This window comes from Shewanella sp. MMG014 (assembly GCF_018100775.1).
Lineage (GTDB): Bacteria > Pseudomonadota > Gammaproteobacteria > Enterobacterales > Shewanellaceae > Shewanella > Shewanella japonica.
In genome coordinates this window covers 173,014-288,356 of record NZ_JAGJDZ010000003.1, presented here as the reverse complement: position 1 = coordinate 288,356, position 115,343 = coordinate 173,014, and the positions used below count along the sequence as shown (strand labels likewise).

General features: G+C 41.3%; 109 protein-coding genes, 4 tRNA genes and 1 pseudogene (2 of these 114 only partly in view). 34 read left to right on the top strand and 80 right to left on the bottom strand.

What is annotated here, in order from left to right:
• The 4 genes from J8L86_RS06560 to J8L86_RS06545 form a co-directional block, all read right to left on the bottom strand.
• A protein-coding gene (locus J8L86_RS06560; RefSeq protein ID WP_055024949.1) for an aspartate aminotransferase family protein crosses the window boundary here: on the bottom strand, positions 1 to 52 show its start. Its footprint begins 1,166 nt before the window's first position; only the first 52 of its 1,218 coding nucleotides appear in the window; the start codon lies at positions 50 to 52; its stop codon lies off the left edge, out of view.
• Between the two features lie 337 nt (positions 53 to 389).
• Positions 390 to 1,532 (bottom strand): HDOD domain-containing protein, encoded by a 1,143-nt coding sequence (locus J8L86_RS06555; protein ID WP_065109438.1) that lies wholly within the window; start codon positions 1,530 to 1,532, stop codon positions 390 to 392.
• 144 nt (positions 1,533 to 1,676) lie between these two features.
• Positions 1,677 to 4,160: a prolyl oligopeptidase family serine peptidase gene (locus tag J8L86_RS06550; protein ID WP_211029417.1), complete on the bottom strand. Its 2,484-nt coding sequence runs from the start codon at positions 4,158 to 4,160 to the stop codon at positions 1,677 to 1,679.
• Between the two features lie 142 nt (positions 4,161 to 4,302).
• The gene (locus J8L86_RS06545; protein WP_211029415.1) at positions 4,303 to 4,875 is read right to left on the bottom strand and encodes an aminodeoxychorismate/anthranilate synthase component II; all 573 of its coding nucleotides are present in this window, start codon (positions 4,873 to 4,875) and stop codon (positions 4,303 to 4,305) included.
• Between the two features lie 181 nt (positions 4,876 to 5,056).
• On the opposite strand from J8L86_RS06545, the gene J8L86_RS06540 reads away from it, so the two are divergent.
• The gene (locus J8L86_RS06540) at positions 5,057 to 6,319 is read left to right on the top strand and encodes a hypothetical protein (protein ID WP_211029413.1); all 1,263 of its coding nucleotides are present in this window, start codon (positions 5,057 to 5,059) and stop codon (positions 6,317 to 6,319) included.
• Between the two features lie 152 nt (positions 6,320 to 6,471).
• On the opposite strand, the gene J8L86_RS06535 is transcribed toward J8L86_RS06540, so the two are convergent.
• The 19 genes from J8L86_RS06535 to orn all read right to left on the bottom strand — a co-directional run bounded on the left by J8L86_RS06535 (position 6,472) and on the right by orn (position 21,901).
• The gene (locus J8L86_RS06535) at positions 6,472 to 6,945 is read right to left on the bottom strand and encodes a ClpXP protease specificity-enhancing factor (protein WP_055024954.1); all 474 of its coding nucleotides are present in this window, start codon (positions 6,943 to 6,945) and stop codon (positions 6,472 to 6,474) included.
• Positions 6,945 to 7,574 (bottom strand): stringent starvation protein SspA, encoded by a 630-nt coding sequence (sspA, locus tag J8L86_RS06530; RefSeq protein WP_055024955.1) that lies wholly within the window; start codon positions 7,572 to 7,574, stop codon positions 6,945 to 6,947. Before sspA ends, J8L86_RS06535 begins: the two co-directional genes overlap by 1 nt.
• 95 nt (positions 7,575 to 7,669) lie before the next feature.
• The gene (locus J8L86_RS06525) at positions 7,670 to 8,413 is read right to left on the bottom strand and encodes a cytochrome c1 (protein WP_065109433.1); all 744 of its coding nucleotides are present in this window, start codon (positions 8,411 to 8,413) and stop codon (positions 7,670 to 7,672) included.
• The gene (locus J8L86_RS06520) at positions 8,413 to 9,627 is read right to left on the bottom strand and encodes a cytochrome bc complex cytochrome b subunit (RefSeq protein ID WP_065109432.1); all 1,215 of its coding nucleotides are present in this window, start codon (positions 9,625 to 9,627) and stop codon (positions 8,413 to 8,415) included. Before J8L86_RS06520 ends, J8L86_RS06525 begins: the two co-directional genes overlap by 1 nt.
• Positions 9,627 to 10,217, bottom strand: a complete 591-nt coding sequence (gene petA / locus J8L86_RS06515) for a ubiquinol-cytochrome c reductase iron-sulfur subunit (RefSeq protein ID WP_055024958.1) — start codon at positions 10,215 to 10,217, stop codon at positions 9,627 to 9,629. Before petA ends, J8L86_RS06520 begins: the two co-directional genes overlap by 1 nt.
• 397 nt (positions 10,218 to 10,614) lie before the next feature.
• Positions 10,615 to 11,505, bottom strand: coding sequence for a protease modulator HflC (gene hflC / locus J8L86_RS06510; protein ID WP_055024959.1), 891 nt, complete (start codon positions 11,503 to 11,505; stop codon positions 10,615 to 10,617).
• 3 nt (positions 11,506 to 11,508) lie between these two features.
• On the bottom strand, positions 11,509 to 12,666 hold the full coding sequence (gene hflK / locus J8L86_RS06505; RefSeq protein ID WP_055024960.1) for an FtsH protease activity modulator HflK: 1,158 nt from the start codon (positions 12,664 to 12,666) through the stop codon (positions 11,509 to 11,511).
• A 33-nt stretch (positions 12,667 to 12,699) separates the two neighbouring features.
• Positions 12,700 to 14,019 (bottom strand): ribosome rescue GTPase HflX, encoded by a 1,320-nt coding sequence (gene hflX, locus J8L86_RS06500; protein WP_080916805.1) that lies wholly within the window; start codon positions 14,017 to 14,019, stop codon positions 12,700 to 12,702.
• Positions 14,020 to 14,038: 19 nt separating this feature from the next.
• Positions 14,039 to 14,308 carry an RNA chaperone Hfq gene (gene hfq / locus J8L86_RS06495; RefSeq protein WP_055024962.1) on the bottom strand — a complete coding sequence of 90 codons (270 nt, stop codon included), beginning with the start codon at positions 14,306 to 14,308 and terminating at the stop codon, positions 14,039 to 14,041.
• An 88-nt stretch (positions 14,309 to 14,396) separates the two neighbouring features.
• The gene (gene miaA / locus J8L86_RS06490) at positions 14,397 to 15,323 is read right to left on the bottom strand and encodes a tRNA (adenosine(37)-N6)-dimethylallyltransferase MiaA (protein WP_211029404.1); all 927 of its coding nucleotides are present in this window, start codon (positions 15,321 to 15,323) and stop codon (positions 14,397 to 14,399) included.
• Entirely contained in the window at positions 15,310 to 17,253 is a 1,944-nt protein-coding gene (gene mutL / locus J8L86_RS06485) for a DNA mismatch repair endonuclease MutL (protein ID WP_211029402.1), read from the bottom strand. Before mutL ends, miaA begins: the two co-directional genes overlap by 14 nt.
• A 1-nt stretch (position 17,254) precedes the next feature.
• Complete coding sequence (locus tag J8L86_RS06480) at positions 17,255 to 18,562, bottom strand: N-acetylmuramoyl-L-alanine amidase (protein ID WP_055024964.1); 1,308 nt, start codon at positions 18,560 to 18,562, stop codon at positions 17,255 to 17,257.
• Positions 18,563 to 18,578: 16 nt separating this feature from the next.
• On the bottom strand, positions 18,579 to 19,037 hold the full coding sequence (gene tsaE, locus J8L86_RS06475) for a tRNA (adenosine(37)-N6)-threonylcarbamoyltransferase complex ATPase subunit type 1 TsaE (RefSeq protein WP_211029394.1): 459 nt from the start codon (positions 19,035 to 19,037) through the stop codon (positions 18,579 to 18,581).
• A 171-nt stretch (positions 19,038 to 19,208) separates the two neighbouring features.
• Positions 19,209 to 19,664, bottom strand: a complete 456-nt coding sequence (locus tag J8L86_RS06470; protein ID WP_055024974.1) for a hypothetical protein — start codon at positions 19,662 to 19,664, stop codon at positions 19,209 to 19,211.
• A gap of 1,053 nt (positions 19,665 to 20,717) precedes the next feature.
• A tRNA-Gly gene (locus tag J8L86_RS06465) sits at positions 20,718 to 20,793 on the bottom strand.
• A gap of 23 nt (positions 20,794 to 20,816) precedes the next feature.
• A tRNA-Gly gene (locus J8L86_RS06460) sits at positions 20,817 to 20,892 on the bottom strand.
• Positions 20,893 to 20,984: 92 nt separating this feature from the next.
• Positions 20,985 to 21,060, bottom strand: a tRNA-Gly gene (locus J8L86_RS06455).
• A 91-nt stretch (positions 21,061 to 21,151) separates the two neighbouring features.
• Positions 21,152 to 21,227 (bottom strand) — tRNA-Gly (locus J8L86_RS06450).
• Positions 21,228 to 21,355: 128 nt separating this feature from the next.
• On the bottom strand, positions 21,356 to 21,901 hold the full coding sequence (orn, locus tag J8L86_RS06445; protein WP_211029386.1) for an oligoribonuclease: 546 nt from the start codon (positions 21,899 to 21,901) through the stop codon (positions 21,356 to 21,358).
• A 113-nt stretch (positions 21,902 to 22,014) separates the two neighbouring features.
• Here orn and rsgA point away from each other — a divergent pair, with 113 nt between their 5' ends.
• The 5 genes from rsgA to J8L86_RS06420 all read left to right on the top strand — a co-directional run bounded on the left by rsgA (position 22,015) and on the right by J8L86_RS06420 (position 28,903).
• On the top strand, positions 22,015 to 23,070 hold the full coding sequence (gene rsgA / locus J8L86_RS06440) for a small ribosomal subunit biogenesis GTPase RsgA (RefSeq protein ID WP_065109428.1): 1,056 nt from the start codon (positions 22,015 to 22,017) through the stop codon (positions 23,068 to 23,070).
• A gap of 62 nt (positions 23,071 to 23,132) precedes the next feature.
• Complete coding sequence (gene asd, locus J8L86_RS06435) at positions 23,133 to 23,993, top strand: archaetidylserine decarboxylase (RefSeq protein ID WP_192021588.1); 861 nt, start codon at positions 23,133 to 23,135, stop codon at positions 23,991 to 23,993.
• Positions 23,994 to 24,029: 36 nt separating this feature from the next.
• On the top strand, positions 24,030 to 24,917 hold the full coding sequence (locus tag J8L86_RS06430) for a DMT family transporter (protein ID WP_211029384.1): 888 nt from the start codon (positions 24,030 to 24,032) through the stop codon (positions 24,915 to 24,917).
• A 52-nt stretch (positions 24,918 to 24,969) separates the two neighbouring features.
• Positions 24,970 to 28,173 (top strand): mechanosensitive ion channel domain-containing protein, encoded by a 3,204-nt coding sequence (locus tag J8L86_RS06425; RefSeq protein WP_065109427.1) that lies wholly within the window; start codon positions 24,970 to 24,972, stop codon positions 28,171 to 28,173.
• A 4-nt stretch (positions 28,174 to 28,177) separates the two neighbouring features.
• Entirely contained in the window at positions 28,178 to 28,903 is a 726-nt protein-coding gene (locus J8L86_RS06420) for a glycerophosphodiester phosphodiesterase (protein WP_065109426.1), read from the top strand.
• A 67-nt stretch (positions 28,904 to 28,970) separates the two neighbouring features.
• On the opposite strand, the gene J8L86_RS06415 is transcribed toward J8L86_RS06420, so the two are convergent.
• Positions 28,971 to 29,303, bottom strand: coding sequence for a DUF3392 domain-containing protein (locus J8L86_RS06415; protein ID WP_055023426.1), 333 nt, complete (start codon positions 29,301 to 29,303; stop codon positions 28,971 to 28,973).
• A gap of 45 nt (positions 29,304 to 29,348) precedes the next feature.
• On the opposite strand from J8L86_RS06415, the gene J8L86_RS06410 reads away from it, so the two are divergent.
• Both J8L86_RS06410 and J8L86_RS06405 read left to right on the top strand, forming a co-directional pair.
• Positions 29,349 to 30,275 carry a D-2-hydroxyacid dehydrogenase gene (locus tag J8L86_RS06410; RefSeq protein WP_065109424.1) on the top strand — a complete coding sequence of 309 codons (927 nt, stop codon included), beginning with the start codon at positions 29,349 to 29,351 and terminating at the stop codon, positions 30,273 to 30,275.
• 617 nt (positions 30,276 to 30,892) lie between these two features.
• Entirely contained in the window at positions 30,893 to 31,087 is a 195-nt protein-coding gene (locus tag J8L86_RS06405; protein ID WP_055023428.1) for a bacterioferritin-associated ferredoxin, read from the top strand.
• 127 nt (positions 31,088 to 31,214) lie between these two features.
• On the opposite strand, the gene parC is transcribed toward J8L86_RS06405, so the two are convergent.
• The 7 genes from parC to nudF form a co-directional block, all read right to left on the bottom strand.
• On the bottom strand, positions 31,215 to 33,506 hold the full coding sequence (gene parC, locus J8L86_RS06400) for a DNA topoisomerase IV subunit A (RefSeq protein ID WP_055023429.1): 2,292 nt from the start codon (positions 33,504 to 33,506) through the stop codon (positions 31,215 to 31,217).
• Positions 33,506 to 34,606: a PQQ-dependent sugar dehydrogenase gene (locus tag J8L86_RS06395; protein ID WP_055023611.1), complete on the bottom strand. Its 1,101-nt coding sequence runs from the start codon at positions 34,604 to 34,606 to the stop codon at positions 33,506 to 33,508. Before J8L86_RS06395 ends, parC begins: the two co-directional genes overlap by 1 nt.
• Positions 34,607 to 34,722: 116 nt before the next feature.
• A complete protein-coding gene (gene parE, locus J8L86_RS06390; RefSeq protein WP_055023430.1) occupies positions 34,723 to 36,609 on the bottom strand; it encodes a DNA topoisomerase IV subunit B in 1,887 nt (628 codons plus the stop codon).
• A 56-nt stretch (positions 36,610 to 36,665) separates the two neighbouring features.
• Entirely contained in the window at positions 36,666 to 37,241 is a 576-nt protein-coding gene (locus J8L86_RS06385; protein WP_055023431.1) for a YqiA/YcfP family alpha/beta fold hydrolase, read from the bottom strand.
• 78 nt (positions 37,242 to 37,319) lie between these two features.
• Positions 37,320 to 38,159, bottom strand: a complete 840-nt coding sequence (cpdA, locus tag J8L86_RS06380) for a 3',5'-cyclic-AMP phosphodiesterase (RefSeq protein ID WP_055023432.1) — start codon at positions 38,157 to 38,159, stop codon at positions 37,320 to 37,322.
• A gap of 27 nt (positions 38,160 to 38,186) precedes the next feature.
• Positions 38,187 to 38,627 (bottom strand): DUF1249 domain-containing protein, encoded by a 441-nt coding sequence (locus J8L86_RS06375; RefSeq protein ID WP_065109419.1) that lies wholly within the window; start codon positions 38,625 to 38,627, stop codon positions 38,187 to 38,189.
• Positions 38,628 to 38,701: 74 nt separating this feature from the next.
• On the bottom strand, positions 38,702 to 39,316 hold the full coding sequence (gene nudF / locus J8L86_RS06370) for an ADP-ribose diphosphatase (RefSeq protein ID WP_211029382.1): 615 nt from the start codon (positions 39,314 to 39,316) through the stop codon (positions 38,702 to 38,704).
• Between the two features lie 403 nt (positions 39,317 to 39,719).
• On the opposite strand from nudF, the gene tolC reads away from it, so the two are divergent.
• Positions 39,720 to 41,027: an outer membrane channel protein TolC gene (gene tolC, locus J8L86_RS06365; RefSeq protein WP_065109417.1), complete on the top strand. Its 1,308-nt coding sequence runs from the start codon at positions 39,720 to 39,722 to the stop codon at positions 41,025 to 41,027.
• An 87-nt stretch (positions 41,028 to 41,114) separates the two neighbouring features.
• On the opposite strand, the gene J8L86_RS06360 is transcribed toward tolC, so the two are convergent.
• From J8L86_RS06360 to J8L86_RS06350, 3 genes are read right to left on the bottom strand one after another with little or no spacing between them, the layout of a single operon-like run.
• Entirely contained in the window at positions 41,115 to 41,852 is a 738-nt protein-coding gene (locus J8L86_RS06360; RefSeq protein WP_065109416.1) for a TIGR04219 family outer membrane beta-barrel protein, read from the bottom strand.
• A gap of 2 nt (positions 41,853 to 41,854) precedes the next feature.
• Positions 41,855 to 42,826 carry a DUF2333 family protein gene (locus J8L86_RS06355; RefSeq protein ID WP_055023437.1) on the bottom strand — a complete coding sequence of 324 codons (972 nt, stop codon included), beginning with the start codon at positions 42,824 to 42,826 and terminating at the stop codon, positions 41,855 to 41,857.
• Positions 42,827 to 42,838: 12 nt separating this feature from the next.
• Positions 42,839 to 43,324 carry a copper chaperone PCu(A)C gene (locus tag J8L86_RS06350; RefSeq protein ID WP_065109415.1) on the bottom strand — a complete coding sequence of 162 codons (486 nt, stop codon included), beginning with the start codon at positions 43,322 to 43,324 and terminating at the stop codon, positions 42,839 to 42,841.
• 35 nt (positions 43,325 to 43,359) lie between these two features.
• On the opposite strand from J8L86_RS06350, the gene J8L86_RS06345 reads away from it, so the two are divergent.
• Positions 43,360 to 44,097 carry an enoyl-CoA hydratase gene (locus J8L86_RS06345; protein WP_055023439.1) on the top strand — a complete coding sequence of 246 codons (738 nt, stop codon included), beginning with the start codon at positions 43,360 to 43,362 and terminating at the stop codon, positions 44,095 to 44,097.
• A gap of 105 nt (positions 44,098 to 44,202) precedes the next feature.
• Here the strand turns inward: J8L86_RS06345 and J8L86_RS06340 are convergent, their stop codons facing one another.
• The 7 genes from J8L86_RS06340 to dnaB form a co-directional block, all read right to left on the bottom strand.
• Positions 44,203 to 44,409 carry a PspC domain-containing protein gene (locus J8L86_RS06340; RefSeq protein WP_055023440.1) on the bottom strand — a complete coding sequence of 69 codons (207 nt, stop codon included), beginning with the start codon at positions 44,407 to 44,409 and terminating at the stop codon, positions 44,203 to 44,205.
• Entirely contained in the window at positions 44,406 to 44,585 is a 180-nt protein-coding gene (locus tag J8L86_RS06335; RefSeq protein WP_055023441.1) for a hypothetical protein, read from the bottom strand. The genes J8L86_RS06340 and J8L86_RS06335 overlap by 4 nt, the downstream gene beginning before the upstream one ends.
• 3 nt (positions 44,586 to 44,588) lie before the next feature.
• A complete protein-coding gene (locus J8L86_RS06330; protein WP_211029380.1) occupies positions 44,589 to 44,936 on the bottom strand; it encodes a hypothetical protein in 348 nt (115 codons plus the stop codon).
• Positions 44,937 to 45,257: 321 nt separating this feature from the next.
• Positions 45,258 to 46,277, bottom strand: coding sequence for a tRNA dihydrouridine(20/20a) synthase DusA (gene dusA, locus J8L86_RS06325; RefSeq protein ID WP_211029378.1), 1,020 nt, complete (start codon positions 46,275 to 46,277; stop codon positions 45,258 to 45,260).
• A 166-nt stretch (positions 46,278 to 46,443) separates the two neighbouring features.
• Positions 46,444 to 47,814, bottom strand: a complete 1,371-nt coding sequence (locus J8L86_RS06320; protein ID WP_211029376.1) for a hypothetical protein — start codon at positions 47,812 to 47,814, stop codon at positions 46,444 to 46,446.
• Positions 47,815 to 47,897: 83 nt separating this feature from the next.
• Positions 47,898 to 48,977, bottom strand: a complete 1,080-nt coding sequence (gene alr / locus J8L86_RS06315) for an alanine racemase (RefSeq protein WP_211029374.1) — start codon at positions 48,975 to 48,977, stop codon at positions 47,898 to 47,900.
• 137 nt (positions 48,978 to 49,114) lie between these two features.
• Positions 49,115 to 50,524, bottom strand: coding sequence for a replicative DNA helicase (gene dnaB, locus J8L86_RS06310; RefSeq protein WP_055023450.1), 1,410 nt, complete (start codon positions 50,522 to 50,524; stop codon positions 49,115 to 49,117).
• Between the two features lie 131 nt (positions 50,525 to 50,655).
• On the opposite strand from dnaB, the gene J8L86_RS06305 reads away from it, so the two are divergent.
• Together J8L86_RS06305 and J8L86_RS06300 are read left to right on the top strand one after the other, a co-directional pair.
• Entirely contained in the window at positions 50,656 to 52,854 is a 2,199-nt protein-coding gene (locus J8L86_RS06305; protein WP_055023451.1) for a S46 family peptidase, read from the top strand.
• 255 nt (positions 52,855 to 53,109) lie between these two features.
• Positions 53,110 to 56,073, top strand: coding sequence for a TonB-dependent receptor (locus tag J8L86_RS06300; protein WP_160319078.1), 2,964 nt, complete (start codon positions 53,110 to 53,112; stop codon positions 56,071 to 56,073).
• 120 nt (positions 56,074 to 56,193) lie between these two features.
• Here the strand turns inward: J8L86_RS06300 and rplI are convergent, their stop codons facing one another.
• Genes rplI through rpsF form a run of 4 tightly spaced genes read right to left on the bottom strand, consistent with a single transcriptional unit; the run spans position 56,194 to position 57,630 of the window.
• On the bottom strand, positions 56,194 to 56,646 hold the full coding sequence (rplI, locus tag J8L86_RS06295; RefSeq protein WP_055023453.1) for a 50S ribosomal protein L9: 453 nt from the start codon (positions 56,644 to 56,646) through the stop codon (positions 56,194 to 56,196).
• Between the two features lie 29 nt (positions 56,647 to 56,675).
• The gene (gene rpsR, locus J8L86_RS06290; protein WP_055023454.1) at positions 56,676 to 56,903 is read right to left on the bottom strand and encodes a 30S ribosomal protein S18; all 228 of its coding nucleotides are present in this window, start codon (positions 56,901 to 56,903) and stop codon (positions 56,676 to 56,678) included.
• Positions 56,904 to 56,915: 12 nt separating this feature from the next.
• Positions 56,916 to 57,218, bottom strand: coding sequence for a primosomal replication protein N (gene priB, locus J8L86_RS06285; protein ID WP_055023455.1), 303 nt, complete (start codon positions 57,216 to 57,218; stop codon positions 56,916 to 56,918).
• Positions 57,219 to 57,225: 7 nt separating this feature from the next.
• Positions 57,226 to 57,630, bottom strand: coding sequence for a 30S ribosomal protein S6 (gene rpsF / locus J8L86_RS06280; protein WP_055023456.1), 405 nt, complete (start codon positions 57,628 to 57,630; stop codon positions 57,226 to 57,228).
• Positions 57,631 to 58,024: 394 nt separating this feature from the next.
• On the opposite strand from rpsF, the gene J8L86_RS06275 reads away from it, so the two are divergent.
• Positions 58,025 to 58,768: a DUF481 domain-containing protein gene (locus tag J8L86_RS06275; protein WP_055023457.1), complete on the top strand. Its 744-nt coding sequence runs from the start codon at positions 58,025 to 58,027 to the stop codon at positions 58,766 to 58,768.
• 75 nt (positions 58,769 to 58,843) lie between these two features.
• On the opposite strand, the gene rlmB is transcribed toward J8L86_RS06275, so the two are convergent.
• The 8 genes from rlmB to zapE all read right to left on the bottom strand — a co-directional run bounded on the left by rlmB (position 58,844) and on the right by zapE (position 66,889).
• The gene (gene rlmB / locus J8L86_RS06270; RefSeq protein WP_055023458.1) at positions 58,844 to 59,584 is read right to left on the bottom strand and encodes a 23S rRNA (guanosine(2251)-2'-O)-methyltransferase RlmB; all 741 of its coding nucleotides are present in this window, start codon (positions 59,582 to 59,584) and stop codon (positions 58,844 to 58,846) included.
• Positions 59,585 to 59,588: 4 nt separating this feature from the next.
• Positions 59,589 to 62,033, bottom strand: coding sequence for a ribonuclease R (gene rnr / locus J8L86_RS06265; RefSeq protein ID WP_065109388.1), 2,445 nt, complete (start codon positions 62,031 to 62,033; stop codon positions 59,589 to 59,591).
• 42 nt (positions 62,034 to 62,075) lie between these two features.
• Positions 62,076 to 62,723 carry a tetratricopeptide repeat protein gene (locus tag J8L86_RS06260; protein ID WP_197495541.1) on the bottom strand — a complete coding sequence of 216 codons (648 nt, stop codon included), beginning with the start codon at positions 62,721 to 62,723 and terminating at the stop codon, positions 62,076 to 62,078.
• A 204-nt stretch (positions 62,724 to 62,927) separates the two neighbouring features.
• Entirely contained in the window at positions 62,928 to 64,223 is a 1,296-nt protein-coding gene (locus J8L86_RS06255) for an adenylosuccinate synthase (RefSeq protein WP_055023461.1), read from the bottom strand.
• A 67-nt stretch (positions 64,224 to 64,290) separates the two neighbouring features.
• Positions 64,291 to 64,479, bottom strand: coding sequence for a DUF2065 domain-containing protein (locus J8L86_RS06250; protein WP_211029373.1), 189 nt, complete (start codon positions 64,477 to 64,479; stop codon positions 64,291 to 64,293).
• A gap of 157 nt (positions 64,480 to 64,636) precedes the next feature.
• Positions 64,637 to 65,029 (bottom strand): 30S ribosomal protein S9, encoded by a 393-nt coding sequence (gene rpsI / locus J8L86_RS06245; protein ID WP_055023463.1) that lies wholly within the window; start codon positions 65,027 to 65,029, stop codon positions 64,637 to 64,639.
• A gap of 15 nt (positions 65,030 to 65,044) precedes the next feature.
• A complete protein-coding gene (gene rplM, locus J8L86_RS06240; RefSeq protein WP_055023464.1) occupies positions 65,045 to 65,476 on the bottom strand; it encodes a 50S ribosomal protein L13 in 432 nt (143 codons plus the stop codon).
• Positions 65,477 to 65,776: 300 nt separating this feature from the next.
• On the bottom strand, positions 65,777 to 66,889 hold the full coding sequence (gene zapE, locus J8L86_RS06235) for a cell division protein ZapE (RefSeq protein WP_211029371.1): 1,113 nt from the start codon (positions 66,887 to 66,889) through the stop codon (positions 65,777 to 65,779).
• Positions 66,890 to 67,125: 236 nt separating this feature from the next.
• Between zapE and J8L86_RS06230 the strand changes: the two genes are divergently transcribed.
• A complete protein-coding gene (locus J8L86_RS06230) occupies positions 67,126 to 68,478 on the top strand; it encodes a DegQ family serine endoprotease (protein ID WP_211029369.1) in 1,353 nt (450 codons plus the stop codon).
• Positions 68,479 to 68,714: 236 nt separating this feature from the next.
• Positions 68,715 to 69,791, top strand: coding sequence for an outer membrane-stress sensor serine endopeptidase DegS (gene degS, locus J8L86_RS06225; RefSeq protein ID WP_055023467.1), 1,077 nt, complete (start codon positions 68,715 to 68,717; stop codon positions 69,789 to 69,791).
• A gap of 384 nt (positions 69,792 to 70,175) precedes the next feature.
• Here the strand turns inward: degS and J8L86_RS06220 are convergent, their stop codons facing one another.
• The 11 genes from J8L86_RS06220 to J8L86_RS06170 form a co-directional block, all read right to left on the bottom strand.
• Entirely contained in the window at positions 70,176 to 71,819 is a 1,644-nt protein-coding gene (locus J8L86_RS06220) for an Ig-like domain-containing protein (RefSeq protein ID WP_211029367.1), read from the bottom strand.
• 479 nt (positions 71,820 to 72,298) lie between these two features.
• Positions 72,299 to 73,975: an Ig-like domain-containing protein gene (locus tag J8L86_RS06215; protein WP_211029360.1), complete on the bottom strand. Its 1,677-nt coding sequence runs from the start codon at positions 73,973 to 73,975 to the stop codon at positions 72,299 to 72,301.
• A 194-nt stretch (positions 73,976 to 74,169) separates the two neighbouring features.
• Complete coding sequence (locus J8L86_RS06210) at positions 74,170 to 74,802, bottom strand: response regulator (protein WP_211029358.1); 633 nt, start codon at positions 74,800 to 74,802, stop codon at positions 74,170 to 74,172.
• Complete coding sequence (locus tag J8L86_RS06205) at positions 74,795 to 76,198, bottom strand: HAMP domain-containing sensor histidine kinase (RefSeq protein ID WP_211029356.1); 1,404 nt, start codon at positions 76,196 to 76,198, stop codon at positions 74,795 to 74,797. Before J8L86_RS06205 ends, J8L86_RS06210 begins: the two co-directional genes overlap by 8 nt.
• 154 nt (positions 76,199 to 76,352) lie before the next feature.
• A complete protein-coding gene (murA, locus tag J8L86_RS06200; RefSeq protein WP_211029355.1) occupies positions 76,353 to 77,612 on the bottom strand; it encodes a UDP-N-acetylglucosamine 1-carboxyvinyltransferase in 1,260 nt (419 codons plus the stop codon).
• A gap of 13 nt (positions 77,613 to 77,625) precedes the next feature.
• Complete coding sequence (locus J8L86_RS06195) at positions 77,626 to 77,877, bottom strand: BolA family protein (RefSeq protein WP_055023469.1); 252 nt, start codon at positions 77,875 to 77,877, stop codon at positions 77,626 to 77,628.
• A 25-nt stretch (positions 77,878 to 77,902) separates the two neighbouring features.
• The gene (locus tag J8L86_RS06190) at positions 77,903 to 78,199 is read right to left on the bottom strand and encodes an STAS domain-containing protein (protein WP_055023470.1); all 297 of its coding nucleotides are present in this window, start codon (positions 78,197 to 78,199) and stop codon (positions 77,903 to 77,905) included.
• The gene (locus J8L86_RS06185; protein WP_082972359.1) at positions 78,196 to 78,855 is read right to left on the bottom strand and encodes an ABC transporter substrate-binding protein; all 660 of its coding nucleotides are present in this window, start codon (positions 78,853 to 78,855) and stop codon (positions 78,196 to 78,198) included. Before J8L86_RS06185 ends, J8L86_RS06190 begins: the two co-directional genes overlap by 4 nt.
• 12 nt (positions 78,856 to 78,867) lie before the next feature.
• Positions 78,868 to 79,338, bottom strand: a complete 471-nt coding sequence (gene mlaD, locus J8L86_RS06180) for an outer membrane lipid asymmetry maintenance protein MlaD (RefSeq protein WP_065109384.1) — start codon at positions 79,336 to 79,338, stop codon at positions 78,868 to 78,870.
• 39 nt (positions 79,339 to 79,377) lie between these two features.
• The gene (gene mlaE, locus J8L86_RS06175; RefSeq protein ID WP_055023472.1) at positions 79,378 to 80,163 is read right to left on the bottom strand and encodes a lipid asymmetry maintenance ABC transporter permease subunit MlaE; all 786 of its coding nucleotides are present in this window, start codon (positions 80,161 to 80,163) and stop codon (positions 79,378 to 79,380) included.
• Positions 80,150 to 80,947 carry an ATP-binding cassette domain-containing protein gene (locus J8L86_RS06170; protein WP_065109383.1) on the bottom strand — a complete coding sequence of 266 codons (798 nt, stop codon included), beginning with the start codon at positions 80,945 to 80,947 and terminating at the stop codon, positions 80,150 to 80,152. The genes mlaE and J8L86_RS06170 overlap by 14 nt, the downstream gene beginning before the upstream one ends.
• A 207-nt stretch (positions 80,948 to 81,154) precedes the next feature.
• Between J8L86_RS06170 and J8L86_RS06165 the strand changes: the two genes are divergently transcribed.
• The 13 genes and pseudogenes from J8L86_RS06165 to J8L86_RS06105 all read left to right on the top strand — a co-directional run bounded on the left by J8L86_RS06165 (position 81,155) and on the right by J8L86_RS06105 (position 91,924).
• Positions 81,155 to 82,117, top strand: a complete 963-nt coding sequence (locus tag J8L86_RS06165) for a calcium/sodium antiporter (RefSeq protein WP_055023474.1) — start codon at positions 81,155 to 81,157, stop codon at positions 82,115 to 82,117.
• A 68-nt stretch (positions 82,118 to 82,185) separates the two neighbouring features.
• Positions 82,186 to 83,163, top strand: a complete 978-nt coding sequence (locus J8L86_RS06160; protein ID WP_055023475.1) for a KpsF/GutQ family sugar-phosphate isomerase — start codon at positions 82,186 to 82,188, stop codon at positions 83,161 to 83,163.
• 1 nt (position 83,164) lies between these two features.
• Positions 83,165 to 83,728, top strand: coding sequence for a 3-deoxy-manno-octulosonate-8-phosphatase KdsC (kdsC, locus tag J8L86_RS06155; protein WP_211029353.1), 564 nt, complete (start codon positions 83,165 to 83,167; stop codon positions 83,726 to 83,728).
• Complete coding sequence (lptC, locus tag J8L86_RS06150) at positions 83,725 to 84,285, top strand: LPS export ABC transporter periplasmic protein LptC (protein ID WP_055023477.1); 561 nt, start codon at positions 83,725 to 83,727, stop codon at positions 84,283 to 84,285. Before kdsC ends, lptC begins: the two co-directional genes overlap by 4 nt.
• 64 nt (positions 84,286 to 84,349) lie before the next feature.
• Positions 84,350 to 84,832: pseudogene (lptA, locus tag J8L86_RS21100) on the top strand (lipopolysaccharide transport periplasmic protein LptA); the annotation flags it as partial.
• A gap of 257 nt (positions 84,833 to 85,089) precedes the next feature.
• Complete coding sequence (gene lptB, locus J8L86_RS06140; RefSeq protein ID WP_055023478.1) at positions 85,090 to 85,821, top strand: LPS export ABC transporter ATP-binding protein; 732 nt, start codon at positions 85,090 to 85,092, stop codon at positions 85,819 to 85,821.
• A 204-nt stretch (positions 85,822 to 86,025) separates the two neighbouring features.
• Complete coding sequence (locus J8L86_RS06135) at positions 86,026 to 87,510, top strand: RNA polymerase factor sigma-54 (RefSeq protein WP_065109381.1); 1,485 nt, start codon at positions 86,026 to 86,028, stop codon at positions 87,508 to 87,510.
• Between the two features lie 24 nt (positions 87,511 to 87,534).
• Positions 87,535 to 87,822, top strand: coding sequence for a ribosome hibernation promoting factor (hpf, locus tag J8L86_RS06130; protein ID WP_055023480.1), 288 nt, complete (start codon positions 87,535 to 87,537; stop codon positions 87,820 to 87,822).
• Between the two features lie 2 nt (positions 87,823 to 87,824).
• On the top strand, positions 87,825 to 88,268 hold the full coding sequence (gene ptsN / locus J8L86_RS06125) for a PTS IIA-like nitrogen regulatory protein PtsN (protein ID WP_055023481.1): 444 nt from the start codon (positions 87,825 to 87,827) through the stop codon (positions 88,266 to 88,268).
• On the top strand, positions 88,265 to 89,110 hold the full coding sequence (gene rapZ, locus J8L86_RS06120) for an RNase adapter RapZ (RefSeq protein ID WP_055023482.1): 846 nt from the start codon (positions 88,265 to 88,267) through the stop codon (positions 89,108 to 89,110). The genes ptsN and rapZ overlap by 4 nt, the downstream gene beginning before the upstream one ends.
• A gap of 2 nt (positions 89,111 to 89,112) precedes the next feature.
• Positions 89,113 to 89,385, top strand: a complete 273-nt coding sequence (locus J8L86_RS06115; RefSeq protein WP_211029611.1) for an HPr family phosphocarrier protein — start codon at positions 89,113 to 89,115, stop codon at positions 89,383 to 89,385.
• Between the two features lie 344 nt (positions 89,386 to 89,729).
• Positions 89,730 to 91,091: a magnesium transporter gene (gene mgtE / locus J8L86_RS06110; protein ID WP_055023484.1), complete on the top strand. Its 1,362-nt coding sequence runs from the start codon at positions 89,730 to 89,732 to the stop codon at positions 91,089 to 91,091.
• Between the two features lie 563 nt (positions 91,092 to 91,654).
• On the top strand, positions 91,655 to 91,924 hold the full coding sequence (locus tag J8L86_RS06105; RefSeq protein ID WP_055023485.1) for a transposase: 270 nt from the start codon (positions 91,655 to 91,657) through the stop codon (positions 91,922 to 91,924).
• Positions 91,925 to 92,426: 502 nt separating this feature from the next.
• Here the strand turns inward: J8L86_RS06105 and J8L86_RS06100 are convergent.
• On the bottom strand, positions 92,427 to 93,029 hold the full coding sequence (locus J8L86_RS06100) for a hypothetical protein (protein WP_055023486.1): 603 nt from the start codon (positions 93,027 to 93,029) through the stop codon (positions 92,427 to 92,429).
• A 148-nt stretch (positions 93,030 to 93,177) separates the two neighbouring features.
• On the opposite strand from J8L86_RS06100, the gene ubiD reads away from it, so the two are divergent.
• Together ubiD and fre are read left to right on the top strand one after the other, a co-directional pair.
• Positions 93,178 to 94,659: a 4-hydroxy-3-polyprenylbenzoate decarboxylase gene (gene ubiD, locus J8L86_RS06095; RefSeq protein ID WP_211029349.1), complete on the top strand. Its 1,482-nt coding sequence runs from the start codon at positions 93,178 to 93,180 to the stop codon at positions 94,657 to 94,659.
• An 87-nt stretch (positions 94,660 to 94,746) separates the two neighbouring features.
• Entirely contained in the window at positions 94,747 to 95,445 is a 699-nt protein-coding gene (gene fre, locus J8L86_RS06090; protein ID WP_055023488.1) for an NAD(P)H-flavin reductase, read from the top strand.
• Positions 95,446 to 95,571: 126 nt separating this feature from the next.
• Here the strand turns inward: fre and J8L86_RS06085 are convergent, their stop codons facing one another.
• The 11 genes from J8L86_RS06085 to J8L86_RS06035 form a co-directional block, all read right to left on the bottom strand.
• Positions 95,572 to 96,849 carry a winged helix-turn-helix domain-containing protein gene (locus J8L86_RS06085; protein WP_211029347.1) on the bottom strand — a complete coding sequence of 426 codons (1,278 nt, stop codon included), beginning with the start codon at positions 96,847 to 96,849 and terminating at the stop codon, positions 95,572 to 95,574.
• Positions 96,850 to 97,057: 208 nt separating this feature from the next.
• Entirely contained in the window at positions 97,058 to 97,879 is an 822-nt protein-coding gene (locus J8L86_RS06080; protein WP_055023490.1) for an ABC transporter permease subunit, read from the bottom strand.
• A 9-nt stretch (positions 97,880 to 97,888) separates the two neighbouring features.
• Positions 97,889 to 98,791 (bottom strand): ABC transporter ATP-binding protein, encoded by a 903-nt coding sequence (locus J8L86_RS06075; protein ID WP_065109377.1) that lies wholly within the window; start codon positions 98,789 to 98,791, stop codon positions 97,889 to 97,891.
• A gap of 7 nt (positions 98,792 to 98,798) precedes the next feature.
• Positions 98,799 to 100,136, bottom strand: coding sequence for a nitrous oxide reductase family maturation protein NosD (gene nosD, locus J8L86_RS06070; protein WP_211029345.1), 1,338 nt, complete (start codon positions 100,134 to 100,136; stop codon positions 98,799 to 98,801).
• Positions 100,137 to 100,244: 108 nt separating this feature from the next.
• On the bottom strand, positions 100,245 to 100,748 hold the full coding sequence (locus J8L86_RS06065; protein WP_065109375.1) for a nitrous oxide reductase accessory protein NosL: 504 nt from the start codon (positions 100,746 to 100,748) through the stop codon (positions 100,245 to 100,247).
• A gap of 100 nt (positions 100,749 to 100,848) precedes the next feature.
• Positions 100,849 to 101,796, bottom strand: coding sequence for an NrfD/PsrC family molybdoenzyme membrane anchor subunit (gene nrfD / locus J8L86_RS06060; RefSeq protein ID WP_211029343.1), 948 nt, complete (start codon positions 101,794 to 101,796; stop codon positions 100,849 to 100,851).
• 1 nt (position 101,797) lies between these two features.
• Positions 101,798 to 102,505 (bottom strand): 4Fe-4S dicluster domain-containing protein, encoded by a 708-nt coding sequence (locus J8L86_RS06055; RefSeq protein WP_055023495.1) that lies wholly within the window; start codon positions 102,503 to 102,505, stop codon positions 101,798 to 101,800.
• Between the two features lie 68 nt (positions 102,506 to 102,573).
• Entirely contained in the window at positions 102,574 to 103,311 is a 738-nt protein-coding gene (locus J8L86_RS06050; protein ID WP_211029341.1) for a nitrite reductase, read from the bottom strand.
• A 42-nt stretch (positions 103,312 to 103,353) separates the two neighbouring features.
• Positions 103,354 to 104,136 (bottom strand): FKBP-type peptidyl-prolyl cis-trans isomerase, encoded by a 783-nt coding sequence (locus J8L86_RS06045; protein ID WP_055023497.1) that lies wholly within the window; start codon positions 104,134 to 104,136, stop codon positions 103,354 to 103,356.
• 70 nt (positions 104,137 to 104,206) lie between these two features.
• Complete coding sequence (locus J8L86_RS06040) at positions 104,207 to 104,638, bottom strand: rhodanese-like domain-containing protein (protein WP_065109373.1); 432 nt, start codon at positions 104,636 to 104,638, stop codon at positions 104,207 to 104,209.
• An 85-nt stretch (positions 104,639 to 104,723) separates the two neighbouring features.
• Positions 104,724 to 106,748: a cytochrome C gene (locus J8L86_RS06035; protein WP_065109372.1), complete on the bottom strand. Its 2,025-nt coding sequence runs from the start codon at positions 106,746 to 106,748 to the stop codon at positions 104,724 to 104,726.
• 491 nt (positions 106,749 to 107,239) lie between these two features.
• Here J8L86_RS06035 and J8L86_RS06030 point away from each other — a divergent pair, with 491 nt between their 5' ends.
• From J8L86_RS06030 to J8L86_RS06015, 4 genes are all read left to right on the top strand, one after another.
• Positions 107,240 to 109,231, top strand: a complete 1,992-nt coding sequence (locus J8L86_RS06030) for a heme lyase CcmF/NrfE family subunit (RefSeq protein ID WP_211029339.1) — start codon at positions 107,240 to 107,242, stop codon at positions 109,229 to 109,231.
• Positions 109,228 to 109,719, top strand: a complete 492-nt coding sequence (locus J8L86_RS06025; protein WP_211029338.1) for a cytochrome c-type biogenesis protein — start codon at positions 109,228 to 109,230, stop codon at positions 109,717 to 109,719. The genes J8L86_RS06030 and J8L86_RS06025 overlap by 4 nt, the downstream gene beginning before the upstream one ends.
• Entirely contained in the window at positions 109,712 to 110,296 is a 585-nt protein-coding gene (locus tag J8L86_RS06020; protein WP_055023502.1) for a TlpA disulfide reductase family protein, read from the top strand. The genes J8L86_RS06025 and J8L86_RS06020 overlap by 8 nt, the downstream gene beginning before the upstream one ends.
• 176 nt (positions 110,297 to 110,472) lie before the next feature.
• The gene (locus J8L86_RS06015; RefSeq protein WP_065109368.1) at positions 110,473 to 111,051 is read left to right on the top strand and encodes a nucleoside triphosphate pyrophosphohydrolase family protein; all 579 of its coding nucleotides are present in this window, start codon (positions 110,473 to 110,475) and stop codon (positions 111,049 to 111,051) included.
• 131 nt (positions 111,052 to 111,182) lie between these two features.
• On the opposite strand, the gene J8L86_RS06010 is transcribed toward J8L86_RS06015, so the two are convergent.
• The 4 genes from J8L86_RS06010 to uvrD form a co-directional block, all read right to left on the bottom strand.
• A complete protein-coding gene (locus J8L86_RS06010) occupies positions 111,183 to 112,199 on the bottom strand; it encodes a hypothetical protein (RefSeq protein ID WP_211029336.1) in 1,017 nt (338 codons plus the stop codon).
• 90 nt (positions 112,200 to 112,289) lie between these two features.
• Positions 112,290 to 113,153 carry an alpha/beta hydrolase-fold protein gene (locus J8L86_RS06005; RefSeq protein ID WP_211029334.1) on the bottom strand — a complete coding sequence of 288 codons (864 nt, stop codon included), beginning with the start codon at positions 113,151 to 113,153 and terminating at the stop codon, positions 112,290 to 112,292.
• 126 nt (positions 113,154 to 113,279) lie between these two features.
• Complete coding sequence (gene ubiA / locus J8L86_RS06000) at positions 113,280 to 114,161, bottom strand: 4-hydroxybenzoate octaprenyltransferase (RefSeq protein WP_211029332.1); 882 nt, start codon at positions 114,159 to 114,161, stop codon at positions 113,280 to 113,282.
• 275 nt (positions 114,162 to 114,436) lie between these two features.
• A protein-coding gene (gene uvrD, locus J8L86_RS05995; RefSeq protein WP_211029331.1) for a DNA helicase II crosses the window boundary here: on the bottom strand, positions 114,437 to 115,343 show its final stretch. The gene runs 1,262 nt beyond the window's last position; 907 of the gene's 2,169 nt are visible here — the last part of the coding sequence; its start codon lies beyond the right edge, outside the window; its stop codon occupies positions 114,437 to 114,439.

The following is a 115,343-nucleotide window of genomic DNA, read 5'->3' as shown; positions in this document are numbered from 1 at the left end:
GCACCATAACTTGATCAAATTGGGCACGTGTTAAGTTCATTTCAACGCTCATTGCTTTTCGTTCCTTTAGGTTTATAAGTGACTAAACATCACTCTAGTCCGCTATCTATATTGGTTTTGGTTTCGTGTTGTAGCGGTTGCTTGTATTACTTGAAGGACATTATTAGCTAAAATGTGATCAAAATACCAGTTTTTAGCTGTTAACTATTCATTACCGAAATGATTAATGCATAAAGAATGACAAAAAGGCGCATACAAAGTGTTTATACTGCTTAATTTGAGCATAAATAGTCATAAAAAAAGTTATTTGAATGAAAATTACTTAGCTATTCACCATAAATGAATAAATACACAGGCGAATAGCAAGTCTTTATACGAAATAAGGCCGATTAAACAAGATCCAGTTTGCGGTAGTTTTGCGCTTTCAGTCTGATGAGTTCTTGCTCAGTAAACTCATAATAATCGAACATGACACGCTTTTCTTGAGGATCAATTAGGCGAGACTCCTCCAACAAAAGCACTTTGGCATAACAGCTGGCCTTTGCAACAATTGCGCTCTCTGCCGAGAACTCACTAAAGTGGTAATTAAAATCGAGCTCTTTAAGTAGTTTTGTTAATTTACTATTTTCAAACTCTAATAAATCCAGTATTTGCCAATTAAGCTGCTCACCATATGACATCACTTTCTCAAATACATCCATTGACGGGAATTCAGAGGCCATTACAGCATCATAAAGCGTCTTATCGCCTTTAGCACTGGTTTCCCTAAGCCAAGTTCCCCATGTCGTCTCAAATTGTCTCGCGGCGGAGTTAAGAATCGTCGCACTACCGAGCTGCTTCATCAAAGAAGCACTGTAAACCAATGCTACATTTTTTCCATGTAGCACAGCTAAAGCCTTAGCAGCAATCGCACTCATCATGCTATAGCGCCATAATTTCCGCGTGATCCAAATAAGATTAGCATTGCCACTTGGTAACCAATTGCGCAGGCAAAAGTAGGGGATCACAGCTTGTAGGTTTTCAATGCCAATGTAGTTCAATACCAATTTTATATCAGTGACTTTAACTTCAGAGCGTTGTGGTCGTCTGTGGCTTGAGGCTGGACTATTAATTAAGTTAACTAAGTCAGTATATAGCCAAGATATATTCTCCACGAGTGGACGTATGCGACGTAAATCAGGGTCTTTATTCAGCAATAAGTCCAATAACAACACTTGAGACTCTTCAATGCCTGATTGTTCAAGCATTTGTTGTGGTGAGTTAATCTGATGCTCAAGCGAATTATTGACAGTTTTAGACAATTGTTGGGAAATCCGTGCCAGTATCTGCTGAGCTTTAGCTTGTTCTTCCATGCGGGCTTTAATGGCTTGGCGCTCAACTTCCAACTTATTAGCATCATCTTCTAATTGTTTATCACGATCATCAAACTGCTGGGTTAGTTTTTCTTTCCCAACGATCAGTTGTTTATATAATCGACGTTCCACTTCAATTACTTTACCGGGCCTTACTCCGCCCGCTACCGACACTGCCACTGTGCTTAAACCTTCTGATTTTTCGAATTATGAGTGATGATAAATGATATCGGCCTCATTTTGTAACAATTGAGCGATTAAAGCTGTCTTAGCAATAAAAAAGGCTCCCATTAGGGAGCCTTGCTAATCAATTAAGTTGAACAATTATTTAAGCTCTTGCTCGAACAATTTGTATATACGACGATATTCATCCAACCAACTTGATGGCTGTCTAAACCCATGTGGTTCTACAGGGTAAATAGCCGTTTCAAACATCGGCTTTTCCAGCTCAATTAAACGCTGTACTAGACGTACACTGTCTTGGAAGAAGACATTATCATCCAACACACCACTCATAATTAATAATGGCTTCTCTAATCCTTGAGCGTGCTCTATCGGTGAGCTTCGTTCGTAAGCAATCGGATCCACATCAGGCGTATTTAAAATATTAGAAGTATAAGGAGCATTATAATGAGCCCAATCAGTTACAGGGCGTAAAGCCGCGCCCGCTTGGAATAACTCAGGTTCATTAAACAACGCCATAAAGGTCAAGAAGCCACCGTACGATCCGCCATATGTGCCAACTTTAGCAGCGTCAACATTGGCATTTTTAGCCATCCAGTTCACACCATCTTTTAAGTCTTCGACTTCTGGGTGTCCCATATTACGATAAACGGCTGTACGCCAATCTCTACCGTAGCCTTTTGAGCCACGATAATCCATATCCATCACAACATAACCTTGCTGAGTCAGCAAGTTATGGAACATGAACTCACGGAAGTAACCAGAAAATCCATTGTGGGCATTTTGTAAATAGCCAGCACCATGGTTAAAAATAACGGCAGGATATTTCGATGCATTATTAGCATCGTAACCTTGCGGCACATATACTCGCGCATAGATATCTTTTGCACCGTGACTCGATGGTACTTTAACCACTTTTGGCGCTTGCCATGCATAATGACTAAATGCGTTGCTGGTGTAATTAGTCAACTGCTTTGCTTCACCACCGATTGGTTGGATAAACAATTCGTTGGGCTTAATCGCTGTTGACGCAGTTAATAATAATGATTGACCATTAGGGCTCAGCTCATAGTCTAATGTACCTGTATGCTGTGTTAACTGCTCAGTATTTCCTGAAGCTAACTCCACTCGGTACACATTATATGTTCCTGGATGTTCTTTGTTTGCACGGTAATATAAGTGCGTCGCATCAGGAGACAATGTGACTTGATCAACCACATAATCACCTTGCGTTAAGCGTGTGGTTTTGCCCTCAGACTTAACATAAAGCTGAGAGTATCCCGTTTCTTCAGATAAGTAATAGAAACTATTTGTACCTGGTACCCAACCAAACTGGTTGAAGGTATAGTTTATCCATGCATCATCATGTAAGCGATGCTCTGTGATTAACTTGCCATTACTTAAATCAACACTGGCGATCCAACGATCTTTGTTATCAACCGCTTCCATCATGACGAGCAGTTTATTGTCAGTATCGTGCCATTGAATTGCAGATTGATCCCAACCCCAGTCTTGCATTAACTGTACAGTTCGAGGCGCAGGCTTACTTTTATACGTCTCACCCTTTGCCTTTGCGTTTTCTGATTTTACCGATGCCAATACATCTTCATCAAAACCAGTTAAACCTTCGATTGTGACTTCTTTTTTAGCATGCTCAACAAGGTCTAGAATAACTAAACGCTCACCAGGGTAACTATCTTCAGCAACACGTGCTCGCGCAGGTACGGCATCTACATAACCATCTTTGCCAAGGTAGTTAGGCATAATGTCATGATCAGCACGCCAGCTATAATTTTTATCAGATAATGACACCACTAGGTAGCGACCATCTGCTGACAAACTCATCTGATTAACTTTTTCGTTGTCACCTAAGTACCAAGTCTTAGCAGCAAAAGTGGGATCTATTGCAGCAAGTTCTTCAGCATACTCCGCACGGGTTTTATTCTTTGAATGCTGTAAAGCCACATACTCAATTAATCTATGTTGCTGCTTTGCAATATAAGTATCAGGATCAACCACACCTTTTGGTGCTTTCGCCATTTGAATATCAGCTAATTGTTCAGTCATACCGGTATTAAGGTGTAATTTAAACACGCTATTGCCTTGCATATATGCAAGTGCACCATCTGTTAAAAACTGAACTGAGTTAATGGCGTTGTTCTGACGAGTTAATTGTTTCACTTCGCCATTAGCAAGTGATTTTACAAAAATGTTGCCTTGATAAAGGTAGGCTTTTTTTGATTTATCAGCGTTAAGCACACCGTGCTTTTGATCAGCAAGATGCAATTGATTTAAGCCAAGTAACTGAGCCTGCTCATCATTAACACCCTGTTGATATACATCAGCAATAGGTGATTGGTGTTGCTGACGATTGAAGTACACCGATTGACTATCGTCTGCCCAATAAGCGTTTTTAGCCAATAAACCCATCCAATCAGGATTGGCCATAATTTGATTTAATGTGAGTGGCTTGTCAGCTTGTGGTGGCATCGCTAATGGAACTGAAGCACTGGCTGATTGATTGGTTACTGTAGAAGAGTCACTGTTGTTTGCTGTAGCACTGCAACCTGAAATAATTGCAATTGATAATGCACTCAGCGCCGCATTACGCAGAAGCCTGGTCATATTAAATCCCTTGTCATCAAAGATGGCTGAAATATTCTCACCTAAACGTTAAATCATTTGGTAAGTACTTTTATTATTCGCCTTTTATATCACAAATAATGACAATATTTGTGGGGATTTTTCAGTAAAGTTGTAACAGAAGTTAGCTTAGCGTAAGAAAGTTATCCAGCAGTTCATGACCTTGCTCAGTCAGAATCGCTTCAGGATGAAATTGAACTCCGTAAATCGGCAGCGTTTTATGACTCATAGCCATAATTTCTCGCCCATGAATGGGATCATCATACCAAGCATCTAATTCAAAGCTTTCCGGTAACGATTCAACGAGCAAAGAGTGATATCGAGTTACTGTTAAGGGTTGATTTAGTTTAGTAAATAAACCTGTTTCACTATGCGTAATAGCACTTGTTTTACCATGCATTACTCTGGCCGCTTTGATGACTTTAGCTCCAAATACCTGAGCTATAGCTTGATGACCTAAGCACACACCCAATATCGGCAGCTTTCCTGCGAAATAATCAATTGCAGCGAGCGAAATACCTGATTCATTGGGAGAACACGGGCCTGGTGAAATGATTAAATGGCTCGGGTTAATTGCCTCAATGTCACTAATCGTGACTTCATCATTTCTTTTCACGATGATGTCATAACCTAACTGCTGGAAATATTGCACCAGATTAAAGGTAAATGAGTCATAGTTATCAATCATCAACAGCATCGAGAGTCCCGGCAATTAAGCGCCATATAAAACATGAGTCGTTTAAGAATTGGCGGATAATAGCATAGCTTTTTTCTCCACTTAAGCTTTTAGCCTCAACTAAGAATTTAATGGCTGTAACGATGAGTAGCTAGGTTATAATCTTTTTAATAAATGCGTTACCTGTTTGGACTAAAATTACATGCAAACCCACATACAAGAAATCGGCAATGTCAGCTTATACTTTATTGGCGATGTCTATGGGCGTCTGGATAAATTAACTGAGTTACTCACTGAGATAGATTTCGATATTGACGATCCCGAGTCCAGTATACAATTTGTGAAGTTAGTATTTTGTGGGAATTTATTAGCAAAGCACACTCACAACGCAAACTCGGATCATTGTGATTCGGCGACAACAGACTCTCAGCCTGAGATTGAACATTTAGCACTGCTAAAAATGGTCAAATTATTGGTCGATAAAGGCCATGCTTATTGTTTACTTGGGCAACACGAATATGAAGTCATAGGTTGGAGTAAACATCACCCAATTACTGATAATCCCTACCTTGAAGCCTCTAGTGCACCATTATTCAATCAAGAATTACAACACTCGCAAGCGCTGTTATTTGAATGGGTAGATTGGTTTATGGCATTACCAATATACATGGACTTTGGGCACATACGTGCAATCCATGCCTGTTGGGATGATAAAGTGATTAAAAGCCTTAATGCGTACCTCACTGGTGAAGCATCAAATGATGCTCAGCCAAACAGTTTATCGCAACAGTTTTGGCCTGCCGCCTTTGACTCTCAGCATCCATTACATAAGCTCATTGCAACCTGTCTTGATTACCCAACCATGACACTAACCGAACTGCACCCTCACTCAGCACTCAAGGTCCCTGTTGTCATTGGTCATTATCCCCAAGACACCTACCCCGATATTATCAATGAGCAACTGGTTTGTATTAATTACAACCCCGCAAAACAAGACTATCCTCTAGTGAGTTTTGCTTGGCACCAAGGTCGTAAAAAATCCCTTGATGTTGAATCTGCACAGGACGCTCAAATGAGTCTTGGAGAGTTTTGTTTTATCGACCAACCGAGTGCGGAAGAATGCATAGCAGAGGGCACAGAAAACTTGCTAGACGCAATTGTTTCTACGTTAGATACGCCACAATTAGATGAAGCAGCATTAATTCGTTTACATGAAAAGGTAGCGATTAGCCTTTGTACTGAATGGGATCCACTTGGTATTAAGCAAACAATACATGCTAGGCATCCTTATCAGCCCTTAGTCAAACCTGTTACTCAGTTAGCGCTCGCCCAAGATACAGACAAGTTAACGGCTTACTTAGCCATTGTTAGCCGCTTTCAGCTTGAGACAGATAATGATAACTTGGAAAATAGCAGCTTGAAAACGGCCTATAAGCTCACAAGGTTGGCCAATAATTACTTGTAGATTAAGCACAAATAATCAAAACGACTAAGTCCCATAACACGATTAAGTCTAATAAAAATGATTAAGCCCAATAACAAAAAACCAGTCTCTAAGGACTGGTTTTTTATGAACTCATGGGCAATAAATAGCAAACACTGATATGTTAGTTGCTATTACTTAACAACAGTTAAGTGAGCTCGCCCTTTTGGTTTTTCAGCTGTAACAGCAGGTTTTTCTTCTGTTGTTTCAGTTTTTTCTGTTGTTTCAACTGCAGAGAAAGAACGTGGCGGAGGCGTTGAATCTAAAGATTCATCTTCTGCCATGTAAGCATCTTCCATATCAAATACAGTGCCTGCGCCATTTTCTCGAGCATAAATAGCAACGATAGACGCCATAGGTAAAACAACTTGCTGAGGTACACCACCAAAACGTGCATTAAATTCCACGAATTCATTGGTCATTTGTAGGTTTCCTACTGCACCACCTGCGATATTAAGAACAATTTGACCGTCCTTAACAAACTCTTGTGGTACCTGAGTCCCCGGTACAAATGCATCCACAACAACATGTGGGGTAAAGTGGTTGTCCATCAACCACTCATAATAAGCCCGCAACAAATATGGACGGTTAGGCGTAATCGCTTTCATTACATACCCATGCGCATTTCGCGCTCAACCTCAGTTAACGATGCTTTAAATGACTCACGCTCAAATATACGCGTCATATAAGCATGGATATCCTTAGATGTGCGAACATCTAAATTGATACCTAACTCAGGTAAACGCCATAATAGCGGGCCTAAGTAACAGTCAGCTAAACCAAACTCTTCACTCATGAAGTATGGCATTTCAGCAAATACTGGTGCTAATGCGACTAAGCTATCAGTTAACTCTTTACGCGCAGCGTCAGCTTTATCACCTTTACGGATACGATCAACTAGTACATACCAGTCTGTATCAATACGGTGCATCATTAAGCGACTTTGACCACGTGCAACAGGGTAAACAGGCATTAATGGTGGATGAGGGAAGCGCTCATCTAAATATTCCATAATAATGCGAGATTCATACAAAACTAATTCACGATCAACTAGAGTTGGTACTGAGTTGTATGGATTAACATCAAGTAACTCTTGAGGCTTCTCACTCGGTTCTACCTGCAAAACATCAACAGTTACACCTTTTTCAGCCAAGACGATACGTACTTGGTGGCTATATAAATCATCGGCACCCGAAAACAGTGTCATGATAGAGCGTTTGTTGGCAGCTACAGCCATTGTTACCCTCCAGAAAACGGAAAAAACAAAACAAACGAGGGGCTAAGCCCCTCGTTTAAAGTATGCGAATAATGTATTTTACCCGTTATTCGTGTCTAGTGCACATCTTTCCAGTATTCTTTCTTCAACAAGTAAGCAATGATGAAGAAAATAAACAAGAATCCGAGTACCCACCATCCTAAAGCTTCACGTTCTAGTTTCACTGGATCTGCAGAATATACAAGGAAACCAGTAAGATCACGTATCGCTTGATCATACTCTTCGGCATTTAATTTACCGCCAGTTGCCGGTTCTAGGCCAACTAACTTTTGTACTTCAACACCATTTTCTTCCACTGTTTCGAAAATAGGCGTTGCAGTACCTTGTAAATCTTGCAATACGTGTGGCATACCCACAAGTGGGAACACGCTATTGTTTACACCAAATGGACGGCTTTCATCTTTATAAAAACCTTTAAGGTACGAGTAAACCCAATCTTGACCACGTACACGTGCAACCAATGTTAAATCAGGAGCAGCAGCACCGAACCACTTTGCAGCATCTTCAGGTGGGATAGCATTTTCCATCAACTCACCGATTTTAGCATCCGTAAACATATACTTTTGACGCATATCATCTACAGAAATACCAAGATCTTCAGCTACTCGTCCGTAACGTTGATATTGAGTACTGTGACAGCCAGAACAATATTGTTGAAATAAGTTCAAACCGCGTTCTAATGACTCATTATCATGTAGGTCGATTGCTTGCTCAGGATTTTTAACAAACTCATTGTTGCCACCTGCAGCTATCGCTAGCGCTGGTAACAAAGCAACTAATGCAATTAATAACTTTTTCATTAGTGTGTCACCCTCGTAGGAACCGGTTTTGTTTTCTCATTTTTACTGTAAACCCACAGTGCAACGAAGAAACCAAAATAAGTAAGTGTAAAGATACGAGCCACAATCGTTAACGTCGGTGTTGCAGGAACAGCACCTAAGTAACCTAGGATTAAGAAAGACACAGTAAATTGTGCAATGTTAATCTTGTGAATCAAGCCACGGTAGCGGATAGATTTCACTTTACAGCGATCTAACCAAGGAAGTACAAACAGTACCGCAATCGCAAGACCCATACCGACAACACCTAATAGCTTGTCTGGAATCGCACGTAAAATTGCGTAAAACGGTGTGAAGTACCAAACCGGAGCAATATGTTCAGGGGTCTTCATTGGGTTAGCCGCTTCAAAGTTTGGCTTTTCAAGGAAGTAACCGCCACCTTCAGGCATAAAGAACAACACATAGCAGAACACGATTAAGAAACCGGCCACACCCATGATGTCTTTCACTGTGTAATAAGGGTGGAAAGGAATAGCATCAACTGGCCATCCGTTTTCATCTTTATTCTTCTTAACTTCAACACCATCTGGGTTGTTTGAACCCACTTCATGTAAAGCAATTAAGTGAAGGAAAACTAATACAACTAACACTAAAGGCAGTGCAATAACATGCAATGCAAAGAAACGGTTTAGCGTAGCACCAGAAACAACATAGTCACCACGGATCCACAATGTTAAGTCATCACCAATAAATGGAATTGCACCAAACAAAGAGATAATTACCTGTGCGCCCCAGTAAGACATTTGTCCCCAAGGAAGCAAGTAACCCATGAAGGCTTCAGCCATAAGTACAAGGAAAATCAACATACCGAATAACCAAAGTAACTCTCTTGGTTTTTGGTAAGAGCCGTAGATAAGACCACGGAACATGTGAAGATAAACCACCACGAAGAAGGCAGAGGCGCCAGTGGAGTGCATGTAGCGTAATAACCAGCCGTACTCAACATCACGCATGATGTATTCAACAGAAGCAAACGCACCTTCTGCTGTTGGTACGTAATTCATTGTTAACCAGATACCAGTCAGTAATTGGTTAACTAAAACAAGTAATGCTAATGAACCAAAGAAATACCAAAAGTTGAAGTTCTTTGGAGTTGGATATTGACCAACGTGGCGATTATACGTCGCCGACATTGGGATGCGAGCATCAATCCAATCAACAATATTCTTAACCATTACGCAGCTCCCGTATCTACACCGATTAGTACCGTGCCATCATCAACATATTGATGTGGAGGAACGACAAGGTTTAATGGTGCTGGAACACCCTGGAATACTCGGCCAGCCATATCAAACTTAGAACCATGACATGGACAGAAGAAACCAGCCGTAACACCTTCGACTTGCTCGCCAAAAGAATCAGGCAAGTAAGTTGGCGAACAACCTAAGTGAGTACAAATACCGACAGCAATGAAGAACTCAGGCTTAATTGAACGAGCAGGGTTAGCTGCGTATTCAGGCTGTTGTAACTCTTCAGAAGCAGGATCACGTAATTGCCCATCTAATTTAGGCAACTCACTTAAAATGGCATCAGTACGACGCACAACCCAAACAGGTTTACCACGCCATTCAACACGAATTAACTGGCCTGGCTCTACTTTACTAATATTTACTTCAACCGGTGCACCTGCAGCTTTCGCTTTAGCGCTCGGATTCCATGACTTGATAAAAGGCACCGCTACAGCGACGGCACCAGCTCCGCCTACTACGGCGGTTGCGGCTGTCAGGAATCTGCGGCGTCCGGTATCGACTGGCGCATTGCTCATCCACTTATCTCCCAGAGGGTGTTGGAATTCTTATATTTTAATAACTTAGCAACATTAGAATCACTAATCGCTAAATCTATACTTTGAGGCGGGGCTCATTATAGCGAAAAATTAGAACCAGATCATAGTAAAACACACAACTAAGTTACGGGAATTGTATGTTTTTTTTATGGCGTACAAAAAACACACAGCCTTTTTAACGCATTTTTGACATTAAATGCAGGAGTGATTTTTATAAGTTATTGTTAATGAATAATTTTTAATGAAATACTTTCAATCTAAATTAGTTATAACTGATCAAACTAACTAAAGCAGAGAAAATCAATTTTTTTCAATGAAAAACGCTAGACATAAAAAAACCCGGCACAAACCGGGTTTTTTTATCAGATTTCAGTATTTATTTACCGTCAATCGATTTCATATATTTGAAGAAATCGCTATCAGGTTCTAATACCATTACGTCACTGTTGCCTGCGAAACTTTCTTTGTAAGCTTCAAGACTACGTAAAAAACCATAAAATTCAGGATCTTTATTGAATGCATCTGCATAAATTTTAGCAGAAAGTGCATCACCTTCACCTCGAATGGTTAACGCTTTACGTTCAGCTTCTGCAACTTTAACAGTTACATCAGCATCAATTGTGGCGCGAATAATTTCAGATTGCTCTTTACCTTGTGCACGATGCTCTTTAGCAACAGCTTGTCGCTCGGCACGCATACGCTGGAAGATACTGCTACTGACGTTTGCTGGTAAGTTAATTTGCTTAACTCGCACATCAACGACTTCAATACCTAGATCACGAGAGCTTTCTGATGCATTCTCTAATGCATCATTTTGCAGTTCATCACGCTTACCAGAAACAATCTCTTTAATGGTACGACGACCAAACTCAGTACGTAAATCGTTATTGATTTTACGTTGAAGTAGATCTTCTGCAGTCACTTTATTACCGCCACCAGTAGATAGGTAGAAAGTTTCAAAGTCACTAATACGCCATTTAACGTATGAATCAACCATCAGATCTTTCTTTTCAGAAGTCACAAAACGGTCTGCAGCGCCATCTAAGGTTTGGATACGCGCATCAAGATACTTAACTTTATCAATCGCAGGGATTTTAAAGTGAAGTCCTGGCTTAAGTACACGAGTTACCGAATTACCGTCGACATTATCTTTTAGAATTTCACCAAATCGAGAAACAATGGCACGTTCGCCTTCGTTCACAATCATCACAGATGAAAAACCAATACCAAGAATAATAACGAGTATTATAAGTCCTAATCTACCCATGAGTTAGTCCCTCCCTTGGCGAGAACGAGCTTCGCGAGTTGGACGGCCATCAAGCGGCATCGATGAATTAAACGAGTTATTTGACGGTGTGTTAACGTGTGTTTCAACAACAGGCTCAACCGCAGTACGTTTAGTTTGGTTATCCATCATTTTATCTAACGGTAAATACATCAAGTTACCATTGTTCTTGGTATCAATAAGTACCTTGTTGGTGTCAGCCATGACTTCTTGCATTGCATCTAGGTATAGACGCTTACGAGTCACTTCTGGAGCCATTTGATATTCAGGTAGCAACTGTTCAAATCGAGCTACTTTACCTTCAGCTTCTAGGACTTCACGTTGTTTGTAAGCACTTGCTTGCTGTGCCATACGCTCAACTTGACCACGAGCTTTAGGCTCAATTTCACGCGCATAAGCTTCTGCTTCACGAATGAAACGTTGCTCATCCTCTTGCGCAGAAATAGCATCATCAAATGCGTCTTTCACTTCTTCAGGTGGACGTGCAGGTAAGAAGTTGACATCTTGAATCGATAAACCAAGTTGGTACGGCTCAAGAATACGCTCAAGTTCAGCCCAAGTATCACGACGAATTGCATCACGACCCGTTGTCAAGATGTCATCCATAGTGTTATGACCGATGACATAACGCAATGCACTGTCCGTAGCTTCACTTAAACTTGCATTAGCGTCTACAGCACTGAATAGATACAAGTATGCATCGTCAACACGATACTGTACGTCTAGTTCAACTTTTACTAAGTTTTCATCAGACGTTAACATGCTGCCAGAAGCAGGGATCGAACGAACAGCTTTAATATTTACAGGGAAAACTTCGTCAATAAACGTGGCTTTCCAATGTAAACCTGGCCCAACTTCGCCAGAATGCTGACCGAAACGTAAGGTGACCCCACGTTCAGCTTCTTTAATGGTGTAAAAACCTGAAGCGCCCCACACTAATAAACCAATAACTAAAACAACAATAATGCTGGTTGAGTTAAATGAAGGACTTGACGATCCACCTGAACCACCTTTCCCACCGCCAAAGCGTTTAGAAAGATTACGAAATACTTCGTCTAGATCTGGTGGGCCTTTGTCGTTACCGTTTTTGTTTCCCCAAGGGTCTTTATCTTTTCCCTTGTTACCGGGCTCATTCCAAGCCATTTAGCACTCCATAAGTGGATGAAATAAATGTTATTAGCAAGTAACGCTTACATCAGAGTCTTCTTGTGAAGTCTCAAATATAAACGTTTCTAATTCGCCTTGACTCTGTTTTGTTAATCGACGCCAATTGGCATCCGATAAACGAACAGACAAAATACAGTTCCCCAGATCGTCGTACTCTTTCTGCTGTATCGCGTCCAGTCGATAAAACTGACCAAGATAATGCCCAGCCGTAGCTGGTATTTTCAATGTATGCTCTACAATGACTTCACCGATATGCTCGTTGACAGCCTGCAGCAGCAATTCAAATCCAATTTGTTTTTGGGCAGATACCCAAACTCGTTCAGGCATCCCCTCATCGTCATAGTCGATGCGAGGCACGAAGTCTTCCAGTAAGTCGATTTTATTACAAACCACCAACTGTGGAATAGTATCTGCTTCAATTTCTTCAAGTACATTTTGAACTTGATCAAAATTTTCCGTCATATTCTCATCAGCACAATCAACAACATGCAATAACAAGTCAGCTTGTCGAGTTTCTTGCAGTGTGGCTTTAAAAGCTGCGACTAAGTCATGAGGTAAATGACGAATAAACCCAACAGTATCCGCTAAGATAACGGCACCGTCAGGCAGGTCGAGTTTACGCAGAGTCGGATCAAGTGTTGCGAACAATTGATCTGCTGCATAAACTTCAGAAGTTGTCAGCGCATTAAACAAAGTCGATTTCCCAGCATTGGTATACCCTACCAATGACACAGTGGATAAATCACTACGTTTACGGGAACGACGGCTTTGTTCACGCTGTTTGTCTACTTTTTCAAGGCGACGGTTGATACTCTTGATGCGTCCACGAAGTAAACGTCTATCAGTTTCGAGCTGGGTTTCACCCGGCCCCCTCATACCAATACCACCTTTTTGTCTCTCTAAGTGAGTCCAACCACGAATAAGGCGTGTCGACATGTGGCGCAATTGCGCTAGCTCCACTTGCAACTTACCTTCGTGTGTTCTCGCTCGTTGAGCAAAAATATCTAAAATCAGTGCTGTCCGGTCTAATACGCGGCATTCACATATTTGTTCTAAATTTCTTTCTTGTGCAGGGCTTAAAGCATGATTAAAAATCACTACATTCGCTTCAGTAGCAGCTACCATGGCAGCTAGCTCTTCAACTTTACCTGTACCAACAAAAAACTTTCGATCCGGTGAACGTCGACTTCCGGTAATAACACCAACAGAGCGTGCACCTGCTGATTCGACTAATAATTGTAACTCGGTTATGTCTTCTCTGCGGTCGTCATCAGAAAAGTCAATGTGAACAAGCACCGCGGTTTCACCCGCTTCATAGCGATCAAACAAGTAGCAAACTCCTTAAATATTATTCTGATGCAGGCGCTTCATCGTGCTGAGTATAACCAGCTTGAGTACCTTGAGTCGCCACATTGAATGGACGAGCTGGTACAACAGTTGAAATAGCGTGCTTGTAAACCATTTGGCTCACTGTATTTTTTAGCAAAATAACGAATTGGTCGAATGACTCAACTTGTCCTTGCAACTTAATACCATTCACTAAGTAGATTGAGACTGGTACACGTTCACGACGCAAAGCGTTCAAAAATGGGTCTTGTAAAGATTGCCCCTTAGCCATTTCAATTTCCTTTTTTTATTTTCAAAACAAATTTTTTGAATAATGTTTTATTGTTTAGTTTGAGTATTATACAGCAGCAGCGATTAATCTAGCCTGAATGTTGTATAAGTGTAACTAAATTTCCTTTGGCACCAGTTTCGAGCCAATGTAAATCTGGCCAGCTTCTCAACCATGTTAATTGACGTTTCGCCAATTGCCTAGTGGCAGCAGTGGCTTTTTCTACCAAAGTATCACGATCAAATTCACCATCTAAATATTGCCAGCATTGTCGATATCCGACACAGCGCATGGATGGCATGTCTAAATGTAAATCGCCTCGCTCTTTTAATCGCTGAACTTCTTCAATAAACCCTTGTTGCATCATTAGTTTAAATCGTTTTGCGATTAATTCATGTAATACTTTTCTATCAAGTGGCGCAATAGCGAATTGCACTACATCATAAGGTAAAGCTGGTGACTTAGTTGCACTCAACTCAGTCATGGTTTTACCTGTTATTCTGTAAACCTCTAAAGCACGAGATAATCGTTGTGGATCATTAGGGTGAATACGCTCACCAGCCACAGGGTCAATATCACATAACTGTTGATGTAATAAATCCCAACCGTGGGTTTCGGCCTCGGCTAAGATTTGTGCTCTAATCGCTTCATCAGCAGCAGGTAAAGGAGATAAACCTTCAAGTAGTGCTTTAAAGTACATCATTGTTCCGCCCACCAATAATGGGGTTTTACCACGGGCAATGATCTGTTCAATCTCGTGCAGTGCATCACGTCTAAAGTCGGCAGCCGAATAGGACTCACTCGGGTCTAAAATGTCGATAAGACGATGTGGTGCTAATGCAAGTTCATCTGCATCAGGTTTTGCAGAACCAATATCCATCTGCCGATAAATCAACGCAGAATCAACTGAGATAATTTCACAGTTATGGTGCTGCGCCATCTCTATGGCTAAAGCGGTTTTGCCTGAGGCTGTTGGCCCCATTAAAAACAATACTTTGGGTTGTTTAGCTTGGTTCACTTTTATTCTCTTCTAGCCAAGTTTGCCACGGTAAAGATTGTGCTGTTGATAATAACGCAGCTTGTTGTTCATCACTTAACTGACAATACTGTTGCCATAATTGCGATGCAGAAAGAAAAGCTGACTTTTGATGCTGAGCAATCCATAACGCTAACGCTTCGTCGGTAGGCGTATCAGCTTTAATCCATTGAAGTAATTCTGGGATTAATACGGCTAACTGGCTATCTCTTAGATATGGGGGCACATTCTTAATTATCAACTGTTGGTAGCGAATTGAAAGGGTTAAACCCAGTTTTCTTAGTAAGATATCTCGCTCAACTAGTAACTCTTTCCAATCTACATCAGCTTGAATTGACACAGGCATGAGTAAAGGTTGCCCTACCAACCCAGTTTTCAATTTTTTGAATATTTCATTTTTAGCAACAATAACAGAAACTTGGACTATATCGATTAATAATAATTGCTGTTCTTTTACCATGACCCAATAACGGCCATCAAGCAGCTGAGGCATGGTAGAAACCGCTGAAATATTAACTTCATTAATTTGTGTTAATGAGCTATTTTCATGTTCTGTTTGCAGTAATTGACCATAGTTAGCAATTGCTGTTGGGGTTATCTCCGCTGAATCGACTGCTTTTGAACCACCACCGCCATATTGCCCGCCACTATTTTGATAGCCTTGAGCTGGTACTGAGACACTGCCATATTGACTTCGACTTTGCTCTCGAGGTTGATGCTGAACAGCTGATTGTTGCAGCTCTATTTCAGACAAATACGAACTTGCCTGAGAACCTGTGTGTTGCTGAACAGGCTTTGATGACGACACTTGATTGACCGGTGATGAATGAGTGCCATCAATATGAGTATAAGCGGTGTCGCTACTATGATTGCGATTATCATTATTTCGATCATTGATTTCAGGTGACAATTGTAATTCTGTAATTTGCTGCAGCACAGATTGTAAAGCTTGCAAGATAAAGTCATGAACCAACCGGCTTTGATGAAATCTCACCTCATGTTTTGCAGGATGCACATTCACATCGACTTGATGAGGATCAATCTCAAGCATCAATACATAACCAGGTTGATGCTGAATATCAAAACGTCCAAAAGCTTGTTTGACTGCGTGATTTACTAAGCGATCACGTACCAATCGGCCATTCACATAAAAATAAAAGCTATCGGTCACCTGTGTATCACTTGGCGCTTGTAAATATCCGCTTAAGCTCAAACCGTCATGTTGACAAGCCAAGTGCAAGGCATGCTCAGCAAAACTGCGACCACAAATTTGTCCTAACCGTTGTTTATACTGTATTTCAGTATTCGCAGGGCGATATTGACGTATTAGTTTACCATTATGAGTTAAGGTAAAATGTACATCGGTTCTCGCAATGGCAATCCGCTTCAGCCATTCATCGATATGAGTAAACTCAGTTTTATCACTCTTTAAAAAACGCCGTCTCGCTGGCGTATTAAAAAATAAATCGACGACATCAATTGTTGTACCAATTGGATGAGCTGCAGGGGTAATTTTGACATCCATTTGCGAGCCTGCCGCATTGGCTTGCCAAGCTTCGCTTTGATCTGCAGGCTTAGATGTTAGGCTGAGTCTAGCGACAGAGCTAATACTGGCTAATGCCTCACCACGAAACCCAAAACTTAAAATAGCTTCTAGATCATCAAGAGAATGTACTTTTGAGGTAGCGTGGCGAGAAAGCGCCAACGCAAGCTCCGCCTTAGCAATACCTTTGCCATTATCGCGAATTCGAATGAGTTTACTGCCACCTTTATCGATTTCGATATCAACACGGGTTGCACCTGCATCTAAGCTGTTTTCTACCAACTCTTTAACAACTGATGCAGGTCTTTCAACCACTTCACCTGCTGCAATTTGGTTGGCAAGTTGTGGAGGAAGAATTTGAATAGCCATTTTACGCCCTCGGAATAACCAGCTTTTGGCCAATTCTTAATACATCGGACTTTAAGTTATTACTTTTTTTGATACTCGCCACACTGACTTTATAACGCTGGGCAATCACTGAAAGTGACTCGCCACTTCTGACGGTATGTTTAACATTGCTTTGCTTAGCAAACATAGTGCCTGAAGGGGGATTAGCCTCAAAATAGTTAACCACACCTTTGTGAATAGCGTTGGCTAATTTTTGTTGATGGTTTCCATCAAGCAATAAACGCTCTTCTTTAGGGTTTGAAATAAAGCCCGTTTCAATCAAAATTGAAGGAATATCTGTCGACTTTAATACTGCGAAACTGGCCGACTCAGGCTTATTTTTATGCAGCTTTGTGACTTTACCTAACCCAGCAAGAATATCGGTCGCAATACTGTGACTTTCAGCCATTGAATGATCCATGGACATATCAATCAAGGTCATAACCAAATACTGTTCACTGTCAGTGTTTTGAATAATATCGCCTACACCGCCTAATAATTCTGAATGTTTTTCTTTATCCTCAAATACCCGACCGATTTCAGTATTGGCTCGTCGCTTAGACAGAACCCACACAGAGGCGCCCTTAGGTTGAGGTGAAGTGAATGCATCTGCATGAATAGATAGTAATAAGTCTGCACGGCTATTTCGCGCAAGTTCTGAGCGCTGATTTAAGTTAACAAAGTAATCGCCACTACGGGTCATCACCGCTTTCATGCCCGGTGTTTCATTAATTTTGCGAGCAAGCCGTTTAGAAATGGCTAAAACGACCTTTTTCTCATAAGTCCCTTTAGGGCCTATTGAGCCAGGATCTTCACCACCGTGACCCGCATCAATTGCGACAATCACATCTTTTGAACGCTTACTGGTTTGAACTACCTGTTTTTTAGCAGCGGGTTTATTGGCTGAGTTATCGAGATCAACAACCAAGCGATTCCCATATGGCGCAGTTGGCGTCAGCGAAAACAAATTAGCTTTAACAGGAGATGCCAATTCGAGGACTAAGCGTAATGTACCCGCTTTAGGAGGCTTACTTAAACGGACTTTATTAATCAATTTGCTGTTTTTAGCAATATCATCAAACTTAACCTTGGTAGAGGCTTGCTTTAAATCAATCACTAAGCGCTGAGGATTAGACAATGAAAAATAACTGTAATCAGGTGCTTGGGATAAATCCAATACCACTCGAGTAGAGTCTGGTGCATCCCACACTCTAATACTATCTAATTTATTCGCTGCTTCTACAATTAACGAGAAGCCAAATAGCAATACAAAACTAAAAAATCGCGTCATTTTTCTCAAATCATTATTATTTTAATTTAGCGACAACTTGCTGCCCAGCAGGTGTCAACCCGTTTAACTCAACCAGTCTCTGTTCACCTTGATAACTCAAATGAATACTAATATCTGCATCAGGTAACAAACCATGGCCTCTATCTGGCCACTCAATAAGACTCAGGCTTTTTTCTGTAAAGTAATCTCGAATCCCCATAAACTCTAACTCTTCAGGGTCAAGCAATCGATACAAGTCAAAATGAAAAATATCCATCCCTTTTAACTCATACGGTTCAACAAGTGTATAAGTTGGGCTTTTAACATTGCCCTCGTGCCCCAAGCTTTGAATCAAACCACGGCTTAAGGTCGTTTTACCCGCGCCTAAATCTCCAGTTAAATAGATAACCAGTGGTGCACTCACCCACAGTGATAACTCATAACCTAGTTCAATTGTTGCTCGCTCATCTGGGAGATTTTTTTTTATCGAAGTCATGTTAACTTACCAGCACTTGGGGGATTAATCATATAAAAATGTCATCTTAATCAGAATAATGCACTCCGTGATTAATTGACGCAATGTAAACCGCTGAAAATAGTAAAGCCAGCTTGCTAGCTGGCTCTAATTAAAAATATTAACATAAAATCGAAATGGGAAAAATAACTGTTAGATATCATCCATTCGCAAAGCACTATGCACTAACCTTTTTTGCTGAGTTTGCTCAACTCTAACCAAATCAAGTAAAGCTTCTTTAATTTCGGTTACGGCAGTGCTATTTGCTGTTTTTTCCAATAATGCGATTAGACGGTTTTCAAGATCTAAATGAAGCTCCAACACATCATCTTCAGTCATATTTGCTGGTAGTAATGATTCATTACAACGTTTTTTGAAGTCTTCGAATGTAATATCTTTATACCATGTATCTAACATGCGGCTTGGCGCTTCATCGATATAATTTTCAATACTGTCATGAACATGCTGTTGATGCTGCTGAAGATATTCCAACATCATTTTCACTCGAGTCGAGTCTGCATTACGATGCAATTGGCCATAAAGTTGTTTCATGTCTAAGCGTGATTTAGCTATAAAATCAAGCAACTCACTTAGTTGTTGGATACGCATAATAAACACTCCACTCATAACTGCTCTGTCAGCAGTTTTTAGAATTAATTTGTAAAAGCTTGTATTTATTATGGTTGAAAATAAAAAAGGAATACTTGAGCAAGCTCATATTTTACATATAAAAGACAGGTAAATTAGACAATACAAATAAACAAAGTGTCTCTGCTAAATATGAGGCACTATCAAACAGGTGACCAAACAGGTGGCATAAATGCGCTATTTACGTCTAAAAAAGGCTTGATGTTGCATCAATCAAATAGCGATCACTTTACAGGTTAAAGCATTAATTCATTTTTGTTTGGAGATAAGCACTGGAATTTTTACGAAGAGAAGTTTTAGAGCGACCTAATATGTTCAAAAAGAGTGGTTCGAACTGATGACCTATATCTTGGCAACAAGAAGGTATCACTACGCTAAAAGCGCAACTGAGCTATTTTTATTTGGACATTGTGCTTGGAAACTTTACCTAGAATAGATAGCTTGGAATAAATTGCTTTGAGTATACAGATGGGGAAAGTTTGGAGCGACCTAATATGTTCAAAAAGAGTGGTTCGAACTGATGACCTATACCTTGGCAACAAGAAGGTATCACTACGCTAAAAGTGCAACTGAGCTATTTTTATTTGGACATTGTACTTGGAAACTTTACCTAGAATAGATTGCTTGGAATAGATTGCTTTGAGTATACAGTTGGGGAAAGTTTGGAGCGACCTAATGTTTTCAAAAAGAGTGGTTCGAACTGATGACCTATACCTTGGCAACAAGAAGGTATCACTACGCTAAAAGCGCAACTGAGCTATTTTTATTTGGACATTGTGCTTGGAAACTTTACCTAGAATATATTGCTTGGAATAGATTGCTTTGAGTATACAGATGGGGAAAGTTTGGAGCGACCTAATATGTTCAAAAAGAGTGGTTCGAACTGATGACCTATACCTTGGCAACAAGAAGGTATCACTACGCTAAAAGCGCAACTGAGCTATTTTTATTTGGACATTGTACTTGGAAACTTTACTGGAATAAATTGCTTGAAATACACATATGGGGGAAGTTTGGAGCGACATATCAGGTTCGAACTGATGACCTATACCTTGGCAAGGTATCGCTCTACCAACTGAGCTAATGTCGCCTTACAAAACTTGCTATTGAAATTGGAGCGACATATCAGGTTCGAACTGATGACCTATACCTTGGCAAGGTATCGCTCTACCAACTGAGCTAATGTCGCATCTTGTTACGTTATCAACACATTTGGCAAGGTATCGTTTGAACCAGAGCCAACTGAGCTAATATCGCATCTATATTTCAATTTTTAAAATTTGGAGCGACATATCAGGTTCGAACTGATGACCTATACCTTGGCAAGGTATCGCTCTACCAACTGAGCTAATGTCGCATCTTGTTGCGTTATCAACACATTTGGCAAGGTATCGTTTAAACCAAGGCCAACTGAGCTTATGTCGCATTTCAAATTTTATATTGAAAATTGGAGCGACATATCAGGTTCGAACTGATGACCTATACCTTGGCAAGGTATCGCTCTACCAACTGAGCTAATGTCGCATCTTGGTGCTGCAATTTTCAATCTTCAACTTCATTCAGCAATGAATCTTGCTGTAAAAAGTTGAGGCCGCATTATATGTAATATTCACTACACTGCAACCCCTAATTTAAAAAAAAAGTTCGTTTGCTTAAATTTTAAATACTTCTTGGCGATAAAACTGCAATTCAGCAATGGATTCCTTGATATCTTCCAATGCTTGATGGGTATTCTTCTTACTAAAGCCTTTCATTACTTCAGGCTTCCAACGATTAGTCAGCTCTTTAATTGTGCTCACATCGATATTGCGATAATGGAAGAAATCCTCTAATTCAGGCATGTATTTATTTAAGAAACGGCGATCTTGACCAATGCTGTTACCACACATAGGCGACGCGCCTTTCGGAACATATTGCTCTAAAAACTCAACAGTGGCTTTAATTACATCTTCTTCAGAATATTGACTGTTTTTAACCCGTTCAATCAATCCGGATTCACCATGATGCTTTTGATTCCAATCATCCATGCCATTAAGCACGTCATCAGATTGATGAACAGCCATCACTGGGCCTTGGGCAATTATATTCAATTCTTGATCTGTCACTATCGTCGCAATTTCAATAATTCGATCGACACTGGGCTCTAAACCCGTCATTTCTAAATCAACCCAAATCAGATTACTCGAGTTTACAGCCATAATATCTGCCTTATTCTGTCAAAAGCCCTAAATTCAGGCTTTTTTATTAAAGAGGGTGTATCATACTGTTTTTTTATACGACAAAAAAACACCTAATTAATGAAGATTCGCCTGTGAGTAAAAAGAAACCGCTAAGCCAAAGTCAAAAGCGCCGAATGCGCGACAATCAAAGTAAACGCCTTAAGCGTAAAGACAAACCTGATACGGCTAATGATTTACAGGATAGTCTACTTGGGCCAGAACAGCAGGGAATCGTAATTTCCCGTTTTGGTCAACATGCAGATATTGAAACTGAAGATGGCATCGTCGCCCGTTGTAACCTTCGCCGAAACATCACCAGTCTAGTGACAGGTGACAAGGTACTCGTGCGTCTTGCGACAGAAACCGATCGTGGTATTGGTGGCATTGTAGAAGCGGTTCATCCGCGCACATCTTCATTAACTCGCCCAGATTTATATGACGGCGTAAAAATCATCGCGGCCAACATTGATCAAATACTGATTGTTTCTTCAATATTGCCGAGTTTTACGACTCAAATTATCGACCGCTATTTAGTTGCCGCAGAAGACACTGAAATTCCACCTGTCATCATTCTTAATAAAATGGATTTATTAAATGATGATAACCGAGAAGAAGTCGAACTGGCTCTTGAGCGATATCGGCAAATTGGTTATCCAGTCTACATGGTGAGCAGTCATACTGGTGAAGGGGTAGAGCAAATAAAATCCCTTCTGTCTGATAAAATCAGTGTGTTTGCAGGTCAATCAGGCGTAGGGAAATCATCCCTTATTAATGCCTTGATGCCAGATGCTGATCTACAAGTAGGTGATGTTTCAGACAATTCCGGCCTTGGTCAACACACTACTACTACCGCAAAATTATTACATTTTGAAAGTGGTGGAGACTTAATCGACTCACCCGGTGTACGTGAATTTGCCTTGTGGCATTTGCCTGCTCCACGTGTTGGCTGGTGCTTTGTTGAATTCAGAGATTTTATCGGTACTTGTAAGTTTCGCGATTGTAAACACGGTAATGATCCCGGCTGCGCCTTGCAAGCCGCCTTAGCAGATGGGAAAATAACCGAAGATAGATTTAATAACTATCATCGAATCATTGCTAGCCTTGACGAGCAACGTCACGCCAGACACTTTAGAGCTGACGATCTTTAATTCAGTATTGCTGAAAATGACTATTTACACTCAAGATAAAACTAACTAATAAGGGTATTCAATTGGATTCTGTTAAAATTGCTTTGCAATATATCTTACCTAAACATTTACTGTCACGTTTAGTGGGTAAACTTGCAGCCGCTGAAGCGGGAGCAATTACCACCGCTGGTATCAAATGGTTTATTAAACAATATAAGATTGATATGTCAGAAGCTGCAGAAAGTGAGCCTGAAGCATACAAAACTTTCAATGCCTTTTTCACTCGCGCATTAAAACCTGGTTTACGCCCAATCGTTGCAGATGACAAAATCATCGCGCATCCTGTAGACGGTGCCGTAAGTCAATGTGGTCCAATTGAAGCTGGAAAAATTGTCCAAGCTAAAAACCATGATTACACCACACTTGCTCTATTAGGTGGTCAGCAAAAAGATGCTGAACGTTTTACTGGTGGTGACTTTGCGACGATTTACCTTGCACCAAAAGATTACCACCGAATCCATATGCCAATAACTGGCACTTTATCTAAAATGACTTACATACCTGGTGAGTTGTTTTCAGTAAACCCATTAACAGCGCAAAATGTACCTGGGCTGTTTGCTCGCAACGAACGTGTCGTCGCTATTTTTGAAACTGAAGTAGGTCCATTAGCAATGGTGCTAGTTGGCGCAACAATTGTGGCCAGTATTGAAACCATTTGGGCAGGTACTGTTACCCCACCATGCGGCAAGCAAGTATTTACATGGGATTACCCAACTGAAGGACCTGAATCATTAACACTTGAAAAAGGTGCTGAAATGGGTCGTTTCAAATTAGGTTCAACTGTGGTCATGTTGTTTGGTCAAGATGCCATTGATACCTTTGCTGAAGGTGTTGAGCCAACCGAAACAACCCGTATGGGACAAGCTTTCGCACACCTCAAGTAAGCGAATCAGCACGTAGTGACTGTAAAAGGCCCCGAAATGAGTGGAACATCAACGACCGCTCATTCAACTCAAAGCGGACTCATGCAGTTGCATATAGCCGTGTTACTTTTTGGTGGCACGGCGTTATTTTCTAAAATCATTCCTTTAAGTGCCCTCGATATTACCGTGCTTCGCTGCGCCATCGCTTTTTTTGTATTGGCTGTGATTGTAAAAGTTAACCAACAACGTTTGTTGCTTTCACATGTTCAGGATTATTTTATTGCCTTAGGGCTTGGCGTATTAGTTAGCCTACATTGGGTAACTTATTTTGCCTCAATGCAGCTAGCTTCCGTCTCAATCGGGATGATTGCTTTTTTCACCTATCCTGTGATGACAGTCCTTGTCGAGCCAATTTTTAGTCAAAGTAGATTACGTAAGGTTGATGTTCTCTCTGGCATCGCTGTTTTAACTGGCGTAATCATGCTAATACCAGAGCCCAATTTAGAAAACGATGTTACCTTCGGTATTGCTTTAGGGATTATCTCTGCAGCCTTGTTTACAGCTCGTAATATTTGCCATAAACAATATTTCTCTCGCTATAGCGGCCCCCAAGCCATGTTTTATCAAACCTTGATTGCCGTCATTGTACTTGCACCATGGTTAGAAACCGATATCACATCAATTAGTGCAGATATTTGGTTATCTATTGTCGTCCTAGGGGTGTTTTTTACTGCTGCACCACACGCATTATTTGCATCATCACTGCGGAGTCTAAGTGCTAAAACTGCTGGGCTAGTCTCATGCCTACAGCCCTTTTATGGTACCTTGTTAGCCATCATATTGCTCAATGAACAAGTGAATATGAATACAGTAATTGGCGGAATGATTATCTTGCTCACAGCAATCTTCGAAACTCTGCAAAATAACAAAAAAAATAAAGCGTAAACTCAGGTTTTTGTTACCATTGTATTAGTCTCTCACAAGCAATCTCTTTTCTATGTTTCGTATTGCGGTTTTTCTACTTTGCTTTTGTACTTTCTTTGCTTCTGCAAATTCTCCGTTGCAGCTTGATAAACGCTTGGGCTTTTCCCAAGGTAATAATGCTAATCAAGTCATCGACATTCCAACTCAAATCGACAATGTTAAAGCCAGCATCGAAAAACTGAATGATGAAGAACAAAGCTATCTTGAACTTGAACAAAATAGTGAGACAACCCTTGAGCAATTAACTGCTCAAATCAATCAACCAGCGCCCGAAGTATTCGTTGATAGTAAAATTGACATCAGCCAGCAAGCATCGATGGCTTATTATCATTTGTCTGAGCAAAAACAATCCGAAAATGAACTCAGTAAACAATTACTCAGCTTAAGTAAAAGACAGCAACAATTACCTAGCTTAATTCGTCAGGCTAAAGATGCGCTTAATCAGTTCAAGCGCACTCAATTAGCACCAGTTGATACCCCATTAGGTCAATTACATGTGTTGCAAGGTCAATTATTAGAACAACACATAGCAACTTTATCAGCCGAGCATGCAAGCAGCCCTAAACAAAAGCAAATCGCGCAATTGCAGCTGCAGTTACTGCGCATTGAGCATGCTCAGCAAGAAAAACTGATTGAAGCGCTCAATAAACAAAATAGTCGTCACCGCCAACAACAAGCAGCAAATACCATTGCGAATAACATCATCGATGAACAGCAGCTTGCCGATGTTGTTTCGCAAGAAATCAGTAATAAAAACCAACAATATGCTCAGGAGCTTATCCGTATCACAGATAGCATAAGCGCCGTTATTAGCTTGCAAGAAAAAACCGAAAGACAATACCAAACCCATGCATTACAGCTCGCCAATGTCGAAGAGCAAATTACGTGGGTTGAAACGAATTCCGCCTTTGGTGACCGCTTTTTGCAAATGTTGCAATCACTCCCAAAACCTCCGAGTCAAGATGCCTTGCTGGCCGAAGTCGCCGACTCTAGACTAAAGCGTTATCAAGCTGAGCAGCAAAAAGCCTTAAACAAACAGCAGCTCAGTAATCAAGATTTTTTAAATAACACCCAAATTAAGCTATTGGAATCACAGCAAAGTTTAATAGAAGAACTGGTACAAAATTATGATGTTTACCTAAATGAACAAGCTAAACTGCGAAATAGTTATGAGCAGCTCAACCAAATATATTTAGAGCTTAAAAACACCCTAAATGAACATTTATTTTGGGTACCGAATGCGGCAGGTATTAGTGGTTTATGGCTGATTGATTTGAAAAATGCCACGGTGTGGATGACACAAGCACAACAAAGAGAAAAGTTAAAACAGGCTTGGCAATCGCAAAATATTTACTGGGCGTGGTGGGTCATCATCTTGATCTTATGTCTAATGGCTCAAGATTTACTAACCCCCAAGTTTAACCAAACAATGGAACGCTATGGACAATATGTTGGTAATGTAACTCAAGATAAGTTTATCTATACCGCTAAAACATTAGTTTTATCTTTAGTTTATTCATTATTAAAGCCGCTGCCTTTATTGCTTGCAGGCCTTATTTTATTCTCTTCAGAGTTAAACTTTGTCCACGCCATTGGTGTGGGTGTACTGTCTATCGGTTGCAGTTACTGGGTCTATCGTTTCTTCGCCCTATTGTCATTAGATAACGGGATTATGATCAGTCACTTTAGACGACCACAACCCCTTGTCAGGCGTATGCAAGAAAAAGTCTTACGCTTTATTCTTATCAGCTGGCCACTTATCGGCATTATGGGCTTTACTGAGGCCATAGATACTTCGTTAATCCGCAATAGCATTGGTCGCGGCGCCTTTTTACTCTTTACCATTACGTTATTGGTGCTCTACCGAGACTTGTACGCATTTATCACTGACTATCGTGAAAGCGCAAATGACGGTAAAAACATGAAGCTGCTAAATAAGCTCATGTGGGCATTCTTAATTATCGTGCCTTGCGGATGTGTGGTGCTAGCTACCGTTGGTTATTACTTCAGTGCGTTCCAAGTGTTACTGCAAGTGCAGTTGTCATTGCTGTTAGGGCTTGGATTTTTACTGCTTTATCAATTAATCAAACGCTGGATGTTAATTGAGCGTCGATTAATTGCTTTTGACCGTGCTAAAGCTCGCCGTGCTGAGCGTCTCGCCCAACGAGAACGTGGTGAACTCAATCATGCAGCAGACGCTAATGAAAATTACGAAGAGCCAATTGTTGACTTAGAAACCATTGCAAGCCAATCCTTAGGCTTGGTTCGATCATTATTAATTTTGGCATTTTTTGGCAGCCTATTAGGCTTAATTTCACAAACTCATACTGCATTATTTTCATTCTTAGATGGAATAACACTGTGGAATACTCATTCCGTAGTCAATGGCATTGAACAACAAGTCCCCATTACACTGAAGTCGATATTCTTCTCGTTCATTATTGTTGGTTTTTCGGCCATGATAGCCAAAAACCTGCCCGGCTTATTAGAGTTAACGATTCTGCAGCGTTTAGAGTTAACTCCAGGCACTGGCTTTGCGATCACCACTGTCAGCAGCTACCTTGTGGTATTTATTGGCCTTCTGGTTGGTTTTTCTACCATCGGTGTTGAATGGTCAAAACTACAATGGCTTGTCGCGGCATTATCGGTTGGTTTAGGCTTCGGATTACAAGAGATTTTTGCCAACTTTATTTCTGGCTTAATTATTTTATTTGAAAAACCAATCCGAATTGGCGATACCGTTACGATTCGTGACTTAACCGGTACCGTCAGTAAAATTGAAATACGTGCTACTACTATTGTTGACTGGGATAGAAAAGAAATTATTGTGCCCAATAAGGCATTTATCACAGAGCAATTAGTCAATTGGTCACTTTCAGATCCTATAACCCGTGTAATCGTCAGTGTGTCAGTACAGCGAGACGCTGATCCATCAAAGGTTGAAGCGTTATTACATCAAGCGGTACGTGAGTCAGAATTGTCCCTTAGCTTCCCTGAGCCTGAAGTCTGGTTTGCGGGATTCGGCCAACACACCCAAGATTATGAAGTCAGATCTTATGCTAAGGACATGAATGATCGCTGGCCTCTTCGACACAGTCTGCATAAACGCATTTGTAAGAAGCTAAAAGAAAACCAAGTAGAGTTGGCGTATCCACAGATGGAAATCCATATCAATAATGGCCAACCTCGTGATATTAATCAGATAATTAAAGGTTAACTCAATGCTAATTTTTGCCCACCGCGGCGCTAGCGGTTATGAAGTAGAAAACACCTTAGCAGCAATGGAAAAAGCATTACAACTAAATGTGCAAGCCATTGAATTAGACGTATATAACGTTGAAGGTGAGCTTTATGTTTTTCATGATAGACGCCTTGAAAACAAAACTTCCGGCAAAGGTTTAGTTCATCTAAGTCGCAAAGAGACCATCAATAAAGCCAAGATAAAGCAACATTCAATTCCGACATTTTGGCAAGTGATGAGCCTGATAAATGGTCGATGTATCGTCAATATCGAGCTTAAAGGCTATCACACCGCTATGCCAGTAATTGAAATGTACCCTGCACTTATTAGCCAGTTAAACTTTACTCAAGCGCAATTACTCATTTCATCGTTCAATCAACCGTACTTAGCGCAAGTTAAACAACATCTTCCAGAGGCAAGAGTCGCCCCAATTCTCTCTGGTGTCCCGCTCAATTATGCGGAATCCGTTACACAGTTAGGCGCCTACTCCATTCATGTGGATATTCATTTTGTTACTCATGAAATGGTGAAAGATGCACATCAACGAGGGGCTAAAATATATGTATACACGGTTGATGTCCCTGAAGACATCCAGGCATTAAAAGCCTTAGGCGTTGATGGTATTTTCAGCAACTTTCCCGATAAAGCCGCAGATGCACTTTTGAGTCAAAATGCTAATGAAGATCATCAACATTGGTTTGGATAAGTTAGCGCATGGGTTATGAGTGCTTATTTAATATTTAGGGTTTAGGGATTAGTTTTAGAGTTAAGGCTCACACTTGCCTATTTCGCTGCGCCCAAGCACCAATAGCGAAAAAGATACCTATGACCAGTAACAGCATCCATTGCGAAGGCATGCTACGGAGTTGACCTGCGAGCCAAGGACTAATACTAACAATAGCCAAACCGTAACCAAAAGCATTGATCATAACAAATGCACTTGTGCGAACAAAAAAGCCACTGCCGGCTAACGATTTGCGTAATATACGGTTGATGTCGGTCGCAAAGATAACAATCGCGCACGCCACAAGTGCAGTGGCAATTTCACTCATCCAAGGGTGAAGCATTGCACCAATTTTAGCTAGAAATGCTATGATTTGATTCATTAAACAACCTCAATTTATGTCAATAAAAACGTACTGGGAAACCATATGGCACACAAACTTCTACTGTTAACTCAAGACAATGATAAATACCGTCAACTGCTGTCGCTTTGCCAATTACCTGAGTTAACCATTCTAGGAGATGATCCAAGCAGTATTTGTGAAGCCGATATCTGGTTTGCTGAGCCTCAACTGGCAGCCCCACTGCTCAATTTAGGTTCTGAACTCAAGTGGATGCAATCGACTTTTGCTGGCGTTGATAAACTCACTGGCTCAAGGCAACGCCGCGATTATGCTCTCACGAACATTAAAGGTATTTTCGGACCACTAATGAGCGAGTATTTATTTGGCTACCTATTAGCTCATCAGCGTGAACATGCAAAATATAAACAACAACAGCAACAACAACAATGGGCTCCAGGTAATTTCCGAACCTTACAGGGTCAACATTTACTGTTATTAGGCACTGGCTCCATTGCGCAGCATATTGCACAAACAGCCAAACATTTTGGAATGACAGTAACAGGCCTAAGTAAAAGTGCCGTCAGTAAACCCTATTTTGATCATATTGATACTATCGAGCAGCTTGCAACTTATTTACCCAAGGCACAAGCTATAGCGAGCATCTTACCTAGCACGCTAGATACAGAGAATTTATTAAATGCCGACATGCTAGCCATGCTACCTCCAGAATCTGTGCTCTTTAACTTAGGAAGGGGTAATGTGCTTGACCTTGATGCTCTTGCAAAACAGCTCAAAAAACAATCCAAACAACATGCGGTACTTGATGTCTTTAATCAAGAACCATTAAGCAGTGAGCACCCCATTTGGCAATGTCCTAATGCCATAATCACCCCGCATATCGCTGCGCCAAGTTTCCCTGAGCAAGTGGTCGAGGTCTTCGCTGATAACTATCGTTTGTGGCGACAACAGCACCCGCTAAAACATCAAGTCGACTTTATAAAAGGTTATTAGGGCCAATTGTTCTTTCAAGGTTATTTTTGCAGCGAATTGTTGGCCATTTATACAAGGAAGAGACTTTGTGGTGTAGTTATTCTACATAAAAAGTCAATAACGCAGTAAAAATGGCCAACAAACGCTACCCAAAGGGTTCGAGTAAAAGCGTTTTACTTTTTGTTGGATGAATTTTGCTTAGATAACTAGGCATCAATCCATCCGCCTCAATTAACACACTTTTATTTCGAACAAAACTTAACCAGCAAAGTTCAACAGGCCCTAGTTAATGCTGATACTTTCAGCTTCAAAGCCTTGTTTGTGACCACATAATGAGACCGAATATTCACCTAAAGTGCTAAACCTACTTTTTGTAAGTTCCCACTTTGAGTTGCTTAACGGTTTACTACCGTTTGCATGCGGCACCCTAAACTATTTCACAACTCGCGTTATCACTGAGTTTGTGAGCTATTTAACAGTTTGTAATAACCATTACTTTTACTCCTCAAACTTATTTAGTCAAAAAAGTTATTAGCAATGAGAACTGTTTTCATTTACAATTGCGTTATAGTTAATTAAGCGCAAAATCTTTTGCAATAAAGCAAAAGACACGCAGTCAGAATAAATGAAGAGGCTTTATGTACGTTTGTCTTTGTCACGGCATTACTGATACCCAAATTAGAGAAGCAGTCAGCAAGCATGGCGACAGCTCTTTAGCTGACGTTAAAAAGCGCTTAGGTGTGGCTGATCAATGTGGTAAATGTTCGCGTATGGCAACTAACATCATTAAAGCTCAAGTGGATGTTGAACCAAACTTCTACGAAGTTGCATAAGGTCTAACACTACCTTATTCAAGCAGATTTGATATCAATCAAATTCATAAAAAAATGCAGCCTAAGGGCTGCATTTTTTTATCTCGAGAAAGTCGCTCAATGATTCACTATCATTGAGCTTATAGTCTTACTCAGTCGTTTCAACTTCTGTTTCAGTTGCTTGGTTACCTAACTCGATTTGCACACTATCAACGCGTTGAAGACCTCTAGGCAATTTAGCGCCTCGACGGCCTCTTTCACCGCGGTAATGCTCAAGATCAGATGGTTTCAAGGTCAACTTACGTTTACCAGCCCACAAGGTCACTGAGGCATCTTCAGGGATAATATCTAAATGGATGAGTAACTCTTCACGGCTCTTCGAACGATCCGTCGGAATACCTATAATTTTATTACCTTTACCTTTCGATAATTGCGGTAAAGCATCCACATCAAATATCAGCATTCTGCCTTCATTGGTAATCGCAATAATAGACTGTGTTACGCCTTTATTAACAAGTTTAGGCATTAGCGATTGCGCATTTGCTGGGAGACTTAACAAAGCTTTACCGGCTTTATTTCGGCTCACCATATCTGCATACGAACCAATAAAGCCATAACCGGCATCACTAGCTAATAAATAACATTGCGAGTCTGTGCCAAGTAGTACATGACGCATAACTGCACCTGGCGATAAATTAAATCGAGTGGTAATTGGCTCACCCTGACTTCTCGCAGAAGGTAAAGTATGGGTATCTGTAGCAAAAGCCCGCCCAGTCGAATCAATGAATACGCTCGGTTGGTTACTCTTACCGCTCGCACTGCATAAGAATGCATCACCTGATTTGTAATTGAGTGCTTCACCGTCGACATCGTGACCTTTAGCACAACGCACCCAGCCTTTTTCAGATAACACAACAGTCACAGACTCAGCAGGCGTCAATTCTTGCTCTGTTAATGCTTTAGATTCTATACGCTCAATGATAGGTGAACGTCTATCATCACCAAACGTTTCACCGTCTTGAATCAGTTCTTTTTTAACTAATGTTTTTAAACGTCGCTCAGATCCTAAAATTAACTCTAGTTTGTCACGCTCAGCAGCCAACTCTTCTTGTTCAGCTTTAATTTTAAATTCTTCAAGTTTAGCTAGATGGCGAAGTTTTAAATCTAAAATGGCTTCAGCTTGCTTTTCTGATAACGCAAAGCGAGACATTAACTCCGCTTTGGGTTCATCATGAAAACGAATAATCTCGATGACTTCATCGATATTCAAAAACGCAATCATTAATGCATCAAGAATATGTAGTCGAGCGAGTACTTTATCGAGCCTGAATTGCAAGCGACGAGTGACTGTCGAAATACGATAGGTTAACCACTCAGTTAATAGCTCTTTTAAGCCTTTCACTTTTGGACGGCCATCAAGACCCAGTACATTCAAGTTAACTCGGAAGCTTTTCTCAAGATCGGTAGTGGCAAATAAATGCGCCATCAACTGATCACAATCAACGCGATTTGAGCGAGGAACAATCACTAACCTTACCGGGTTTTCATGATCTGATTCATCTCGTAAATCCGCAACCATAGGCAGCTTTTTAGCCTGCATTTGATTCGCGATTTGTTCTAGAATTTTACCACTGCCAGCTTGATGAGGTAGTGCACTGATAACGATTTCACCGTTATCATTATCGTATACTGCGCGCATTTTGATAGAGCCACGACCGGTTTCATAGATTTTGGCAATATCTTTACTTGGTGTGATGATTTCTGCATAGGTTGGGTAATCAGGCCCCGGAACAAACTCCATTAAGCGCGCTAAATCAGCCTTAGGATTTTCCAGTAACTCCACACAAGCCGAAACTAACTCTCTGGCATTATGTGGCGGAATATCGGTTGCCATACCTACTGCAATACCCGTGATACCGTTTAATAAGATATGAGGTAAACGAGCGGGTAGTGACTTAGGCTCTTTCATTGTGCCATCAAAGTTAACACCCCAATCAACCGTACCTTGACCTAACTCTGATAATAGCACTTCCGAAAACTTTGACAGTTTTGCTTCGGTATAACGCATTGCAGCAAATGATTTAGGATCGTCCGGTGCACCCCAGTTTCCTTGACCGTCAACTAACGGGTAGCGATAGGAGAAGGGTTGTGCCATTAACACCATTGCTTCATAACATGCACTATCACCATGTGGGTGATATTTACCTAACACATCGCCGACTGTACGGGCTGATTTCTTATGTTTAGATTGAGCGGATAATCCTAACTCGCTCATGGCATAGATAATACGACGTTGAACCGGTTTTAAACCATCGCCAATATGCGGCAAAGCGCGATCCATGATCACGTACATTGAATAGTTTAAATAAGCCTCTTCAGTAAAGCGGCGCAGAGGCATTTGCTCTACACCATCGAGGCTTAATTCAATCGCATCACTCATTATTTCGTATCCTGTGATTGTTCTGTCGCTTTATAAAATAAGCGATAAATATTGCCCTTTAAGTCATCAGAGATGAACATTGCACCATCAGGCGCATTAATCAGGTCATAAGGTCTAGCAACGGGAAATTCTCCGTCTAAAAAGCTTACCACTCTTTCACGCTTAATAACTTGGTCGTCATCAAGAGTTAGCATCACAACCTGATAGCCAATCTTACTCGAGCGATTCCAAGAGCCATTTTCGGCAACAAAAAGTTGGTTATGGTAACGCTCAGGAAATAACTTGCCTGAATAAAAAAGTAAGCTGGTTGGCTTAACATGTGCGGGGAGTTCAAACTCAGGCGTTGTTACGTTTAAGTTATCAGGCTTTTTAAAAGCAGGTTCAGCGACATCGGTTCCATGCACATAAGGAAAGCCAAAGTGGCTACCTTTAACATCGATGCGGTTAATCTCATCGGCCGGCATATTGTCGCCCATCCAATTTCGGCCTTGATCAGCAAACCATAATTGTTTGGTACTCGGTGCCCAATCAAAACCGATAACTCGACGTAAGCCAGAAGCAACTTGTTCTGTATCGCCAGAATCAAGGTCGATGGCAAGCATACTGCCAAAAGGAGCTGGCGCTTCACAGACGTTACACGGAGAGCCGATTGAGATGTAAAGGCGACCGTCAGGACCAAATTTCATGCCACGAGCATGTTTACGCTCTACACTCGGTAGGCCCGAGTACACTTCCTTAGGGCGTCCAGGTCGGCGCAATCGATTCTCAATATCTGGGTATCGAAGGATGCGATCTTCATCGGCAACATACAAATCGCCCTGATGAAAAGCAATGGCTTCAGGATACTCTAACCCTTTACCGATTAAATATCGCTTATTCACCTGACCGTCATTATCTGAATCGACCAAGGCATAGATAGTGCCACTCTTTTTAGAGCCAACAAATAACGTGCCTTGGCTGCCAATTGCCATCTGTTTAGCGTCGCCTAAATCAGAAGCATATAAAGTGAGTCCAAATCCTTTGGTAACAGTAATCATCATAGGATCGGCAGCAAAAGCTTTTGCTGCAGCAAATTGAGCCAATGCGAACACTGATATCATTTTCAGCGCATTTGACACCAACTTTGTATCCATTTTAATTATTATTTTCGACATTATATTTATTCTTTTGCCCTATTTTAGCGCCGCATCAATTAGCTAACATAATCCTTGTTGGCTTATAACTCTGCTAAGTCACCCTTCGACTCTAACCAAACTTTACGGTCTGGCGAACGTTTCTTAGCAAGTAACATATCCATTAATGCCATGGTGTCTTCATTATCATCAATTGTGAGTTGCACTAGACGGCGAGTATTCGGATCCATTGTTGTTTCTCTTAATTGCAACGGATTCATTTCACCCAGACCTTTAAAGCGAGTCACTTGGACTTTGCCTTTTTTCTTTTCTGCAACAATTCTGTCTAATATACCGTTTTTTTCGTCTTCATCTAAGGCATAAAAGACTTCTTTGCCTAAATCGATACGGAATAATGGCGGCATAGCAATATAAACATGACCTTTCTCAACAAGAACTCGGTAATGCTTCATAAATAACGCACACAACAAAGTCGCAATGTGAAGTCCATCAGAATCCGCATCCGCAAGAATACAAATCTTACCGTAACGTAACTCAGAAATATCCTCACTGTCAGGATCACAGCCAATTGCAACTGATATATCATGTACTTCTTGTGACGCTAATACTTGCGAAGCATCTACTTCCCACGTATTTAAGATCTTACCTCGTAGCGGCATGATAGCTTGAAACTCTCTGTCTCGAGCCTGTTTTGCACTACCGCCTGCCGAATCACCCTCCACTAAGAATAACTCACCACGCATTGGGTCTTGGCCACTACAGTCGGTCAACTTACCCGGCAACGCTGGGCCTGAAGTGACTTTTTTACGAGCGACTTTTTTTGCAGCTTTTAAGCGACGCTGGGCATTGCTAATACACAACTCAGCGAGTAACTCAGCTTGCTCAGTATTCGAGTTCAACCATAATGCAAACGCATCACGAACAATCCCAGAAACAAATGCCGAGCTTTGACGGCTCGATAGTTTTTCTTTTGTTTGCCCTGAAAATTGTGGGTCTTGCATCTTTATCGATAAAATAAAAGACGCTTTATCCCAAATGTCTTCAGGAGATAACTTAAGCCCACGCGGGACAAGGTTTCTGAATTCACAGAATTCACGCATTGATTCTAATAAACCTTGTCTAAAGCCATTTACATGGGTACCACCTAAAGGTGTAGGAATAAGGTTAACATAGCTTTCATAAATGCTATCCCCGCCTTCTGGTAACCAAGTAATGGCCCATTCAGCAGCTTCAATTTTGCCTGTGAAGCTGCCAATAAATGGCTCTTGTGGTAAAAGAACCGAATCTTTAACCGCTTCTTTCAAATAATCGGTTAATCCACTCTCATAAAACCATTCATTCACTTCACCATTTTGCTTGTTAGTGAATTTAATTCTTAAGCCTGGGCAAAGTACTGCCTTTGCACGTAATTGATATAAGAGTTTGGTAATAGAGAAATTGCCAGAGTCAAAATAGCTAGCATCTGGCCAGAAATGAACACGGGTACCCGTATTACGGCGACCACAAGTGCCTGTGACAGTGAGGTCTTCAACTTTTTCTCCGTTCTCAAATGCCATTTCATAAACTTGAGCATCACGTCTAACACTGATTTCAACTCGGGTTGATAAGGCGTTGACAACAGAAATACCAACACCATGCAAACCACCCGAAAATTGATAGTTTTTATTAGAAAACTTACCACCGGCATGAAGCTTCGTTAGAATCAACTCGACACCTGGGATCCCTTCTTCTGGGTGAATATCGACAGGCATACCACGACCATCATCGGTCACCTCTAATGAGTTGTCAGTATGCAAAATCACATCAATTTTAGAAGCATGACCCGCTAAAGCCTCGTCGACACTGTTATCAATGACCTCTTGGCCTAAATGGTTTGGTCGGGTGGTATCAGTGTACATACCTGGACGGCGTTTTACAGGGTCGAGTCCATTAAGAACCTCGATTGCATCAGAAGTGTATTGATTGGTCATAGTCCACACATTTGGTCAATTATCAGCCCAACATATGGGGCTAATATAAAAACTGTTTAAGAAATTTTTAAAAAGTCACAAATCTTATCTAGCTGATTTTTATAGCCAATAAAACTGTGGTCACCGCCTGGCTCTAAATGAAGCTCACAACAGTGATATTTCGTTAATGCTTGACGATAATCTAACACTTCATCGCCAGTTTGCAAAAATACTAGAAAACGGTCGGGATGTTTAATGACTTCGGTATTGAATTCAGCCACATCATTTTTATGCTCAGGTAGCACTTGATAGTGCTCATCAGTATAAGGGTTATATTGCGGTCCAAGAAACTCATCGAATAACTCAAATGGTGTGACAGCAGGATTAATCAGCACTGCTTTACCACCATATTTTTCAGCTAAATAACTCGCAAAATAGCCACCCAATGAGGACCCAATAAAACACAAAGACTCTCCTTCGTTTATTGCTTGTTCCACAATACCACATAACAAGGCCATCGCGGCTTTTGGCGATGAAGGAAGTTGAGGTTGAATAAATGATAAATCTGGAAAACAGCGCTGTATATAGTGTGCCGTTTCGATTGCTTTGTCAGACTGAGGAGAACTATTAAATCCATGTATATAGAGAAGCATATTTCCTCTCGAAGTGATTAACCTGAAAATGCAGCAGCATTCGCTTATACATCAGGTTACAACATGAATCGTTAACGTTTAATAACCGCTAGCATCATTGTCTGGTGAGAATTTTTCGCCCGCTACCCGATGTACTTGAGTCTGAATGCTACCATTGCTAGCAAGCTCCAGCAAACGATAGCCTGGTTGAAGGCCATCTAGAGCGAAGTAAGAGGATTTCGGTTTAAATTGTATACAGGTTGAGGGGGTGGCCATTAATTGCATTGGACCAAATTCACCTTGATATTCTGTATCAATAGACTGGTGTACGTGTCCCCATAGTAGCCCTTTAACTTGGGGGTACTTGGCCATTCTTTCCAAAAACTGCTCACCGTTCGCCATACAGTGTTGATCAAGCCAGCTGCACTTAACCAAAATGGGATTATGATGCATCACAAGTAATACATGCTTATTAGGCTCTGCTTTTATAGCAGCATCAATAAGTTCAAATTCTTGTTCAGCAAGATAACCACCAGGCTTGCCACGCACAGTAGAGTCCAACATTAATATTTGCCAGTTTCCAGCCAACACTCGTTGCTGGCCAAATAAATGTGGCCCTTGCATATGCAAGCTCATCAAGCGTGGATCATCATGATTGCCGGGTAAATAGTGGCAAGGGATATTGAGCGCAGCGATGTCTCTAGAAAAGTGTTGGTAAGACTGTGGAGAGTAATCTTGGCTAATATCGCCAGTGGCTAACACTAAATCAGCAGAATATTGGGAGGCCAAATATGTGTCTAGTACTGCTTGGAAACTGGCAGCCGTACTCACCCCTAACAACTTTGCTTCAGGATCTGCAAATAAGTGCGGGTCAGTAACTTGAATAAGTCGCACGACATCCGTTTCTGCAATTGAATAAGACACTGGCTGTTTAAGCACTAATTAATCCCAACATAAATTAATGTATTAGAGTACTGATAGACTGATATCTTTAGGGCGACACCCAATCTTCAATAACTCCTCCAGAAATGCATTAACTTGATACTTCTCATCCGTTTGATGCATATGTACATTTGGATAATCATACACTGCTTTCAGTCGATAAATCTGTTGACTAGTTAACACTTCTGCTAATTGAGCATCATGATAGACTCGCACACAAGCTTTAGGTGTGGTAAGGAAATCACTGTTGGGCAAATGGCGTGAAATTTCAATTAATTGAGTATACTTAGTGTTTTCAAGTAATGTGACGTGGAGTTGTCCAAACTGCCCAGCAATAATCCAAGGAGTATTTAAATCGGCATCTTCAGGAAGCCACTTTAGAATTAAGGCATAGTTGCGCCCGCACAGTGCCAAAAACGCACTGACATTAGGCTGATACTTCTCTTTTTCACTCACATGGCTCACTGGGTTCTCTCTTTTAATATCAATAGCTATTTCGCAATAGTTAAGGTAAATCTGTTTTGCAGGACATTAGGCTATTAAATTTTATCTATATTGAGTGCTAACCACTGCAAACCAATCACAGTAGACGCATTATCAATTCGACCTGAGTTAACCATTTCCATAGCGGCATCAACATCAACAACATGTACTTTGATGTCTTCATGTTCATAGTCTAAACCATGAATGCCTTTAGCTTTAGAAGCATCAACTTTAGCCCAATAAAAATAAAAACGCTCAGATGAACCACCCGGAGTCGCTAAGTAACTGTTTACAAGATTGACTTCGGAAGCTGTTAAACCGGTTTCTTCTAATAACTCACGCTCAGCCACTTCACTTGGTACTTCATCGGCAGCAATCATACCTGCCACGAGTTCAAGAAGCCAAACAGAATTAGTTGTTGCTAATGCAGGTAGACGTATTTGTTCAATTAATACGACTTGTCGTCTAACAGGATCATACGGTAGCACGACAACAGCATGCCCACGCTCAAAAACCTCTCGGCTGACCTCTTCACTCCAACCACCAGCAAATAACTTATGCTTAAATCGATACTCATCCAGTTGAAAGAAACCTTTATATAAGGTCTTTGTTGAAATTATTTCAACATCAGTAGATGCGTTAAACTGCTCTATTATCTCAGTATCTTTCATATTTTTTCTTACAGTTTGTAAGCCCTTTGAAATATTTTATCGAGTATATTAGCCAATGTTGATTTTTGATATTTGCTATTTGCTAAAGTCATTATTGGTATTGCGATGGTAGTTTCCTATACTATAAGCAGCAGGAAATAGATAAAATTCACCATAAAAAATACCAATAGCTGAGTATTGTATTTAACCATGTAAGGTGAAAAAAGTCTGTTACAACTTGAAAGTTGATATTTAGCTTAAAGATGATAGTCTTTTTATCATATACACTAGATACATAGCGGGATTGCACAAAGTTTTAAGTGGATCACAAACACACAAAGCTATCTTGCTCACATAGTCAATCTGTGCACAACAAAGTTAATATTTCCTCCAGGTTAGGAGGCCATGTCTAAAAGGGCAGCAAATGAAATTTAAAATACGTTCTTTATACGCAGCGCTAACATTAGCGGTTGCTGCACCTGCAGCTAATGCCGATGATTTACTCCAAATTTATCAGCAAGCGCTAACAAGCGATACAATTGTATTGCAAGCACAATCTCAACGTGATGCATTATACGAAACGATTGAAGAAAACCGTGCTCCTTTATTACCTACCATCAGTGCTAACGTAGGTTACTCTAAAGCATGGAATGATTCAGAAGGTTCGCCTACCGAAAAGCCTGAAGGTTTTACTGGTGGTTTAACCCTTAACCAAGTCATTTACGATCACAGTGCATGGGTTGGCTTAGACCTTGCTGAAATGGCTGCATCACAAGCTGATTCAGCTTACGCATCGGCATTACAATCATTAATTATTCGTGTAACGACTGCTTATTTTGATGTATTAACCGCAAAAGATAACTATGAATTCCAAGGCGCAGAAAAACGCGCAATTGAGCGTCAGCTTGAGCAAACTAAACAACGTTTTGCTGTAGGCCTTACCGCAATTACTGATGTGCATGAAGCGCAAGCTCAATACGATTTAGCTTCAGCAACTGAAATTCTTGCAGAAAACACATTAGCAAACAGCTATGAAGCATTACGTGAAATCACGGGAATAGATCATAAATCGATTAATACCCTTGATACCAACCGATTCTCTGCTGGTGCACCAAGCCCAACCACCTCTTCAGAGTGGTTAACCATGGCTGAAACCAATAGTATTGATTTGATGACTCAACGCATTGGCCGTGATATCGCGAGCAAAACGATTGAGTTATATAAAGCAGGCCATATGCCATCGCTTAATTTAGGTGCGGGTTACACTAAAGGTTTTGAGCAAAGCCCTGGTGCGGATTACGATAATGCCAACATTGCAGTGACATTAAGTGTACCGATTTTTGAAGGCTTTAAAGTATCTTCACAAGTGAAACAAGCGCAGTACCAATACGTTGAAGCTAGTGAGAAGCTAGAGCAGGTTCACCGTGGTGTTGTAAAAGATGTACGCAATAACTTTAACAACGTTGGTGCATCAATCAGTTCAATCCGTGCTTACGAGCAATCAGTGATTTCTTCTGAAAGTGCATTAAAAGCAACTCAAGCTGGTTTTGAAGTAGGTACACGTACTATTGTTGACGTACTCAACCGTACACGTGATTTATATGATTCAAAACGTCAGTTATCTGATGCGCGATACGGTTACATCAATTCAATCTTAGCGCTTAAACAAGCTGCTGGTACCTTAAGTGAAGATGACATCATTGCTATCAATAATGGCTTAATCGCACAATAATTGATGTTATTGTTGGATTGTTAAGCATAAAAAAAACCGCCATATGGCGGTTTTTTTTTGCTTATTTCAACCTACATTGACGGCTAATTAGAATGCCAATTCAACACCGGCAAAAGCACCTTTAAATGACATGTTTTGAGTTGTGCTAGAGAAGTCATCAACGTCAAAGTTAAACTCGCGGTAACCCACACGAACAGCTGTATCAAGTGCAACACCATCAAACTTCCAACCAAGGCCTGCGTTGTAGTCGTATACACTCGTTTCATCAACACCTAACATCACGTCAGCAAAGGCATACAAACCTAAACCAGGAACACCGACTTCAGCGCTGGCATAAACCATTACGATGCCGCTATCTACGTCTACTTCTTCTGGATGACCAGGATCTTGAACACGCAAAGAGCCATGCATTTGTTTGTATGCGGCACCTAAGTCTAACGCGACTAAATCGTTATCTAAGATTTCGTAATAAAGTACAAAGTCAGTATTACTTAAATCATTATAAACTGTAGTATCAGAGTCAAACTGGTGACCATTAAACATAAAGTTTGAATCGATTTGGCTTCCTTTCCCTTCTAGACGGTTTTCACGAATTTTGACATTCGGCACTAAAGGAATTGGATGCTCAAAGGCAATCCATAAACTACCTTGAGACTTAGACTCGTAGTTATACGTTTGTGCTACACCATCATCGCTGTTGAATGAACCACTGGTATCAGCATCCCAGTAATCACCACCAACTTTAAAACCAACAACAGTAGCTGCATGAGCAGAAGAAATGCTCAACATACCTAATAAGGCAGTGGCAAGAAGTGTCTTTTTCATCATTATCCCTGAGAGAGTAAGTTAGTTAAATCAATCACCGCGGCATTTGCACGCGATATATAGTTGGCCATCACTAACGAGTGGTTAGCCACCAATCCAAATCCATCACCGTTTAAAACCATTGGGCTCCATACGGTTTGCTGAGTTGCTTCGAGTTCACGAATTATCTGACGTAAGCTCACCTCAGCATTTTTCTTTTCCAGCACATCGGCAAAATCAACTTCGATGGCTTTCATAAAGTTTAATAACGCCCAAGCAGAACCACGGCTTTCATACAACACATCATCAATTTTCCACCAGCTTGTTTTTATTTCTAAGCTCGCCATTGATGACGTTGATTGTCTTGCTGCGGTATCACCAGCTAAATCGGTATTCAATCTATCTTGACCAACACTGGCAGATAAACGTTGTGACATACTGCCTAAACGCTTTTGCACTTCTTTAAGCCACTCGTTTAAATTATCTGCACGGGCATAAAACTGGGCATTACTGTTTTCAGTATCACTGATTTTAGCGCGATAAAGTTTCAATAGTTTTATGGCTTCACGATATTCACTTTCAGCACTCGGCACTAACCAGCTAGTATGCTCAATATTCAGTTTTGAATGAGCCGCAAGTAAGTCTGCATCTGCCGTTGATTGTGATTGCGAACGACTGAACTCCTTACGCATAATTAAGGCCAAATCACGAGATTGCTCTAATGCGCCAAACTCGAATGCTGGCATATTATCCATCATCACAGAAGGTGGCATAATATCATTGGATAACCAGCCACCTGGTTTGTCCAATAAGGTTTCCATGGTTGAAATTAATGACGATGTGGTCGCATAACCAACAACATCTTCACCGCGCTCATTTTGCAGTACTTCTGGCTCAAGAATATCAGGCTCGATACTCCACCAAACCGAGATAACGTATCCGATTAAAAAGATAAACCCGACTACGCCAATGACTTTATTCCTTGTTACTTGCATCAATACAACTCCTTAATGATGATGGTGATGATGGCTTTCTTGGGATTCATTACTCGCCTTTTTCTCAACCGTCAGTTCAACTTGTAGTAGTTCGCCATTTTTAAAAACCAATTCTAACGGGACTGTATCCCCTACTTTCAAAGGCTCTGAGAGTGATAACAGCATGATATGATCACCAGAGGCCTGTAATGACAAGGTGCCATGAGACGGGATCTCGAACCCTTCTACCTGACGCATTTTTACCATGCCATTTTCTTCAATTAACGTATGAAGCTGAGCTTCTTTTGCCACTGGTGTATTCACAGCGACTAATGTGATTGCTTTGTCAGTATGGTTCATTAATGTCATGTATGCTGCGGTATTTGGCACACTTGCAGGCATAGCTCTTACATGACCATCACTTAACATTATTCCAGCAAAAGCCGAAAAAGAAAACGTGGTTAAAACTAAAAAACTAAACAGTTGTTTGAATATTGCTTTCAATGTCTTAAACTCCATTTACACCCTACTCGCGTCCATAAGGAAAACAACGAATGAGCCAGATTCAGGTTAAGGATGATCAAGGCGTACGTATTATCAGTTTTAATCGTCCAGAAAAACGTAATGCCTTTAATCTTAAAATGTACCAACAGCTTACAGAATACCTGATCCAAGGTGAGAGCGACAATGACATTCGTGCCTTTATGTTGCGTGGTGAAGACAAATGTTTCACATCAGGTAATGATATTGCCGATTTCCTTGCCAGCGGCGAACTAAACGACAGTCATCCTACGGTACAATTCTTACATTGCTTACTCACGCTCAAAAAACCAATTGTTGCTGCTGTATCTGGAGCAGCTGTCGGGATTGGCACAACCATGCTGCTACATTGTGATCTCGTTTACGCTGATAACAGTGCTAAATTTCAGTTACCGTTTGTGAATTTAGCGTTAGTCCCAGAAGCGGCCTCGAGTTTACTTTTACCTTTGATTGTTGGCCAGCAAAAAGCGGCAGAGTTGCTCTTATTAGGCGAAAGTTTTACCGCAGAGACAGCGTATGAGCTCAATATCATCAATCGTGTGGTTGAACAGTCGGATTTAGATAACTTTGTGTTAAGCCAAGCTAAAAAGTTAGCGGCTAAGCCACCATTGGCCATGCAAGCATCTAAAAAGTTACTACGATACAATCAAGCAGAAGTGAAACAGCAAATGCTTACTGAGCTTGAGTTATTTAGTGAAAGGTTAAAAAGTGATGAAGCGAAAGCCTGCTTCCAAGCATTTTTATCCCGCTAATCAGTTCGGGCCATTAAGTCGGCTCATCTAAAACCTGCTTGGTAATCAACTGACGATGCAAATAATCTCAGCTAGGGGCGGTGATGACCATCACTGTCCCTTACATTAATAGCGAGACTGTTGCTGACTTACGATAATGGCAGCGATAAAGTAACCTATTAGGCCAACAGTTGGACTTAAAAAAATAGCGATAAACGTTAATACACGCGTCCACATGACAGACCAACCGAATTGTTTTGCTACCGAAAGGCATGCGCCGCACACTAATCGTTTTTTAGCTTTCAAATAGTTCTCTACATCTGACATGTTCATTCTTTTTCTCCTACTAAACCAGCTTGGTTAAATTCTGCTGAGATAGCATCTACATGGCTAAATTGGTACCGCTGCAACCCGCAAATCAAAAGTGAACACACAATAAAACTGATTACGGGAAGCAGAAGAAGTGAAATCAACGGATCTGCTAAATGAAATATCATCATTAAATCCATGAATTAGTCCTCGTTACTGGCTAATACTGATTCCGCATTTTCTTCCTGTGCTGACTCAGCTAATTCTAGAGAGCTATTTAAAGCAAACACTTGCTCAGCGATTTGACTATGCAGTGACAATACAATTTCTTGTTTCGCTGTTTGCAGCATTTCTGTTGCAGTTTCACTGATTCGAGTTTCTAACACATGAATCACATCGGCACTGTTCAAATCGTTTGCTTGTGCCCCCATACTTGCTGTTGCAAGCAGTGCAACCAAAGCTGCTTTTTTCATGACACTTTTTGCTGATGAAGTTGCATTAGTGTTTGTCGATAATGATGAACCAGTTGTATTTGTAGTTGAGTTAAACATGATGTCTTCCTTTTCATTTGTTGGGTACACCATAGTTATTACAAGCTGCGTGCCAAGTTTTAAAATATTTTTTAACACCTGATTTATAAGAGTTTTTATTAAAACACTTTCTTATCGACTAAAAAGCGCGTTGAGCATTTTTTAAACTATTAGTATTTTTAACCACAAAAATAGTGAAATTAGCTAAAACTTAATTAGCCAAATAACAGTCACAAAAAAAGCGCCCTATAAAGACGCTTTTAAAAGTTAATTTAGCTCGACAGCATCATGTAAGCGATACTAATAGCCTAGATGCCAACCTTTGATAATCCTTCACAACTATCAAAGGTTGTTGTTAGGATAAAAGGTCACATCAGCAGGTGGGCGGCTTTGCTCCATTCTTGCCACTGCGTCCCAAATAACCGAGACACCAGCACCAGCTTTATGAGCATTCTCACTTAAATGTCTGCGCCATCCTCTTGAGCCAGGTAAACCTTGAAATAAACCAATCATATGACGAGTGATATGATTTAACCGTCCGCCCTGCGCTAAATGTTGCTCAATATAAGGCATCATTTGCTCAATAACCTGCTCACGGGTAATGACGGGGTTATCATCACCATAGATAACTTGGTCAACCTTAGCGAGTAAATAAGGGTTCTGATATGCCTCACGGCCTATCATCACACCATCTAATTGCTCTAGGTGCGTTAACGAATCTTCTAAGGTTTTTACACCGCCGTTAATACTGATATTCAAATCGGCATAATCACGCTTTAACTGGTACACACGTTCATAATTAAGTTCCGGTATTTCCCGGTTCTCTTTTGGGCTTAATCCTTGTAACCACGCTTTTCGAGCATGCACAATAAAGGTATCGCAGCCAACCGCTTTTACCGTATCAACAAAATCAGTGAGAAATTGATAACTGTCTTGCTCATCGATACCGATTCGAGTTTTAACCGTTACAGGGATATCAGCAACTTGCTTCATCGCATCAACACACTCAGCCACAAGTTGTGGCTCGCCCATTAAGCAGGCACCAAAACGGCCATTTTGGACTCGATCAGAAGGACAACCCACGTTGAGGTTAATCTCATCATAGCCGCGCTCAAACGCTAACTTGGCGCACGTAGCCAAGTCTTTTGGATTTGAACCGCCCAATTGAAGCGCGACAGGATGCTCTTCTTCGTTATACGCCAAGTAATCACCTTGACCATGAATAATTGCACCTGTGGTGACCATCTCGGTATACAGCACGGTATTCGCTGACATCAACCGAGCAAAATAGCGATAATGTCTATCAGTCCAATCAAGCATAGGTGCAATAGAGAGTGCTCTGTTTAGTGTTAATGAAGCCAAAAAATTTACCTTATCTATGGTTATCAGCGACTTAATGAACTTGATTTAAACTGCCAATATTTTCTACTCAAGCAGCCAAAATTTCAGCCGTGCATTATATCACTATGCAGCTTTTAATGAAGATTGTTTATAATAAATTTCTAATCTTGCTTTATAAGATATTAGATTAAAAGGGCTGATTAACCATGACCCAAAACTGGCTTTCATCGCCACCTGTGACAAAGTCGGTACGAATAACGATACTTTCAACTTCAAATCGAATACTCGCGCCATAAGCCGTTTTCATATCTTCATGGAGAGAATCGAAGCTGAACTCATCACTGACATTACCCGCTTCTAACAATAACGCCCATTGCCACCAAGGTACGTTATACAAATTAAACACAGGTAGATTCTGCAGGGGCTGCCAGCGAGGAGTGATGCGATATTCTAAAGCATAATTAACTGCACTACGGCCAGTAAATTGCTTTGAGTCGTACCCTCTAAGTCGATCAAAACCACCCAAGGAGACGCCAGCAAAACTCGGCGGACGCTTAAATTCTTGTGTACTATTGTCAATATCATTCCAAGTTGGCGTATCGGCAATATAAACATTGGTAGCTAATACGTGATCTTCAAACCAAGCATTGCTCCCAAGTGACAAAAATGCACTTTGCTCAAATTCCCACATCAACCAATTTGGGTCATCATTTATATCGCTACCACGGGTAATGGTTAAATTGCTCTCACCACCTTGGCTACTATTATTAGCTGAATCACGGTTATCCCAGTTAAGCGACAACTCAAACCCTCTGGCTTCATCAGGTAAGTAATCCAAGGCCTCTAACTCACGATATTTGTTAAAGGGAGTTAAACTAATGCTTGTGACACCAGATTCTAATGGATTCCAGCTCACTGCATTTTTCTTTCTCGCTAACGAGGCTGCTGCGCCATTTTTGCCACCAGCAATAGGCAGGACATATTTAATATGTAGTTTTGAAAAACCTTCATCACCAACACTGATTATTCGCTCACTATCATTAGCCTTTGGTACTTGTGGCGCTTGTGGTAAGTAGTAAATCCCTTGTTCATAGTGACCACGAAATACCTCAGCACTAAACAGCCATTGATCAAGTTTAGGTAATTGATAATTATAAAATCCAGCATAAGTTAACCAGCTGTCATTTGCAGAGTATAGGCCAATGCCTAAAGCGACTGCTTGCGCTTGGCCAGCATGCTTTACTAATCCTGCAGCGCCAAATGTGGTGCTAAGAGTTTCTGTTGAAAAAACAATAGGAACAGCGACAAACTCAGGATCATATTGATGATTTGATTGTGGTTCAGACTGTTTTTGAGCCGTTTGATTTGCGTCTTCAGTATCTCTAGCCGCTTCATCATGAGGCAACTCTACCGATACAGTGGCCCCTTCTGACGCCAATGTTTGTATATTGGGTGTTTCAATATCGCTACTCTGTGAGATCACAGAGCTTGCTTGAGCCACACTATTTACGCTTAATAAAAGGCAATAAATCAATACTACAGATTTATACAACTGCACCTAGTTTTCCTTCTAATACAGGCTAACTATTGACTTAATTAACCTGCAACATCTAGTTTCACAACGAAAATTACTGACAAATGTTATTGCTGCAAATCTACTACAACTCTGGGAGTCAGTTTAGTCACAAGCTCATAAGCAATGGTGCCTATGTGCTCCGCAACTTCTTCAACGGCAAGCGCCTTGCCCCATAACTGAACAAGATCGCCAACCTTATCTGTAGCATCTTTACCTAAATCCACTGTCAGCATATCCATAGATACACGACCAACGATCGGTACTCTTCGACCATTTAACCAAACTGGGGTGCCTTCAGGAGCATTGCGTGGATATCCATCACCATAACCAATGGCGACAACGCCAAGTCGAGTATCATTATCAGCGGTCCAATGGGCGCCATAACCAACACTTTCTCCGGCTTTATGTTCCCTGACAGCAATCAGGTTAGACACTAATTCCATGGCAGGTGTAAGTCCATGATGGGTGCCTTTGTCACCGAAAACAGGTGAAACACCATATAATGCAATGCCAGGTCTAATCCAGTCGCACTGGCTGTGCGGCCAGAACAATGTAGCAGCAGAATTCGCCAAAGTTACATCACCAGGTAAGCCTTTAATCAGCTGCTCAAACGCATCAATTTGACGTTGTGTTAATGCATTATCGGGTTCATCAGCGCAGGCAAAATGTGTCATTAAGTGAATTGGCTTAGCCACATTAGGACAAGTAAGCAGACGTTGATATACCTCGTTAAATTGCTCTAAATCAAAGCCTAAACGGTGCATACCTGTGTCAACTTTCATCCACACAGTAATCGGCTTAGATAAGGACGACTGTTCTAACATTTCTAACTGAGACTCGTGATGCACAACCGTATCAATTTGATGCTCTACCAGCAAAGGAAGATCTGATTGGCGAAAACACCCCTCTAACAGTAATAATTTCGCACTCACGCCGCCAACGCGAAGTTGTAGCGCCTCTTCCAGCCTTGCTAAGCCAAACCCATCAGCATTATCAACACATTGGGCGACATTTAATAAGCCATGTCCATAACCATTGGCTTTAACAACAGCCATGACCTTACTATTCGGCGCAATTTCTCGCAGCCGAGTGAGGTTATTCTGTAGCGCTTGTCGACTGATTTCTGCGCGTGGAAAAGGTTTCAAATACTTAGCCTTATTTTGCTGTAGTTATATGTGACTTATTACCTAACAGCATTCAAAAAATTAGCCTCTGTTAATTATAACAGAGGCTTGAATATCACAGGTTATTTGGTGCGGTCATTAAGCTGACTTAGGCAGCTTTAATCTTCATCAAATATCTGAGTGCCAGAATAATTATCAAAGCGTGAAAACTGGCCTTGGAAGGTCAAAGGCACACGACCAATTGGGCCGTTACGCTGTTTACCGATAATAATTTCTGCGACACCTTTTTGTTCAGAATCATCGTTATACACTTCATCACGATAAATAAACATGATCAAATCCGCATCTTGCTCAATCGATCCTGATTCACGTAAATCTGAGTTAACAGGTCGCTTATCGGCACGTTGCTCCAACGAGCGGTTAAGCTGCGATAATGCAATCACTGGGATCTCTAATTCTTTGGCTAACGATTTCAGCGACCGGGAAATTTCGGCAATCTCTAAGGTACGGTTATCTTTTAATGACGGCACCTGCATTAACTGCAAGTAATCGATCATGATCATAGATAAGCCACCATACTCACGAGCAATTCGGCGTGCACGACTGCGAACCTCTGTAGGAGTAAGACCAGAGCCATCATCGATATACATTTTACCTTGCTCAAGCATTATGCCCATGGTCGATGATACACGTGCCCAATCTTCATCATCCAATTGTCCGGTACGGATTTTCGTTTGGTCGACTCGACCTAATGACGCCAACATACGCATCATGATTTGTTCTGACGGCATTTCTAAGCTGAAAATCAGTACAGGTTTATCTTCGTTCATCGCCGCTTGTTCACACAAGTTCATCGCAAAGGTCGTTTTACCCATCGATGGACGCGCAGCGACAATCACCAAATCGCCAGATTGAAAACCCGCTGTCATTTTATCTAGGTCACTAAAGCCACTCGAAACTCCTGTCACACCGTTTTGAGGGTTGTTATATAACTGCTCAATTTTATCAACGGTTTTCTCAAGGATTGATTTAATTCCTTCAGGGCCTTCATTAGCATTAGCGCGAGACTCAGCAATTTTAAATACTTTGGTTTCTGCTAAATCCAATAAGTCACTTGAATTGCGGCCTTCGGGGTTATAGCCTGCATCAGCAATTTCGTGTGCAACGCCAATCATGTCCCTGACAACAGCACGTTCACGAACGATATCAGCGTAAGATAAAATATTACCTGCACTTGGCGTGTTTTTGGCAATTTCACCTAAGTAAGCAAAGCCACCAGCATCTTCAAGTTGATCTTCAACTTCTAATCGCTCAGATACAGTAATTAAATCGATCGGTTGGCCGGTTTCGACCAAACGGCTCATTGCCGCATAAATCATGCGGTGAGAGCGGGAGTAAAAATCTTCAGCCACAATCGCTTCAGCAACACGATCCCAAGCATCGGCATCCAGCATTAAGCCACCTAAAACTGATTGCTCAGCTTCAATGGAATGCGGCGGCAATTTAAGCGCATCGACTTGAGCGTCTTTTAACCTTTCTTTTGCCTTAAAAACACCTTTTTGTGACATTAAAACTCCCAATTCCCAACCTGTTTGTAAAATATGGTATAACACCGAGGTCATGCAAACATGTCGCATATATCAATACATGAGACATCAACCGCTGATGCGGATAAACAATAATAATATAAGGAAAGAACATGCGTATTGCACTCGTTGCAGCCCTTGTGCTGTCTTCTGGGTTAGCTCAAGCCGATGAAGGCCAATGGCAACCCTATCAAATGCCTTCTATTGCAGATAAATTAGCACAACGCGGCATCGAAATTCCTGCAAAACAGCTTGCAGACTTAACACAATATCCAATGAATGCTGTCGTCGGTCTAGGCTATTGTACCGCCAGTTTCGTCTCTCCCCAAGGGCTAGTTGTTACCAATCATCATTGTGCTTATAGAGCAATACAATATAACAGTAAAACTGAGCACAACTACCTTGAAGAAGGTTTTCTTGCTAACACTAAAGCAGAAGAACCTTCAGCTGGCCCCAACGAGCGATTATACATTACCGAAGCCGTTACGGATGTAACTAAAAGCGTAAATGCCAATTTAAGTGCAGATCCATTAACTCGCTATCAAGATATTCAGTCAAACCGTAAAGCATTAATTAAAGAGTGTGAAACCGATGAAAACTATCGCTGTTCGGTAAGTAGTTTCCACAATGGTTTAGAATACTATTTGATTAAACAACTTATCATCCGCGATGTGCGCCTTGTGTATGCACCACCAGAAAGTGTTGGGGCGTTTGGTGGCGATATTGATAACTACGAATACCCGCGCCATTCTGGCGATTTTACCTTTTTGCGTGCTTACGTCGGTAAAGATGGAAAACCAGCCGTATATTCAGAAGACAATGTTCCTTTTGAGCCAAAAAGCTACCTTAAGATTAATGCTGACGGCGTAAAAGCAGGTGATGGTGTGTTTGCAGCAGGTTACCCTGGTGCAACAAGTCGTTATCGCCTAACAAGTGAGCTTGAATTTGCTAGTGATTGGATGTACCCAACCTATGCAAAACGCTATCAATTACAGATTGATACCATTAACAGCATGGCTGCGACAGATAACGCTATCGCCATCAAATATGCGGGCAATTTAGCATCAATGGCAAACCGGATGAAAAAGCTTAACGGTTTACTTGATGGCTTTAAAGCAACCGATATTGTTGGTATTAAACAAACTCGTGAAGATGACTTTTTAGCTTGGCTAAAAAAGGATACTCAAGCTAATCAAAATCTCATCACTGAATTAGAATCTTTATTAGCCGAGCAGCAAACGCAAGTTCAAACTGATTATTATTTTAATAATGCACAATCTAGTGCGTTATTGTCTGCCGCTAAGAAGTTATACCGACTCGCTAAAGAAAAGCAGCTTCCTGATGCCGAACGTGAACAAGGTTTCCAAGAACGTGACATGAAAATGTTTGCTGCGAACTTAAAGCGTCTTGAGCGCAGCTTTGATGTGTCGGTTGATAAAACACTTTGGCTCCAAGATTTAAATGCATATATGGGGCAAAACCAACGCGTCGAAATTTTGGATAATGCATTAAACCAAATCTCTGATGCACAGGAGTTATCAGATAAACTTGATGGTTATTACGCATTAACTGGTCTCACTGATAAAGAAAAGCGCTTAGCGTGGATGGAAAAGGATGCCGAAGCATTCGAAACCAGTGCCGACCCATTTATCCGCTTAGCCGTCGCCCTTCATGACACCAATATGGCGCAGGAAAAAGCCGAAAAGACATTAAAAGGAAAACTGTCTACCGCTCGTCCTGAGTATATGAAAGCAGTGATTGCTTATTACAAGGCAAATGACTGGCCAGTATACCCAGATGCGAACAGAACATTGCGTATCACCTACGGTATGGTCGATGGTTATCAATCCCGTGATGCACTTTACAAACAACCATTCACACGCCTTGAAGGGATTGTAGGTAAGCATACGGGTGAAGAGCCATTTAATGCACCGAAAAAATTATTGGATGCCATTGCAACAAATGATTACGGTAAACACACTGTGGCTTCAGTTTATCAAGACCCTCGCTCTTGGATATGCAGCTTGTTCTCTTGTTTAGATAAGCCGGAAGAATTTAACTCAGTGCCTGTTAACTTCTTATCAAGTGTTGATACTACTGGTGGTAATTCAGGCTCACCGGTATTTAACGGTAAAGGCGAACTGGTTGGTCTTAACTTTGATTCAACTTACGAAGCAATCACCAAAGATTGGTTCTTCAATCCAACCATTACCCGTGCTGTGCATGTTGATTTCCGCTACATCCTCTGGATGATGGATAAAGTGGATAATGCACAAAACTTAATAAATGAGCTAGAACTCGTAAGAAATTAATAAAATCAACAAATTAAAAAATGGTGCATTTACTGCGCCATTTTTTATGCCTCAAACCCAAGCTGGCGCTACAAAAAAACGCTTTTGAAGATAAACCATTAATTTACTTATACAAGCTAACCCTAGAACACCCTTATAACAATTTGTTTACTTCTTGTAACATTTAATATAAAAAATAAAAGACCACCTATTCGGTGGCTTTTTAACCAAGGATTAAAAGTAATTTAATCATTATAAGGAAAAGTCAGGATGACAATGAAAAACAAGACATTTAAGCGCTCGCTTATCGCAATGTCTATTTCCACCTTATTTACAATCAGTACGCCAGTTCTAGCAGCAAGTAATACCGATGGTTCTATTCAAGGTTCTGTTACATCAGAAACCAGTCAAGCGGTATCTGGCGCTAGTATCATAATTAAAAACCAAGATACAGGCTTAACAAGAACCATCCAGTCTGATTCAAATGGTAAATATCGGATCCCACGCCTCCCAATTGGTGCATACACGATCACAATTTCTGCTGATGGTTATGCAGATGAAGTGATTGAGAATGTCAATGTAGCAATCGGTAGTAACTCCAATGTTGAAGCTTCCCTTGATCCTGAAGGAATGGAGCGCCTAAAAGTAACAGGCTCAAGCCGTATCGCATCAATAGATACAACGTCGTCCGAAGCGACTATGGTTATCGGACAAGTTGAAATTGAACGCCTACCATTACCTAAAGATATTACCAGTGTCGCGCTTCTTGCACCTGGTACAACACGGGGTGACGGCCGATTTGGTAACTTTGCCTCTTTCGGTGGCGCATCTGTAGCTGAAAACGCATTTTTTATTAATGGTTTAAATGTCACAAACTTCCGTAATGGACTCGGCTTCTCAAATGTACCGTTTGATTTTTACGAGCAATTTGAAGTCAAGACTGGTGGTTATGGAGCAGAGTTCGGTCGCTCAACCGGTGGTGTAGTCAACGCAGTAACAAAGCGCGGTTCAAATAACTGGGAGTTTGGCGGCAATATTCGATACCGCCCTGATGCACTTAGATCTGACTCTCCGAACAGTTACGACATGAACGGTGACATCTACAACTATAATGCTGAAGACTACTATGACAATGTTGAAGGTAATGTATATGCATCGGGTCCAATCATTCAAGATAAGCTGTTTTTCTATGCGATGTACCAACCTCGTTCAGAGAAAGAAGAATACGTAGCTGACAGAGGAACAACCTTTTCTTCAGTTAAATCAGATAACCCATTCTGGGGGCTAAAACTTGATTGGAATATTGCCGAAAACCACACGCTTGAATTTACAGGTTTCTCGGATGAGTCTGACGATGAATCAAGTAACCACTTATATGACTACGAAAACAAAAAAGTCGGCGATCAAACATCTGTTAGCATCGACAAATCTGGTGGTGATAACTATGTATTTGCTTATACAGGCCAATTAACCGACTCGTTTAGTGCGAGATTACTTTATGGTGTCAATGAATATAACCTAACATCTTCAAGCAACATCGCCGAAGACTGTAACCTTATTTATGACCGCAGAGCATCTGCCCCTAAAGTATCACGTGGCTGTGCTTCTGCCGCAGACTATTTCCAAGAAGAAGGCAGTGACAAGCGTGAAGAGTTCCGTGCAGATTTTGAATGGTTTGTTTCGGACAATCACGTCATTAACTTCGGTTACGATCAAGAAATCAATACCTCAAGCAGTAATCAATACTACTCAGGACCAGATGGAGTGTATTGGTTCTATTACGACACGGCACCAGGAACAGAACTTCCAAACGGCGGCATAGTACCTGATGGCGTAACCGAATATGCTCGTTCAAGGGAGCGAACTGTCGGTGGTGACTTCGAAGTAAATTCATCAGCACTATATATTGAAGATACTTGGACAGTTACCGATGATATTACCCTCTCACTCGGTCTTCGCTGGGATTCATTCAACAATAAAAACTCTGAAGGTGAGAGTTTTGTGAAAATTGATGACATGTTTGCGCCACGCTTAGGCGCTTCTTGGGATATCAACGGTGATGGTGAATCAAAATTATTTGCTAACGTCGGTCGCTACTTCTTACCCGTAGCCAGTAATACTAACGTTCGTTTAGCGGGTAACGAATATGATGTTCGTAAATATTACGTGTTAGAAGGCACCACTGACCAAGAAATAAATGGTATTCAAGTCCCTACTCCGAATTTAGGAGCACAAATCGGTGATGACGAGTACTTAGCTGACGGCACCGTTCCTGATACAGCGGGTATTGTTGATCAAGATCTAGACCCTATGTATCAAGATGAAATTATTATTGGCTATCAAGCCATGCTAAACGAAGACTGGTCATGGGGCATAAAAGGAACGCAACGTAAGCTAAATGGTGCTATCGATGATATGACTATCAGTCATTGGACAGAAGCTAAATACGGTTGTTCACACCCAGGTGGGGGCGGATATGTATTAGGCAACCCTGGCGAAGATATGACTGTTGCAGTTGATTCTGATTGTGATGCTGAGCACACCCTAGACAAAACGGTCACAATACCTGGTTCCGAGCTAGGCTATCCTGAGGCAGAAAGAACTTACAACGCTGTCGACTTGACCTTAAATCGTGCATGGACTGACGATTGGAGTATGAGTGCGACTTATACTTGGTCGCAAAGTTATGGCAATACTGAAGGCTTAGTTAAATCAGATAATGCGCAGGATGATGCGGGTTTAACACAAGACTTCGACTTTCCTGAGCTAATGGATGGGGCTGATGGTTACTTGCCTAATGACCGTCGTCATATGTTTAAAATATATGGTGCATATGCCATTACCGACGACTTTACCGTGGGCGCAAACTTTACTGTTGAGTCTGGGCGTCCATTGAATAAGTTTGGTGTTGGGCATCCAAACGGACAACCAACATATGGTGATACTTACTACACGTTAAACTCTGATGGTACTTCGTATGACTTTAATCCTAGAGGAAGCGATGGTCGTACCGACTGGGTTTACCGTTTAGACTTATCGGCGTCATATATGATTCAAGTGTCTGAGTTAGACGTTTTGCTAAAAGCGAATATTTATAACGTATTCGACTCGTCGGCAACAACTCGTCAAGTGGAAACCTATGAGCTAAATAGTCCAGGTACCATAGATACTGATTTTGGCACAATTACTGGTTATCAAACACCACGTTATGTTGAGTTCAGTGCAAGTGTGAAGTTCTAACCTTTAAAAATACACTTTCTTATTAAACTGCACGAGGAACTCCCCCTCGTGCTTTTTTATGCCTTTTTGACATAAAAAAACACCGCCAATTGGCGGTGTTTTCTTTAAAGCAAATTGTTATTAGTCTTCTGAAACAACAGAAACTTTAACAACAGCTTTAACTTCAGTGTGAAGTTGAACTTCAACTTCGAAGTCACCTAAAGTGCGTAAAGCACCTAAAGGTAGACGTACTTCAGCTTTAGCAAGCTCAACACCAGCAGCAGTTACTGCATCAGCGATGTCACGAGTACCAACTGAACCGAATAGTTTACCTTCGTCACCAGCTTTAGAAGCGATAACAACAGCTTCTAATGCAGCAAGCTTTTCAGCGCGCGCAGCACAAACACCTAATTCAGCAGCTAATTTAGCTTCTAATTCAGCGCGACGTGCTTCGAAAACTTTAACGTTTTCGTCGTTTGCGATCACAGCTTTGCCTTGTGGCAAAAGGAAGTTACGTGCGTAACCAGCTTTAACTGAAACTTGGTCACCTAGGTTTCCAAGGTTAGCGATTTTATCAAGCAGAATAACGTTCATTATCTAATTCCTCTGATTTAATACTGCAATTACTGATGTAAATCAGTGTATGGCAGTAGAGAAAGATAACGAGCACGCTTAATCGCGCGAGCTAGTTGGCGTTGATATTTAGCACTAGTACCAGTGATACGGCTAGGAACAATCTTACCGCTTTCTGTTACGTAGTTTTTTAAAGTAACGATATCTTTGTAATCAATTTCTGCAACACCTTCAGAGGTGAAACGACAGAACTTGCGACGACGGAAATAACGTGCCATGTTGACAGTCTCCTAAGTTTTCAATTCGACATTTTCGGCATGCATAACCAATTTATTTTGGCCATTTCGTCCTTGCTGCATAGAGATAAACCCTTCAACTTGGACCTGCACGCCTGCTTTTAATTCTTCTGTAACGCTATTAAAGCGTTGGCCACTTAATATGACTTGGATGAGACAATAAACGTTACGTAACATTTGGTCTTCATACCGCTGTGTTTTGTGCTCTAACGTGATGACCTTATGAGGTATCCCGCTTGGACTTTCAAAACGCTTAGAACGAGTTATCGTTCCGGCCAATACTAAGTGATTAATCACAGACTAATTATTCAGCAGATTCTTCAGCGCTTGCTTCTACTTCTTTTTCAGCAGCTGGTGCAGCAGTAGGAGCACGACGTGAATCACGCTCATCTTTTGCTTTAGCCATTGGAGAAGCTTCAGTAACAGCAGTTTTAGTGCGCATTACCATGTTACGCAGAACAGCGTCATTGAAACGGAAAGCTGTTTCTAACTCTTCGATAGACTCTGCAGTTGCTTCTACGTTCATAAGAACATAGTGAGCTTTATGTAGGTCTTGAATTGGGTAAGCCAATTGACGACGACCCCAATCTTCTAGACGGCTGATAGTACCGTTAGCATCAGTGATTACACTGCTGTAACGCTCGATCATACCTGGGACTTGTTCACTTTGATCTGGGTGAACCATAAATACGATTTCATAATGACGCATTTATTGCTCCTTACGGTTAATTAGCCTCACGTGTGGCTCAGTCAGACCAAGTTGGAGGCAAGGAACGAAATTAAATGACTGATTTGAGCGCGACATAGTACAGAAACACAACAGCAAACTCAAGTAATATTTCTAGTGGTTCAAGCTAGATTTGTGATTCACTTCGTTTAGGGGAAACCCTGCTGTTATCAATGCTCAATAGTTATCTTCCCTTCCTTGTAAACACCTCGTTTTTTTACTTTGCAATCAGATTGATAACTAAGCACAGCCCCATATTATAAAACCTTAAGGGAAATTGGCATGTCTGAGCGCTTTGCAGCTAACTCGATTACAGGTATTATGTCGCTTCATCCGTATTTCAGGCGTTCACAATCATAATTCATAGAAAAGCGTAATGAAAAAAGTCGTCATGTTAACTTCCACCCTGCTCGCCTCAACGCCAGTCTGGGCATTAGTACCGCCAGATTACAAAGAGCCACCAAGCGACTTTAATGCTGAAATTGAAGCTGGAATGCAATTAAATACCGGTAACAATAAATCGCAGAATTTTAATGGCCGTACTTACTTAAATTACGACACAGAAAAAGCTAGGCAAGAGTTTACTTTCAAAGTCTATTACGCAGCTGATGATGAGTCGACGACTGCTGAAAAGTACGACGTTTATGCCCAATCAAGTTATAAATTAGACAGTGGTTATATTTTTGGACGGGGTGAATTCACCTGGGACGATTTTGGTAGTTATACCAAACTAATGACCATTTCATCTGGTTACGGTTTTGATATTATTTCCAACTATCAAACAAAGCTCAGTTTAGAGGTGGGTCCAGGTTTTCGTTATGATTTACCTAAAGCCACAGATTCAGACTTAAACCCTGATGCTAACCAAGATATTATTTTACGTACCGCAGCCAAGTATTCAGTGAAGCTGCAAGAGTACACCAGCTTAAATGCAGACTTAACCTCTGAAGTCGGTGAAGATAACAATACCCTGACGCTAGACTTGAGCTACAAAAATACTTTCTTGCAGGATTGGGCATTCAAAATTGGTGTGAACGTCAGATACACAGCAGTGGTTCCAGAAGACAGTGTCAAAACCGATACGATTACCACGTTCAATCTTCTCTATACTTTCCAGTAAATCCATTTACGATTTTTATCGCATAAAAAAACGGGCATTAAGCCCGTTTTCGTCGTATCGCATTTTCGGTTCATTTTATGCTTTGCGTTGACGCACTGCTTCAAATAAACAAATACCGGTTGCTACTGATACATTCAAGCTTGAAACACTTCCAGCCATTGGAATCGAGACTATCGAATCACAACTTTCACGAGTTAAACGACGTAGTCCTTTATCTTCTGCGCCCATTGCAATCGCTAATGACCCTTTTAAGTCTGCTTGATACAGTTCGCAATCCGCTTCACCTGCCGCACCAATAATCCAAACACCTTTTTGCTGAATATGACGCATGGTACGAGCAAGGTTAGTCACTTGAAATAACGGGATGGTTTCAGCAGCACCACAAGCAACCTTACTCACGGTTGCAGTTAACCCAACTGAATTATCTTTCGGCACAATAATGCCCTGTACGCCTGCGGCATCCGCGTTACGAAGACAAGCACCTAAATTATGTGGGTCCGTTACGCCATCTAATATTAATAAGAAGGCTTGATCAGTTTTTTCAAGTAATACGTCTAAATCATTTTCAGTTAAGATTTTTGCAGGCTTAACCCGTGCAACAATTCCTTGATGTTGACTACTGGCAGATTTGTCATCAAGTACTTTGCGACTTGAACGTTGCACCGACACACCAAATTGTGTCGCCGAATTAATTAACGGCAATACACGTTCATCTTCACGGCCTTGTAAAGCCCATAGCTCAATAATGCGCTCAGGTGCGTTGCGTAGCAAAGCTTCAACTGCATGGATGCCAAAAATGATATCTTGTTTTTTCATTTACTTATTTTCTCTTACGCTTTGCTTTTGATGGTTTCTTTGCAGCGGTGGCGGAAGTGCCTTTAGCTGGTTTACTCGTACTTTTTCGTTTTGCCGCAGTATTAGAACGTGTTTTTTTGCTACTAGAACCACGCTTCTTTTTGCCTTTTTCGGTCGTAGCTTCGCTGTCACGACTCGATTTACCCGCGCCGACTTTAGCCCCTTCAAGGTTTGCACGCTCACGAGCAGTTAATGGCTTGCGGTTAGCTTTTTTACGACTCTTTCCATGATCACCAAGCATAATCAAATCAATTTGTCGGTCATCTAGATTAACCGCAGCAACTTTAACACTCACTTCATCACCGACTTGATATACATTCTTGGTGTTTTCACCAATCAAACGCTGACGCATAGGATCAAACTGATAGTAATCACTCACTAAACTTGAAATATGAACTAAGCCATCAATATAAAGATCCTTTAATCGGACAAATAAGCCAAAACTCGTGACAGAGGCAATAACAGCCTCAAAGTCATCACCCACATGATCTTGCATGTATTCGCACTTAAGCCAATCGCTGACATCACGTGTCGCTTCATCAGCACGGCGTTCAGTGGTTGAACACTCTTCACCTAACTTATCTAGCTCATCAAGATCGTAATGGTAGCCACCTTCAGGGGTCCATTTGTCCTTAACATTGCCCTCTTGGGCTGCTAATAAATAGCGGATCACGCGGTGCAAGACTAAATCAGGATATCGACGAATAGGCGATGTAAAATGCGAATACTCGGTTAATGCTAGACCAAAGTGACCATCGTCATCAGGGCTATATACAGCTTGACGCATAGAGCGCAGCAACATAATTTGAATTAACTCTGCATCTGGCCTATCAGCAATTTTCAGCATCACATCTTGATAATCTGATGGTGTAGGCTCATCACCACCATTCATCGACAGGCCACGTTCGGCTAAAAACTCTTTGAAATTAGCTAGTTTAGTCTCTGATGGCGCTTCATGAACTCGATATAACACTTCACCTTTATGCTTTTTAACAAATTTAGCTGAGGCTACGTTAGCAAGGATCATGCATTCTTCAATAATCTTGTGCGCTTGGTTTCGACTTCTCGGCACAATAGCTTCGATTTTACGTTGCTCATTAAAGATAAACTGTGTCTCAACAGTTTCGAATGCTATGGCACCACGCTCAGCTCGACGTTCATTCAATGTTAAATACAGTGATTGTAAACATTGAAGATGTGGGAATAAGCTTTCGTGCTCAGGCGCAATCTCACCACCGTCAAGCATGGCAGCAACTTGGGTATAAGTGAATCGAGCATGAGAATGCATGACCGCAGGATAAAACTTGTAACCCGATAGTTTACCAGCAGCAGAAATCGTCATTTCCGCAACCATACATAAACGGTCGACATGCGGGTTTAGCGAACATAAGCCGTTCGAAATTTTCTCAGGCAACATTGGAATAACTTGCGATGGGAAATACACAGAGTTACCACGCGCTCTCGCTTCTTCATCTAATGCTGAATCAGTGCGCACATAGTGGCTCACATCCGCAATCGCCACCCATAAACGCCAGCCGCCACTTGGTTTTGTTTCTGCATAAACTGCATCATCAAAATCTCGAGCATCTTCACCATCAATAGTCACTAACGGTAAATGGCGTAAATCAACACGGCCTTTTTTATCAGACTCTGGAACTTCATCAGGAATACGTTTGAGTTTTTTCTCAATAACTGACGACCATTTGTGCGGTAAATCGTAATTGCGCAGTGCAATTTCAATTTCCATACCCGGCGCCATGGTCTTACCCAAAACTTCCGTCACTTTCGCAGCTGCTTTTACAAAGCGGCCAGGTCGACGAGTGAGCTCAACCACGACAACGTCACCCGCACGAGCGCCGTTGGCATCTTCTTTTGCTATTAATATTTCTTGAGTAATACGTCTATCATCGGCAATGACAAATGCCATACCTGCATCAACGTGATAGCGACCAACTAAGGGCGCAGTCCGTTCTTGTACTAATCTGACGATGCGTGCTTCACGACGACCACGTCTGTCTGAACCTGCTTTTTGTGCCAGTACTTTGTCACCGTGGAAATACATTTGCATGTCACGATTATTGATAAATAGGTCATCACCGCCTTCATCAGATTTAAAAAATCCAAAGCCATCACGGTGACCAATAATGGTGCCCGAAATTAAATCCATTCTTTCAGGTAATCCGTAGCTATGCCCACGGGTATAAACAAGTTGTCCGTCTCGCTCCATTGCACGTAAACGTCTTCTTAACGCTTCAAGATGATCTTCATCGACCATGTTAAGTGCTTTAGCAATGTGCTCACGGGTCACTGGGGATTTCTGTGCGCGTAAATACTCTAAGATGTATTCACGGCTAGGGATTGGGTTTTCGTACTTGTCTTGCTCTCTCTCAAAATGAGGATCGTTGATCATTCAATTTCCAAATAATTTACTCCATCTTTGGAGTATTCGCGTTTAATGCAGCTGTGGCTGCTGAGCTCGCTCTACTATACTGGCGGGCATCTTAGCGGCTAAATTCTGCAATAATGAAGTCGCTTGTTTTTGCGTTGCTTCATCATTAAATACGCTGTTATATAACCAATGGTAACCTAACTTATAGTCTACAGGGCTACCATAACCTTCGCTAAATAAGCGAACTAACATAAGTCGTGCTGGAACATCACCATTGGCAGCTGCAGGCATCACATACTGCACAGCACGATTCTTATCTTTAACTACCATTTTGCCGTGATAGTAATATTCGGCCAGTTTTAGCATCGCCTCTGCGCTACCTTGCTCTGCAGCAATTTGTAATTGTTTCATACCACGAGAGGCATGCTTAGGTACGCACACACCATGGTTAAGCATTTCGCCCCATAAAAACTGATACATGGGCTGCTTTAAAATTTCAGCTCTTGCTTCAATATCTTGCACTAACTGACAATCATCGGTTTGCACTTGCTCTAAATATCGATCAGTACGAATTAATGTCAATAACTGTTCATCACTATAGATATCTACTGAAGCAAGTTCAGCAACAGCAAGATAAGGAATAAAACAGAAGATGACCAAACTTAATCGCAGCATAACAATTCTCAATGACACTATAGTTACTCTATGCATCGGCATTATAGCTCAATTCTTGAGTATTAACTGCACAAACTAAGGTTATTAGCGGATAAAAATGATAAAGAAAATCAATATTAGATTGGAAAAGTAACGAAGATAACTGGAGGATGACAGCGATATTTCGATTATAAATTTCAGTTAGGCTAATCAGGTTAACAACACAATAAAAAGGCCGCTAAGTTAGCGGCCTTCAATGTGTTAGTTAAATGGATTAACTAATACGATTGTTTCATTTCTATCAGGACCCGTTGAAATAACATCAACAGGTGCTTCTAGCAACTCTTCAATGCGCTTGATGTAATTAAGTGCTGCTTGTGGCAGTTGCTCAATTGACGTCGCACCGAAAGTTGTTTCACTCCAGCCAGGCATAGTTTCAAAAACAGGTGTCACCTGCTCGTAACCTTCAGCTGCTAGTGGAGTAACAGTTTCTACAGTACCATCTGGGTACTTGTAACCAACACAAATCTTAACTTCTTCTAGGCCATCTAGAACATCAAGCTTTGTTAGGCAGAAGCCGCTTACACTGTTGATTTGAACTGCACGGCGCATTGCCACTGCATCCAACCAACCTGGACGACGTTTACGACCAGTGGTAGCACCAAACTCTTGGCCTTTATGACCTAAGTAGTCACCAATCTCATTCTCAAGTTCAGTTGGGAATGGACCAGCACCTACGCGAGTGGTGTAAGCTTTCATGATACCTAAAACATAATCTAAATGACGAGGACCAAAACCAGAACCAGTAGCTACGCCACCTGCTGTAGTATTTGATGAAGTCACATATGGGTATGTACCATGGTCGATATCAAGTAATGTCCCTTGAGCACCTTCAAACAAGATTGGCTCACCCGCTTTACGGGCAGTATCAAGTAATTCAGTAACATCAGTACACATGCTCTTAAGGTAATCAGCAATCGCTAATGCATCTTCAAGCGTTTTTTGATAATCAACTGCTTCACAATCATAGTATTCTGTCAGCATAAAGTTGTGATATTTCATCACTTCTTTTAGCTTCTCAGCGAAAAGTTCAGCATTGAACAAATCACCGACGCGAAGACCACGACGAGAAATTTTATCTTCATAAGCTGGACCAATACCACGACCCGTTGTACCGATAGCTTGATTGCCGCGCGCTTTTTCACGAGCTACATCAAGAGCACAATGGAAAGGTAGAATTAGTGGACATGCTTCTGAAATAAGAAGACGCTCTTCTACAGGAACACCACGCTCTTTAAGCATGTTGATCTCTTTCATCAAAGCATCGGGAGCGAGCACTACACCATTACCGATAATGCATTTCACATTGTCGCGTAAGATCCCTGATGGAATCAAATGAAGTACTGTTTTATCGCCGTCGATAACAAGAGTATGACCAGCATTGTGGCCGCCTTGGTAACGAACTACATATTTTGCCTGTTCTGTTAGAAGGTCGACAATCTTACCTTTTCCTTCGTCACCCCATTGAGTGCCGAGTACTACTACGTTTTTGCCCATCGTCTGCTGCAAGGTTGCGGTATAAAGGCGAATTTTAACAGATTTTTGGGGGTATATTGCAAGTATTTTATGCGAAAATTATTAATAGTACGACGCCAGCAGAGACTAAAGATCCACCTAACCTCCTGATAACATTCTTATTTTGCAGTGAAATCTCGGCTAAATATTTTTTCCACTGCTCAGGAAATAATAGTGGCCCTACGCCCTCTATAACTAAAACCGTGCCAATTACTAACATTAGCATTTGATAATCCATTATTCACTCCATCATTTTTGTTGCGCCAATAACATCAAAACCACTAAAACACAAAATCAGTAACACACTTATCATTTCGCATCGTCAGGCTAAATAGTAAAAAATAGGCAATAAAAAACCCAGCATATAGCTGGGCTTTTTGAATTCCAAAAACGAATTAACGTTTTGAGAATTGTGGCTTACGACGTGCTTTACGTAGACCAACTTTCTTACGCTCAACTTTACGAGCATCACGGGTAACGAAACCAGCGCCGCGTAAAGAAGGACGTAGAGCTTCGTCTAACTGAAGCAATGCACGAGTAATACCGTGACGAATTGCACCTGCTTGGCCAGTGATACCACCGCCCTTAACAGTTACATAGATGTCAAGTTTGTCAGTCATTTCAACAAGCTCTAGAGGTTGACGAACAACCATACGAGCAGTTTCACGACCAAAATATACATCTAGTGGACGTTGGTTAACAACGATTTGACCACTACCTGCTTTAGCGAATACGCGAGCAGTTGATGTTTTACGACGGCCAGTGCCGTAGTACTGAGTTGCAGACATTAGCTTACTCCCGTATTAGATATCAAGAACTTGAGGTTGTTGTGCAGCATGGTTATGTTCAGTGCCAGCGTAAACTTTAAGCTTACGGAACATAGCACGGCCCAATGGACCTTTTGGTAACATACCCTTAACTGCTTTCTCGATAATCATTTCAGGCTTATGATCTTGCAGCTTTTCAAAAGTAATCTGCTTAATACCACCGATGAAACCTGAATGTGAGTAGTAAACTTTGCCTTTAGCTTTGTTACCAGTCACAGCAACTTTTTCAGCGTTAATAACGATGATGTAGTCGCCAGTATCAACATGAGGAGTATACTCTGGCTTATGCTTACCGCGTAAACGAGTAGCAATTTCAGTAGCGATACGACCTAAAGTTTTACCTTCAGCATCAACGACGAACCAGTCACGAGTGACTGTTTCTGGTGTAGCAGTAAATGTAGTCTTCATTTTACAAAAACCCAATGTTTAAAATTCTGTCTCAATATTGACTGCTCATGCAATCAACACAATGACCATTTCAAAGCCCCTTCGAGCTGAAATTGGTTTAAATCGTCCACCCAAATTCGGTGGAGTAACGAGGGCAGGTGGCGGATTATAGACAAACCTGAGTTAAAAATCACCTAATTTTTTAACTTTTATAAAAAAATCACCGCGATGGGTGATTTCTTGATTAATGTACATTATATATGCGATTTTTTAAGCGAAATTACATATCAATAGACGGCTTAATATATAAACGAGCCACTATTAAGGAAGATGCTCTAAAGTCAGGTAATCATGAGATTGCATTTCAATTAAACGTGAACGACAACGCCTGAACTCAAAAGCCAATAAGCCGTCGATATAAATAGCTTCCAGCGCCACTTCTGCAGAGATAATCAGCTTAACATTACGCTCATAAAACTCATCTACCATCGCCAGAAAACGTCTGGCAATATCATCACCGGTTGTAGACGAGCCCATCTGCTCTAAACCACTTAATAAAACCGTGTGATAGAGTCTGGCCACTTCCATATAATCACGTTGCGATCTTGGCCCATCACACAAGTCTCTAAAATTAGCTAATAGCACGCCTTGAGATTGCTGACGAATATCAATTAAACGCCCTTCTATCTCGATAGCGTCTGTCAGTACCTCTGATTCAGGGGCAAGCTGGCCAAAATAAGTCAATAAGTTTGTATCAGCTTGTTCATCTAATGGGAAATGGTATATCTCAGCTTGCTCGAGTGTACGTAAACGGTAATCGATACCTGAATCCACGTTTAAAATTTCACAATGCTGATTAATTAATGCAATCGCAGGTAAAAAGCGCGCACGTTGAAGGCCGTTTTTGTATAAATCATCAGGAATAATGTTAGATGTTGCCACTAAAGCAACGCCTTCTTTAAACAAGTATTGAAACAAGGTTCCCAATAACATCGCATCAGTAATGTCAGAAACAAAAAACTCATCAAAACAAATAATCTTATATTGTTGAGCCATTTTCTTCGCAATGCTGATTAACGGGTCTTGCACCCCTTCCAGTTCACCTAAATCATGATGTAACTGATGCATAAACCGATGAAAATGAGCACGCAGTTTTTTATCTGTCGGTAAAGCATCAAAGAAGGTATCCATGAGGTAGGTTTTACCACGGCCTACACCGCCCCAAAGGTATAACCCCTGCACTGAAGGTGCGGATTTTTTAATACCAATAGCGCTCAATAGTTTAGTCATGCCAAAGGTTTGAGTATCAGCAGCTATAAGCTCTTCATACACTCTTTGTAATGACTTAACAGCTTGCTCTTGTGCTAAGTCATGAGAAAAACCTTCACGGGTTAAATCTTGTTGATAATGCTGCCATGGGCTTAACTGAGACACGAATACGACTCTCTATACTGCTGAAAATTCTCAGCAATCATAGCATGCAGCCTCAATTGAGGTAACGCTTAGAACAACAAAAAATTAACCTTTGTTAATAAAGCCTGAACTTATTGGATTTTGCACCACTCCGAGGTTATATATTCAATACGTGTTAACGGGAATCATTTATTACGCATAAGCGAAAAGCCATATTCGTGTATGACACAGATTTCATTTTCAAGGAGTTACAATCAATGAAGCCAAAATTAACTTTACTTTCTGCAGCGTTATTAACTGCCTCTTTATCGTTAATGCCAGCTATATCACAGGCAGCGATGCCTCATGCAGTTGATGGTCAAACATTGCCAAGCCTAGCGCCAATGTTAGAACAAGCAACCCCTGCTGTGGTTTCAGTTGCGGTTAGTGGCACTCAAACTTCAAAACAGCAAATTCCTGATGTGTTTAAATATTTCTTTGGCCCCAACGCACCTCAAGAACAAGTACGTGAACGACCATTTAGAGGTCTAGGTTCTGGTGTCATAATTGATGCCAAAGAAGGTCACATTGTGACTAATAACCATGTAATTAATGGCGCCGATGAAATTAAAATCGGTTTACATGATGGCCGCGAAATTGATGCTAAATTAATAGGCTCAGATCCCGAGTCCGATATCGCCTTATTACAAATTAAAGCCAAAAACCTGACAGCGATTAAACAAACCAATTCAGATGACATTCGTGTTGGCGACTTTGCTATTGCAATTGGTAATCCGTTTGGCTTAGGTCAAACTGTCACATCCGGTATTGTCAGTGCTTTGGGTCGCAGCGGACTTGGCATCGAAATGCTTGAAAACTTTATCCAAACCGATGCTGCTATTAATAGTGGTAACTCTGGTGGTGCACTCGTCAACCTAAACGGTGAACTGATTGGTATTAACACGGCCATTGTCGCTCCAGGTGGCGGTAACGTCGGTATTGGTTTCGCTATTCCTGCCAATATGGTTAATAACCTCATTAATCAAATTATCGAGCATGGTGAAGTCAAGCGTGGGGTGCTAGGTGTAACAGGCAGAGATTTAGATAATGAACTCGCTAAAGCATTTGGCCTTGAAACCCAACATGGCGGCTTTATTAGCGAAGTGATGCCAGATAGTGCAGCCGATGATGCAGGCATTGAAGCTGGCGATATTATTGTCAGCGTAAACGGGAAGAAAATCAAAAACTTCCAAGAACTTCGAGCCAAAGTGGCCACTATGGGCGCTGGTGCTAAAGTTAACATCGGCATCATTCGAGACGGTGATAAAGAAACCGTTAACGTAATATTAGGAGAATCAACAAGCAGTACCGGCTCAGCTGCTGATGCTTTACATCCTATACTTGAAGGGGCTGAACTTACTAATAGCAGTAAAGGTATTGAAATAACCGATATTGCACAGGGGTCGCCGGCTGCTCGTAACGGCCTAGAAAAAGGCGATCTGATAGTGGGCTTAAACCGCAGCAAGGTGAAAAACTTAAACTCACTTAAAGAAGAGCTGAAAAACCAACAAGGCGCAGTGGCACTAAAAATATTACGTGATAATAAGCTAATGTACCTTGTATTAAGATAGCCTGAATGACAGCGAGTTTTATAAAGGTATATCAAACTTTAATAACAAGGCATTAAGGTAATAACCGCTATGATATTAACCTAGCAATGGTGTCGTTTGAGATGAGTATACCTTCATTAACGCTGCACTAAAAACTGAGATTTATAGTGCTAATTAAGCATCGTGGCCTAGTCACGATGCTTAATTTTTTTAAGCGTGGTAATATCCTTGATTAATTTAACTAATTTAGTTGGCCAATGAATCTTAAAGACAACATCTTATACTTAACAAAAGCCGTGGTTTTTGGCCTCGTCATGGCTGCTGTGTTTTTAGTAGTGACTCGTTTTACTGATAACAACAGCTTTAACAATGGCTTGTCTGTTACTCATCAAAATAACGAATTGTCTTTTGCGAGCGCGGTTCGCCGAGCAGCCCCTGCCGTTGTCAATATTTATAGCCTCAGTTTAGATCAAAATAGCCCACTGAATTCCAGTTCACTTCAAGGTCTCGGCTCAGGCGTTATCATGAGCAAAGAAGGTTACATTTTAACCAACTACCATGTTATTAAAAAAGCTGATGAGATCGTCATTGCCTTACAAGATGGGCGAAAATTTACTTCAGAAGTCGTGGGCTCAGATCAAATCACTGATATCGCCGTGCTTAAAATCGAAGGGGATAACCTACCAATCGTTCCGATTAATCTTAATAACCCAGCCCAAGTGGGTGATGTTGTGCTTGCCATTGGTAATCCTTACAACTTAGGACAAACCATTACTCAAGGCATTATTAGTGCCACAGGTCGAAATGGACTCAGTTCAGGTTATTTAGACTTTTTACAAACAGATGCTGCGATTAATGCCGGTAACTCAGGTGGGGCATTAATTGACACAGGTGGGGAATTAATTGGTATTAATACTGCCGCATTTCAGATTGGCGCTGAAGGCGGTGGACACGGAATTAACTTTGCTATTCCTATCAAGCTTGCCCATAGCATTATGGGTAAACTGATTAAAAATGGCCGTGTGATCCGCGGTGCTTTAGGGATCTCTGGCGAGCCCCTCAGCCAAGTGATGGCGCAAATTTTAAACCTACCCGATCTTAAAGGTGTACTAGTAACAGGGGTTGATCCTAATGGCCCTGCAGCTAAAGCGACTTTAAAACCACGCGACGTCATTATTCAATACGCAGAAGAAAGCGTTCCTGGTGTTGAAATGCTCATGGATAGAATCGCGGAAACACCACCAGGCAATAAGGTTAACATTACCATTATCCGTGAAGGCAAGCCGATTGAACTACCTGTGATTATTGGCGAAAAGTTACCAGAAAATAGCTAAATAGAGGCGACTTTATTCGAGAATGAAGTCGCTGTAAGCTACCTTAAGCAAGAGCCTAAATCTATTCTCATTCTATTAGCGATAAGCTGAATTAATCAAATCATACTAGCCCAACCTTATCTCCTAAAGCTAAGCCTTCACTTCTAAGCTATTAAACTAAAACCTCGACCACATGATGTCACCATCAACAGCGGTTCTAAGATGGTAACAAGAGTCTTACCATAAACTATTTACTAATAGCTCAAATGACTACGTTTAATAAAATGAACTGCATAGCTGATAGAAGTAGCAGCTATCTCTAAAACAAAAAAAGCCCTACAGAGTAGGGCTTTACGGGGAGTTGGGAGTAATGTTCTATAGTAAGGTTAATGCAATATAAACTAACTAGTTTTTATGCATTTTGCCGCCATAGTTATTTTGTAAACTGTCTAACTTAGAACCTTGAGTATGACACTCTCCACATGCAAAACCATCTTGAAGATAAGGATACATAAAGGTGTCTTTCGCTTCAGCGTCTTGGAATTGGCCTTTCTCGTTATACAAGTCGATAGCGAAAGTATGAATGCGAATATCGCCTACTTTGTTTCCTTGATCATTTGTAAATGACACCGCGTTTTTCACTACATCAGGCATATGACAGTCGATACACTCTTTAGCAAAGTAACCATCAGGGCCATGTCCTGCATTCATTTCTACTTTATCTGCATGACAAGTTGCACAGTCCATTTTTATCGCCCCCATATGCTCAGGTTCATCTTGATAAACAGCTGATTTATGGCTGTCATGACAAGTACTACACGTCATACCGGCATTGTATTTAGCACTCATAATGTCACCATTATCAGGATCTATTCCCATAAACTCATCATGGCCTTGGTGATGACGTGGTAAACCACTTCTTACAGCAACTCGAGCACCAAATTCTGGTCCTTCAGGAAATGCTTTATTAAATCCACTAGTGTAATCATTGCCTGCATTTCGGTCGCCATCACGAGTATGACACTCAGCACAATGCATGGCTTCACCATAACCCATAGTGTCAGACTTTAACGATGCGGTTGTTCGCGGTGTCGCCTTACGAACGATATCACTTGGGTTACCAGTATTTGAATGAGTTAAACCTGCGCCATGACAAGCTTCACATTGAACCCCAGCCTCAAAGAAAGTTCCATGAACCCCAGGTAAGTCATCTTGTTTTTGAGCATATAAACCTTCTGAATAGGGCTTCCATCCTGTGTTGTGACAATTACCACAAGTGTAAGGTTTATCAACTGAGCCGCCATTATAGTTGACCATGATTTGATCATCTAAACCTAATGCCTCAGCGTGAATATTGAATTGAGCTTCGCTACCCGTAACTATATATCCACCTTTATCTAGCCAGCGATATTTCCAAGCAAAACCACCAGATGTATATGACACATCAGCATAAGACTCAGGCTTGCCTAACGTATTATCAGTTGACTCAGAAGAAGCTAGTAGTTTATCAATGGCGCCATCGACACTGGAGTATGGGAAGGCTGGTGTTTCATCATTGGCAATTTTACTAATCTTAAAGTTGTGTCCGTGCAACTGGTGACTAGAGATGTCATTAAATGGACTACCTGCACCGTGACAATCTAAACAACGCTGCGTGCCTGCATACATAGCCGCTTCAACATTAATCACAATCTCAGCTGACGCCTCGTCAGTTCCGTCAGTCACTGTGTAATTAATCGTAATATCGCCAGCTTGAAACTCTGGGTCAATTTGAACCAAATTATCATTTAATAGTGTCAGTTCACCTTTATCGGCAGTGGCTGATACTAATGAGATAATATCCCCCTCATCTCCAGCAGTAACGTGCAACATAGGATTGATAATTAAACTGCGATTTGCATCGGTTGTACGTTGAGAGTTTTCAGCAATAGGTGGCGTATTAGGTGGCGTGACGGGTTTATCGTCATCTGAACTATCGCTACTACACGCGCATAACATGGTCACCATGCTGGCTAATAATAGTTTTTTAGTTGGAATATGTGCGTTCATCAATTCATCCTCAAAATGGTATCGCAATTGCGCTTTTATGCTGCAATTGGCATGTCTCTTTGGACATGCGCACAGTATTCGTTCAATACCCACAAAGGGATAGATAACTCAAATTCACAAGCAACTAATAACTGTGAACTTTAATTATCAAAATACACTTAACACATTGATTTTATGAAGATATAAATATTTAAAACAAGTTGTAATTTTGTAGTGCAAACTGACCTGTATTTGTCAAAATATAGATCTTGTTCTCACTTTACATAACCGAACCAGCCTTATTATGCTGATTTGCATACAAATACTTAGCTAACTTAATCAGTAGAAAAACTAATCAACCTCCATTTTTATAACTGCTTTTAAAATCACTTTTTATAGTTTTCAATTACAACTGGTTTTCACAAATAGTACTGCAAATAAAAACCGCTCTCATGGGGATGAAAGCGGTTTTGAAATAAAAGGAGTGATGAATTTAAACTTTACTTATGAATCTTAGGTAATGCTGCAGCCTTGTCTGCGTAATCAGCATGACACTCACCACAAGAGTACTGAGCTGTAGACCAAGGCATTTGGAACTTGCCATCTTCAGTAAATTGTTTTGCAGCTGGGTCTAAATCAATGGTGAATAAGTGAGACTTAACATCACCAAATACAGTAGTACCATCTTTACCTAAGTGTGTTATGGCACTCTTAGCCAGTTTAGGCATATGACAGTCTGTACATTCAGCAATCATACTGTGGCCCATTGCACCACCGCCATCGGTGAACGCCACATCTGTATGACAACTAGTACATTCTTTTACTGCACCAGTATGTAAACCATCGGCGCTATCAACATTCTTAGTTGACTTGTGCGAGTCATGACACGTTGTACACGCCATAGCACTCTTAGGACCTATCTCGTCACCAGCTTTATAAGTACCATGATCTTCTGGTACAACACCTAGGAGTTCATCGCCTGTTTGGTGATGCTTAGATAAACCACTGCTAGAAATGATACGGCCACCCACTTTGCTACCATCAGGGAAAGCAACGTTGTAAGCACTCACGTAACTAGGGTAATCCTTTTCACCATCACGAGTATGACACTCAGCACAGGTAACGGCTTTACCATACCCCATATCATCAGCTAAGAAATCTTCAGTTAAACGAGCTACTGCAATCTTAGTAATATTCTCTGCTGACGGTGCTGCAACATGCTCACTACCTGCACCATGACAGGCTTCACATTGAACGCCTCCAGCGACGAAAGTTCCACCCATTCCAGGTAAATCATCTTGGCGATCTAGGTTACGTGTATCACCCTCATCTGTAGTTGTTCGCTTCCAACCTGTAGTGTGACAATTACCACACTTGTATTGGTAGTTCATGTCTCCAGTTTTATAATTACCCATCACATCGGGATCGTTAAGATGGTTGTCAGGAATATTTAACTCCCCTTCGGCGTTGCGAATATTGTACTGTACATTTGTACCAGTAACGATATAACCATCAGCATCTAACCAGCGCATCTTCCAGTGATACCCACCGACTACGTAACTTACATCATCGTAACTTGTTGGTGCACCTAAATCGTTATTGGTTGTACCATCGCCATCGGGTCCTGCAAACTGAAGTAAATCAATGGCACCTGTAATTGTTTCTTCTGGAGTGTATGGGAAGCTAGGTTGTTCACCATTACTAATTTTTTGAATTTTGAAATTGTGACCAGTCTTAACAAACGATTCGTGCTTGCCAGTGTGACAGGTAGAACAAGCGTCTGATCCCACATAACTTAGTGGCTCTGGCTCAGGAATAGCTTCAACTATAACGGTGACGACTGCAGAAGCATTATCAACACCATCAGTGATGGTATAATTGAATGTAATCTCCCCAGCTTCAGCGCCGGCTGTAAAATCAACTTTACCATTGTTGATAACAGCACTGCTCGAATCAACAGATACAATAGATAGTGTGTCACTATCTGCATCTGTATCGTTAGCGAGTACATCAATTGTGACCATTTTTGTTGCCATTACATTGGCGGCATCATCGACTGCTACGGGGGGAGTATTCTCTACTGGGGGAGTTGTATTATCATCGTCATTACTACAAGCGACTAACATAGTTATCATCGTCGCGAGTAGTAATTTTTTACATGGAATTGTTGTTTTCATTAGTTCATCCTCAAGTTATCGCTCAATCACACGCTAATGTTTTAGCTATGATTGATATGTCTCTTTGGACATGGATACAGTATTTGCTTAATACCCATAAAGAGATAGATAACCCGAATTCACAAACAACAAACATCTGTGAATTATAATTATCACAAATTAAGTAAGCACATGAATTTATTGGATATAAATAATCAAGATAAGTTATGATTTTGTAGCACAAATTGACCGGTATTTGTCAAAATGTAGATCTTGTTCTCATTTTGCGTTACTAAACCAGCCTTCTTTAGCTGACGTAAATGAAAGTTAAACTTGGTATGGTCATCCACTCCCACAAGCCGACATAAGTCCATAAACTTGAGCTTTTTATGGCTACCTAACTGCTTTAATGTTTCCCTTCTAAGTTCATTAGCTAATGCCGCATAAACACTATCAGGATCAATATCACTGGTTGTTTTTAGTAACTGCTTCTCTTGAATACTTCGTTTTATAGTTACAATCAGCTCAGCTGCATTGAATGGCTTAGTAATAACACTATCAGCACCTTTCTTCATTGCATCAACAGCGGTATCAACCGTGGCATAAGCTGTCACAATGACAACAGCCATAAAAGGATTAAGTTGACGCAAATTTGAGATAGCTTCAACACCTGTCATACCTGACATCACTAAATCTAATAATGCAATATCAAAGGTTTCCTCCTCACAAGCATTAATAGCGGCTTCAGCGCTATCTACATCGGATATTTGATAACCTTCCAACTCAAGAATATCGACCATGTTCCTGCGAAGTTCATAGTCGTCTTCAGCAATAAGAACCTTAACCATTGTGCTCGTTCCTTAATGTAAAATTGATAAGCACTCTAGTGCCAACACCTTTTGCGCTCATTAGCTGCATACTGCCATGGTGATTACTGACAATTTGCTCACATATAGCCAGCCCAAGTCCCGTGCCCTTCCCAATCGGCTTTGTGGAATAAAATAATTCCGTAGCTCGTGTTAACGTTTGCATATCCATACCTTCGCCGTAATCTGTTATTTCTACAACGACAGCTTGTTCATCTGCTGCTACATTGATATCGATACTGCCATTGGTGTCGCTTGCATCCATTGCATTGTTGAGTAAATTAATCAGCAATTCTTCTAATTTTACTTTTTGACCAGTAACATACACATTGTTATCGCAGTTAACTGTCAAAGTGTATGGAGCAAGTTTATGGCTAAGCAATTGTTTAGCTCCTTCAATCACATCGCAAAAATATACCTTTTGTGAATGACTCAAGTCTGCGCGTGCATAGGTTAACAATTCTTTACTGATGACAGATGCTCTATCAATGCCTAATCTTGCACGCAGGATATAATCTGCTACGCCAACTTGCTGCTGAGGTATTTTTCTCTCAAGTAAATCTAGTGCCAACATTGAAGATGCCAAAGGATTGTTAATCTCGTGAGCAACCCCCATAGCTAAATGACCTATAGCTTTGTATTTATCAGCCTCAACCGCTCGCTTTAATTTAGCTTCTGTTGCCGCTTCTTTTTCAATATCAAAAATTTTTAAGGCTTTATATAAAGTCACTAAAACAAGCGCTGCAGCTAATGTTCTCAATACTGGCACAACAGAATGAAAACTTGTCGGAACCAATCCAGCGAGGACTCCATAGAGTACTAACCCAAAACCTGTAGCAATGAAATATTGGCCGTACTCATGACTTTCTTGACGTAACTGATAACCATAAATAGCAATGCCTATGCCTGCTAGCGTCGCACTACCAAAACCTAACAATACACGAGTATAACTTGCCGCTTCAGAAAAGGTATCAGCAAGTAGTGAGGTTCCTTGATAGAAAAACAGCATTACCAGCGTGTAAATCACAACTATTAAGGCTGTAATTATTTGACCAACTTTAGAGTATGGTTTGGGAATAATACGAAATAACAGCCATGCAAAAATCATCAAACCAGCAAAAGACAGCGATAACTTAATTAACCTCAGCCATTGCACTACATATTGATATTGATTAGGTAACTCATCACGAAATAAAATCACATAAAGCTCTGACCATTCATGGAAAGCATGGGAAAAACCAAATAATGCCAAAGCCCATAAAGTCGATGAGATAGATAGCTGACTATATTTAAAGTTGCGAAAAACCACCACGCAACCAATCGTAAAGAATACGAGGCCGTAAAAGAGGTAAATATTGAAAATGATGAAAGTGTCCATTAAGACACAGTATCAGTTAAGCCTAATTGAATAAGTGATCAGGCTAGCATTAGAACAAGCTAATCACCCAATTTGTTACAGAGTTTTGAACTACATCAAACATAAAAAAGCCGCACTTAAAAGTACGGCTTTGAAGAAAGAAACTAAGAAAAGTTTAACTGACACGAACCACTTTGCCGCCTAAGCCTGCAAACTTATCTTCGATATGTTCGTAGCCGCGATCTAAATGATAAATACGATCAACCGTTGTGACCCCATCCGCCATTAAGCCTGCAATCACTAAGCTGGCAGATGCACGTAAATCAGTCGCCATCACTTGAGCACCATTCATGCGCTCAATACCTTTAATGATACAAGTATTCCCTTCAAGTTCCATTTCAGCGCCCATACGGCTCAGTTCAGGTACATGCATAAAACGGTTTTCAAAAATCGTTTCAGTCACATGACTCGTTCCTTCAGCTAAAGCATTTAACACACAAAACTGAGCTTGCATATCGGTTGGGAATGCAGGATAAGGAGCCGTTTTTATATTAACGGCCTTTGGACGTTTGCCTTTCATATCCAGCTCAATCCAATCTTCACCTGTAGTGATTTCTGCCCCCGCATCTTCTAACTTAGCAAGTACAGCTTCAAGCGAAGATGGATCGGCACTGACACAACGCACGCTACCACGAGTCACTGCAGCAGCAACAAGGAATGAACCTGTCTCAATACGATCAGGCATGACACGGTGCTCACACCCTGAAAGACGCTCAACACCTTCAATTTTTAATGTCGCAGTACCGACACCCGAAATTTTAGCTCCCATCGCTATCAAACAATGCGCTAAATCATTAATTTCAGGCTCTCGCGCAGCATTTTCAATAATGGTTTCACCATCAGCTAATGCTGCAGCCATCAATAAGTTTTCGGTTGCCCCAACGCTCACCATATCCATAAAGATATGCGCACCTTTTAAGCGACCATCGACACGAGCTTTAATGTAGCCTTCTTTTACTTCAATCTTAGCGCCCATTTGCTCTAAGCCTTGTAAATGAAGGTTCACTGGACGAGCACCAATAGCACAGCCGCCAGGCAGTGACACATCTGCAGTACCAAAACGTGCCAGCAACGGCCCTAAAATTAGGATCGAAGCGCGCATGGTTTTGACTAAATCGTAAGGTGCACAAAACTCATTAAGCTTTGCAGCTGAGATGCAGTATTTACTGTTACCTAAATCTGTGACTTCTGCGCCCAAGCATCGTAGTAATTTAAACGTGGTATTTACATCGCGTAAACTTGGTACGTTAGAGACGATAAAGTCAGTTTCAGCAAGCACGCCAGCAAATAGAATCGGCAATGCCGCATTTTTAGCACCAGAAATAGTGACATCTCCAGAAAGTGGCTTACTGGCTTTAATTGTTAATTTATCCACACTGACTCTCTAATTACATATTAAATAATTTTTCACGCTTCCACTGTGTCGGCGTAAATGTTTTGATGGTCAGCGCATGTAATTCACCACTAGCAATATGGTCATTTAATGGTGCATAAATCGTTTGCTGCTGCTTTACTTTGCTCATGCCATCAAAACATTCGCCAACGGCAACAACTTTATAATGACTTCCATCTGAAGTGACATGCACTTCATCAATCGTTAGTGCTTCTGTTAAAATCTGCTCGATTACTTTGCAATCCATGAAATTGGTTACCTTAAATTCAATGCTAGTTTTCTAGAAAAAAGGATTCTAAATCATATAACTCAATGAGTCTTTTTAGATGTTTACTCGGATGTGCCAATCTCCTTGGCTGAGTGGTGTTTTTACTGCTTTTACCTAAACTAACCAGCTCAAGTAAAAAAGCGACGCCTGCGCTGTCGGCATACTCTAAAGCAGACAAGTCTAACACCTGAGTCGAATCAGTAAACAACTCTTGTCGTTTTGGCCATAAATCGATGACCTCTATTTGCCTTAGTTGCCCTTTAATTTCACAAATGTCACCTTGCTGTAAAAACTCAATCACGCAGCATTTTCCTTATCCTGTTTGTAATTGATTTCTTGCTGGGTCTTCTCTTTAAGCATCTCAATCACTGAATCAACCCCTTTTTGGCGAATAAGGTTGGTGATTTCTGACTGTTTAGATGCCAGCAAACTGACCCCTTCAGCGACTAAATCGAATGCTTTCCAACTGTCATCTTTTAGGCGTCTAGCCTTAAACATCACCTTAATTGGCGGACGACCGTCTTCAATGATTTGCACATTTACATCAACAAACTTTTCATTTTCGAATTCACTAGCTGGAGAAAATTGCACTTTTTGTCCAGTATATTCGGTGAACGCTTGCGCATAAGTCGCAACCAGATACCCTTCAAATGCATCAACAAAACGCTCTCGTTGCTCTGGTGTGGTGTCGCGTAAATACTGCCCCATGACTTTATAAGCTGCATACTTATAATCCACATAAGGCATTAACTCTTCGCGCACAATGACTTTCAAATGACTCAAATCAGCATCAATGAGCGCCTTATCAGCATCAAAACGTTCAAAGGTTTTACTGGATACTTGCTGGACTAATTTAAAAGGGTCATGGGTGTCGATCACTTCGCTAGCCTGTACTGGAAAAATGATGACCGCGAATAAGACACAAACACGCCATAAACGTATGAAAAATTGGCTCATGATACTCTCCTATTAATCCTTCGAAGAAACGCTATACAAAAGTTGCCCAATTAAATCTTCTAATATTAATGCTGAACGAGTGTCATGGACTCTATCGCCATCCGCTAGCATCTCAATATCATCATCCATAAAACCTGGGGTTAAGCCTAAGAATTGTTCCCCAAGTAACCCCGAGGTTAAAATCGATAAGCTACTGGTTTCAGGGAATTGATCATATTGCTTGTCCATCGTTAACGTTACCACGGGCACAAGTTTTTTAGTGTCTAAGGTTATATTTGTCACGCGGCCAACGACAACTCCGCCAACTTTAACTGGCGAGCGTACTTTTAACCCGCCAATATTGTTGAACTCTGCCTTTAGAGTATAGGTAGCTTGATTGGGTTTTAGTTCTACGTTGGCAACATTGAATACCAAAATACAAAATGCCAGCAGCCCAGCGAGCAAAAACACGCCTACGAATAATTCTACTTTCCTTGTCAACATACGCTTCAACCACTTAATTTATGAACGTTAAAAATATGACTACTGACCGAACATGATTGCAGTCAGCAAGAAATCTAATGCGAGTACGACCAAACTTGCTTGCACCACGGTCGAGGTAGTGGCTTTGCTTATCCCTTCGGGGTTTGGCGTGACTTCATACCCGCGATATAAAGAAATCCATGTCACAACCACACCGAAGAAGGTACTTTTAATCAAGCAATTTACAATATCCTGACGCCACTCAACCGACGCTTGAAGAATTGACCAAAAAGACCCGCTATCAATGCCTTTCCATTCTACCCCCACCAAATGACCACCCAATATTCCAACAAGGCAAAACATCATGGTTAATAATGGCACTGAAATCACTCCAGCCCAAAAGCGAGGTGCGATAACTTGCTTCAACGGATCAACGGCCATCATTTCAAGACTAGACAATTGCTCGGTAGATTTCATTAATCCGATTTCAGCTGTCAATGCTGAACCCGCTCGACCAGCAAATAAAAGAGCTGTGACCACTGGGCCAAGTTCACGCAATAAACTCAAGGCAACCATAGGCCCTAGGCTTTCAACAGTACCAAAATCAGCAAGTACGGTATAACCTTGAAGCGCTAACACCATACCAATGAATAAACCTGATACGACGATAATCACCATTGAGCGCACACCAAGCACATAAATTTGCTTGAGCAGTAAAGGAAGCCCTTTTTGCAATCTAGGTAAATGGGCAATTGCCCCCCACAGCATAAGACCTGCTCGCCCTAAACCAGCGATAAAATCTAATGCGTAGCGACCGATGTTTTCAATGCGGTTAATCACTCCCATTGAGCATCTCCTGTTGGTAATCTTCGGCAGGAAAATGAAATGGCACAGGGCCGTCAGGATTACCTTTGATAAATTGCTCAATTTGACGATTATCAGAAGCACGTAATTCTTCAGGAGTTCCTGAAGCAATGACTTTTTTCTCCGCGATGACGTAAACATAATCGGCAATACTCAGCACGGCGTCCACATCATGAGAGACCACCACTGAAGTTAAATTTAAGGTATCTGATAATTCGCTTATCAATTTCACCAGCATGCCCATGGAAATAGGATCTTGGCCAGCAAATGGTTCATCATACAAAATCATTTCAGGTTCTAGTGCAATTGCCCGCGCCAACGCTGCCCTTCTCTGCATTCCACCAGACAGTTCATTAGGGTGCATCTTTGCTGCGCCTCGAAGTCCAACCGCTTGTAGCTTCATTAACACAATTTTACGAATAAGCTCTTCAGGTAAGCCTGAATGCTCTCGCAGGGCAAATGCGACGTTATCGAATACATTCATATCGGTAAATAACGCACCACTTTGAAAAAGCATGCTCATTCGTTTCCGTAATTCGAATAATTGCGGACGTGTTAATTGATGAACATTTTCACCACTAAAAAGTACCTCACCACTGTTAGGCGTTAATTGGCCACCAATCAATTTGAGTAAGGTTGTTTTTCCGATGCCACTCGGGCCCATAATCGCTGTCACCTTCCCTTTGGGAATGCTCAAGCAAATATCATCAAAAATAACACGTGATCCACGATTGAACCCCATGTGGCGAACTTCGACCAATGGCATTGCTGAATCTAATAATTTGGAATCGGATATTGAAGAAATAATAGCCTTCCTGGCGCATGTGGTGTAGAGCTGAATTGTACGAAATTGTGTAAGAACCTACAACAAATCAATCACCATGAGTTACAATCCACAACAATTATCGCATCAGCTCATATTTTTGTTAAAATCCTGCACAAATATCGCTATTAACACACGTTTTGGAACCACATGCTTTTTAATATTTTAATGCTAATCGCTGGATTAGGCGTATTAGTTTGGAGCGCAGATCGCTTCGTATATGGCGCAGCCGCTTTCGCTAGAAACCTTGGCCTACCTCCAATGCTGATTGGATTAACCATTGTGGCCATGGGAAGTTCTGCTCCTGAAATGTTTGTGGCTGCAACAGCGTCGATGGAAGGGATGAGCAATACTGCCGTTGGAAATGTTCTAGGTTCAAATGTTGCTAACATCACCTTAATTCTTGGTATTACTGCACTATTAGGTGCTATATCAGTTAGCTCACAAACCCTTAAACGTGAAATTCCGTTAATGTTAGCGGCAACTGTGTTAGCCGGATACCTCATTCATGACGGTATGCTAACCCGATTTGAAGGCACAGTGCTTTTGGTCGCTTTCTTCTCGTTAATGGGTTATTTCATCTGGCAAGCACTGAGAAATAAGCAAATAGATCCATTATCTGACGAATCTGATGCAGAGATCCCTAAAAATGTACCTACATTACATGCTATTATCTGGATTATTGTTGGCATGGTTTTGCTACCGCTTTCTGCTGACTGGATGGTAACCGGCGCTGTAGGCATTGCAAAGACATTTGGGTTATCAGATTTAGTCATTGGTTTAACCATTATTGCAGTGGGAACAAGCTTGCCTGAATTAGCAGCATGCGTAGCTGGCGTATTAAAAAAAGAAGATGATCTCGCAATTGGTAACATTGTGGGTTCGAATCTATTTAATATCCTAGCGGTACTTGCTATACCAGGATTGATTGCCCCAGGGGAAATAGATGCCAATGCTGCTGGCCGTGATTTTTACATGACACTTGGTACCAGTGCAGCCCTTGCTGTGCTCGTATTATCAAGTGGAGCGAAGAAACAATTAACTCGCTGGCATGGCGCCATATTATTAGTCGTCTTTATTGCGTACCAGATTGTCTTATTTCAATCTCAATAACGGGGCATAAAGATGGGTCACTCACCATTGTTAAAGACTCATTAGCATTGGAAAATAACGAGAAACATATGATAAATCAAACACAGTTGCGTCAATGGGGTCGTCAAGTCATTGATATTGAAAAAACAGCGTTAGATAACCTATATCAGTACGTTGATTCAGATGCCTTTGGCCAAGCTTGTGAACTAATTTTGCAGTGCAAAGGTAAAGTGATTGTCATGGGCATGGGTAAATCAGGCCACATTGGCAATAAGATTTCAGCCACCTTGGCCAGCACAGGAACGCCTGCATTTTTTGTTCACCCTGGTGAAGCAAGCCATGGTGACCTAGGTGCACTGGCTAAAAATGATATTATCTTAGCAATTTCTAACTCTGGTGAGTCGAGTGAAATTTTAACCTTGCTACCCGTTATTCAGCGCATGGGTGTTCCAGTGATTGCGATCACGGGTAAGCCTGAATCTAACATGGCGCGGTTATCTAAACTGCATCTTTGTATTGAAGTACCAGAAGAAGCTTGTCCATTAGGATTGGCGCCTACTTCAAGCACTACCGCAACCTTGGTAATGGGAGATGCCCTAGCCGTCGCATTATTGCAAGCCAGAGGCTTTACTCGTGATGATTTTGCATTATCACACCCAGGTGGATCATTAGGACGTAAACTCTTACTTAAAGTATCAGACGTCATGCATCAAGGAAGCGATGTTCCGCAAGTTAATAGCCAGGTTTGCATCACAGAGTCACTATACGAAATATCCAATAAAGGACTAGGCATGACTGCGGTTATTGATGATAACCAACAGTTAGTCGGTATCTTCACCGATGGTGATTTACGCCGAGTGATTGATGCCGAAGTCAATTTACGCACCACGCCAATCTCACAAGTGATGACCCCTAATTGCATTACCATCAGAGCTGATATTTTAGCAGCACAGGCCTTACAAGTGATGGATGAAAAAAGTATCAACGGCTTAATTGTTGTTGATGAAAATCAACGCCCAATTGGCGCACTTAATATGCTTGATATGGTAAAAGCAGGAGTCATTTAATATGTCGAATAGTCAAGTTCATCAAGGATTATATGGCCCTGTATCAGACGATATTTGGCAACGCGCTAAAAAAATCAAACTCCTGATCTGTGATGTTGATGGGGTCTTTTCTGACGGGCGTATATATTTAAGTAACGCAGGCGAAGAGTTGAAAGCTTTCCATACCCGTGATGGTTACGGTATTCGATCGATTTTAACTAGCGGTATCAGTGTTGCCGTTATCACAGGCCGAAAGTCTGCCATTGTCGAAAATCGAATGACGGCGCTAGGTGTTAGCCATATCTATCAAGGGGTAGACGATAAGCTCACACCATTTACAGAGTTACTCAGTATTTATAATGTAACGCCAGATGAAGTTGCCTATATCGGTGATGACATGGTTGATTTACCCGTTATGAAAGAAGTGGGCTTAGCTGTTTGCGTAGCAGATGGTCACCCATACGTAAAACAACATTGCCAAATGATCACTCGCATTAATGGCGGTAACGGCGCTTTACGTGAGTTAACTGATTTACTGCTTGTTAGCCAAGACAAATTCGAAACAGCCCACGGAATGAGTATATGAGCCGTACCACCCTCGCTATTCTCGGCTTCTTTGGTGCAGCATTAGTTTTATACTGGCAAGTGCAAGTGAAGCGTAGTCAAATGGAAGCCAATAAGCTTCCCGATCCCGCGCGTCCAGAATTCATCGCTAATGACTTACGAAGCACAGAATTTAACGAGCAAGGATTAGTACAAAGCCGGGTGTCAGCAAAACACATGGAACACTTTCAGCAAACCAATGAAACCCTATTCACTGAGCCTGTATACCTTATCTATCCAGAAAACGGCGAAGCTGAGTGGCAATTAACCGCTGAATTAGGCAAGCTTAATAAAGAAACTGGTAAAGTGGTGCTAGAAAAAAATGTTATTATTGATGCAATAAACATCAATGAACCAGTACAATCGCTAACCACAAGTATGCTTGCATTAGATTTAAATACCATGATCATGACGTCTGATCGACAGATTAATGTCTCAGGACAAGATTTTAAAATACAAGGCTTAGGCCTTTATGCTGATTTAAATGCCGAAGAGTTAGAGCTTTTAAGTCAGGTAGAAGGAACATATGAAGCAAAGTAAAACACTGACATTTTCACTCAATAAGCTTATGAAAACAGACTTTATTAGAAAAAGTATTCTGGGTATGAGCCTAATGGGATTGAGCTTAGTGACAGTCACCGGCGCTCATGCCAAAGAAGGTGATTTACAACAAGAGCTTAAAGTCGCTGCCGTCAGCCAAAAAGCAGATATTAAAAACAACCAAGTGATTTTCTTCGGCCCAGTGAATGTGACGCAAGGCACCATTAATATTAATGCCGATCAATTACGTGCATTCAGTGAAGAATCAGGTGGCAAAAAAACCATGATTGCGACAGGTAATCCAGCCACATTCTCACAAGAACTCGATGATGGCCGTATCGGTACCGCAAGTGCAAACGAAATAAAATATGAGCTTTCGACCAGTATTTTAACCTTAAAAGGCAATGCAAAACTTGACCAGGCAGGCAGTCAGGTTACTGGTAATCTCATTAGCTATAATATTGATAAACAGCAACTGATCGCTGAAAGCACAGGTGAAGGAAAAGACAGAGTTATCACAATTTTTCAGCCAGAAAATTACCCTGACTTGAATAAAGAAAACGAAGAACTTGATAACTCAGACGAAGCGCCGTTAGAAAATAATGATTCGCTTGATAACCCAGATGCTGATACGACTGACAATGCATCTAACAATGTAACTGAGAATCAAACAGTGACTCCTGAGGCAAATGCTGTTGAAACTAACACTGATGCCCTCCTTGAATCAGTCACCCCTCAAGAATCTGATATTCAAAACTCAACCAATGCAGACATAACGACCCCTGCGGCAGAGCAAAAGCAATAATGACACAAATTACCTTAACAGCTGAGAACTTAGCAAAAAGCTATAAAAGCCGCCAAGTTGTCAAAAACGTTAGCCTAACCGTTAAAACGGGTCAGATTGTTGGTCTTTTAGGGCCAAATGGTGCAGGTAAAACCACAACCTTTTATATGGTTGTTGGCTTAGTCAAAAGCGATAAAGGTCGTATTTTGATTGATTCTGACGACTTGACTGCAGACCCAATGCATTTACGTGCTCGTAAAGGTATTGGTTACTTACCTCAAGAAGCCAGTATTTTTAGAAAACTCACTGTGCACGATAACATCATGGCAGTGCTGCAAACCCGTAAAACCTTATCGAGTGAGCAACGAATCGAAGAGTTAGAGCACTTATTAGAAGAGTTCAATATTACCCATATTCGTGACAGCCAAGGTATGGCTCTATCAGGTGGTGAACGTCGACGTGTAGAAATAGCACGCGCTTTAGCCGCCAATCCTAAGTTTATTTTATTAGATGAACCATTTGCGGGTGTTGATCCTATCTCTGTGATAGATATTAAGAAAATTATTCAACAACTAAAAAATCGTGGTCTTGGCGTATTGATTACCGACCATAATGTCCGTGAAACACTTGATGTATGTGAGCGTGCGTATATTGTCAGCCACGGAGATTTAATTGCTGAAGGTACGCCTGCTGAGATCTTAGACAATCAGCAAGTCAGGTCAGTATACTTAGGTGAGCAATTCAAGCTATAGTTAGCATTCTTTAGTGTACAAGCATGGCATTTTCGCGGCCAACCAGTCCCACTTTTTAGCGTTATACACTAGACTCAAAACGTAACGCTAATTTTTGGCAAAGTAGAACCCAAGTTCGGTTAAAGTCTAGCTAACACTTACAAAAGTGCTAGACCCATAACATTGTAGTCGCGATGATGAAATTCAATTAGGGATAAGCGGTAAATGAAAGCCTCACTCCAACTTAAAATGGGTCAACACCTGACAATGACCCCGCAGTTGCAACAAGCCATTCGCTTATTGCAACTTTCCTCTTTGGAGCTACAGCAAGAAATTCAGCAAGCACTTGACTCAAATCCTCTTCTTGAGCTTGAGGATGAGTTTGCCAAAGCAAAAGAACCAGTCAAAGACAATGCTCAGCAAACTGACACCGATTTTAGCGATAACAGCCAAGTCAGCGTAGAAAAAGACACCTCATCAGTCGATACCACAGAGTCACTTACGAAAGAGTCCATGCCTGAAGACTTACCAATGGATACCACTTGGGATGAAGTCTACACCGCCTCTCCTAACTCAGGTTCTGGCGCTGTAAGCCGTGATGACGATATGCCATTTCAAGGTGAAACGACTGAAGGTTTGTACGAACATTTAGAATGGCAAAAAAACTTAACCCCATTTTCTGAAAATGACCTCGCCATTGCGACAGCCATCATCGACGCAATTGATGATAGAGGTTACTTAACCCAATCAACAGAAGATATTCTCGATGCACTCGGTCTTGAGGATATTGAACTTGATGAGGTTGAAGCCGTATTAAAGCGTGTACAACATTTTGATCCAGTGGGTGTCGCTGCAAGAAATTTAAGCGAATGTTTGATGATTCAATTGGGACAATACCCAAGCGAAATCCCTTGCATAGAAAATGTAAAATTACTGATATCTGAACACCTAGATTTAATAGCAGGCCGTGATTTCAGATTACTAATGCGTAAAACCAAGCTTAAAGAAGATGATTTACGCGAAGCGATTCAATTTATCCAAACACTGAACCCTCGCCCAGGGTTACAAATTACTCCAATCAAAGATGAGTACGTCATCCCAGATGTCACAGTGTTTAAAAAGAATGGCCGTTGGGTCGTTGAATTAAACCCAGATAATATGCCTAAAATAGGCGTAAATCAGCAATATGCGGCCATGGCAAAAGGCTCAGCCAATCAAGCTGACAGCCAATTCATTCGCGGTCACTTACAAGAAGCCAAATGGTTTATTAAAAGTATTGAAAGCCGCAATGAAACCCTGTTAAAAGTGGCAAATTGTATTGTTCAATTCCAGCAAGGTTTCTTTGAGTTCGGCGAAGAAGCCATGAAGCCTATGGTATTAAATGATATTGCCGAAGCGGTAGAGATGCATGAATCGACCATCTCACGGGTTACAACTCAAAAATATATGCACACCCCTCGCGGCCTTTTTGAACTAAAATACTTCTTCTCTAGCCACGTAAGTACCGATGATGGCGGAGAGTGTTCTTCTACAGCAATCAGAGCCTTTATCAAAAAGCTGGTCGCCGCAGAAAACCAGAAAAAGCCACTTAGCGATAGTAAAATGGCGACGCTACTGGCAGAACAAGGGATCAATGTTGCTCGGCGTACGATCGCCAAATATCGTGAAGCAATGCTCATCCCTCCCTCAAACCAACGCAAAAGCTTATAAGCCTTTGTTATTGGAGGATGATCTATGCAAATTAACCTGACTGGACACCATATCGAAATTACTCAATCTTTACGTGAGTATGTGCAAACTAAGTTTTCAAAGCTTGAACGTCACTTCGAACAGATCAATAATGTTCACGTTGTGCTCAATGTACAAAAGTTACAACAGATTGCCGAAGCTAAATTGCACCTCAAAGGAGGTGAAGTTTTTGCCGTATCTCAAAACGCAGATATGTATGTCGCAATTGACGCCCTGATAGACAAATTAGACCGTCAGGTAATTAAACACAAAGAGAAGTTAATTAAACACTAACGATGGAACTTCGCACCATCCTGCAGCCGGCGTGCACTACCTGTGCCACTCCGGGCAGTAAGAAAAAGGTACTGGAACTTATCAGCAATTTAATGGCTGACCAGTACCCTACTCTATCTTCACAAGCTATTTTCGAAAGTTTAATAGCACGTGAAAAAATGGGTAGCACAGGTATCGGCAATGGCATTGCGATTCCACATGGGCGTTTAGACGACATTGAATCGCCGATCGCTATTTTGATCAAATGTGAAGAAGCTATCGACTTTGATGCTATTGATAAGAAGCCAGTAGACATTTTATTTGCCTTATTGGTTCCTTCTGAGCAATGTCAGCAACACTTAAGCACGTTATCAAGTATGGCTGAGAAATTAAGCGATAAACTCATCCTTAAAAGACTTCGAAAGAGTCATGACGCTACAGAACTGTATCAGGTTATTACTGCATGAAACTTGTCATCGTATCAGGACGATCGGGCTCAGGTAAGTCAGTTGCTTTAAGAGTGTTAGAGGATTTAGGTTATTACTGTGTTGATAACCTACCTCTCCCACTGATTGGCAGCCTACTAGAGCAGCTAAAAGGAAATAACGAACTTGTCGCCATCAGTGTTGATGTGCGTAATATCGAAGAGCAAGGCAAAGTATTAGAGCAGCAAATCGCTTTGTTGTCCGACGATACCACGATCATTAGTTTATTTTTAAATGCCAATGATCAAGTACTGCTTAAACGATACAGTGAAACACGTCGATTACACCCGCTGTCAAAAAATCAAATCTCATTACAAGAAGCGATTCAACTTGAAGGTCGATTGCTCGAGCCAATCGCCAAAATGGTTGATCACTACATCGACACATCTCAGCTGAATATTTACGATTTGAGCGATCAAGTCCGACAAATTCTTATGGGCAGTGTTGATAAAGAATTAGTCATTCACTTTGAATCATTTGGATTCAAGCACGGTATGCCTACTGAAGCCGACTTTATGTTTGATGTCCGCTTTTTGCCAAACCCACATTGGGAGCCTGAGTTAAGACCATTAACGGGTCTTGATCAACCAGTACAAGAATTCTTAGGCAGACAACCCCTAGTCAATAAGTTCATCTGGCAGATTGAGAATTTATTTGATACTTGGATGCCGCATCTTGAGCGCAATAATCGCAGTTACCTTACCATCGCGATTGGCTGCACAGGTGGACAGCATCGCTCGGTTTATATTGCAGATCAACTCACACAGCGCTTCAGTAACAGTAAACACCAAGTTAGCGCTCGCCACCGAGAGCTCAACCTGTGACGATGAATATCTCCAGAGAAATCACCATCAGTAATAAACTTGGGCTTCATGCTCGAGCGGCAACAAAATTAGCTATATTGGCTACAGAATTTAAAGCCTGCATTACCTTGATTCAAGGTGACAAACAAGCCAGCGCTGCGAGTGTGTTAGGGTTGTTAATGCTAGAAAGTGGTATAGGGAAAGTGATTACTGTTGAGGCTGAAGGCCCTGATGCGCAGCAAGCACTAGATGCGGTTTGCCAACTGATTAACGACAAATTTGACGAAGAAAGCTAATCCTTTTATATGATTTAACGCTTTCAGGCCAACTCGTTGCTAGTTATCACTTACTAGCAAAACATTGAAACTTACGACTTTAAACCGCTAACAGCCATGCTTTATTAACCTCATATCCTACTCGGGAATACGCTTAAACTAAGCTTTTGCGCTGCTCAAAGCGCATTAAACCAATCAACAGCAAATTATCAACAACAAACAGTGATAGTTAACTATAATAATCTCATGACCCACACCATAACCTGCTTACTTTTTATACAGCAATCAACGCCATATTAGAAACTGCTTCTCCCTTTACACACTGTTAAGTTAATATTAGCAATCGAATTTTTGAGGAGTGGCGAATGAGTATCGAAGTGATAGATAGCGAACTTACAGAACAGCGCCTAAATCAGCTCACCCAAGCACTTGGTAGTGGTATGTTTGTGCATGTGCGCAATATGCTGCATGATATGGCCGCTTCTGATGTCGCCCTCATTCTTGAGTCATCTCCCCCTAAAACACGCCAAGTGTTGTGGCAACTTATCGACCAAGAACAAGCCGGTGAAATTCTTGAAGAACTCGGTGAAGAGTTAAAAGATTCGCTTATCAGTGGCATGACACCTGAAAAAGTTGCGCAAGCCACTTCAGGAATGGACACTGATGACCTGGCTTATATTTTACGTAGCTTGCCAGATGCAGTGTATAAGAAAGTACTGCAATCGATGAGTAGCCAAGACCGTCACCGAGTTGAACAAGCGTTATCCTACCCTGAAGATACTGCCGGCAGTATCATGAATACCGATACCGTGACTTTACGTCCTGACGTGAATATTGATGTGGTACTGCGTTACTTACGCCAACGAGGCAATTTACCCGATACGACAGATACACTCTATGTGGTCGACAAAAACGACCATGTACTTGGCGGGGTCCGTTTAGCCGATCTATTAACTTGTAACCCTAGCGAAACGATCCGCAGCATCATGGATCCGGAGCTTGAAAGTATCCCTGTTGATATGCCAGATAATGAAGTGGCACAGTTATTCGAACGTCATGACTGGATTTCAGCCCCTGTCGTTGATGAACAGCAGAAGTTATTAGGCCGTATTACCATTGATGACGTCGTTGATGTTATCCGTGAAGATGCCGAACACTCCATGATGGGGATGGCGGGGATGGATGATGACGAGGACACATTCGGTCCCGTCATGAAAAGTACCTTCCGACGTTCTTTATGGTTAACAATCAATTTATTTGCTGCTTTACTTGCTGCCTCTGTCAGTAACATGTTTGAAGGCACCCTTGAGCAGTTTGCCACTATTGCCATTTTAATGACCATTGTTCCGAGCATGGGCGGCGTTGCAGGTAACCAGACATTGGCTTTGGTCATTCGTGGTATTGCTCTTGGCCATATTGGTCAAAGTAACTCTCGCTGGTTAATAGGCAAAGAGTTAGCCATTGGTTTCCTTAACGGCATCATGTGGTCAGTGTTGGTATTTTTTGCCGTTTGGCTGTGGAAAGACGATATGGCCTTAGGTGGTTTGATTGGTGGCGCCATGCTAATCAATATGACTGTTGCAGGTCTTGCAGGCGCCAGTATCCCACTCTTACTGAAAAAGTTGAACATCGATCCTGCATTAGCAGGTGGTATGGTGCTTACCACAGTAACCGACGTCATCGGCCTATTTGCCTTTTTAGGTTTAGCGACGATCTTCTTAATGTAGTCGATACCCGACCTTCGCATCTCACTAAATCCATGCCAAACGGCATGGATTTTTTAATCCTTCTAAATCATAAACGACTCACTGTAACACTCCTCATTCATACTGATTAAGTGATCATGCTTTACCGTTAATGTCACTAGAAATGACGCCCAAAAAGTCTGGTAAATTAAATTTACCAATAAATCACCACTTTGCACCAAAATGGATAATTTGCACCAATGTAACACAACGCATTTTTTTAGAGTTAACACACTAAAAAACTAACCAACTGTTAATTAACGATAAAATATTTATTTCAAAATTGGCACGACTATTCCATATAGATATATACCACCTTAGGGGTAGATGCATTTTTGACCAATTTATGACTCAATTAGAGATGTAATACAGGGAGTTAAGTATGAATTATCTAAGAATGTTCATTGAAAACTGTCAATATCAGTGGCACTTCTTCCATCACCTTGGATTGAGCAGCTGGGATATTGATAACAATCATTAATCTAAAAAAACCTCTTAATTTTATGAAGGTTCGTGGTTAACAAAATTGAGTAGTAGGAACAATGATGACGACACTAAATCGAATATATCCAGATGAATTACAGCAACAAGTAATCAAGGAAGTAAAAGACAATAATCGATTAATTTCAGATGTTGCCAAGCAATATAATGTGTCAGCAAAAACCATTTACCAATGGGTGAAGAAAAGAAAACAACCTCTAAAATCAGTGAGCAAACAACAAGATTTAGCCACTGAAATTGCAACTGAAATAGCAAATTTGCAGAAAAGGCTATTTCAACTGAATCAAGAATTAGTGTCAGTAAAAGGACATTAAATTCAACGTTTCGGAAAGAAAAATGACTTTAGCATTCGTCCCCATCGGAAGCTAAACAATCGCAGTGATTTTTCTTTCCAATTTTATTTTCAAACATTGAGCGCTAACAACTCATCGTTTGAAGGCAGTTCCGACAAGAAAGGATGCGTTATTTTCGTCCCCCAGCGAAAATCTCTCTCCCCCACCTCTCTTGTCAATTTTATACCGTGGCTTAGCCTAACGCTTATCGTTACAAGAGTAAGGTTAAGAATAGGCAGCCACAGCCTGCAAGTCAGGTAAAAGTTTCAAGATAATGATTGCTGTTTAACTCCCCGTAGACAGCAATGGCTATTTTGAAGTACGTTACAGGGTCTAATAACAATAATATGTAACGATAAAATGTCGAAAGACAATGCAAACAAAAGCCCTAATGAAATGGATTCATTAGGGCTTTTACCTTTCTAGGCGCAGTATACAGCGCTACAGCCAACGAATGAGCGACGGGCTTTAAAACAATGATTAATTATTGCTTACCTTTTTCAAGTTCAAAATAACGTTCAGTCGACCAGTCAAAATAATACTCATGACCATCCCATTCATAGTAGGTATGACCATCACGTTGTATCACTCGTGCATTGTCTGGCAACTTGCTAATCCCCTTTGCATACTCAATGCTAGTGGTTGTTCGTTTTGGCGCTTCAACTGCTGTGACTGGTTCAACATAGTTATTACGGGATTGGTTGTTCATATAACGATCACGGTAATAGCGGTCGTAATAATCGTATCGATAAGGATAACGCCAACCATTGCCCCATCTTCCTCCCCAACCATTATAGCCCCAACGGTTATACCAGCGGTTATTCCAACCACTGCTCCATCCTACGCCAATACTGGGTCCCCAATAATTGTTGTAACCGACTCCCCAGCGTACTGACGAACCTGAATAACGATCATAACGATGACTGCCAGCCGAATGGCGATGTTTAGCACCATTTTCTGTAGCAACAGCGCTCATTGAAGAAGTACGAAAAGATTCAGCCATAACATGTGAAGGCAGAATAGCCAGAGTCAGGCTTATTGATACGAATAACATCGACAATCGGTGAGGTTGACTGAATATTGCCATTTGATCGCTCCTAGGCTGAAAGATCACAAAGCCAATTAATATCAGTTTACCCTAAAAAGCCACTGAACCAATAATCTTGGCTTAACCCAATATTATATAAATGCTATAGTGCGCCCCAAAGAGCGATTATAAAAAGAGTGAATTAGCCATGAGTTTTAAGGATTTACGTAGCTTCATCGATCACCTCGAAGCCAATGGTGAATTAAAGCGTATTAGTTATCCTGTTGATCCTAATCTAGAAATGACGGAAATTGCCGATCGTGTGCTTCGATCTGGCGGTCCTGCATTGCTTTTTGAAAATCCAACAGACAAATCTATGCCTGTTTTAGTGAACTTATTTGGCACTCCAAAACGGGTTGCCATGGCACTCGGTAAAGAGGATCCTCTCGCCCTACGTGAAGTCGGTGAGTTATTAGCATTCTTAAAAGAGCCAGAGCCGCCTAGTGGCTTTAAAGATGCGATCGCGAAAATCCCACAATTCAAGCAAGCACTCAATATGCCGCCTAAAACGGTCCGTAATCCACCATGCCAAGAAATCGTCATCACTGGCGAGGATGTGGATCTAACAAACTTACCTGTTCAACATTGTTGGCCTGGTGATGTTGCACCTTTGGTGACTTGGGGTTTAACCATCACTAAAGGCCCGCGCCAAAAACGCCAAAACTTAGGTATTTACCGTCAGCAGTTACTGGGTAAAAACAAATTAATTATGCGCTGGCTCGATCATCGTGGCGGCGCATTAGACTTTAAAGATTTCAAAGAAAAGCACCCAGGTGAACGCTACCCTGTGGTCGTTGCTTTAGGCTCAGACCCTGTCACCATCTTAGGAGCGGTGACGCCTGTACCTGACTCAATGAGTGAATATGCCTTTGCAGGCTTACTGCGTGGTGAACGCACTGAGGTCTGTAAAGCGATTAGCTGTGACTTAGAAGTTCCAGCTACCAGCGAGATCATTTTAGAAGGTTATATCGACCCTGAAGAAATGGCAGAAGAAGGACCCTATGGCGACCATACTGGTTACTATAACGAGACAGACAAGTTCCCAGTTTTCACCGTTACTCACATGACACAGCGTAAAGACGCCATATATCACAGCACATACACTGGCCGTCCACCTGATGAGCCGGCAATGTTAGGCGTGGCATTAAACGAAGTCTTTGTGCCTATTTTACGCAAGCAATATCCTGAAATTATTGACTTCTACCTGCCGCCAGAAGGCTGCTCGTACCGTATGGCAGTCATTTCAATTCGTAAGCAATATGCAGGTCATGCCAAACGCGTCATGATGGGAGCTTGGTCTTTCTTACGTCAGTTCATGTATACCAAGTTCATTATTATTGTTGATGAAGACGTGAATTGTCGTGATTGGCAGGATGTCATCTGGGCTATTACCACCCGCATGGATCCAACTCGCGATACCGTCATGGTCGATAATACGCCGATTGATTATTTAGATTTCGCTTCTCCTGTAGCGGGTTTAGGCTCAAAAATGGGACTGGATGCCACCAATAAATGGCCAGGCGAAACCGACAGAGAATGGGGCACTCCGATAGTGATGGATCCCAAAGTGAAAGAAAAGATTGATGATATTTGGGAAGAATTAGGTATTGATGATGCACCAACGCTATAATGGTGATCTATATCACACTAGCGCAACCTAGACCCTACATATATAAAAGAAAATAACCCTTCATAGAAAGGGCTAAAAGGATGTTAGATGAACACCATTCGCTGTAAAGTTGTTAGCGTCACCCCATTTAACGACGCCGTGTTTCAGGTCACCTTACAACCTGAAGCGGCGTTTGATTTTAAAGCAGGTCAATACTTATCTATTGTCATGGGCGAAAAAGACAAACGTCCATTCTCCATTGCTTCAGCGCCAGGTGCTGAACTAATTGAGCTACATATTGGTGCTGCTGTCTCAGAAAGCTACCCAATGCAAGTCGTTGAGCGCCTTAAAACCAATGACTACATAGATATTGAAGCTCCAGCAGGAAATGCATTTTTACGTCAAGAAAGTAACCGTCCACGTATTATGGTTGCTGGCGGTACAGGGTTTTCGTACATCAAAAGCATCATCGAGCAACAAATTGCGACAGGCCAAACCGTCGCGACTCAGTTTTATTGGGGTTGCCGCACAGAAGAAGCCATGTACTACCAAGCTATCGCACGTCAATGGCATGAAGAGCATAACTGGTTAGAGTTTATCCCTGTGGTTGAAGAAGCCCCTGCTAATTGGAATGGTAAGCAAGCCAATTTATTAGCACAAATTAAGCAAGACTATGTCAGCTTAGTTGGCTATGACATCTACATTGCTGGCCGCTTTGATATGGTCGGTGCAGCCCGTGAAGTATTTCGTGAAATGGGTGTCGATGAAGCTCATCTCTACGGAGATGCATTCGCCTTTATTAAGTAATTAAAGGCGAATTCATAGCAAGCTATTCAACCTTCTCAAAATTGAATCCTTGCTGCCCAACAAAAAGCCGACTATCTCAGTCGGCTTTTTTGTTATTTGCGCTCGTTTACAGCATCAACTTAAGGGCTAGAATTGCACCTTCTCGTACTTAGACCAAGCGACTAAACCATCCATAAACGGTAAAATCCACACCGCAGTATCTTTGGTCTTGTGTACCCTGAAAAGCGTCATATTCGTGACTTGGATATCATCACGTCTAATTTCTCGATAAAAACGCATTGCAGATGGGGTAACGAAATCAGGTTTGATAAACTCTTTATGTTCGATATTGGTATAAAAAACATCAACATCATAGTCGCCAATCTTTTGCTGATATTGATTAAACGTCCCTCGTGTTTTCCACTTAATTGGCGTAGTTACACAGTCTTCATCAGTAATACAGGTCGTGGTATAAATTTGGCCACTGGTGTCATCTTCATAAACCAAAGACAGACTAAAATCACCCCGAATTAACTTTTCACCAGCCACAGGAAAGTACACATCAGCATGATAATGATGCTCAACAATGTTACCGACACTGTCTTGTGGAATAAGTACACGGTTGTATCGAATTCTATCTTCCATTTTCTGACTGAGTGGCACAAATTCACTCATATTCAAACCAGCAGGCTCTGGAGTTAACGTATTGATATTAATGATGCCTTCACCATTACAATCATCAAGTGTATAACCAGGACACGATGCAAAAGAGTAATGAGCTCCATTTGTTAACGCAAAAGCACTAAAGCCTTTTAAGCCTTCAACAATATTACTTTCTGGCGCGAGATGTTTTTGCCATTTGGACTTATGCACTTGGTCGGTATTATCTTTATAAAGCAAAGTTGCACTTTCCATCACACCACCGATATTCAGTTCAACTTGTTTGTCACTGCTCCACTCAGAGGTTTTTTTCAAAACTTTATGATATTCACATTGATACCAAGCTAATGTAATTAGCCCAATCACAACCATAGCGCCGGCTATTTTTACCATAACACCAACATCTAAAAACGCTGCACGCAGGGTATCGCGATCCGTTAACGACACCATTTTGACATGGCTACGTTCATTAATATGAAGTTGATAGCCACGGCGAGCGACTGCTTTTAAATGAATTTCTGAGTAAGGCTCTAACTTACGACGCAGGGTACTAATGCATTGGGTTAATGAAGTAGGCGCAACCACACGATCGGGCCAGCCTTCAGCTAATAGCTGCTCTTTAGTCCAGATCTCTTCACTATGATCGAGTAATTTTATCAGCACAGCATTTTCAGAAAACGTAAGACTGGTTTTTTCATCATTAAGATGATTAACCAGCTGCTTTGCTGAAGTATCAAGTGTTAAATATGATGTAATTTTTAGCACTGGAAGCACCTGTACTTGAGCTAATTATCTAATTTATTCCAATGATATAATATCCTAGACACTGTAAATTTTATGTGACCACATACTCAATCCAGTAAAATATTTAACTAAACAATACAGCAACTTAAACCTAATACATCTAAAGACGCAAAATATGAAATAGTTTGTAATCAGTCTGACTGATAAACCTCTTTAGCAATAATTAGCCCTAAAAACGTTTACGATAAAACAAGCCTAATGACAGCATCATCATCATTGCATTCCAACCCACTAAGGTAAGGTACAAGCTTAATACTGGCCATTGAACTAATGAAGATAGACCCTCTACGTGGCTTGAGTGAGGGGCAACCACCAACATCAATGCTCGGAACACATCGCTGGGGTTTAATAGAATAAGTAGCTGTAATACACCATTAGAAATACTCGTTGATTCAGCCACCATCATGGTCAGTAAAATGAGGTCATAAACTAATACAACAGCAACCCAAATAAACAATAAAATCGCAATTGCCTTAGCCTTTTCAATTACCTGCAAACTCACTGCGTAACCGACTAAAATAAAGCACATACTTAATAAAATACTGCTGACCATTAAGTGTAAAAAAGTCGATATTAGCGAGAATAACGCCACATCAGTTAATATTCCGACCAGCAATGCTGTTGCACCAAAACCAATAAAAATAGTGAAAGAAATTACCGCTAAGTGTCCAATAAACTTCCCCACCAATATTTGGCTACGGCTTAACGGATAAGATAAAAGCAGTAATAAGGTGCCCGACTCTTCTTCACCAATAAAGCTGTCGTAGCTAAGCAAGATCGCTGTAAGTGGCAAGATAAATACTGCAACTGAGCTTAAACTAGCCATCAAAAGCGGCAGTTCTGGGATAACAAGCTCACCTGTCACCACTGAGCCTGAAAAAGTTATCAGTAAGGCCAAACTGGTTAAAATAATGCCAATAAAAGCCACCCAACGGTTGCGGCAGTTATCTTTAATTTCTTTTGTGGCGATAGTTAAAATTGGCGTCAACATTTATTGTCCTCAAGCAGCGTACTGCTGACGGTTATTCATGCAGTGATGATAAATATCACTTAAATCAGGTTCTTCAATTAAAAAGTTATACACCCCGCAATGCGTAGTCAGATACTTCATAATCTTGGGCTTATCTTGCTGTGAGATAATTAGCTTATCTTGAATGGATAAGGCATTTAAAAAGGGATCTTCTGCGATAATACGGCTCACTTCAGTTCCGCTTATATTCACTTTCAAATCAGTCGACTGCCTTAATTGGCTCAAACTACCGCTAGCGAGGTGTTGTCCATCAGCCATAATGAATGCACGATCAATATTGTCCTCAACCACAGCCAATTCATGAGTGCATACGATAATTGCGCAGCCTTGCTGTTTCAGCTCTGCGATTTTTTGATACATAAATAATGAAGCTTGAGGATCAAGTCCAACGGTCGGTTCATCAAGCAGTAAAATGTCAGGCGATGACAAAATGGCTTGTGCAAAACCAAGTCGTTGCTTCATGCCTTTTGAATAACTCTTAACCGGATTATCTTGCGCATACTCAAGCCCAAACTCCGTCAGTACTGTCGATACCTTGGCTTTATCAATCCGTTTTAGTGCGGCAAAATAGTTAAGCACTTCTTTACCCGTCAGCTTTTCATACAAACTGATATTTTCAGGCAAGTAGCCTAAATTAACCTGGCGACGATCTTTTTCATGGGTCACCATATTCCCCATCATGGAGATTTGACCTGAAGTCGGCTTTACAATGCCTAACAGCATTTTTATCAAACTCGATTTACCAGCGCCATTATGGCCAAGCAGCGCTAAGGTTTCGCCTGCTGAAACGGTTAAGCTGATATCGTTAACAGCGGTAAAATCATCGTATTTTTTAACGAGATTCTGAACATGAATACTGGCTGTATTTTCCATGATAACCCTATTTACTTAACAACTGCTGCGCAGACTGTGGGCGATTATTTTCAATTAAGGAAGGCCGTGATGCGCTTGTCATTGGAAAGCTATCGATCACTCCAGCCTCAGGTAAAAGACTAAACTGCTGTTGAGTCCAACGTAATAAAGATGCAACAGGGCTTTTTAATAGAAAGTGCGCTTCTGGATAAAGCCAATACAAGCGATCTAAATGATCACTAGGCTGATACGCTTGTTCACTCACCCCATCACCCGAGTTATCCCAACCGATAAATCCACTCCAGTAGTTTCCCTGCTGCTGGTGACTCCACTCTACTAAGGTGTCGCCTACGTACTTTACCTGTGCTTGGTTGTTGATAAATTGATTACGATAAATTTTGTTCCCCTCGCCTCCCATGGCCATATAAATACCAATTTCACTGTGGCCAAAGTGGTTTTCATAAATACGATTATCGCGGGCACCATAGATGAACATACTTTTACCCTCATCACCCGTCGGCATTTTGGGCTGAGGATTAACGATATTATCTACCTGATTTGCATGGATGTCTGAGTCATTGGTCATGTTTAGCAACACCCCAAAAGTCGCCGCATTGTCTACGCGATTATGATGGAGATTAATCCGCTTTGAGTTCATTAATGCATAACCGCCATCAACATCCACAGCGACATTATTTTTAGCTTCATCACCTTCGGTATACATGTAGTGAATACCGTATTGCTGAGATGAGAAATGATTGTCATCGATGAGGCTATTCTTACCTGACTCAAGGTATATCCCATCCCTCACATCTTTGATGGTATTCCCCTCAATCACCGCGTCATCAACCCTTTTTAGATAAATGCCATCGCCTCTGTCGAGTACAAAAAATTGCTTATTCCCTATGATGTAATTGTTATAAATCTCAATATCCGAGCTATTATCAGCCCGAATACCAAAGCCATCACCGGTTAAATTATTTCCAGAAATCACAATATTACTCATACCATCATTCACTAAGATGCCAGCATTAAGCTCGTACTGATCTGATCCCCAATTTAGTATTGTTAACTGCTCAACACGAACATCACTGCTTGCAATCGTAATGGCGCTGCCCTTGCCCTGGGCATCAATAATTGAACAAGGGTGTCCTATGAGTGTCAGAGGTTTGTTAATAACGGCATTGCCAATGTAAGGTTGGTCCTGCAGCAACACAGTGTCATGGGCGTTGGCTTCATCTATGACCTGCTGCAGCAAAATGACATTAAGCGAATTTTGCACGTCGGTGCCTGTCGAGTTTGCGAAAGCACAAGGGGCGCTAATGACACCGATTAACCACAACCCATTAAGCAAAAATTTAACCATGGTTTTCCTCACTTTCGCCTCGATTTACCTTGGCAATGAATCATCACTCACCATACTGTGAATAGACGCTATAACAGCGCAATAATATCGGCTAATATCCTAAGTCAATTAATGATGGCTCATGCCTTCGCCGAGTAATTCGATAGTAATATCATCAAAGCCTAATACCGCGCCGCCATATTCATTGGCAAACTGCTCTGCGGCGTTAACTGTGCTGAATGAGGCAACAGCAGAACCCATCACAGCTTGACGACTTGTACCGTAAACATAGGTGGCAGTTTTACCGTCAATGAAATGTTCATCTTTAGGATCATCCCAAGATGTTGCCGCCATATCGTGTACCCAAATTTGTGTCACCTGACGGGCATTTTCTGGCTGAAGTAAGAAACTAAACATGTCACGGGTTGAGCAAAAAGAAGGATTTTTTTCCACATTTTTCAGTTTTAGCTGGCCTTTGGGGCCTGGATATTTGGTGATCATCATGCCGCACATATGGCAACGATCGTGTTCATGTATTGCATGTGCATGACTATCAGCCTCTGTTGTAACATTGTCAGGTTGGCAGGCAAATAAGAAAGGAACGAGTAACAGTAGCGATAGTATTTTTTTCATTTCAGTTTTCCAATTCAATACAGGCTATTACCTGGTAAAAAGAATCACCCTTAAAAATGACTAAGGGAAGACATAAGACTTAAGGGTGACTCTGGCAACACTAAATTGCGTATGTTTGACCTGCATATAGGATAAACAGACGTAAACACATCATGCCGCTAATGGCACATACGCCTGATAGATAGAACGCTTTAGCAGAATGACTAAAGGTTTTACCGGTGGCAAAGTTAAGTAGAATAGGGCCTAAGAACCCAACACCTACGACACCAATCCAGAACAAGTTTGCCCACACACCAGAGGTAAATGCAGCAAAAGCTGACTGCGCCCCTGCATTTCCTGTAGCAAGTGACATCGCAATCATGCAAATAAACAAAATTTCCGCAATCATGATTGGCCATTCAGCTCCATGAAGAATTTTAAGTTCACTGCTATGCATGTCTTCTTTAAACAAGAATACAGACAACATTTTTGACGCTGCAGCACCCGCTGAAACACCCGACGCAATGAATAACGCAGGTAATACTGCAGTATTAATGAGCGGGAAACGGATTAACGCTGAAATCAAGAAACCGGTATAAGCACACACTGCTGCTGCTAAAATTAACGCCGTCACTTCGCAAGGCTTACGAACGGGTTTAAGCATAGTAATAATAGGCAACAAGAAGTTGAGCGCTGGTATGGTTTTGATTTCATCTTCAAAGGCATATAAACACAACACTGCAGTTAGCGGGATGTATACACACAGTGCAATTACCCCGATAGACATCACTGAAGTGAAGTTATAGAACACCAAAATACGCCAGAAGAATAATGGGTTAGTTAAGTCTAAAACCAGACATAACATCCCAAGTGCAATCGTCACGAATGAGATTAAACTGGCAGCTTTGTATAATGGTGTCGTAACTGTTTGCCCCTTAAAGAAGCGAATAGCCAATGCCACTACTAACGAACCACCCGAAATACCGGCTAAGAAAAGGTAAACCGCAATTGGCCAAGGCCATGCCACCCCTTCAGATAAGCCCATGGTAAATTCCATTGAACCGTCCATCTTATACCCCCAATTTTACGACTGGAATGTAACGAAGGCTTGGTTCGGTACCAAACTGCGGTTTCATACGTACAGAGTCTTTTACCGCTAATAACTTATTAACGTATGAGGTTGGATCGTTAGCATCGCCAAAGATCAACGCATCATATTTACACTGTTGCACACATGCAGGTAACTCACCTTTTGCCAGCTTACTGTTTAAACAAAAATCACAGTTATCGGCGACATCAGTTTCTTCATTGATAAAACGTGCATTGTAAGGACAAGCGCCAATACAATATTTACAACCAGCACATTTACTGGCGTCCATGGTGACGATCCCAGTTTTAGGATCTTTATGTGCTGCACCAGTAGGACAAACGGCAACACAAGGCGCGTTCTTACATTGTTGGCAAGACACACGAACAAATTTACGCTCACAGTTACATGCTTCTTTGCCACAATGTGGACAGGCTTGCCCTTCCACACCACCCGATTGATGTTCCATCAACAATTTTGATTTGCCATCAGGTAAGTTATTAGCGACATTACATGCCTCTTTACACTCGCCACAACCGACACATTTATTTTGATCAAACACCATGACGTAATGAGGTTTATTGGCATCTTCGTTGTCATCTTTAACAGAACTACACCCCATAGGGCCTAGAATTAAAGAGGCAGCTCCCATGCCTTTTAGAAACCTCCGTCTTTCTATATTTTCACTCACAACATCCTCCCTAGTTCAGCCTTAGCTGACTGGTTTTTATTGGTTCGCTGCAAATTCAAATGACGAAATTAGCGACTCACTTCATCCAATTTAAATTCGGCTTTCATTATTGCGTTATTAATAGACTGTCTATTAAAAGATTGGGTTTGGTTGGTTTGTAGGATGCGCCAATGTTCAATGGCGACTGCATACTGACCATTAAGGTAAGCATCAGTTGCCAATATCATTCGGGTATTAAGCTCGTCACGTTGTAAATTCAACGCAGTATCAATAACCTTGCGTGCATCAGGTAAAAACTGACGACCATCGCGGTAATACATTGATGTGGCTTGCATGCCTAATAACCCGGCATCTTCGCCGACTAGCTCAATAAGCTGACTTAACGTATCGACAGAATCGGCATACATGCCACCTTCTGCATAAGATTGCGCTAACGCCATTAATGCCATTTCATTAGTCGGTTGCTGCTGTACTTGTTCTCGCCCTTTTGTGATTTTGGCTGCGATCAAATAATCTACCGAGTCATCCACTCGCCCTTTATCCCAACCTTGGAAATGTCCTCCACTGGCATATATAGATAACGAAAAGATCAATACAATTGCCGACATCCACAAAGGGTATTGGTAAGCACCAACATCTGCGAAGTCATCAGGTTCAACAGATATGGTGCTACCCATTTCGGCATTTGTATTGGTTGCTTTCACCACAGTGCTGCTCAAATTACGGTTATATGCACAGTGATGAATCCAGAAGAGTCCGATAAATATACTCAGACATACTGCGATACCTAAGGCCAGAATATTCATAAGTGTCTCTTCTTTCTTTAAAAAACGATTAAGTGTTGTCGCTTAGTGAGAGCCGTGTGAGCCCATTGCGCCGTTCATACCCATACCACTTAGGCCCATGCCTTTAGCGTTTTCACTTGGCTTTTCAGACTTCACTAACTCGACTTCAAAAATTAATGCGGTATCACCTGGAATATCGCCAGCGCCATCCTTGCCATAAGCCAACTCTGATGGAATAACAAAGCGGAATGTTGACCCTTCTGGCATAAGACGTAAGCCTTCTTCCCAGCCTGGAATAGCGGTTAATAATGCAAAACGAACAGGGTCTGTGGTTTCATCAAATACTGTGCCGTCAACCATCGTGCCTTTGTACTTCACGGTGACAACATCTTCCGCTTTAGGTTTTACGCCTTCACCCATTTTGATCACTTCGTATTGCAGACCAGATTCTGTAATGGTGACGCCATCTTTGTTTTTGTTTTCAGCTAAGTAAGCTTCACTGGCTTGCTTGCTTTCAAGGGCAATTTGTTTCATTTTTTGCGAGCTTAATAAGTTCAGTAATTCACTGCGCTCATTTAAGTAAGTGAGTACTTCTTCATCCGACATTTTTTGCTCATTTTTTAGCGCATCAATCACACCATCAATGACTTTTTGCACATCAACTTGAGCACCCAACTCTGTTTGGTTATAAATTTGACTGGATAGGTAATTACCAATCGAAGCACCCATACTGTAGGAATGTTTTTCAATATCATTTTCAACGTTTTCAGTAGCAAAACTTCCTGCTGAAAAAACCAAAGACATACAAGTTGCAACTGCTAAAGTGCTTTTAGTTAATAGCTTCATTCGATGTTCTCTCTTTAAAAAGTTAACCTGCAGACAACAAGCCTCAGGCTGTTAATCGGTAATAAAATCGTTATGGTTTTTCTATGACTCTGCCAGACAAGCGCCAGCCGTAAATTCCTTCGGCCATATGTCTAACTCCTGTGTACCCGAGCTTTACTGTTTCGCGAGCAGCCATCGCACTCGAAGTGCATAAGGTATTTGCACAGTAGAAAACCATCACGGCATCCTTATTTTTTGGAAGTAACTCTTTCCAGTTCTTCACATTGAAATACACAGCGCCTGGAATAAATCCTTCAGCCCATAATTCCAATGTGTTTACATCAAAAAAATAAACATCTTCATTGCCCACTAATGACTCAGCTTCACGCATTGAAATCGGATTAAGCTGAATATTGCTCATTTTTACAGGGATTAAATCTCCCCCAGCCCCAGCAAAGACTTGTGCTTGCACGGCAATAAACAACGAGACAGAAATCAGGAGGTTGCTAAGTAGTTTTTTCATGGTCTTTCTCTCTAAATATCTCGGCATCGGCTGATGCCGAGCTATTAAAAATGGCAACGAGCGATTGCTCATTGCCATCTGGGTTCTACATTTTTTTACCATTAATAATGGCTTGAGCTTGGGTCACGTAAGTTAATGCTGCGTCGATACGTTTTTGGGTATAACGCGCACCATGAACACCCCAAGAACCGTCTTTTTCAAGTAAGGTCACTGCATCTTGAGCTTTATCAGCCAACAGAAGTACTTGTGATTTATCTTCAACAGATAACTTAGTCACTTCTAGTAATTGGTCGATAGCTTCAAGTGCACCAACAACTTGAGCGTAGGTTTCTTTAATTGGTGTTTGGAACTTCATGACTTCGCCGTAGATCTCTTGTTGATCTTCGTAGTGTAGGCTTGGGTCAAGTTCAGATTGGAACTGACTATGACAACCTTTGCCATTTACAACGTTATCATCAGAGGTCGCAGTACGAGCACAAGACCACATTAAGTCTAAGTAGTTATTACCATCTGCGTTCTTCGCAACAGTCCAACCTTTAGTCGTCGCTTCACGAGACTTGCCTTCTGGTGGATTTAGCGTTTTCTGAGTTGGGTCAATTTCGATTTTCCACATGTGAGACTTACGTACGGCATCGAAACCAGCTTGATCAGGGAACTGCATTGCGGTGAAGTTTTCACAGCTGCCCATGTTAGGCATGTGACAACTTGTACAACTTTGCTCGCTATGAGTTTTCGTATTGTCAGCAATTTCTGCTTGCGCAGCGTGACAGTCTGAACACTCTTTCTTCATTTTCGGTTTGGTATAACCAGACTTCCAATCGTTGCTTGTCACTTCATGCGGATCATGACACGTGGCACAACGCATGCCTTTTTCATAATGCATAGAAGCAAACATTTGCGATCCTTCAGTACCACATGATGGACATGCAGACTTCATTTTCACACCGAAGGCATACTCAAGTTTCTCTTGACCTTGTTCAGTATCAGCTAACTCATCAACATAGTTGAAACGTTGGTGACAACGTTCACAGTTAGATGGCATACCACCGCCATTACCGCCGTCTAAGTGACCACCAGCGCCGTGACACTCTTCACAAGCAATACCTTTAGAAATCGTATGCTCACGAAGTTTTTCAGGGTCGCCTAATGCCGCTAAGTACTCATCTTTGCTTTGGAAGTCGAACTTGAAGCTATGACAAACTTCACAGTAAGAACTCGCTGGTTGGAACAACATTTCTTTTTCGTATTTCGCACCGTACGAGCTCATGCCCACTTGGTGAGAACCACTTAATCCAAATGCTTTACCTTCGTTTGTTGCAGGGAACTCTGGAATGGCAGCATTAATTTTTGCCGCCATTTCAGGGGTAAGCCACTCCGCCCAACCACGTGAGAATTGGTTACCACCAGCAACCATTTTACCGGTGCCATCTTTTAGTAAACCATCACGGATATGGTAAGTACCACGCACCATCCACGCATCAATGAAACCGTATTTTGTACGAGGCGTACCAACGGTTGCATAAATAGCATCAGGGGTAATACCGTCAGGTAAGATAGAAGTATCTTTAGTGTTGTACATGGTTTTGTTCAAATCGTTATCGACTTCTGGATGCTCTCCAGGGAAACGAATTGTTTTAGAGTGACGAGAACGACTCCATGCTTCATATTGCACAGCATGACACTCACCACATTTTTCAGGTCCAACAAACTTGTTCGGATAATCTAAAATAGATTTTGCCCCCAGGCGATATTGCACCGCACTTGGACGACCAACACGTTTGCTGTACTTCGGGCTATTACCAGTATCTAAATATTCTTCACCACGGTCACTAATGTGGTAATCACCCACTAAGTTACCTTCTTCATGGTATTTAAATAATGGATGGTTTTGAAATAAGTAATCAAAAAGTTCTTTTTCTTGAACAATATAATCTTGCAGCGTTTTAACGCCTTTTGCTTCTTCATCACCATTTGGGGCTGCAAGTACTTTTTGAGCTGTTTTACCCATGGCTGGCACACTATCATATTTACCAGCTGCAGTTGCATTGCCAACAATGCCAAGACAAACTAGCACGCTTAGTGCTGTCATCTTGTATTTAGCCTGTTTCATTGTCCCACTCCTAATCATCATTATTTTATATTTTGTCGTCGAACCTGGCAGTTCAGCGAACGATATAATTAATTTGAGCAAGAGTTATTTTAAAGCTAATAAGCCATCAAAAATTGAGCTAGATCACACCAAAAAACGCCTTACAGATAATAAAAGATAAAAGCAAAAATAAACATTAAAATCAGACATCTATAGTTTATTTTATTTTATTTTTTATATAAAAAGGCGATTTTTTTATCTGTGAAAAATAATAAATATTACTTTTATAAAATAAAAACTATTCACTGGGAAAATAGTAAGATCCATCTCACAGAAAGTTAATACTAAGATAGTTAACCTCTACTCAAGGTTATTTAGGCACAACATAATAATTATAAATTTAGACTAACAAATAACATTAATACGGATTAACTTTTAATATCATTGAATATTTAAATTCCATTTCATTTATTTAGAAGTTATTAAAAAACACATATATAATAGGTAATAATATGATTCCTGAAATTGGACATTTACTATTAATAATAGCGACTGTGCTATCATTATTATTAGCTATTATACCTATGCTTGGTTTATCGAATAATAATGATTATTTAATTAGCTATTATCGTCTACTCAGTAATATGATGATTAGTGCATTTATTGGTGCCATTATTTGTTTAGGCATCAGCTTTATTACTAATGATTTCTCTGTTGCTTATGTCGCCGATCATTCCAATACGCAACTTGCCACATTTTATAAAATCGCTGCGATTTGGGGGAGTCATGAAGGATCAATGTTGTTTTGGGTATCGGCCATCGCCCTGTGGACTGCGATTATTGCCAATACTCATGCTAATAATCATCATGCGTTTTTTATTCGTACCGTATCGGTACTAGCATTAGTGATTTTTGGTTTTAGCTTATTTATCATTTTCACTTCTAATCCTTTTGTTAGATTACTGCCGAATTTTCCTATTGAAGGGCGAGATTTAAACCCTATCTTGCAAAATATCGGGCTGATTATTCATCCTCCGTTATTATTTCTTGGCTATGTCGGTTTAACAGTATGCTTTGCAGCATCTGTCGCCGCGCTAATTGGCAAGGAATTTACTCAGCAACATGCACGTTATCTAAGACCTTGGGCATTAATGGCCTGGGTATTTTTAACTGGCGGGAATGCATTTGGCTCATGGTGGGCTTATAACGAGCTTGGTTGGGGTGGTTGGTGGTTTTGGGATCCGGTTGAAAATGCCTCATTTATTCCATGGCTTGTGGCTACGGCTCTGGTTCACTCAGTGACCATGAGTGAACGACTCGGACAATGTAAAAAGTTGACCTTATTCTTAGCTATTTTAGCATTTTCGCTCAGTTTATTAGGTACCTTTATTGTCCGTTCTGGCGTAGTGCAATCAGTCCATGCCTTTGCCGCCGATCCGACTAGAGGAATGTCGATTTTATTCCTGCTAATTGTATTTGCTGGTAGTGCTTTAGGTTTATTTGCCACCCGAGCGCAATACATTCAGACCCGAGATAAATTTGCTCTGATATCCCGTAATAGCCTTCTGCTAATAGGTAACCTATTATTTGTTGTCGCCGCATTATCTGTCTTATTAGGGAGCTACTACCCTATAATTTATCGCGTGCTCACTGGCGTAACGATTTCAGTAGGTGCTCCTTACTTCAACAGTATTTTTGTGCCAATTGTGGTGATACTAAGCCTATTAATGGGGCTTGCTCCGCTGCTACGTTGGCAAGTCGATAAACGCTCAAACCTCACTGTACCTGCAATATTATTGCTCATCTCAACAACCACTGCAGCGATATTCAATGTCGCACTCGAGCAGGCCAATGTATGGTTTTTCCTCGGATTAGCCTCTGTTACTTGGTTAGTGCTGACAATCATGGTTGCCATTATTCAGCACCAACAAGGTGCAGATAAACATCATAGCCGCCGATTTTATGCCATGTGCCTTGCACACCTTGGCGTTGCGATGGCCATACTTGCAGGTACCGTCGTTTCAAATCTTGAGCAAGAAGAAGTGCTCAGTATGGGGCCTAACCAAGGTAGAGAACTCGCCGGTTATACATTTGTCTTTGAGCAAACTCAGCATGTGACAACGCAAAGCTATGATGCACTGCAAGCCAATATCCTCGTAATGGATAGCAATGAAAATCCTATTGCGTATGTTTATCCGCAACGTCGCACCTTTAAAACCAACGGTATGCAAATGTCAGCAGCAGGTGTGCATTCGAGCCCGTTAAAAGACTTATATGTCTCAATGGGTACACCGCTAAATGACACCGAATACCTGATCCGTATCAGCTATAAACCACTGATAAATGGCTTATGGCTTGGTGCATTAATGATGATGATTGCAGGGCTAGTGGTGGTCTTTGGTTGTAAAAGTCCCTTATACCGCCATCAATCACAAACAGCTCGACCTCTAAAACAGCTTCAAACCTTGTCTCAATCACAGGCATTACAGGAGCCGACATCATGATATTTCCAACAGTTAATTCGTCCCGATTAGGCTCATTGAGTCATTTATCTCACATCTTGATTAGTCTGATTGTCAGCGTATTGATTGCCATCAGTGTAAAACCAGCAAGTGCTGAAGATATCACGATGCCAAACGAGTATAGCGCCAGTGAAAAACGTGCATTGGGGTTTGAAATTGCGCAAGAATTACGTTGTCCAATTTCCGACAATCGCAGTTTGTTTGATTCACAAACTCAAATTGCTAATGAACTTAAAGGCCATATTTTTCAAAAACTCGATGAAGGCCAATCTAAACAACAAATCATTGATTTTATGGTCGCTCGCTTTGGCGAACGGATCCGCTACACCCCAAGTTTCCACTCAGGCACGTTGGCATTATGGGTCATTCCACTTGGATTAATCTTACTTGCTGCTTTTGGTGGCATTGCTTGGATCAAAAAACAACAAGCCGACTCAGCGCCACAATCTTATGAGAATTATTATGAATAAATTACTTCCATTTACCATGCTATTACTGACTGGCAGTCTGCACCTTAATGCTGTCGCTAGTCCTAATGAAGCCAAAGTCTATGAAACCGGTGAACCTATCGCTAAACCTATGGTGATGTCCCGATTTGTCGAACTGCACAATGCCAGAAAAATTAAAGATATTGATTTCAAAGACCAACAATTAAAAACGGTCAATTTGAAGCAGCATCAAGGTAAATTGGTCATGGTAAACCTATGGGCAACATGGTGTGCGCCTTGTATCAAGGAAATCCCAGCCATGCAGGCGATTAAAGCGCGCAATAAAGATAATGACTTTGCTTTAGTCCCTATTTCGATTGACGAAGATCCAGCCAATATCCAACCGTTTTTTGAAAAACACGGTTTTGGAGAATATGCCACTTGGATCGATCCCGACAAAGACATTGATTACATCATGCCTGCAGATTTACTCCCTGCAAGTTTCTTTCTTGACGGCAAAGGGAATCTTGTTGGGTTTGTTCGAGGCTATATCGATTGGACTGACGAAGGTATTCAACCTTACTTAGATGGCTTAATTGCCAAATATGCCAATAGATAACAAATCAGTTTTAGTTTCATCATCACAAAAGGTTCTATTAACCTCCGCCCGATCCCTGTTTTATGGGCGGTTATTTTTATTATCTTAACGGTGACCCTGTGTCGCCGTTTTTCTTGTAGAACGAAGTGCAATTCATTACCATAATCGCCTATTTTATTAACTAGGCTTACTGACTCATGAAGTTATCTGTTTTAGACCAATCCATTTTTGACCATTTATACCGTGATATCAGAGAATTTCGCAGCACCTTTGATTTACCCATCGAAGATGCGACCAGCCTAGATGATAAAGCGGATACCCTACATACCTCACTCATCATTGAAGAGTTAACAGAGCTTGCTGAAGCTGACTGCCGTGTTGAGCAAGCTGACGCCATCGTTGACTCTGTTTATGTGCTTATGGGGCGTTTAGTGCATTTAGGCGCTAGCAAAATCACTGACCGCATAGAAATTAGTTACTTAGTTGATTTACTGTTATGTGTGGCTAACAATCGCGAAATTAACTTTATTGAATGTTGGGATGAAGTCCACTCAAGCAACATGAGTAAAGTATGCCGTAATGAGCAAGAATTAGCTGAAACAGTCGCCCATTATGCCAAGCAAGGCGTTGAAATTGTTGGCAGCACCAAAGGCGAGTTTATCATTGCTAAATGTGCAAAAGATGTAGAAATGGCGGGTAAAGTCGTTCGCCAAGGTAAGGTATTAAAATCGGTTTATTATCGACCTGCTGACTTAGCCAAATTAGTGAGTAACTAATCCAAGTAGGCCAGATTAAGTGCATTATCAATGCCGACTAATCAGCTCAAATGAATAACAATAATGCGCCTACGTTGGCGCATTTTTTTATGCACAATCTTCACCTATGCGCTTGGTAACAATTCGAAAGATTACGCCGCTTGATTATGTTCAACATTCACCAATGTCTCGAACACCTTTTCTGGCTCAGCAACTTGAATGTGCAATACGGTGAGCTTTTCAACTAATTGCCCTAACCCGCCAAAATACCATTGTGGCGTGTTAAAACGTATGGTGAGATTAGTCAGCTCGCCTCGCCCAATGGCCAGCTCATCATCAACAACCTTCTTGGCTATTTGATTCACCTCTACCGCTTCAATCTCATTAACATCAATCGCCATAAAGCCCCAAATGGCATTATTAATCACTAGTCTATCGCGGATTAAATACATTGAGTAATGCCGCGCGATACGATAATTCGCCACCAACATCACCAAGGATAAACTGATGATTGAAGACACGATAATCGCGGCTAATTCACTCCAGTGAACCAACATCATATAGCTGGCAATACAACTAGTTAAACAACCAGTAAGCATGAATAACAAATGCCAAGGCTTGGCACTCATTAACTTAATGTGGCTGAGGGCTGTAGGATGATGACGAGAAAACCATGGAATAGCGTAATACCAGTTTGTGGGTTCACCCGCCACGATAAAGGCAATAGACAGCGCCTTCTCATCCTTATCTGCATACATTTCTACCGCACTGACTCTCGGGTCGCCTTTTACCTTTCTAACCTTTAATAAGCCACGGATAATGGTAAATACCAAATAGCCTTCAATAATCAATAATACTGCAATGACGGGGTAACGCAGCCAAGCAATAAATTCAAAATATTCAGCGATATCAGCAGGGAAACTGAGCCTAGCAACCAGACTGCTTAAGCTGATAATCACAATCAGCTTCCACCATTTTTGGCCGCCTTTTTTAATAATGCAGTACCAATATGTCAACGGAATAATGATAAAGTAACCAATAGCAATCAGAGTTAATGTTAGCTCGTTACTACGATTTGCCAGTGTCTCTGGCGTTAACTGCACCCCCAGAGTAAACAGTACGATTGCCAACGCTAGAAAAATCAGTCGATATTTTACGACGGGCCTCATAGCAATATCCTTATCTGATTCATGTTGTTTTCCGTAACAGGTAAAGTTGCTGACTACTTATCGCAACTTGGCAATACTGAAACCCTATGATTATTCGGCAGCTAAAAACCAGCTTAGCCCTTGAATTGCCGCTGTTGGAAACGCCATATTATGGGTTGCCGCTTCAATCACCTGTAATCGAACATTGAGCGTTTGCGCAGCTGATAATCTGTTCTTTTGGGACAAAATCGCCTGAAACGCTTTCGCATCTGCCACCATGTCATGACCATACTCAGTTAGCGCTGCCGTTTCATATTCACCAATTGCGATATAAACCTTGGCATTAACGTCTTTTAGCATAAAGTCAGCGGAACGAAATTGCTTCATCAGCTGCTTGTCATCAAACCATAATGACGGACTACTCAATAGATAATGGTTAAATAACTGTGGCTGCTTTAGCAAAGCATAGGCGCCAAATAAGCCACCTAAGGAATGACCAATTAAGGTATTTTGACTAGGGTTAGTGCGATAGTGTTTATTAATATGAGGCATGAGCTTGTTTGCAATAAAACTAAGGTGTCTCTGGGCTTCACCGGTTTTACGCTTCCAGCTTTTATCTGAACTTGGTGTGTAGTCCCTTATCCGACTCGCTGCTGGACTCATGCCTTCTTGCCAATCAATGCCGACTAATATGGCTTTATCCATTTCCCGCATGTTCATTGGTAATCGTGTTACCCCAGATACCACCTGAAAGCTATACATGGCATCAGTCATATAGACTACAGGGTAATACTGAATCGGATCTTGTTCTTGATAACTGTTAGGTAATTTAATCCATATTTTATAGCTTCTATCGGAATCTTCTAAAATAATGGATGAGGTATTAGGAATGGAAAAGGCCTGCTCAGCCCTGACTGGCGCAGATAGGGTTAATAATCCCATTACCGCTACGACCAGCAAATAAACAATATGCATCAGCTATCCTTGTTGATGTTGTTTTTAGTGATGTGTCATTAATAATCTTGTGTTACAGCAAAGCTAAAACAAAAGGCTAAAAATAATAGCGTTAATCAGTTGTTTTAGCTTAATTTTGCAGCAATATTAGTATGGTAAAATATAATCAGCGACAAGTGCAATGAATAACGCAAAACCAGCCCAATTGTTATTTAAAAATGCCTTAAAACACAGCGCCCGTTCGCGACTATAAATCAGCCATTGCTGATAAGCACTGAATACAATAAAGCTGCTAATACCAATGCCGTAAAACAGTCCTCGTTCAGCTGACCAACCGGCACATATAAAACACGTCAGTGCGGCAAGTTGAAACAACGCTATCCATTGGCGATCGTAACTGCCAAATAAAATGGCAGTAGACTTAATGCCAACTTTTAAATCATCATCCCTATCAACCATGGCATACATAGTGTCGTAAGCCACAGTCCAGCACCAATTAGCCGCAAATAACCACCATGCCTCAACAGGCACATAACCAAGCTGGGCGGCATAGGCCATCGGGATTGACCAGCTCCACACTATCCCCAAAAACATTTGCGGCATATTCGTCACCCGTTTCATAAACGGGTACATAATGGTGAGAATAATCCCCACCACCGAAAGCTTAACCACGAGTGGATTTAAAAATAACACCAAGCTAAACGCAATCAGCGCCATGACGATAAATAACATCAACGCTTCTTTGCTACTGACTTCACCTGAAGCGAGTGGCCTGTTTTTCGTTCGCTCGACATGGGCGTCTAATTTTCTGTCGGCAAAGTCATTAATGACACACCCACAGGCACGCATGATAAATACACCAAATACAAAGATAACCAGTACCTTTACATCAGGCATGCCACCAGCAGCTAACACCAGCGCCATCAAACATGGCCACATGAGTAATAATGTCCCAATTGGCCTGTCTAAACGTGTTAACCGTTTATAAACTGAAATCTTTTCTTTAAGCGTCCATGAGGATACTGCCATGGCTAACTCACTCCCACTTTTTGAAGTTTTATCACTTCTTATTCGCCATGATGAACTGGCGTTATTTATGTGTGTTTGCCAAATGAATAATTTAACATGCTAAGGGCGTGTTAAAACACTTGTTTATCGTGGATATAACGACAATGGTCACCATTTGTTCAAAATCTCGTTCCAATACCAATTATCCTATCTATCCCATATCAGATCATTGGGTTCAGAAAAACTAAACAGCCCTTCATCAACTGAAAAAGCGGTTTTGGAACGACATATACCGCCTAGCAAGACTCTAGCTTTGCTAGTGAGACCAATAACCACTTACTGCCAAAGTCAGTAAAGTTAACTTGCACTCTCGCTTTATCCGCTGTGCCTTCAAAGTCAGTGACAATGCCTTGACCAAATTTAAAGTGTTTCACCTTTTGACCCACTTTAAAGCCACTGTCATTGGCAATTGATTGGCGAGGTACATTGAAACGACTGCTCATTGCTGGCGCCGAAACTGATGCCTTCATACGGATTTCTTCAACATATTCAGACGGTATTTCACCAATAAAGCGAGAAGGACTGGCATAATCTTCACGGCCATAAATACGACGTGATTCAGCATAACTGATGTAGAGTTTTTGCATCGCACGGGTCATACCCACGTAACACAAGCGGCGCTCTTCATCTAAACGGTCGCCTTCATCCAGTGCCATTTTGCTTGGGAAAATCCCTTCTTCAACACCCGCCATAAACACCACAGGGAACTCAAGACCTTTGGCCGAATGCAAAGTCATAAGCTGCACAGCATCGGTAAACTTATCCGCTTGGCCTTCGCCCGCCTCTAATGCCGCATGAGATAAAAAGGCATTCAGCTCGCCCATATCTTCTAACTCTTCTGGCATTTCAAAGCTACGGGCAGCGGTGACTAATTCATTTAAGTTTTCTACGCGAGACTGAGCTTTTTCGCCTTTTTCGGCTTCGTACATTGCACGCAGACCTGAGCGCTGAATCACGGTATCGGTCATGCTATACAGACTCATATCTAAGGTGTCTGTGCGCATACCAATCACTAAATCCATAAAGCCATTAACTGCGTTCGCCGCTCGGCCTGTTAATACTTTTTCTTCTATCAAGCGAACACTGGCTTGCCACATGGTCATTTCTTGCTGACGCGCTGTAGAGCGAATAATCTCTAAGGTA

Coding starts and splice junctions, on each gene's coding strand:
- J8L86_RS06550 (WP_211029417.1), bottom strand. CDS start 4,160: ATGACCAGGCTTCTGCGTAATGCGGCGCTGAGTGCATTATCAATTGCA.
- J8L86_RS06545 (WP_211029415.1), bottom strand. CDS start 4,875: ATGCTGTTGATGATTGATAACTATGACTCATTTACCTTTAATCTGGTG.
- J8L86_RS06540 (WP_211029413.1), top strand. CDS start 5,057: ATGCAAACCCACATACAAGAAATCGGCAATGTCAGCTTATACTTTATT.
- J8L86_RS06535 (WP_055024954.1), bottom strand. CDS start 6,945: ATGAAAGCGATTACGCCTAACCGTCCATATTTGTTGCGGGCTTATTAT.
- sspA (WP_055024955.1), bottom strand. CDS start 7,574: ATGGCTGTAGCTGCCAACAAACGCTCTATCATGACACTGTTTTCGGGT.
- J8L86_RS06525 (WP_065109433.1), bottom strand. CDS start 8,413: ATGAAAAAGTTATTAATTGCATTAGTTGCTTTGTTACCAGCGCTAGCG.
- J8L86_RS06520 (WP_065109432.1), bottom strand. CDS start 9,627: ATGGTTAAGAATATTGTTGATTGGATTGATGCTCGCATCCCAATGTCG.
- petA (WP_055024958.1), bottom strand. CDS start 10,217: ATGAGCAATGCGCCAGTCGATACCGGACGCCGCAGATTCCTGACAGCC.
- hflC (WP_055024959.1), bottom strand. CDS start 11,505: ATGGGTAGATTAGGACTTATAATACTCGTTATTATTCTTGGTATTGGT.
- hflK (WP_055024960.1), bottom strand. CDS start 12,666: ATGGCTTGGAATGAGCCCGGTAACAAGGGAAAAGATAAAGACCCTTGG.
- hfq (WP_055024962.1), bottom strand. CDS start 14,308: ATGGCTAAGGGGCAATCTTTACAAGACCCATTTTTGAACGCTTTGCGT.
- mutL (WP_211029402.1), bottom strand. CDS start 17,253: ATGGCTATTCAAATTCTTCCTCCACAACTTGCCAACCAAATTGCAGCA.
- J8L86_RS06480 (WP_055024964.1), bottom strand. CDS start 18,562: ATGACGCGATTTTTTAGTTTTGTATTGCTATTTGGCTTCTCGTTAATT.
- tsaE (WP_211029394.1), bottom strand. CDS start 19,037: ATGACTTCGATAAAAAAAAATCTCCCAGATGAGCGAGCAACAATTGAA.
- J8L86_RS06470 (WP_055024974.1), bottom strand. CDS start 19,664: ATGCGTATCCAACAACTAAGTGAGTTGCTTGATTTTATAGCTAAATCA.
- orn (WP_211029386.1), bottom strand. CDS start 21,901: ATGGCTGTAAACTCGAGTAATCTGATTTGGGTTGATTTAGAAATGACG.
- J8L86_RS06430 (WP_211029384.1), top strand. CDS start 24,030: ATGAGTGGAACATCAACGACCGCTCATTCAACTCAAAGCGGACTCATG.
- J8L86_RS06425 (WP_065109427.1), top strand. CDS start 24,970: ATGTTTCGTATTGCGGTTTTTCTACTTTGCTTTTGTACTTTCTTTGCT.
- J8L86_RS06420 (WP_065109426.1), top strand. CDS start 28,178: ATGCTAATTTTTGCCCACCGCGGCGCTAGCGGTTATGAAGTAGAAAAC.
- J8L86_RS06415 (WP_055023426.1), bottom strand. CDS start 29,303: ATGAATCAAATCATAGCATTTCTAGCTAAAATTGGTGCAATGCTTCAC.
- J8L86_RS06410 (WP_065109424.1), top strand. CDS start 29,349: ATGGCACACAAACTTCTACTGTTAACTCAAGACAATGATAAATACCGT.
- J8L86_RS06405 (WP_055023428.1), top strand. CDS start 30,893: ATGTACGTTTGTCTTTGTCACGGCATTACTGATACCCAAATTAGAGAA.
- parC (WP_055023429.1), bottom strand. CDS start 33,506: ATGAGTGATGCGATTGAATTAAGCCTCGATGGTGTAGAGCAAATGCCT.
- J8L86_RS06395 (WP_055023611.1), bottom strand. CDS start 34,606: ATGATATCAGTGTTCGCATTGGCTCAATTTGCTGCAGCAAAAGCTTTT.
- parE (WP_055023430.1), bottom strand. CDS start 36,609: ATGACCAATCAATACACTTCTGATGCAATCGAGGTTCTTAATGGACTC.
- J8L86_RS06385 (WP_055023431.1), bottom strand. CDS start 37,241: ATGCTTCTCTATATACATGGATTTAATAGTTCTCCTCAGTCTGACAAA.
- nudF (WP_211029382.1), bottom strand. CDS start 39,316: ATGAAAGATACTGAGATAATAGAGCAGTTTAACGCATCTACTGATGTT.
- tolC (WP_065109417.1), top strand. CDS start 39,720: ATGAAATTTAAAATACGTTCTTTATACGCAGCGCTAACATTAGCGGTT.
- J8L86_RS06360 (WP_065109416.1), bottom strand. CDS start 41,852: ATGAAAAAGACACTTCTTGCCACTGCCTTATTAGGTATGTTGAGCATT.
- J8L86_RS06355 (WP_055023437.1), bottom strand. CDS start 42,826: ATGCAAGTAACAAGGAATAAAGTCATTGGCGTAGTCGGGTTTATCTTT.
- J8L86_RS06350 (WP_065109415.1), bottom strand. CDS start 43,324: ATGGAGTTTAAGACATTGAAAGCAATATTCAAACAACTGTTTAGTTTT.
- J8L86_RS06345 (WP_055023439.1), top strand. CDS start 43,360: ATGAGCCAGATTCAGGTTAAGGATGATCAAGGCGTACGTATTATCAGT.
- J8L86_RS06340 (WP_055023440.1), bottom strand. CDS start 44,409: ATGAACATGTCAGATGTAGAGAACTATTTGAAAGCTAAAAAACGATTA.
- J8L86_RS06335 (WP_055023441.1), bottom strand. CDS start 44,585: ATGGATTTAATGATGATATTTCATTTAGCAGATCCGTTGATTTCACTT.
- J8L86_RS06330 (WP_211029380.1), bottom strand. CDS start 44,936: ATGTTTAACTCAACTACAAATACAACTGGTTCATCATTATCGACAAAC.
- dnaB (WP_055023450.1), bottom strand. CDS start 50,524: ATGTCACAAAAAGGTGTTTTTAAGGCAAAAGAAAGGTTAAAAGACGCT.
- J8L86_RS06305 (WP_055023451.1), top strand. CDS start 50,656: ATGCGTATTGCACTCGTTGCAGCCCTTGTGCTGTCTTCTGGGTTAGCT.
- J8L86_RS06300 (WP_160319078.1), top strand. CDS start 53,110: ATGAAAAACAAGACATTTAAGCGCTCGCTTATCGCAATGTCTATTTCC.
- rplI (WP_055023453.1), bottom strand. CDS start 56,646: ATGAACGTTATTCTGCTTGATAAAATCGCTAACCTTGGAAACCTAGGT.
- rpsR (WP_055023454.1), bottom strand. CDS start 56,903: ATGGCACGTTATTTCCGTCGTCGCAAGTTCTGTCGTTTCACCTCTGAA.
- rpsF (WP_055023456.1), bottom strand. CDS start 57,630: ATGCGTCATTATGAAATCGTATTTATGGTTCACCCAGATCAAAGTGAA.
- J8L86_RS06275 (WP_055023457.1), top strand. CDS start 58,025: ATGAAAAAAGTCGTCATGTTAACTTCCACCCTGCTCGCCTCAACGCCA.
- rlmB (WP_055023458.1), bottom strand. CDS start 59,584: ATGAAAAAACAAGATATCATTTTTGGCATCCATGCAGTTGAAGCTTTG.
- rnr (WP_065109388.1), bottom strand. CDS start 62,033: ATGATCAACGATCCTCATTTTGAGAGAGAGCAAGACAAGTACGAAAAC.
- J8L86_RS06260 (WP_197495541.1), bottom strand. CDS start 62,723: ATGCATAGAGTAACTATAGTGTCATTGAGAATTGTTATGCTGCGATTA.
- J8L86_RS06255 (WP_055023461.1), bottom strand. CDS start 64,223: ATGGGCAAAAACGTAGTAGTACTCGGCACTCAATGGGGTGACGAAGGA.
- J8L86_RS06250 (WP_211029373.1), bottom strand. CDS start 64,479: ATGGATTATCAAATGCTAATGTTAGTAATTGGCACGGTTTTAGTTATA.
- rpsI (WP_055023463.1), bottom strand. CDS start 65,029: ATGTCTGCAACTCAGTACTACGGCACTGGCCGTCGTAAAACATCAACT.
- rplM (WP_055023464.1), bottom strand. CDS start 65,476: ATGAAGACTACATTTACTGCTACACCAGAAACAGTCACTCGTGACTGG.
- J8L86_RS06230 (WP_211029369.1), top strand. CDS start 67,126: ATGAAGCCAAAATTAACTTTACTTTCTGCAGCGTTATTAACTGCCTCT.
- degS (WP_055023467.1), top strand. CDS start 68,715: ATGAATCTTAAAGACAACATCTTATACTTAACAAAAGCCGTGGTTTTT.
- J8L86_RS06220 (WP_211029367.1), bottom strand. CDS start 71,819: ATGAACGCACATATTCCAACTAAAAAACTATTATTAGCCAGCATGGTG.
- J8L86_RS06215 (WP_211029360.1), bottom strand. CDS start 73,975: ATGAAAACAACAATTCCATGTAAAAAATTACTACTCGCGACGATGATA.
- J8L86_RS06210 (WP_211029358.1), bottom strand. CDS start 74,802: ATGGTTAAGGTTCTTATTGCTGAAGACGACTATGAACTTCGCAGGAAC.
- J8L86_RS06205 (WP_211029356.1), bottom strand. CDS start 76,198: ATGGACACTTTCATCATTTTCAATATTTACCTCTTTTACGGCCTCGTA.
- J8L86_RS06195 (WP_055023469.1), bottom strand. CDS start 77,877: ATGGATTGCAAAGTAATCGAGCAGATTTTAACAGAAGCACTAACGATT.
- J8L86_RS06185 (WP_082972359.1), bottom strand. CDS start 78,855: ATGAGCCAATTTTTCATACGTTTATGGCGTGTTTGTGTCTTATTCGCG.
- mlaD (WP_065109384.1), bottom strand. CDS start 79,338: ATGTTGACAAGGAAAGTAGAATTATTCGTAGGCGTGTTTTTGCTCGCT.
- mlaE (WP_055023472.1), bottom strand. CDS start 80,163: ATGGGAGTGATTAACCGCATTGAAAACATCGGTCGCTACGCATTAGAT.
- J8L86_RS06170 (WP_065109383.1), bottom strand. CDS start 80,947: ATGCCATTGGTCGAAGTTCGCCACATGGGGTTCAATCGTGGATCACGT.
- J8L86_RS06165 (WP_055023474.1), top strand. CDS start 81,155: ATGCTTTTTAATATTTTAATGCTAATCGCTGGATTAGGCGTATTAGTT.
- J8L86_RS06160 (WP_055023475.1), top strand. CDS start 82,186: ATGATAAATCAAACACAGTTGCGTCAATGGGGTCGTCAAGTCATTGAT.
- kdsC (WP_211029353.1), top strand. CDS start 83,165: ATGTCGAATAGTCAAGTTCATCAAGGATTATATGGCCCTGTATCAGAC.
- lptC (WP_055023477.1), top strand. CDS start 83,725: ATGAGCCGTACCACCCTCGCTATTCTCGGCTTCTTTGGTGCAGCATTA.
- lptB (WP_055023478.1), top strand. CDS start 85,090: ATGACACAAATTACCTTAACAGCTGAGAACTTAGCAAAAAGCTATAAA.
- J8L86_RS06135 (WP_065109381.1), top strand. CDS start 86,026: ATGAAAGCCTCACTCCAACTTAAAATGGGTCAACACCTGACAATGACC.
- hpf (WP_055023480.1), top strand. CDS start 87,535: ATGCAAATTAACCTGACTGGACACCATATCGAAATTACTCAATCTTTA.
- ptsN (WP_055023481.1), top strand. CDS start 87,825: ATGGAACTTCGCACCATCCTGCAGCCGGCGTGCACTACCTGTGCCACT.
- rapZ (WP_055023482.1), top strand. CDS start 88,265: ATGAAACTTGTCATCGTATCAGGACGATCGGGCTCAGGTAAGTCAGTT.
- J8L86_RS06115 (WP_211029611.1), top strand. CDS start 89,113: ATGAATATCTCCAGAGAAATCACCATCAGTAATAAACTTGGGCTTCAT.
- mgtE (WP_055023484.1), top strand. CDS start 89,730: ATGAGTATCGAAGTGATAGATAGCGAACTTACAGAACAGCGCCTAAAT.
- J8L86_RS06105 (WP_055023485.1), top strand. CDS start 91,655: ATGACGACACTAAATCGAATATATCCAGATGAATTACAGCAACAAGTA.
- J8L86_RS06100 (WP_055023486.1), bottom strand. CDS start 93,029: ATGGCAATATTCAGTCAACCTCACCGATTGTCGATGTTATTCGTATCA.
- ubiD (WP_211029349.1), top strand. CDS start 93,178: ATGAGTTTTAAGGATTTACGTAGCTTCATCGATCACCTCGAAGCCAAT.
- fre (WP_055023488.1), top strand. CDS start 94,747: ATGAACACCATTCGCTGTAAAGTTGTTAGCGTCACCCCATTTAACGAC.
- J8L86_RS06080 (WP_055023490.1), bottom strand. CDS start 97,879: ATGTTGACGCCAATTTTAACTATCGCCACAAAAGAAATTAAAGATAAC.
- J8L86_RS06075 (WP_065109377.1), bottom strand. CDS start 98,791: ATGGAAAATACAGCCAGTATTCATGTTCAGAATCTCGTTAAAAAATAC.
- nosD (WP_211029345.1), bottom strand. CDS start 100,136: ATGGTTAAATTTTTGCTTAATGGGTTGTGGTTAATCGGTGTCATTAGC.
- J8L86_RS06065 (WP_065109375.1), bottom strand. CDS start 100,748: ATGAAAAAAATACTATCGCTACTGTTACTCGTTCCTTTCTTATTTGCC.
- nrfD (WP_211029343.1), bottom strand. CDS start 101,796: ATGGACGGTTCAATGGAATTTACCATGGGCTTATCTGAAGGGGTGGCA.
- J8L86_RS06050 (WP_211029341.1), bottom strand. CDS start 103,311: ATGAATATTCTGGCCTTAGGTATCGCAGTATGTCTGAGTATATTTATC.
- J8L86_RS06045 (WP_055023497.1), bottom strand. CDS start 104,136: ATGAAGCTATTAACTAAAAGCACTTTAGCAGTTGCAACTTGTATGTCT.
- J8L86_RS06040 (WP_065109373.1), bottom strand. CDS start 104,638: ATGAAAAAACTACTTAGCAACCTCCTGATTTCTGTCTCGTTGTTTATT.
- J8L86_RS06035 (WP_065109372.1), bottom strand. CDS start 106,748: ATGAAACAGGCTAAATACAAGATGACAGCACTAAGCGTGCTAGTTTGT.
- J8L86_RS06030 (WP_211029339.1), top strand. CDS start 107,240: ATGATTCCTGAAATTGGACATTTACTATTAATAATAGCGACTGTGCTA.
- J8L86_RS06025 (WP_211029338.1), top strand. CDS start 109,228: ATGATATTTCCAACAGTTAATTCGTCCCGATTAGGCTCATTGAGTCAT.
- J8L86_RS06020 (WP_055023502.1), top strand. CDS start 109,712: ATGAATAAATTACTTCCATTTACCATGCTATTACTGACTGGCAGTCTG.
- J8L86_RS06015 (WP_065109368.1), top strand. CDS start 110,473: ATGAAGTTATCTGTTTTAGACCAATCCATTTTTGACCATTTATACCGT.
- J8L86_RS06010 (WP_211029336.1), bottom strand. CDS start 112,199: ATGAGGCCCGTCGTAAAATATCGACTGATTTTTCTAGCGTTGGCAATC.
- J8L86_RS06005 (WP_211029334.1), bottom strand. CDS start 113,153: ATGCATATTGTTTATTTGCTGGTCGTAGCGGTAATGGGATTATTAACC.
- ubiA (WP_211029332.1), bottom strand. CDS start 114,161: ATGGCAGTATCCTCATGGACGCTTAAAGAAAAGATTTCAGTTTATAAA.